The organism is Arthrobacter sp. Ms25 (assembly GCF_059090365.1).
Genome location: NZ_JBNHFP010000003.1, coordinates 53,317 through 164,937, shown reverse-complemented (window position 1 = coordinate 164,937; position 111,621 = coordinate 53,317). Strand labels below are relative to the sequence as shown.

The 111,621-nt window shown below is 66.9% G+C and carries 111 protein-coding genes, 1 tRNA gene and 1 riboswitch (2 of these 113 cut by a window edge); of the genes, 71 read left to right on the top strand and 41 right to left on the bottom strand.

What is annotated here, in order from left to right:
- The 4 genes from AC5RT8_RS08925 to AC5RT8_RS08910 all read right to left on the bottom strand — a co-directional run.
- Window positions 1–87: the 5' end (the start) of a hypothetical protein gene (locus tag AC5RT8_RS08925; RefSeq protein ID WP_494095356.1), read on the bottom strand. 201 nt of this gene lie to the left of the window's left edge; the window shows 87 of its 288 coding nt (coding positions 1–87); it begins with the start codon at window positions 85–87; its stop codon lies off the left edge, out of view.
- A gap of 5 nt (window positions 88–92) precedes the next feature.
- Window positions 93–1,007 (bottom strand): non-homologous end joining protein Ku, encoded by a 915-nt coding sequence (gene ku / locus AC5RT8_RS08920; protein ID WP_494095355.1) that lies wholly within the window; start codon window positions 1,005–1,007, stop codon window positions 93–95.
- Window positions 1,008–1,022: 15 nt separating this feature from the next.
- Window positions 1,023–1,952: a hypothetical protein gene (locus AC5RT8_RS08915; RefSeq protein ID WP_494095354.1), complete on the bottom strand. Its 930-nt coding sequence runs from the start codon at window positions 1,950–1,952 to the stop codon at window positions 1,023–1,025.
- 112 nt (window positions 1,953–2,064) lie between these two features.
- Window positions 2,065–2,703 (bottom strand): TIGR00266 family protein, encoded by a 639-nt coding sequence (locus AC5RT8_RS08910; protein ID WP_494095353.1) that lies wholly within the window; start codon window positions 2,701–2,703, stop codon window positions 2,065–2,067.
- A 248-nt stretch (window positions 2,704–2,951) separates the two neighbouring features.
- On the opposite strand from AC5RT8_RS08910, the gene soxR reads away from it, so the two are divergent.
- The 4 genes from soxR (at window position 2,952) to AC5RT8_RS08890 (ending at window position 4,987) form a co-directional block, all read left to right on the top strand.
- Window positions 2,952–3,407, top strand: a complete 456-nt coding sequence (gene soxR, locus AC5RT8_RS08905; RefSeq protein WP_494095352.1) for a redox-sensitive transcriptional activator SoxR — start codon at window positions 2,952–2,954, stop codon at window positions 3,405–3,407.
- Between the two features lie 77 nt (window positions 3,408–3,484).
- Window positions 3,485–4,036: a flavin reductase family protein gene (locus AC5RT8_RS08900; RefSeq protein ID WP_494095351.1), complete on the top strand. Its 552-nt coding sequence runs from the start codon at window positions 3,485–3,487 to the stop codon at window positions 4,034–4,036.
- 67 nt (window positions 4,037–4,103) lie between these two features.
- Complete coding sequence (locus AC5RT8_RS08895; RefSeq protein ID WP_494095350.1) at window positions 4,104–4,322, top strand: PLDc N-terminal domain-containing protein; 219 nt, start codon at window positions 4,104–4,106, stop codon at window positions 4,320–4,322.
- Window positions 4,323–4,360: 38 nt separating this feature from the next.
- On the top strand, window positions 4,361–4,987 hold the full coding sequence (locus AC5RT8_RS08890) for a pentapeptide repeat-containing protein (protein ID WP_494095349.1): 627 nt from the start codon (window positions 4,361–4,363) through the stop codon (window positions 4,985–4,987).
- On the opposite strand, the gene AC5RT8_RS08885 is transcribed toward AC5RT8_RS08890, so the two are convergent.
- Window positions 4,984–6,195, bottom strand: coding sequence for a L,D-transpeptidase (locus AC5RT8_RS08885; protein WP_494095348.1), 1,212 nt, complete (start codon window positions 6,193–6,195; stop codon window positions 4,984–4,986). The two genes, AC5RT8_RS08890 and AC5RT8_RS08885, sit on opposite strands and share 4 nt — an antisense overlap.
- 147 nt (window positions 6,196–6,342) lie before the next feature.
- Window positions 6,343–7,833, bottom strand: a complete 1,491-nt coding sequence (locus AC5RT8_RS08880; protein WP_494095347.1) for an SDR family oxidoreductase — start codon at window positions 7,831–7,833, stop codon at window positions 6,343–6,345.
- Between the two features lie 166 nt (window positions 7,834–7,999).
- On the opposite strand from AC5RT8_RS08880, the gene AC5RT8_RS08875 reads away from it, so the two are divergent.
- From AC5RT8_RS08875 to AC5RT8_RS08860, 4 genes are all read left to right on the top strand, one after another.
- The gene (locus AC5RT8_RS08875; protein ID WP_494095346.1) at window positions 8,000–10,645 is read left to right on the top strand and encodes an ATP-dependent DNA ligase; all 2,646 of its coding nucleotides are present in this window, start codon (window positions 8,000–8,002) and stop codon (window positions 10,643–10,645) included.
- A 39-nt stretch (window positions 10,646–10,684) separates the two neighbouring features.
- Window positions 10,685–13,165, top strand: a complete 2,481-nt coding sequence (locus AC5RT8_RS08870) for a phosphoketolase family protein (RefSeq protein WP_494095345.1) — start codon at window positions 10,685–10,687, stop codon at window positions 13,163–13,165.
- A gap of 88 nt (window positions 13,166–13,253) precedes the next feature.
- Window positions 13,254–13,721, top strand: coding sequence for an SRPBCC family protein (locus tag AC5RT8_RS08865; RefSeq protein WP_494095344.1), 468 nt, complete (start codon window positions 13,254–13,256; stop codon window positions 13,719–13,721).
- A gap of 77 nt (window positions 13,722–13,798) precedes the next feature.
- Window positions 13,799–14,239 (top strand): GNAT family N-acetyltransferase, encoded by a 441-nt coding sequence (locus AC5RT8_RS08860; RefSeq protein WP_494095343.1) that lies wholly within the window; start codon window positions 13,799–13,801, stop codon window positions 14,237–14,239.
- A gap of 77 nt (window positions 14,240–14,316) precedes the next feature.
- Here AC5RT8_RS08860 and AC5RT8_RS08855 read toward each other — a convergent pair whose 3' ends face one another.
- Entirely contained in the window at window positions 14,317–15,315 is a 999-nt protein-coding gene (locus AC5RT8_RS08855) for an SDR family NAD(P)-dependent oxidoreductase (protein WP_494095342.1), read from the bottom strand.
- Window positions 15,316–15,517: 202 nt separating this feature from the next.
- Here AC5RT8_RS08855 and AC5RT8_RS08850 point away from each other — a divergent pair, with 202 nt between their 5' ends.
- The gene (locus tag AC5RT8_RS08850) at window positions 15,518–16,516 is read left to right on the top strand and encodes a LacI family DNA-binding transcriptional regulator (protein WP_494095341.1); all 999 of its coding nucleotides are present in this window, start codon (window positions 15,518–15,520) and stop codon (window positions 16,514–16,516) included.
- Window positions 16,517–16,540: 24 nt separating this feature from the next.
- On the opposite strand, the gene AC5RT8_RS08845 is transcribed toward AC5RT8_RS08850, so the two are convergent.
- Complete coding sequence (locus AC5RT8_RS08845; RefSeq protein WP_494095340.1) at window positions 16,541–17,602, bottom strand: winged helix DNA-binding domain-containing protein; 1,062 nt, start codon at window positions 17,600–17,602, stop codon at window positions 16,541–16,543.
- A 63-nt stretch (window positions 17,603–17,665) separates the two neighbouring features.
- Entirely contained in the window at window positions 17,666–18,781 is a 1,116-nt protein-coding gene (locus AC5RT8_RS08840) for a GTP pyrophosphokinase (RefSeq protein ID WP_494095339.1), read from the bottom strand.
- A gap of 98 nt (window positions 18,782–18,879) precedes the next feature.
- Here AC5RT8_RS08840 and AC5RT8_RS08835 point away from each other — a divergent pair, with 98 nt between their 5' ends.
- The 4 genes from AC5RT8_RS08835 to AC5RT8_RS08820 are packed head-to-tail and all read left to right on the top strand — an operon-like array spanning window position 18,880 to window position 22,062.
- Window positions 18,880–19,632, top strand: coding sequence for an alpha/beta hydrolase family protein (locus AC5RT8_RS08835; RefSeq protein WP_494095338.1), 753 nt, complete (start codon window positions 18,880–18,882; stop codon window positions 19,630–19,632).
- A gap of 34 nt (window positions 19,633–19,666) precedes the next feature.
- Window positions 19,667–20,575, top strand: a complete 909-nt coding sequence (locus AC5RT8_RS08830; RefSeq protein ID WP_494095337.1) for a carbohydrate kinase family protein — start codon at window positions 19,667–19,669, stop codon at window positions 20,573–20,575.
- A 47-nt stretch (window positions 20,576–20,622) separates the two neighbouring features.
- A complete protein-coding gene (locus tag AC5RT8_RS08825; protein WP_494095336.1) occupies window positions 20,623–21,159 on the top strand; it encodes a YbhB/YbcL family Raf kinase inhibitor-like protein in 537 nt (178 codons plus the stop codon).
- A gap of 51 nt (window positions 21,160–21,210) precedes the next feature.
- On the top strand, window positions 21,211–22,062 hold the full coding sequence (locus tag AC5RT8_RS08820; protein WP_494095335.1) for an HAD family hydrolase: 852 nt from the start codon (window positions 21,211–21,213) through the stop codon (window positions 22,060–22,062).
- Here AC5RT8_RS08820 and AC5RT8_RS08815 read toward each other — a convergent pair.
- Genes AC5RT8_RS08815 through AC5RT8_RS08805 form a run of 3 tightly spaced genes read right to left on the bottom strand, consistent with a single transcriptional unit; the run spans window position 21,983 to window position 26,605 of the window.
- A complete protein-coding gene (locus AC5RT8_RS08815) occupies window positions 21,983–22,762 on the bottom strand; it encodes a phosphatase PAP2 family protein (protein WP_494095334.1) in 780 nt (259 codons plus the stop codon). The two genes, AC5RT8_RS08820 and AC5RT8_RS08815, sit on opposite strands and share 80 nt — an antisense overlap.
- Window positions 22,759–24,057: an alpha/beta hydrolase gene (locus AC5RT8_RS08810; RefSeq protein ID WP_494095333.1), complete on the bottom strand. Its 1,299-nt coding sequence runs from the start codon at window positions 24,055–24,057 to the stop codon at window positions 22,759–22,761. The genes AC5RT8_RS08815 and AC5RT8_RS08810 overlap by 4 nt, the downstream gene beginning before the upstream one ends.
- A 10-nt stretch (window positions 24,058–24,067) precedes the next feature.
- Window positions 24,068–26,605, bottom strand: a complete 2,538-nt coding sequence (locus AC5RT8_RS08805) for a bifunctional lysylphosphatidylglycerol flippase/synthetase MprF (RefSeq protein ID WP_494095332.1) — start codon at window positions 26,603–26,605, stop codon at window positions 24,068–24,070.
- A gap of 122 nt (window positions 26,606–26,727) precedes the next feature.
- Between AC5RT8_RS08805 and AC5RT8_RS08800 the strand changes: the two genes are divergently transcribed.
- Window positions 26,728–27,540, top strand: a complete 813-nt coding sequence (locus AC5RT8_RS08800) for a glycerophosphodiester phosphodiesterase family protein (protein ID WP_494095331.1) — start codon at window positions 26,728–26,730, stop codon at window positions 27,538–27,540.
- Window positions 27,541–27,587: 47 nt separating this feature from the next.
- The gene (locus AC5RT8_RS08795; protein ID WP_494095330.1) at window positions 27,588–28,697 is read left to right on the top strand and encodes a glycerate kinase; all 1,110 of its coding nucleotides are present in this window, start codon (window positions 27,588–27,590) and stop codon (window positions 28,695–28,697) included.
- Window positions 28,698–28,709: 12 nt separating this feature from the next.
- Here the strand turns inward: AC5RT8_RS08795 and AC5RT8_RS08790 are convergent, their stop codons facing one another.
- Entirely contained in the window at window positions 28,710–30,023 is a 1,314-nt protein-coding gene (locus AC5RT8_RS08790) for a uracil-xanthine permease family protein (RefSeq protein WP_494095329.1), read from the bottom strand.
- 135 nt (window positions 30,024–30,158) lie between these two features.
- On the opposite strand from AC5RT8_RS08790, the gene AC5RT8_RS08785 reads away from it, so the two are divergent.
- Window positions 30,159–31,034, top strand: coding sequence for an SDR family NAD(P)-dependent oxidoreductase (locus AC5RT8_RS08785; RefSeq protein WP_494095328.1), 876 nt, complete (start codon window positions 30,159–30,161; stop codon window positions 31,032–31,034).
- A complete protein-coding gene (locus AC5RT8_RS08780; RefSeq protein ID WP_494095327.1) occupies window positions 31,031–32,473 on the top strand; it encodes an aldehyde dehydrogenase family protein in 1,443 nt (480 codons plus the stop codon). The genes AC5RT8_RS08785 and AC5RT8_RS08780 overlap by 4 nt, the downstream gene beginning before the upstream one ends.
- Window positions 32,474–32,535: 62 nt before the next feature.
- On the opposite strand, the gene pgm is transcribed toward AC5RT8_RS08780, so the two are convergent.
- On the bottom strand, window positions 32,536–34,167 hold the full coding sequence (pgm, locus tag AC5RT8_RS08775) for a phosphoglucomutase (alpha-D-glucose-1,6-bisphosphate-dependent) (protein ID WP_494095326.1): 1,632 nt from the start codon (window positions 34,165–34,167) through the stop codon (window positions 32,536–32,538).
- Window positions 34,168–34,294: 127 nt separating this feature from the next.
- Between pgm and AC5RT8_RS08770 the strand changes: the two genes are divergently transcribed.
- On the top strand, window positions 34,295–34,660 hold the full coding sequence (locus tag AC5RT8_RS08770) for a hypothetical protein (protein ID WP_494095325.1): 366 nt from the start codon (window positions 34,295–34,297) through the stop codon (window positions 34,658–34,660).
- Window positions 34,661–34,722: 62 nt separating this feature from the next.
- Here the strand turns inward: AC5RT8_RS08770 and AC5RT8_RS08765 are convergent, their stop codons facing one another.
- From AC5RT8_RS08765 to AC5RT8_RS08755, 3 genes are all read right to left on the bottom strand, one after another.
- Entirely contained in the window at window positions 34,723–34,926 is a 204-nt protein-coding gene (locus AC5RT8_RS08765) for a hypothetical protein (RefSeq protein WP_494095324.1), read from the bottom strand.
- 81 nt (window positions 34,927–35,007) lie between these two features.
- Window positions 35,008–36,213, bottom strand: a complete 1,206-nt coding sequence (locus tag AC5RT8_RS08760) for a cobalamin-independent methionine synthase II family protein (protein ID WP_494095323.1) — start codon at window positions 36,211–36,213, stop codon at window positions 35,008–35,010.
- A gap of 18 nt (window positions 36,214–36,231) precedes the next feature.
- A riboswitch (SAM riboswitch) is annotated at window positions 36,232–36,355 on the bottom strand.
- 117 nt (window positions 36,356–36,472) lie between these two features.
- Window positions 36,473–37,942 carry a peptide MFS transporter gene (locus tag AC5RT8_RS08755; RefSeq protein ID WP_494095322.1) on the bottom strand — a complete coding sequence of 490 codons (1,470 nt, stop codon included), beginning with the start codon at window positions 37,940–37,942 and terminating at the stop codon, window positions 36,473–36,475.
- A 208-nt stretch (window positions 37,943–38,150) separates the two neighbouring features.
- On the opposite strand from AC5RT8_RS08755, the gene AC5RT8_RS08750 reads away from it, so the two are divergent.
- A complete protein-coding gene (locus AC5RT8_RS08750) occupies window positions 38,151–39,137 on the top strand; it encodes an MsnO8 family LLM class oxidoreductase (RefSeq protein WP_494095321.1) in 987 nt (328 codons plus the stop codon).
- Window positions 39,138–39,148: 11 nt separating this feature from the next.
- Here AC5RT8_RS08750 and AC5RT8_RS08745 read toward each other — a convergent pair whose 3' ends face one another.
- Entirely contained in the window at window positions 39,149–40,549 is a 1,401-nt protein-coding gene (locus AC5RT8_RS08745; RefSeq protein ID WP_494095320.1) for an amidase, read from the bottom strand.
- Between the two features lie 149 nt (window positions 40,550–40,698).
- Between AC5RT8_RS08745 and AC5RT8_RS08740 the strand changes: the two genes are divergently transcribed.
- Genes AC5RT8_RS08740 through AC5RT8_RS08725 form a run of 4 tightly spaced genes read left to right on the top strand, consistent with a single transcriptional unit; the run spans window position 40,699 to window position 43,383 of the window.
- Window positions 40,699–41,025, top strand: a complete 327-nt coding sequence (locus AC5RT8_RS08740) for a rhodanese-like domain-containing protein (protein ID WP_494095319.1) — start codon at window positions 40,699–40,701, stop codon at window positions 41,023–41,025.
- Window positions 41,022–42,002 (top strand): prephenate dehydratase, encoded by a 981-nt coding sequence (gene pheA / locus AC5RT8_RS08735; protein WP_494095318.1) that lies wholly within the window; start codon window positions 41,022–41,024, stop codon window positions 42,000–42,002. Before AC5RT8_RS08740 ends, pheA begins: the two co-directional genes overlap by 4 nt.
- Window positions 42,003–42,046: 44 nt before the next feature.
- Window positions 42,047–43,021, top strand: a complete 975-nt coding sequence (locus tag AC5RT8_RS08730) for a DNA topoisomerase IB (protein ID WP_494095317.1) — start codon at window positions 42,047–42,049, stop codon at window positions 43,019–43,021.
- A gap of 35 nt (window positions 43,022–43,056) precedes the next feature.
- A complete protein-coding gene (locus tag AC5RT8_RS08725) occupies window positions 43,057–43,383 on the top strand; it encodes a hypothetical protein (protein WP_494095316.1) in 327 nt (108 codons plus the stop codon).
- A 57-nt stretch (window positions 43,384–43,440) separates the two neighbouring features.
- Here the strand turns inward: AC5RT8_RS08725 and AC5RT8_RS08720 are convergent, their stop codons facing one another.
- Complete coding sequence (locus AC5RT8_RS08720; protein WP_494095315.1) at window positions 43,441–44,514, bottom strand: diacylglycerol/lipid kinase family protein; 1,074 nt, start codon at window positions 44,512–44,514, stop codon at window positions 43,441–43,443.
- A gap of 67 nt (window positions 44,515–44,581) precedes the next feature.
- Here AC5RT8_RS08720 and serS point away from each other — a divergent pair, with 67 nt between their 5' ends.
- Both serS and AC5RT8_RS08710 read left to right on the top strand, forming a co-directional pair.
- A complete protein-coding gene (gene serS / locus AC5RT8_RS08715; protein WP_494095314.1) occupies window positions 44,582–45,856 on the top strand; it encodes a serine--tRNA ligase in 1,275 nt (424 codons plus the stop codon).
- Between the two features lie 149 nt (window positions 45,857–46,005).
- Complete coding sequence (locus tag AC5RT8_RS08710; protein WP_494095313.1) at window positions 46,006–46,854, top strand: HAD family hydrolase; 849 nt, start codon at window positions 46,006–46,008, stop codon at window positions 46,852–46,854.
- A 23-nt stretch (window positions 46,855–46,877) separates the two neighbouring features.
- Here AC5RT8_RS08710 and AC5RT8_RS08705 read toward each other — a convergent pair whose 3' ends face one another.
- Complete coding sequence (locus AC5RT8_RS08705; RefSeq protein WP_494095312.1) at window positions 46,878–47,510, bottom strand: hypothetical protein; 633 nt, start codon at window positions 47,508–47,510, stop codon at window positions 46,878–46,880.
- 97 nt (window positions 47,511–47,607) lie between these two features.
- Here AC5RT8_RS08705 and AC5RT8_RS08700 point away from each other — a divergent pair, with 97 nt between their 5' ends.
- Window positions 47,608–47,823, top strand: a complete 216-nt coding sequence (locus AC5RT8_RS08700) for a hypothetical protein (protein ID WP_494095311.1) — start codon at window positions 47,608–47,610, stop codon at window positions 47,821–47,823.
- A gap of 79 nt (window positions 47,824–47,902) precedes the next feature.
- On the opposite strand, the gene AC5RT8_RS08695 is transcribed toward AC5RT8_RS08700, so the two are convergent.
- Window positions 47,903–48,448, bottom strand: a complete 546-nt coding sequence (locus AC5RT8_RS08695; protein ID WP_494095842.1) for an inorganic diphosphatase — start codon at window positions 48,446–48,448, stop codon at window positions 47,903–47,905.
- Between the two features lie 212 nt (window positions 48,449–48,660).
- Here AC5RT8_RS08695 and dacB point away from each other — a divergent pair, with 212 nt between their 5' ends.
- The 23 genes from dacB to dhaM all read left to right on the top strand — a co-directional run bounded on the left by dacB (window position 48,661) and on the right by dhaM (window position 70,598).
- Window positions 48,661–50,088, top strand: a complete 1,428-nt coding sequence (dacB, locus tag AC5RT8_RS08690) for a D-alanyl-D-alanine carboxypeptidase/D-alanyl-D-alanine endopeptidase (protein ID WP_494095310.1) — start codon at window positions 48,661–48,663, stop codon at window positions 50,086–50,088.
- 80 nt (window positions 50,089–50,168) lie between these two features.
- Window positions 50,169–51,320, top strand: coding sequence for a zinc-dependent metalloprotease (locus tag AC5RT8_RS08685; protein ID WP_494095309.1), 1,152 nt, complete (start codon window positions 50,169–50,171; stop codon window positions 51,318–51,320).
- Window positions 51,321–51,443: 123 nt separating this feature from the next.
- Window positions 51,444–52,466, top strand: coding sequence for a tRNA lysidine(34) synthetase TilS (tilS, locus tag AC5RT8_RS08680; RefSeq protein ID WP_494095841.1), 1,023 nt, complete (start codon window positions 51,444–51,446; stop codon window positions 52,464–52,466).
- A gap of 37 nt (window positions 52,467–52,503) precedes the next feature.
- Window positions 52,504–53,055 (top strand): hypoxanthine phosphoribosyltransferase, encoded by a 552-nt coding sequence (gene hpt / locus AC5RT8_RS08675; RefSeq protein WP_227912540.1) that lies wholly within the window; start codon window positions 52,504–52,506, stop codon window positions 53,053–53,055.
- Between the two features lie 181 nt (window positions 53,056–53,236).
- The gene (gene ftsH / locus AC5RT8_RS08670) at window positions 53,237–55,327 is read left to right on the top strand and encodes an ATP-dependent zinc metalloprotease FtsH (RefSeq protein ID WP_494095308.1); all 2,091 of its coding nucleotides are present in this window, start codon (window positions 53,237–53,239) and stop codon (window positions 55,325–55,327) included.
- Between the two features lie 68 nt (window positions 55,328–55,395).
- On the top strand, window positions 55,396–56,010 hold the full coding sequence (gene folE, locus AC5RT8_RS08665; RefSeq protein ID WP_494095307.1) for a GTP cyclohydrolase I FolE: 615 nt from the start codon (window positions 55,396–55,398) through the stop codon (window positions 56,008–56,010).
- Between the two features lie 7 nt (window positions 56,011–56,017).
- The gene (folP, locus tag AC5RT8_RS08660) at window positions 56,018–56,923 is read left to right on the top strand and encodes a dihydropteroate synthase (RefSeq protein WP_494095306.1); all 906 of its coding nucleotides are present in this window, start codon (window positions 56,018–56,020) and stop codon (window positions 56,921–56,923) included.
- A gap of 4 nt (window positions 56,924–56,927) precedes the next feature.
- Complete coding sequence (gene folB, locus AC5RT8_RS08655) at window positions 56,928–57,338, top strand: dihydroneopterin aldolase (RefSeq protein WP_494095305.1); 411 nt, start codon at window positions 56,928–56,930, stop codon at window positions 57,336–57,338.
- A complete protein-coding gene (folK, locus tag AC5RT8_RS08650) occupies window positions 57,335–57,826 on the top strand; it encodes a 2-amino-4-hydroxy-6-hydroxymethyldihydropteridine diphosphokinase (RefSeq protein WP_494095304.1) in 492 nt (163 codons plus the stop codon). The genes folB and folK overlap by 4 nt, the downstream gene beginning before the upstream one ends.
- A gap of 4 nt (window positions 57,827–57,830) precedes the next feature.
- Window positions 57,831–58,331 (top strand): DUF3180 domain-containing protein, encoded by a 501-nt coding sequence (locus AC5RT8_RS08645; protein ID WP_494095303.1) that lies wholly within the window; start codon window positions 57,831–57,833, stop codon window positions 58,329–58,331.
- Window positions 58,324–58,836, top strand: coding sequence for a PH domain-containing protein (locus tag AC5RT8_RS08640; RefSeq protein ID WP_494095302.1), 513 nt, complete (start codon window positions 58,324–58,326; stop codon window positions 58,834–58,836). The genes AC5RT8_RS08645 and AC5RT8_RS08640 overlap by 8 nt, the downstream gene beginning before the upstream one ends.
- Window positions 58,833–60,416, top strand: coding sequence for a PH domain-containing protein (locus tag AC5RT8_RS08635; protein ID WP_494095301.1), 1,584 nt, complete (start codon window positions 58,833–58,835; stop codon window positions 60,414–60,416). The genes AC5RT8_RS08640 and AC5RT8_RS08635 overlap by 4 nt, the downstream gene beginning before the upstream one ends.
- Window positions 60,403–61,326 carry a Rossmann-like and DUF2520 domain-containing protein gene (locus AC5RT8_RS08630; RefSeq protein ID WP_494095300.1) on the top strand — a complete coding sequence of 308 codons (924 nt, stop codon included), beginning with the start codon at window positions 60,403–60,405 and terminating at the stop codon, window positions 61,324–61,326. Before AC5RT8_RS08635 ends, AC5RT8_RS08630 begins: the two co-directional genes overlap by 14 nt.
- A gap of 41 nt (window positions 61,327–61,367) precedes the next feature.
- Window positions 61,368–62,267: a pantoate--beta-alanine ligase gene (panC, locus tag AC5RT8_RS08625; protein WP_494095299.1), complete on the top strand. Its 900-nt coding sequence runs from the start codon at window positions 61,368–61,370 to the stop codon at window positions 62,265–62,267.
- Between the two features lie 135 nt (window positions 62,268–62,402).
- Window positions 62,403–63,857, top strand: coding sequence for a lysine--tRNA ligase (gene lysS / locus AC5RT8_RS08620; RefSeq protein ID WP_494095840.1), 1,455 nt, complete (start codon window positions 62,403–62,405; stop codon window positions 63,855–63,857).
- A gap of 2 nt (window positions 63,858–63,859) precedes the next feature.
- Window positions 63,860–64,042, top strand: coding sequence for a hypothetical protein (locus tag AC5RT8_RS08615; RefSeq protein WP_494095298.1), 183 nt, complete (start codon window positions 63,860–63,862; stop codon window positions 64,040–64,042).
- A 91-nt stretch (window positions 64,043–64,133) separates the two neighbouring features.
- Window positions 64,134–64,460 (top strand): histone-like nucleoid-structuring protein Lsr2, encoded by a 327-nt coding sequence (locus AC5RT8_RS08610; protein ID WP_494095297.1) that lies wholly within the window; start codon window positions 64,134–64,136, stop codon window positions 64,458–64,460.
- 95 nt (window positions 64,461–64,555) lie between these two features.
- Complete coding sequence (locus AC5RT8_RS08605) at window positions 64,556–67,063, top strand: ATP-dependent Clp protease ATP-binding subunit (RefSeq protein ID WP_494095296.1); 2,508 nt, start codon at window positions 64,556–64,558, stop codon at window positions 67,061–67,063.
- A gap of 127 nt (window positions 67,064–67,190) precedes the next feature.
- On the top strand, window positions 67,191–67,706 hold the full coding sequence (locus AC5RT8_RS08600; RefSeq protein ID WP_494095295.1) for an amino-acid N-acetyltransferase: 516 nt from the start codon (window positions 67,191–67,193) through the stop codon (window positions 67,704–67,706).
- Between the two features lie 126 nt (window positions 67,707–67,832).
- The gene (locus AC5RT8_RS08595; RefSeq protein WP_230025589.1) at window positions 67,833–68,009 is read left to right on the top strand and encodes a CsbD family protein; all 177 of its coding nucleotides are present in this window, start codon (window positions 67,833–67,835) and stop codon (window positions 68,007–68,009) included.
- A gap of 200 nt (window positions 68,010–68,209) precedes the next feature.
- Entirely contained in the window at window positions 68,210–69,211 is a 1,002-nt protein-coding gene (gene dhaK, locus AC5RT8_RS08590) for a dihydroxyacetone kinase subunit DhaK (RefSeq protein WP_494095294.1), read from the top strand.
- Window positions 69,212–69,213: 2 nt separating this feature from the next.
- Window positions 69,214–69,855, top strand: coding sequence for a dihydroxyacetone kinase subunit DhaL (gene dhaL, locus AC5RT8_RS08585; protein WP_494095293.1), 642 nt, complete (start codon window positions 69,214–69,216; stop codon window positions 69,853–69,855).
- Entirely contained in the window at window positions 69,852–70,598 is a 747-nt protein-coding gene (gene dhaM, locus AC5RT8_RS08580; protein ID WP_494095292.1) for a dihydroxyacetone kinase phosphoryl donor subunit DhaM, read from the top strand. Before dhaL ends, dhaM begins: the two co-directional genes overlap by 4 nt.
- A 10-nt stretch (window positions 70,599–70,608) precedes the next feature.
- Here the strand turns inward: dhaM and AC5RT8_RS08575 are convergent, their stop codons facing one another.
- The gene (locus AC5RT8_RS08575) at window positions 70,609–71,550 is read right to left on the bottom strand and encodes an HhH-GPD family protein (RefSeq protein WP_494095291.1); all 942 of its coding nucleotides are present in this window, start codon (window positions 71,548–71,550) and stop codon (window positions 70,609–70,611) included.
- An 82-nt stretch (window positions 71,551–71,632) separates the two neighbouring features.
- Here AC5RT8_RS08575 and AC5RT8_RS08570 point away from each other — a divergent pair, with 82 nt between their 5' ends.
- Complete coding sequence (locus tag AC5RT8_RS08570; protein WP_494095290.1) at window positions 71,633–72,334, top strand: hypothetical protein; 702 nt, start codon at window positions 71,633–71,635, stop codon at window positions 72,332–72,334.
- Between the two features lie 2 nt (window positions 72,335–72,336).
- Here the strand turns inward: AC5RT8_RS08570 and disA are convergent, their stop codons facing one another.
- The 3 genes from disA to AC5RT8_RS08555 form a co-directional block, all read right to left on the bottom strand.
- A complete protein-coding gene (disA, locus tag AC5RT8_RS08565; RefSeq protein WP_494095289.1) occupies window positions 72,337–73,413 on the bottom strand; it encodes a DNA integrity scanning diadenylate cyclase DisA in 1,077 nt (358 codons plus the stop codon).
- A gap of 110 nt (window positions 73,414–73,523) precedes the next feature.
- Window positions 73,524–74,891 carry a DNA repair protein RadA gene (radA, locus tag AC5RT8_RS08560; RefSeq protein ID WP_494095288.1) on the bottom strand — a complete coding sequence of 456 codons (1,368 nt, stop codon included), beginning with the start codon at window positions 74,889–74,891 and terminating at the stop codon, window positions 73,524–73,526.
- Between the two features lie 44 nt (window positions 74,892–74,935).
- Entirely contained in the window at window positions 74,936–76,066 is a 1,131-nt protein-coding gene (locus AC5RT8_RS08555; RefSeq protein WP_494095287.1) for an FUSC family protein, read from the bottom strand.
- Between the two features lie 218 nt (window positions 76,067–76,284).
- Here AC5RT8_RS08555 and pstS point away from each other — a divergent pair, with 218 nt between their 5' ends.
- The 4 genes from pstS to pstB all read left to right on the top strand — a co-directional run bounded on the left by pstS (window position 76,285) and on the right by pstB (window position 80,366).
- The gene (pstS, locus tag AC5RT8_RS08550; protein WP_494095286.1) at window positions 76,285–77,400 is read left to right on the top strand and encodes a phosphate ABC transporter substrate-binding protein PstS; all 1,116 of its coding nucleotides are present in this window, start codon (window positions 76,285–76,287) and stop codon (window positions 77,398–77,400) included.
- 116 nt (window positions 77,401–77,516) lie between these two features.
- Window positions 77,517–78,446 carry a phosphate ABC transporter permease subunit PstC gene (gene pstC, locus AC5RT8_RS08545; protein WP_494095285.1) on the top strand — a complete coding sequence of 310 codons (930 nt, stop codon included), beginning with the start codon at window positions 77,517–77,519 and terminating at the stop codon, window positions 78,444–78,446.
- Window positions 78,446–79,555, top strand: a complete 1,110-nt coding sequence (pstA, locus tag AC5RT8_RS08540) for a phosphate ABC transporter permease PstA (protein WP_494095284.1) — start codon at window positions 78,446–78,448, stop codon at window positions 79,553–79,555. The genes pstC and pstA overlap by 1 nt, the downstream gene beginning before the upstream one ends.
- A 31-nt stretch (window positions 79,556–79,586) precedes the next feature.
- Entirely contained in the window at window positions 79,587–80,366 is a 780-nt protein-coding gene (gene pstB, locus AC5RT8_RS08535) for a phosphate ABC transporter ATP-binding protein PstB (protein ID WP_494095283.1), read from the top strand.
- Window positions 80,367–80,373: 7 nt separating this feature from the next.
- Here the strand turns inward: pstB and AC5RT8_RS08530 are convergent, their stop codons facing one another.
- The 3 genes from AC5RT8_RS08530 to AC5RT8_RS08520 form a co-directional block, all read right to left on the bottom strand.
- On the bottom strand, window positions 80,374–81,384 hold the full coding sequence (locus AC5RT8_RS08530) for an inorganic phosphate transporter (RefSeq protein WP_494095282.1): 1,011 nt from the start codon (window positions 81,382–81,384) through the stop codon (window positions 80,374–80,376).
- 1 nt (window position 81,385) lies between these two features.
- Window positions 81,386–82,003, bottom strand: coding sequence for a DUF47 domain-containing protein (locus AC5RT8_RS08525; RefSeq protein WP_494095281.1), 618 nt, complete (start codon window positions 82,001–82,003; stop codon window positions 81,386–81,388).
- 317 nt (window positions 82,004–82,320) lie between these two features.
- On the bottom strand, window positions 82,321–82,962 hold the full coding sequence (locus AC5RT8_RS08520) for a hypothetical protein (RefSeq protein WP_494095280.1): 642 nt from the start codon (window positions 82,960–82,962) through the stop codon (window positions 82,321–82,323).
- 149 nt (window positions 82,963–83,111) lie between these two features.
- Here AC5RT8_RS08520 and AC5RT8_RS08515 point away from each other — a divergent pair.
- Window positions 83,112–83,184 (top strand) — tRNA-Lys (locus AC5RT8_RS08515).
- Window positions 83,185–83,248: 64 nt separating this feature from the next.
- Here the strand turns inward: AC5RT8_RS08515 and AC5RT8_RS08510 are convergent.
- Together AC5RT8_RS08510 and AC5RT8_RS08505 are read right to left on the bottom strand one after the other, a co-directional pair.
- Complete coding sequence (locus AC5RT8_RS08510) at window positions 83,249–83,581, bottom strand: CDGSH iron-sulfur domain-containing protein (RefSeq protein ID WP_494095279.1); 333 nt, start codon at window positions 83,579–83,581, stop codon at window positions 83,249–83,251.
- Window positions 83,578–84,672 carry an iron-containing redox enzyme family protein gene (locus tag AC5RT8_RS08505; protein ID WP_494095278.1) on the bottom strand — a complete coding sequence of 365 codons (1,095 nt, stop codon included), beginning with the start codon at window positions 84,670–84,672 and terminating at the stop codon, window positions 83,578–83,580. Before AC5RT8_RS08505 ends, AC5RT8_RS08510 begins: the two co-directional genes overlap by 4 nt.
- A 173-nt stretch (window positions 84,673–84,845) precedes the next feature.
- On the opposite strand from AC5RT8_RS08505, the gene AC5RT8_RS08500 reads away from it, so the two are divergent.
- The 4 genes from AC5RT8_RS08500 (at window position 84,846) to AC5RT8_RS08485 (ending at window position 87,385) form a co-directional block, all read left to right on the top strand.
- Complete coding sequence (locus AC5RT8_RS08500) at window positions 84,846–85,421, top strand: hypothetical protein (RefSeq protein WP_494095277.1); 576 nt, start codon at window positions 84,846–84,848, stop codon at window positions 85,419–85,421.
- Window positions 85,422–85,476: 55 nt separating this feature from the next.
- Window positions 85,477–85,776, top strand: coding sequence for a GNAT family N-acetyltransferase (locus AC5RT8_RS08495; RefSeq protein WP_494095276.1), 300 nt, complete (start codon window positions 85,477–85,479; stop codon window positions 85,774–85,776).
- 197 nt (window positions 85,777–85,973) lie between these two features.
- On the top strand, window positions 85,974–86,654 hold the full coding sequence (locus tag AC5RT8_RS08490) for a hypothetical protein (protein ID WP_494095275.1): 681 nt from the start codon (window positions 85,974–85,976) through the stop codon (window positions 86,652–86,654).
- Complete coding sequence (locus AC5RT8_RS08485; protein WP_494095274.1) at window positions 86,651–87,385, top strand: hypothetical protein; 735 nt, start codon at window positions 86,651–86,653, stop codon at window positions 87,383–87,385. The genes AC5RT8_RS08490 and AC5RT8_RS08485 overlap by 4 nt, the downstream gene beginning before the upstream one ends.
- 198 nt (window positions 87,386–87,583) lie before the next feature.
- Here AC5RT8_RS08485 and AC5RT8_RS08480 read toward each other — a convergent pair whose 3' ends face one another.
- The 4 genes from AC5RT8_RS08480 to AC5RT8_RS08465 are packed head-to-tail and all read right to left on the bottom strand — an operon-like array spanning window position 87,584 to window position 92,884.
- Window positions 87,584–87,862, bottom strand: coding sequence for an HPr family phosphocarrier protein (locus AC5RT8_RS08480; protein ID WP_494095273.1), 279 nt, complete (start codon window positions 87,860–87,862; stop codon window positions 87,584–87,586).
- A gap of 48 nt (window positions 87,863–87,910) precedes the next feature.
- Window positions 87,911–89,611 carry a phosphoenolpyruvate--protein phosphotransferase gene (gene ptsP / locus AC5RT8_RS08475; protein WP_494095839.1) on the bottom strand — a complete coding sequence of 567 codons (1,701 nt, stop codon included), beginning with the start codon at window positions 89,609–89,611 and terminating at the stop codon, window positions 87,911–87,913.
- Window positions 89,612–89,642: 31 nt separating this feature from the next.
- On the bottom strand, window positions 89,643–91,835 hold the full coding sequence (locus AC5RT8_RS08470; protein WP_494095272.1) for a PTS fructose transporter subunit IIABC: 2,193 nt from the start codon (window positions 91,833–91,835) through the stop codon (window positions 89,643–89,645).
- Window positions 91,835–92,884: a 1-phosphofructokinase family hexose kinase gene (locus AC5RT8_RS08465; protein ID WP_494095271.1), complete on the bottom strand. Its 1,050-nt coding sequence runs from the start codon at window positions 92,882–92,884 to the stop codon at window positions 91,835–91,837. The genes AC5RT8_RS08470 and AC5RT8_RS08465 overlap by 1 nt, the downstream gene beginning before the upstream one ends.
- A 233-nt stretch (window positions 92,885–93,117) precedes the next feature.
- Here AC5RT8_RS08465 and AC5RT8_RS08460 point away from each other — a divergent pair, with 233 nt between their 5' ends.
- The 3 genes from AC5RT8_RS08460 to AC5RT8_RS08450 all read left to right on the top strand — a co-directional run bounded on the left by AC5RT8_RS08460 (window position 93,118) and on the right by AC5RT8_RS08450 (window position 95,097).
- Window positions 93,118–93,750 (top strand): alpha/beta hydrolase, encoded by a 633-nt coding sequence (locus AC5RT8_RS08460; protein WP_494095270.1) that lies wholly within the window; start codon window positions 93,118–93,120, stop codon window positions 93,748–93,750.
- A gap of 164 nt (window positions 93,751–93,914) precedes the next feature.
- Window positions 93,915–94,184: a GlsB/YeaQ/YmgE family stress response membrane protein gene (locus AC5RT8_RS08455; protein WP_494095269.1), complete on the top strand. Its 270-nt coding sequence runs from the start codon at window positions 93,915–93,917 to the stop codon at window positions 94,182–94,184.
- A gap of 160 nt (window positions 94,185–94,344) precedes the next feature.
- Window positions 94,345–95,097, top strand: coding sequence for a hypothetical protein (locus tag AC5RT8_RS08450; protein ID WP_494095268.1), 753 nt, complete (start codon window positions 94,345–94,347; stop codon window positions 95,095–95,097).
- A gap of 73 nt (window positions 95,098–95,170) precedes the next feature.
- Here the strand turns inward: AC5RT8_RS08450 and AC5RT8_RS08445 are convergent, their stop codons facing one another.
- Window positions 95,171–96,376, bottom strand: a complete 1,206-nt coding sequence (locus tag AC5RT8_RS08445) for a DUF445 domain-containing protein (RefSeq protein ID WP_494095838.1) — start codon at window positions 96,374–96,376, stop codon at window positions 95,171–95,173.
- Window positions 96,377–96,597: 221 nt separating this feature from the next.
- Between AC5RT8_RS08445 and AC5RT8_RS08440 the strand changes: the two genes are divergently transcribed.
- The 3 genes from AC5RT8_RS08440 to AC5RT8_RS08430 are packed head-to-tail and all read left to right on the top strand — an operon-like array spanning window position 96,598 to window position 99,380.
- A complete protein-coding gene (locus tag AC5RT8_RS08440; protein WP_494095267.1) occupies window positions 96,598–98,460 on the top strand; it encodes a glycoside hydrolase family 15 protein in 1,863 nt (620 codons plus the stop codon).
- A complete protein-coding gene (locus AC5RT8_RS08435; RefSeq protein WP_494095266.1) occupies window positions 98,457–98,852 on the top strand; it encodes a DoxX-related protein in 396 nt (131 codons plus the stop codon). Before AC5RT8_RS08440 ends, AC5RT8_RS08435 begins: the two co-directional genes overlap by 4 nt.
- A 3-nt stretch (window positions 98,853–98,855) precedes the next feature.
- A complete protein-coding gene (locus tag AC5RT8_RS08430; RefSeq protein WP_494095265.1) occupies window positions 98,856–99,380 on the top strand; it encodes a metallophosphoesterase family protein in 525 nt (174 codons plus the stop codon).
- Between the two features lie 74 nt (window positions 99,381–99,454).
- Here the strand turns inward: AC5RT8_RS08430 and AC5RT8_RS08425 are convergent, their stop codons facing one another.
- The 4 genes from AC5RT8_RS08425 to pta form a co-directional block, all read right to left on the bottom strand.
- Window positions 99,455–100,642 (bottom strand): zinc-dependent alcohol dehydrogenase, encoded by a 1,188-nt coding sequence (locus AC5RT8_RS08425; protein WP_494095264.1) that lies wholly within the window; start codon window positions 100,640–100,642, stop codon window positions 99,455–99,457.
- A 140-nt stretch (window positions 100,643–100,782) separates the two neighbouring features.
- Complete coding sequence (locus tag AC5RT8_RS08420; protein ID WP_494095263.1) at window positions 100,783–101,247, bottom strand: hypothetical protein; 465 nt, start codon at window positions 101,245–101,247, stop codon at window positions 100,783–100,785.
- Window positions 101,248–101,370: 123 nt separating this feature from the next.
- Window positions 101,371–102,516, bottom strand: coding sequence for an acetate/propionate family kinase (locus AC5RT8_RS08415; RefSeq protein WP_494095262.1), 1,146 nt, complete (start codon window positions 102,514–102,516; stop codon window positions 101,371–101,373).
- Window positions 102,517–104,589, bottom strand: coding sequence for a phosphate acetyltransferase (gene pta, locus AC5RT8_RS08410; RefSeq protein ID WP_494095261.1), 2,073 nt, complete (start codon window positions 104,587–104,589; stop codon window positions 102,517–102,519).
- A 244-nt stretch (window positions 104,590–104,833) separates the two neighbouring features.
- On the opposite strand from pta, the gene AC5RT8_RS08405 reads away from it, so the two are divergent.
- The 5 genes from AC5RT8_RS08405 to AC5RT8_RS08385 all read left to right on the top strand — a co-directional run bounded on the left by AC5RT8_RS08405 (window position 104,834) and on the right by AC5RT8_RS08385 (window position 108,881).
- Complete coding sequence (locus AC5RT8_RS08405; RefSeq protein WP_494095260.1) at window positions 104,834–106,348, top strand: amino acid permease; 1,515 nt, start codon at window positions 104,834–104,836, stop codon at window positions 106,346–106,348.
- Window positions 106,349–106,441: 93 nt separating this feature from the next.
- Window positions 106,442–106,783 (top strand): thiamine-binding protein, encoded by a 342-nt coding sequence (locus tag AC5RT8_RS08400; protein WP_494095259.1) that lies wholly within the window; start codon window positions 106,442–106,444, stop codon window positions 106,781–106,783.
- 41 nt (window positions 106,784–106,824) lie between these two features.
- Window positions 106,825–107,469, top strand: coding sequence for an O-methyltransferase (locus tag AC5RT8_RS08395; protein WP_494095258.1), 645 nt, complete (start codon window positions 106,825–106,827; stop codon window positions 107,467–107,469).
- A 39-nt stretch (window positions 107,470–107,508) separates the two neighbouring features.
- The gene (locus AC5RT8_RS08390; RefSeq protein WP_494095257.1) at window positions 107,509–108,021 is read left to right on the top strand and encodes a GNAT family N-acetyltransferase; all 513 of its coding nucleotides are present in this window, start codon (window positions 107,509–107,511) and stop codon (window positions 108,019–108,021) included.
- Window positions 108,021–108,881 (top strand): spermidine synthase, encoded by an 861-nt coding sequence (locus AC5RT8_RS08385; protein WP_494095256.1) that lies wholly within the window; start codon window positions 108,021–108,023, stop codon window positions 108,879–108,881. The genes AC5RT8_RS08390 and AC5RT8_RS08385 overlap by 1 nt, the downstream gene beginning before the upstream one ends.
- On the opposite strand, the gene AC5RT8_RS08380 is transcribed toward AC5RT8_RS08385, so the two are convergent.
- Window positions 108,878–110,308 (bottom strand): NCS2 family permease, encoded by a 1,431-nt coding sequence (locus AC5RT8_RS08380; protein WP_494095255.1) that lies wholly within the window; start codon window positions 110,306–110,308, stop codon window positions 108,878–108,880. The genes AC5RT8_RS08385 and AC5RT8_RS08380 overlap by 4 nt on opposite strands.
- A gap of 111 nt (window positions 110,309–110,419) precedes the next feature.
- Between AC5RT8_RS08380 and AC5RT8_RS08375 the strand changes: the two genes are divergently transcribed.
- Window positions 110,420–110,998: a copper resistance CopC family protein gene (locus AC5RT8_RS08375; protein WP_494095837.1), complete on the top strand. Its 579-nt coding sequence runs from the start codon at window positions 110,420–110,422 to the stop codon at window positions 110,996–110,998.
- 3 nt (window positions 110,999–111,001) lie between these two features.
- Here the strand turns inward: AC5RT8_RS08375 and AC5RT8_RS08370 are convergent, their stop codons facing one another.
- On the bottom strand, window positions 111,002–111,621 hold the 3' portion of the coding sequence (locus tag AC5RT8_RS08370) for an FAD-binding protein (protein WP_494095254.1). The gene runs 16 nt beyond the window's last position; the window shows 620 of its 636 coding nt (coding positions 17–636); the start codon falls outside the window, past its right edge; its stop codon occupies window positions 111,002–111,004.

The window sequence follows — 111,621 nt, the reverse complement described above, 5'->3', positions numbered from 1 at the left end:
CACCCCCCAGCCGATAAGGGGGCCGTTGGGCACCTTGAAGATGGTCTGCCGGCCGAACTGATCCGTGAAGAAATTGCGGGATGCCATGGTGTCTAGGCGCCTTTCCGGGTTTTAGCGGTGCTCTTTGAGTTCTTTGAGGTCGAGGTCCTGGACTTGGCGGGTGTCTTTTTGGCGCCTTCGTCGTCTTTGCCGGCCTTGTCGGTGCCGGAACCGCCCTTGGCGCCGCGGTTCTTCTCCACGCTCCGGCGCAGGGCCTCCATGAGATCCAGGACCTTGCCGCCTTCATCCTCCTCGGATTCTGAACCGAAGGTTTCCTCCGTGTCGAGTGAATCCCCCTGTTCGAGCTTCGCGTCGATGAGGGTTTTCAGCTGTTCCTGGTAATCGTCGGTGAACTCCGAAGGATCGAAGTCCCCGCTGAAAGAATCCACGAGGGCCGAGGACATTTCCAGTTCCTTGGCCGAAATGCGGACCTTTTCATCCAAGGAAGGGAAACTGGCGTCCCGGACCTCGTCCTCCCACAGCAGGGTCTGCAGGGTCAGGACGTCGCCGCGCACACGCAGGGCGCCCAGCCGGCTCTTTTGCCGGAGCGAGAACTGCACAATTGCCGTACGGTCAGTGTCCTCCAGGGTGCGGCGCAGCAGGACATAGGACTTTGTGGACTTGGAATCCGGCTCCAGGTAATACGTGCGGTCAAACAGGATGGGGTCCACCTGTTCACTGGGCACGAATTCCACGACGTCGATTTCCCGGCTTTTCTCCACGGGAAGGGAGGCCAGGTCCTCGTCGGTAAGGACCACGGTCTGCTCGCCGTCGTCGTATGCCTTGGCAATGTCCTTGTACTCCACCACCTCGCCGCAGATTTCGCAGCGGCGCTGGTAGCGGATCCGCCCGCCGTCCTTGCCGTGCACCTGGTGGAGGCTGACATCGTGGTCCTCGGTGGCGGCATAAACCTTGACCGGCACATTAACCAGGCCAAAGGCAATGGCACCTTTCCAGATCGCTCTCATGTAGTCCAGTGAACACTAACTTCCGGTTCCGTTGCCAGAGCCGGGTTTCCCTGCACGTGCCTCCAGGAGGCTCTTCCATAGCAGGCGGTACACGGTCGGATGGGAAAAATAGGCGGTGTGGGACTCCGGAAAGGGTTTGCCGGAGTGCACCTCGCTGTCCGATACGTTCATTTCCCGGCCGGCGAAAACCCGTTCAGCGCAGAAGGAAAGCAGGTCGCGTTCATCCCAGAAATTCACCCACGGAACGGCCGGGCCCGTGCCGCCACGCCCCGGCCCCAGATAGGCAAGGGCGTCGAGCAGGTAAAACCACGGAGCCGGGGAGCCCGCGGTGACCAGCAGGTCCGCCCGGATGCCCTCTGCCTGCGGGGAGCTGAGCAGGTCAACGGCCGCAACGGAACCGAGGCTGTGGCCGAACAGCACCACCGGCGCGTCCTGGTCCGTGCCGCGGAGGGCATCTGCAATGCTGGCGCGGGCTGCGGGACCGTGGCGCAGGTAGAAAGCGATTTTGCCGAAGAAGGTACCGGCGGCATCGGTCAGGCGGATCCGGTGCCTGATACCTGCGTCCGTGAGCACCCGCAGGACCAGATCCTGCAAGGTTTCCCCCAGGAAAGCAGCATCCGGGGCAGCGGGTGGAGCACCGGCTGAGGCTGCCTGCCTCAGCGGATCAGCGGCGCGAAGGTCCATGCCGAAGAGCGCCAGCGCCAGGGACGCGTCGGAGACGCCGGGTGGATCATCGGCCACATACCGCGGAGGAAGTGCCGGAGTGAAGCTGATGTCATCGGGTGTCCCTGCTGCCCAGTCAACCGCCAGCACGCGGTATTCGGACAACCCCGGCACCTCGGACGCCTGTTCCCGGATGCGGTCCGTCAGCTGCGGGTTGGGCCTGCCGGTCCCCGGCAGGAAGACCAGCGTGCCCGGCTTCTCTGAGGGGAACACAGGTTCCACGGCTGTCTCCTTCGCGACTGCGGCATCTCCGCCGGCTGCTGGAGCAGCGGTTTTCGCCGCGGTAGGGACACTTTTCCACGCCGCCGCTCCGGCCGCCAGTGCCGGGGCAGCGTCAGGCGACCGGACTAAAGACGCGGGTCTGCATGATGACATCACCCGGGCCCTGCAGATCCACGACGAGGCCTTCTCCGCTCTTGAGGGAGTTGAGGATGCCGGCCGACTTGCGGGTCCTCATCTGGACGCTCGATTCCCAGCCCACGAGGTGGCCGGTGTCGAGGGTGAACCCCTCACCTGCTTTCAGGGAGACAACATCCAGGGCGCCGTAGGAGGAAACCAGGAGGTTGCCCTGGCCGCTGACCCTCAGCACAATCAGGCCGGACCCGGAAAACATGCCGTTGAGGGAAGCATCCGGGCCTACGTCAAGGTTCCCGTCGTTGGCCAGCCAGGCGCCCTTCGTCAAACGGAACCCCGTCGCGTTGTCCACGGCCACGGAGACCACGTCTCCGACGGAGTTGGAAATGACATCCACCCAGCCGCCATGGGCGGGAGCAGTGAAAACCGTGGTGTGGAAGCTTTCTCCACCCATCATTTTCCCGAGGCCCTTCATGAACCCACCGTCGGCTTTGGCGGTAAGGGTGACTCCGTAGGAGTGGGCCATCATTGCCCCCGGCTGAACTTTTATGGATTCATTCGGAGCAAGAAAGCAGCGGGCGACGGCATAAGCCGGGCTATGGCGGATTTCTACTTGCACAATTACCTCTTAGCGGTCGAATTGAATGGCTTTCACCGGGAATGTTCCGAATCCTACGGGAAAGGTTTCCGGAAACCGGCGTTTGTGGGGAAAGTTTTGTGCCGGATTGTTCGCGGTTGAAACATTGCTCCGGCGGATTCCTTCCGATCCGTCCAGCCCCCGCCCCGGCACGTGGAGGCACCCCCGCCCCGGCGCGCGGAGACGCCCCTCGAAGGCGGATAATGGGTGCAGTCAAGGAAGGCGGTGCCATGGAAACGACACCCGGAACCGGCCCGGCCCGCGTTGAACTTTCCGTGGGGCAGGTGGCCGAACGCAGCGGGGTCAGCGTTTCCGCTCTGCACTTTTACGAGCGGCAGGGCTTGCTCTCCAGCCGCCGGACCCAGGGGAACCAGCGGCGCTATGACCGTTCGGTGCTGCGCCGGGTAGCCGTGATCCGCGCCGCACAGCAGGCCGGCATTCCTCTGGCCGTCATCAACCGGGCTTTTGCGGAGCTTCCCCCGGACGGCGTGCCGGACCAGGCCGACTGGCAGCGGCTTTCGGCAGCCTGGCAGCAGGAACTCAATACCCGCATCCGCCATCTGCAGGCACTGCGGGACCGGTTGGGCGGATGCATCGGCTGCGGCTGTCTCTCATTGGCGCAGTGCCGGTTCGTGAATCCCGACGATTCCGGCACCGGCACCGGCGCACGAGCGCTGGATCTCTAAACGATTTGACCTCAACTAAGGTTGAGGTTCTAGCGTTGTGGAATACCCCTGACGGGTTGATCTGCGGAAGGACACTAATGACGCGGGATACGGCTCTGTGCGAGCGGAATGTGACGGATGCATTCAAGGACGCCTTTCGGGCACATCCAGCGGGTGTAGCCATTATTACCGCCGGCGGCGGCAGCGGTCCGGTGGGCCTGACCGCCTCTTCGGTTTCCTCCGTGTCGGCAGAACCGCCGATCCTGTCCTTCTCCCTGGCCTCGACGCAAGGGACGGCCGGCGTAATTGCCGGATCCGAGACCGTCGTCGTCCATCTCCTTGGAGCCGCGAATGCGTCACTGGCGGCACTGTTTGCCCGCCAGGGCGCAGACCGGTTCGGCTCCACGCCAATCCGGATGCTTCCCGGCGGCGAACCTGTCCTGGAGGAAGCCCCCGTGGCGCTGCGGTGCCGGATCGAGGGCAGGATCCCCGTGGGGAGCTCCGTCCTGATTGCCGCCACCGTCCTGGAGATCCTGCCCGGCAATACGGACCAGGAGCCGCTCGTCTACCACAACCGGACGTATCACCGCCTTGGCGGGCACTCGGTGCTGGGCTCGGCAGGGCAGGTTGCTGCTCCAAGCGGCCAGTAGCGGATAATCGGGGTTAGGACCCGTCCGGCGACTGCCGGCGGGAAGCGACCCGCCGGGAGGCACGGCCATGGCCAAGAAAAAACTTCGGGATCTGAGCAGCGGACAGAAAAAGGGGCTCGGTGCCCTGACCGGGCTTCAGGTCCTACTCGCGGCGGCCGCACTGCGGGACCTGAAGCGACGCCCGAAGGACCTCATCCGGGGCCGGCGTGGATGGTGGATGGCTGCATGCGGCATCAACTTCGCCGGCCCCATCGCGTACTTCCTCTTCGGCCGGAAGTCCGCCTAGGCATGGTGCGTTCCCGAAAGGCCGGAACACAACCGCCGGTGCTTGAACCGGTCCGGCTGCAGGATCTCTCCGACGGCGCTGACGTCGCGGTAGGCAGCCATCAGGAAGCGGTCGCCTGGGACGGAACATCTTTCGCCGGAGCTGAGCTGCGCGGAGCGGTGTTCTCTGAATGCAGCCTCACCGGGGTCAGCATGGACAACGCCGACCTCACCGCCGCCCGGTTCCTGGAATCAACGTTGCAGGACCTGTACGCACCCGTTTTCAGGGCAGCGAAAAGCGCTTTCAAGGACGTGGAAATCTCCAATCCACGCCTGGGCTCCGCCGATCTTCACAGCGGAATCTGGAACTCCGTCCGGATTGAGGGCGGCAAGATCGACTTCCTTGACCTGCGGGACTGCAGCTTGACCAATGTGCTGGTCTCGGACTGCATTATCGGGGAATTGGACCTCGAAGGCGCCCGCCTGAAGCGGGTGGCGTTCCGGAACTGCCGGATCGATTCGCTGCTGCTGGGCGGCGGCACGGCGGAGGACGCGGACCTGCGCGGATCCGAATTCCGGAGCGTTGGGAAAATGGACGGACTGAGGGGCTTCACCGTGGACGAACAGCAGCTTTTGCAGTTGGTCCCGCTGCTCGCGGCCCAGCTGGGCCTGCGCGTGGAAGCCTAGGGCTGGCCCGCGTACTGGTCCCAGGGAATGTTCCAGTCGCCGTAGCCGTCATCAATGGAGACCGGCCCGGCTTCGGTGTTCAGCACCTGCACCACATCTCCGGCATCGAAGGTGTCGTAGAAGTACTTGGCGCCCTCGGCGGACATTCCTACGCAGCCGTGGGAAACGTTGATCCGCCCCAGGGCACCCACGGCACCGTCGAGCGCCTGGTGGACGAAGACGCCGCTGCTGGTCAGGCGGCTGGCCCAGGACGCGTCAAACGGTTCGTAGTAGTCGGGATCTCCGGGGGAGAGCCCGATGCTTTCGGCGCGGAAGGGCAGCTTCTCATGCTGGCTGACGACAACCTGGTAGCCGGACGGCGAGGGCCAGGTCGGCTCGCCGAGGGTGACCGGGAAGGTCCGGACCAGCTGCCCGTCGAGGAAGACCTGCATGGTCTTGGTGGCGTTATCCACCACGGCAAGGCGGGTGTTGTGCGTGTTGAACGTGCGGGTCTCGTTGAAGTTGCCGATCATGCCGTTGCCGAAGTCCACGCCGAACAGCTGCATGTCCACGGTAACGGCGCTGTTGGGCGCCCAGAAGGCTTCCGGCCGGTAGCGGACCCGGTTGTCCGTAATCCAGAAGAACGCTCCGGCCTGGCCGGAGGTGCTGGTCACCGTGATGGCCTGCTCCACCGCGTCCTTATTCGTAACGGGTTCGCTGAAGGTGATGTCGATGGGCTGGCCCACGCCCACACTCGCGGCGTCCTGCGGGTACATGAAGGCATTTGCCTCATTCGCCGGGAGCACGGTTTCAAAGCCGTGTCGACGCGTGGTTTCCTTGCCGGCGGAATCGGTGAGCACTACTTCCATGCCGTATTTGGTGTTGAACGCCAGTGGAGCATCGGCGGTCCAGGTGGCTCCGTCGGCGGACAGCACGCCGGAAACGGGTTCCCCGCCGGCCTCCGGCTTCAGCGTCACCTTCTCGATCTCCCCGTTGACGGCACTGACGGAGGGAGCATCTGCCGGGTTGACGCCCACGGCACCGTCAGCCGGCGTGGTGGTGATGGACACCGGGGCGGCCTGGACAGAGGGCGTCGCCGACGATGAAACGCCCGCCGAAGGGGCGGTGGAATCCGCTGGCCCGGCGGAGCAGGCAGTTCCTCCACCCACAACCAGAACGGCCGCTACGGCCACGGCCATCGGCCACTTGCGGCTCTTTTTGTCCTGCACAGCCAGGTCCCCTCAAAGTATCCACCGGGGCCGTCAGGCAGACGGAAACCGGCACTATGGCAGATGAGCCGGCTGGTCCGGCGCCTATTATCCTACCGATGATATTAGCTTCTGAGGATATCCGGGACACCGTTACTGAATTGCCGCTTATGCCGTCGGCGCAGGACCCTCCAGCCGCGCTGCCTGCCGGGTGATGTTTTTCGCCATGGAGGGAAAGATCAAACCGTGGAAGGGTGCAATAACCCACCAGTACAGTTTCCCGGCAAGCCCTTTCGGGAAATAAATGGCCCGCTGCCGGTACATGCTTCCACCTGCGCCGTCCGGGTCCACGCGCATTTCCAGCCAGGCCTTGCCCGGGACCCGCATCTCGGCGCGTAGCCGCAGCAGGGTCCCGCGCTCCAGCAGTTCCACCCGCCACCAGTCCACCACGTCACCGGTGAACAGGGTGGTGGGATTGCGCCGGCCGCGGCTCAGGCCGGCCCCGCCCACCGTCTTGTCCAGGATTCCGCGGATGGCCCACGCCATGGGCAGCGAATACCAGCCGTTACGGCCGCCCACCCCTTCGATGACCTGCCAGACCGCGGCCGGGTCCACCGAGGCGCGGCGCTGCCTCGAGTCCACGTACACGGTCTGGCCCGCCCAGTCCGGATCGCTCGGCAGGGGATCGGAGGCGAGATCGGACGACGCCGAGGCGTTGGCCCAGGTGGTCTCCACCTCGCCGCGTTTCTCCTTGCCCAGGGCCCGCCGCACGGCGTCGTGGTAGTCCGTCAGCCCGCCGTTGGGCAGCGGCACGAAGCGGTCAATGTCGTGTTCCTTGGCCACGGCGTCATGCTGCAGGGATTCAACCAGCGGCAGCGACATGGCCCGCGGAATGGGCGTCACCAGGGCCACCCACAGGCCCGCCAGCCGCGGGGCGGGCAGCGGCAGCGCGTAGATGCGCCGGCGGGGCAGCCCGGCCTCCTCCGCGTACCCGTTCATGATTTCCGCGTAGGTGAGGACTTCGCGTGAGCCGATGTCGAAGGTGCGGTTCACATCAGCGGGAATGTCCACCGCCCGCACCAGATAGTGCAGCACGTCCCGGACGGCAATGGGTTCGATCCGGCGCCGCACCCAGCTCGGTGCCGGCATGACGGGCAGCGTTTCCGTTAGGTGCCGGATCATCTCGAAGGACGCGGACCCTGACCCGATGACGACGCCGGCCTGGAACACCACCGCCGGCACCTCGCCTTCGAGGAGGATGCGCCCCACTTCGGTCCGGGATTTCATATGGGGCGACAGCTCGCCTTCGGGGTGCAGTCCGCCCAGATACACGATCCGCTGCACGCCGGCTTCCGCAGCGGCATCGGCCACCAGATGCGCAATGGCCGACTCCTGGTCGCTGAATCCCTTGCCGGAGGCCATGGAATGCACCAGGAAATACAGCGTGTCGATGCCGGTGAAGGCTTTTGCCGCGGATTCCCGGTCGGAAAGGTCACCCTGGACAATGTCGACGTCCGCTGCCCACGGCACATCGGAAAGCTTTTCGGGGGAGCGGGCCAGGACCCGGACGCTGTGACCGTCCTCGAGCAGCAGCGGAACCAGCCGCCCGCCGATGTAGCCGGTGGCACCGGTGACCAGGACCTGCTGGCGTTCTGTCATTTTTCCAACATACACACGCGTTGCCCCCGGTGGTCAGGTCCGTGCGATGCTCTGCGCGAAACGTAGTGAAGGTCGCCGGTGCCGACCACGGCACTTGCGCGGCAAATTGATAAGCCCCCTGATGAAATACTGGCATTTGTCCGGCATCCCGGTAAGACTAGGGGGCATGGCGACAGGTGGAGGAAAGAACTCGGAAACCGTCAGCGTGGAGGGGCACCGGCTCCGTCTCACCAACCTGGACAAGGTGCTGTATCCGGAAGCGGGCACCACCAAGGCGGACGTGATTGCCTACTATGCCGCCGTGGCCGAGTACATGCTGCCGCACTCGCGCAACCGTGCGGCGACCCGCAAGCGGTGGGTGCACGGCGTGGGGACGCCGGAGCATCCCGGACAGGTGTTCTTCCAGAAGAACATTGAGGACTCCGCGCCGTCCTGGGTGAAGCGGTTCCCGATCGAACACAAGAGCGGCACCAACATCTATCCGCTGGTCAACGACCTGGCCACGCTGACGTGGCTGGCCCAGTCCGCAGCACTGGAAATCCACGTGCCGCAGTGGCAGTTCGGTCCCCGCGGGAAACTCGGCAACGCCGACCGCATGGTGCTGGACCTCGACCCCGGCGAAGGCGTGGGGCTGGCCGAGTGCGCCGAGGTGGCCCGCCTGGCCCGGGCCATCCTCTCCGATATGGGTCTGGATGCCCGGCCCGTGACGAGCGGCTCCAAGGGTATCCACCTCTACGCCGCACTGGACGGCAGCCAGAGCTCCGACGACATCAATGCGGTGGCCCATGAACTGGCCCGCGCCCTGGAAGCCGACCATCCGGATTTGGTGGTCAGCGACATGAAGAAGACGCTTCGCAAGGGCAAGGTGCTGGTGGACTGGAGCCAGAACAACGGCAACAAGACCACCATCTGCCCTTATTCGCTGCGCGGCCGGTTCACTCCCACGGTGGCTGCACCGCGGACCTGGGAAGAACTCGAGAATCCGGATCTGGCGCAGCTGGACTACACCCAGGTCCTGGACCGTATCCGCGACGGGGCCGAGCCGCTCGCCGGCATGGAAAGCGGTGCCTTCGACGGGGAGGCGCTGGAGGAAGCCACGGAGGCATCCGACGAGGCATCCGGTGAGGCTCGGTCCGCCGGCGGCGGCGCGGACCGGCTGACCAAATACCGGAGCATGCGGGACGCTGCGAAGACACCGGAGCCGGTTCCGGAGGAACCGTCCACCCCGTCCGAAGGCAACAGCTTCGTGATCCAGGAACACCACGCCCGCCGGCTGCACTGGGACTTCCGGCTCGAACACGACGGCGTGCTGGTGTCCTGGGCGCTGCCCAAGGGCCCGCCGTCGACCTCCGGAAAGAACAACCTGGCCGTACAGACTGAGGATCATCCGCTGGATTACGGCACTTTTGAGGGACATATTCCCAAAGGGGAATATGGCGGCGGGGACGTCACCATCTGGGATCACGGCACCTATGAGCGGGAGAAATGGCGGGACGGCAAGGAAGTCATCGCCGTACTGCACGGCCAGCCCGACGGCGGCCTGGCCCGGGAAGGTGCCGCCGACCGCCGCTACGCGCTCATCCATACTGGTTCGGGCGGGGACAAGGCGAACAACAACTGGCTGATCCACCTCATGAAGGACCAGCCGAAGCCGGGGGAAATGGGAAAGCCCGAAGTTCCGGAGTCCACCGCTGCTCCCTCGGGCGGGCCCGCGGATGCGCCGGAATCGCCCACGGAGTCGGTGGCAGCCGCAGCCCGGACCCGGCCGGCCACGGCTGCCGCCCCGGCGAAAACCTCGTCCGTGGACACCGCGAAAGTGGCCCGCGACGCGAAAGAGGCATCGGTGCCCTCGCTCGAGCCGATGATGGCCACGCTCGGCAGCCGGGCCGAGATCAATGACGACGACGAGTGGGCCTTCGAGATGAAATGGGACGGTGTGCGTGCCGTTGTCACGGTGACGCCGGAAGGCACCCGGCTGATCTCCCGCAACGGCAACGACATGACGGCCGCTTATCCGGAGCTGCAGGACCTCAGTGCACACCTCAACGGCGAGCGTGCCGTGCTGGACGCCGAGATCGTCGCGCTTAACAAGGCGGGGCGCCCCGACTTCGGGCTGCTGCAGCCCCGCATGCACCTGACTCGGCCCCGGGACATCGCCGCCGCCGCGGGACGAACGCCCGTGCACCTGATGGTTTTTGACCTGCTCTGGCTGGACGGGAACTCGCTGGAGGACCTCACCTATGAGCAGCGCCGGGAGATCCTCGAGCAGGCGGTGGAACCCGTCCCCGACGGCCACCTCCAGGTTCCTCCCGCCCTGGACATGTCCCTGGACGAGGCGGTGGCAGCCAGCAGGGAACTGCAGCTGGAAGGCGTGATGGCCAAGCGCCGCAGCAGCACCTATGCCCCCGGCCGGCGCTCGAAGAACTGGCTGAAACTGAAGAACCAGCTCACCCAGGAAGTAGTGGTGGTCGGGTGGCGCCCCGGGCAGGGCAACCGGCAGAACAAGGTCGGCTCCCTCCTGGTAGCCGTACCGGACGGTGTCGACCTGAAGTACATCGGCCGGGTGGGCTCCGGCCTGAGTGAGAAGGACCTCGCCACCATCGGTCCTCGCCTGAAGAAAATGTCCCGCAAAACGGCCCCGCTGGACGATGTGCCGTCCGCCGATGCCTCCGACGCCCAGTGGGTGCGGCCGGCGCTGGTGGGAGAAGTGACCTTCTCCGAGCGCACCGGCACCGGAAAACTGCGCCATCCCGTCTGGCGCGGCCTGCGCCCGGATAAGAAACCGTCCGACGTCGTGGTGGAATCCGTCTAACCGCCCGCCACGGCGACACCGACTGGAAAGGATCCTCAGATGACCGAGACCAGTGCCGCCTCCGCGGAGCGCATCCCCGGTACCGAACCGCATTCCGACAGTGCCCTGGACGGCGTGGATGCCTGGTGGCGGGCAGCGAACTATCTTTCCGCCGGGCAGATCTACCTGCGCGATAATCCGCTGCTGCGCCGGCCGCTGGAAGCCTCCGACGTCAAGGCCCGGCTGCTGGGCCACTGGGGGACCACCCCCGGGCTGAACTTCATCTACGCGCACCTGAACCGGCTGATCCGCGAGCAAAAACGCAACGTCCTGCTCATTACCGGACCCGGACACGGCGGACCGGCGAATGTTGCCAATGCCTGGCTGGAAGGCACCTATTCGGAGATCTACAGCCACGTGGGCCGCGACGAAGAGGGCCTGCGCACCCTGTTCCGGCAATTCTCCTACCCCGGCGGAATCCCCAGCCATGCGGCGCCGGAGACTCCCGGTTCCATCCACGAAGGCGGGGAACTGGGCTATTCCCTGGCCCACGCCTACGGCGCGGTCTTCGACAACCCGGATCTGGTGGCCGCCACGGTGATTGGCGACGGCGAGGCCGAAACCGGCCCGCTGGCCGCCAGTTGGCATTCCAACAGCTTCCTCGACCCGGCCGTGGACGGAGCGGTGCTGCCCATCCTGCACCTGAACGGCTACAAGATCGCCAACCCCACCATCCTGTCCCGGATGCCGGAGGAGCAGCTGCTGAAACTGCTCGAAGGCTACGGCTACCGCCCCTACGTGGTGACGGTGGAGGATCCCGCTGCCGTCCGGCAGGCGCACGAGGACTTCGCAGCAGTGCTGGAGACCTGCCTGGCGGAAATCACCGCAATCCAGGCGCCGTACCGCACCGGACAAATGGCCGCCGTAACCCCGGACATCCCCGGCGCTGACGCGATGGAGCAGCACGCTCCGCGCTGGCCGATGATCGTGTTCCGCTCGCCCAAAGGCTGGACCGGACCCGGCGTGGTCGACGGGCTGCCGGTGGAAGGCACCTGGCGGGCCCACCAGGTGCCGCTGTCCGAAATACACGACAATCCCGAACATCTGGCCCAGCTGCAGGAATGGCTGCAGTCCTACCGGCCCGATGAACTGTTTGACGCAGACGGCCGGCTCGTCGACGAGATTGCCGCGCTGGCCCCGGAAGGGGACCTGCGGATGAGCGCGACGCCGTACGCCAACGGCGGGCGGCTGCTGCAGGACCTGCACCTGCCGGAGTATGCCGACCACGCCGTGAAGATCGACCATCCGGGCTCGGAACGCGTCAGCCCGATGTTTAACCTTGGTGGCTACCTGCGCGAAGTGATCCGGAAAAACCCATCCAATTTCCGAATTTTCGGCCCGGACGAAACCGCGTCCAACCGGCTCCAGGCCGTCTACGACGTCACGGACAAGGCCTGGCAGCAGCGGATTGACGAACTCGACGAGCATCTGGCCCGCAGCGGCCGCGTGGCGGAGGTGTTGAGCGAGCACCTGTGCGAGGGCTGGCTGGAGGGGTACCTGCTGACCGGCCGGCACGGTGTGTTCAACTGCTACGAGGCTTTTGTGCACATTGTCGATTCCATGTTCAACCAGCATGCCAAGTGGCTGAAGGTCAGCCGGTCCCTGAGCTGGCGCCAGCCCATTGCGTCGCTGAACTTCCTGCTCTCCAGCCACGTCTGGCAGCAGGACCACAACGGGTTCTCCCACCAGGACCCCGGCTTCATTGACCATGTAGTGAATAAGAAAGCCGAAGTGATCCGGGTCTACCTGCCGCCGGACGCCAACACCCTGCTGGCCGTGGCGGGGAACATCCTGGCCAGCCGGGACCGGGTCAACGTGGTGGTCTCCGGCAAGCAGCCGGCCCCGGTGTGGCTGGATCCGGAGCAGGCACTGCTGCATGTGGAACGCGGCATCGGCATCTGGGACTTCGCCGGCAGCGAAGGTTCCGGCACCGGCGTCCGGACCGAACCCGACGTCGTCATGGCCTGCGCCGGCGACGTGCCCACGCTGGAAACGGTGGCGGCTGCGGCGCTGCTGAAGGACCAGCTGCCGGAACTGAAAATCCGGGTGGTTAACGTGGTGGACCTGATGGTGCTGCAGGATCCGCGCGAGCATCCGAATGGACTGCCCGACCGTGACTTCGACACGCTGTTCACGCAGGATAAGCCCGTGATTTTCGCCTATCACGGCTATCCCTGGCTGATCCACCGGCTGACCTACCGGCGCACCAACCACGAGAACCTGCACGTGCGCGGCTACAAGGAGGAAGGCACCACCACCACGCCCTTCGACATGGCCATGCTGAACCAGATTGACAGGTTCCAATTGGCCATCGACGTGCTGGACCGGGTAGCGTCGCTGAGATCGACGCAGGCGTCCTTCCGGCAGCATTTGCAGGACGAACGGGCACGTGCCCGGCAGTACACCCGCGACGAAGGGCAGGATCCGCCGTACATCACCGGCTGGAACCTGCAGGAAGCAGAGCAGGACACGCCCGGCTAAGTTGGGCGCGGTACGCACAGGCTTCGGCGCCGGCCCACCGGCCGGCCGCCGTGGAAAAAGTACGATCCATCCATCGAAGGAGAGTTTCTTGACCACTGATCAGACGAGCGTTGTAGTTTCCCGGGTCATCGATGCCTCGGCAGCGGACATCTTCAACCTGCTGTCCAACCCCGAACGCCACCACGAGCTGGACGGTTCCGGCATGGTGGTTTCGGACGAGAAGACCGACCGCATCACCGCATCCGGCCAGGTCTTCACCATGAACATGCACAACGAGAAAATGGGCGACTACCAGACGGACAACCACGTCACCGGATACGACCACAACAAGATCCTCGCCTGGCAGACCGCTCCGGCCGGCACCGAGCCCAAGGGCTGGCAGTGGGTCTGGGAACTGCAGCCGGAGGGTGCTGACTCCACCGAGGTCACCCTGACCTATGACTGGTCCCACGTCACGGACAAGGACACCCTGAAGCAGGTCTCCTTCCCGATGGTGTCCAAGGACGACCTCGAGGAATCCCTGAACAAGCTCGCCGCGGCGGTTTCCGGAGCCTAGGGGCTTTTAGAACGTACGACGGCGGCCGGTGCCTTCCTTCGGGAGGGCACCGGCCGCCGTCGTTGTAGGGTGGCGCCATGATCCGGAAAGCCACACCGCGGGATGTCCCCGAGCTCGCACGGCTCCGGGCAGCTTGGACGGTTGAAGCCGGTGGGGATGAGCCGGCGGACACGGCCTTCGAGGGTGCCTTCCGCAGCTGGCTGGCGGCCAACCCGCGGACCTTTTTCGTAGCTGACGACCCGTCGGGGCACCTGATCGGCATGCTAAACCTGTCGGTCTTCGAACGCATGCCGAAACCCGGCAAACCGACGTCCGTCTGGGTCTATCTGGCCAACGCCTATGTGCTGCCCGCGAACCGCAATGCCGGAGTGGGCGGTGCGCTGGTGGAGACGGCCCTGGCCTTTGCCCGGAGCATCGGGGCGGCCCGGATGGTCACCGCACCCTCTGATGCGTCAAAGGACTTCTATGCCCGGCACGGCTTTGAAGCGGCGGAGGAACTGGCGGTGTACCGCTTCTGACCGGGCCGGAAACGACGACGGCGGCCGGCCCCCTCCGAGAGAAGGGAACCGGCCGCCGTCGTTGTAATTCAGCGGAATTAGACCGCGGACCAGCCGCCGTCCGAGGGCAGGATGGCGCCGTTAATGTTGACGCCGTCGTCGCTGAGCAGGAACGTGATGGACGCTGCCAGCTCCTCGGCGGAAGCCAGGCCCGGAATGTTGACGCGGGCGGGGGTCAGGCGGGCTTCGCCGTACTCGCTGGTCTTGCCGCCCATCGGAATGCCGGTGGCCACGCCGCCCGGAGCAACTGCGTTGACGCGGATGCCTTCCTTGGCGTACATGAACGCGGTGCTGCGGGTAATGCCCACCACCGCGTGCTTGGATGCCGTGTAGGCCACGCCGGATGCCGAGCCGCGCAGGCCGGCCTCCGAGGTGATGTTCACGATTGAACCCTTGTGCGCTTCGAGCATGGTCGGCAGCACGGCGCGGGTCAGGCGCATCAGGCCCTCCACGTTCACGGCAAAGATCTTCTGCCACATGGCATCGGAGACCTCGTGCAGCGGGCTGAAATCGTCATTGATGCCTGCCACGTTGGCCAGGCCGTCAATCTTGGCGCCGGAAGCTTCCATGATGCGGTCAATGGCGGCGGCGTCGGTCAGGTCTCCTGCAACCGGAACAATGGCCTCGCCCAGCTCTTCGGCGAGTTCCTTGATGCGGCCTTCGGCAATGTCGACGGCGATGACGCGGCCGCCTTCACGGGCAATGCGGCCGGCGGTGGCGCGGCCGATGCCGGAACCGGCACCGGTGACGATCACGGTGCGGCCTTCGAAGCGGCCCTCAACGGTCGGCAGGACGGTTTCGGCGATCTCGGGCATAACGCCGCCGTTGGCGGCCTTCACGAGTTCATCCACTGCAGCCTGCGGGAACTTGCCCTGGCTGAGGTCAACCAGCTGCTGCAGCTTCATGGTCAGGGCGGGGCCGAGGGTGTTCTCGTCACTTCCGGCCTGCGCAAGGAAACCGCGGATGGCGGGGCCGCCGGCGGGGTGGTCGAGCCACTGCTGGACGGTGTTCTGGGCGGTGATGGGCTGGTTTGCCACGAGCCGGTCCTTTCAATTCAAGGGGCGGCCGTAGTCTGCGGCCGCTGTGTCGCTGGCAGCTAGGCGTGTGGGTTACACGTGTAAGTTGCCTGTATCGTCAGAATACCGGAGAAAACCGGAAGAACTAAGCACGTAGGAGTCCGGAGTCCGGAGTCCGGAGTCGGAACGCTGCAGCGCGCAGAACGGGAAGGATACGGCCGGAATGAACCGCAGGGTCACGTCCAACGACGTCGCACAGGCTGCGGGCGTTTCCCGCGCCACCGTCAGTTACGTGCTCAACGGCCGTGCCGGGCAGAGTATTTCCTCCGCCACCCGGGAACGGGTGCTGGCCGCAGCCCGCGCACTGGGGTACACGCCGTCGACGGCTGCCCGCACCCTGCGCCGCGGCCGTAGCGACCTGGTCCTGATGCTGCTGCCGCCCGAGCCCCTGGGCCGGGCCCTGGCCATCATGATCGACGCCGCCTCCGAGGAAGTGGAACGGCAGGGGCTGCGTCTGGTGGCGCACCGGCTGCCGGCGCAGGGGGGAGCGCCGTCCCTGGTGCAGTCGCTGGCTCCGGCAGCGCTGATCCTCATCACCCCGCTCCCGGAGCCGGAACTGGCAGCCCTGGCGGGCAGCGGCATTAAGGTGGCGTCCCTACACCAGGCGCTGGAAGACCCGCTGGCGCCGGACCTCGGCATTGGGGCATGCCAGGTACAGCACCTGGCAGCGGCGGGACACCGGCGGATCGGCGTGGCGGTTCCACCGGAGTCCGGTTACGCCTGGCGGGCGGATGTCCGGCTGGCGGCCATTGCAGACGCCTGCAACCGGCTTGGCCTTCCGCAGCCCGACGTCGCCCGGCCGGGCCTGGACGCAGGGGAGGCGGCTGCCGTCGTCGACCGCTGGAGAGCAGGACCACAGCCGGTGACTGCAGCCTGCGCGTTCGACGACGAGCACGCCTTTGCCCTGCTGGCCGGGCTGGCCGCGCGCGGACTACGTGCACCGGAGGACCTGGCGGTGATCGGTGCCGAGGATATTCCGCTGGCGTCGCTGGCGGTTCCGCCGCTGACCACGGTACGGATGGACGCCCGGGAGCTGGGGGAGCGCTTCGCCCGGACGGCCGTGGCGCCACGGGACGGGCAGGTATCCGGGGCGGGCACCGAGGTGCAGCCGGACGAGCCGGCCCTGCCTTCGGTCCATCTGGTGCGGCGGGCTTCGGCGTAAGCCGGGTCCGCCGGCGGGCGGCATTCAGCCGTGCGGCCAGTCCGCGACGGCCCGCTCGATGTCCCGCCGCTTGGCTGCCGGGACCCGCTCCACCAGGTCGATGACCGGTCCCGGTGCCGCCCGGGAGGTGCGGGGCAGCCGCCAGGTACCCACTGCCACGCCGTCGTCGAGCACGACCGGCCGGAACACTCCGTTCCCGCCGGGAACAATGGCCGTCAGCATCCCAGGGCTGGCGACCAGGGACCGGTCCGCATAACCAAGGATCCACTCGTCGAAGGCCGGCAGCAGGCAAATCCCGGAAGGGCCCGGAATCTCCGGATCCCCGATAATCCAGGCCGGGCGTCCGTCCACGTCCACCTGCACCAGGTCCGGCACGGAGACCGCCGCCTTCCGAACCAGGGTCTTGGGCAGCTTTGTCCACCACGCCAGGTCGGCCTCGGTGACCGGACCGCGGGCCAGGACAAAGCCGCGGACCGCAGCGGTGAAGTCGTCTCCGGTGGCAGTCTCCGGGTCGGCAGCGGAGCCGGGCGGGGTGAACGTCAGGAGCTGCTCGGCGCCGGACCCGGCAAACCGCCCCCAGTGGGCCAGGCCTTCCACGCAGAGGTGCATCAGCAGGTGGTAGCCCCGGCCGTCGGCGGTATCGATCCCCGCGGCGTCCCAGAGTTCCAGTACTTCGGCGCGCCGCAGCGGCCGGTCAATCAGGGCTTCGCGCAGGATGGAACGGGCGCGGGCGAGCACCGTCTCGTCGAGGCCAAGATCCGACCGGCGCCGGGCGGCCATCCCTCGGGTCCGCTCACCCGTGACCGACAGCAGGGTTGCCAGATGCTTCGGCGTGGTGGCGAAGAGGGTGCCGCGCATCGGCCAGCTGCGCACCAGCTCGCCGCGGTCAAAGGCGTCCCGGACATCCTGCACGCTGGTTCCCGGGCGGGAGCGGACGGCAATGGCCCGCAGCACCCCGGGCAGGTCCTGGCCCTGCAGGGCCACCGCGCGGTCCACCACCTCGGTCGGGGAAAGGTGTGACCCGCCCACCAGCTGCGCGGCGTGCCGCATCCGGCGCGCGTCCTGTCCGGAAAGGGAAACTGCCACGAGGTAAAGCTATGCCGCCGCTGCAAAGCCGGCAAGGCCCCCGGTTACGCCTGCCTGCAGCTCCTACTGTCCCTGCTCCGCCTCGCGCGCCCGGAAGGTCTGCATCTGCCGGTAGCGCCTGCCCAGGGACTCGCGGCGCGGTTTGACCGGTGCGTCTTCGGGCTCGGCGGTGAGGTCAATGTGTTCCTTGCCGAACCGCCACAGCAGCAGGTCATCCAGCAGCCGGTCCGGACCCGGGGAGTAACGGTGGTCCAGGGCGGCCCGGACCTTGGTGATGGCATCAGCCTGCAGGAGCCCGGCCAGGTCCATGGTGGTCTTCATACCGTGTGCGGCCAGCAGTTCCGCCGCCCAGCCCCAGTCATCCCCGGACTTACGGTTCACGTGCGGCAGCAGGGTCATCCACACGTCCCGGATCCGGTTAGGGGTCAGCGGGGCGCTGCCCTCGCCCTCCTCGTCCCAGAAACCGGTGACGGTCTCGTAGCGCTCATGCAGTTCGGCGAAGGCCGTTTCCACCGTTTCCAGCATGGCTGCGGTAGCGGTGAACTGGCGGTCGAAATACGGGCTCCAGGCACGGGGGTCGCCGGCCTTGAACCGGATGTCATGCTCGATTTCGGACCAGGCGTGGGCCAGCACGGTACGGATCTGCACCTCGAACAGGTAGCTGCCGTTAGGGCGCTGGTCCGGTTCCAGTAGCTTGTGGAACTCCCGCACGGTTTCATTCTGGATGGTTCGCAGGATCAGGTGCCGGCTGGAGTAGCCGTAAGTGCCGGATTCAATGGAGCCGATGTCCTTCTCGCGGTCGCCGCGGCAGTCGAACTCCGCCCGCTGGCGCTTGATCAGGTTGGCCGCTTCATCCACTTCGTGGGGCAGTGTCATGATGATGCGCAGGCCCACGAGGTCCGTGAGGTTGCGCAGCGGATCCGGGAACAGCAGGGAGGGCAGTTCGCCGGGGTTTTCCGGGGGCAGCATCCGGGAGGCCTTGTCCCGGAAGGACTCCACTGACTTGGTCCGCGAGGCTATGAATAGCGGCTTAACCGGACTGTCGGCGAAGACAGTGCGAAGATTCGCTTCCATCTCCGCGGTCACCGCTTCCAGTCCCGGCCGGACCCGGGCGTACTCATCGGTACTGGCCTGGACTACGGGCCGCAGCCGCTCATCCAGTGTGTCCCACGCGCTCACGCTGTTTTCCCTCTCCCCTGCCGCCGCCAGGTACGGCGCTTGTCCACAGTACCGATAGGCTCCCTCCCAGATTAAGCCCCGCAAGCAGAAGGATCGTCATGCCAGCAGCCGCCCTGCGCATCCCCTACGGCCCGGACCCGGACCAGTACGCCGAACTGACCCTTCCGGAAAGGGATGTGCAGACAGCGGTGGTCATCATTCACGGCGGATACTGGCGTGCCGCCTATGACGCGGAACTGGGCCGGCCGCTGGCGGCAGACCTGGCCGCCCGCGGGTTCGCCGCCTGGAACCTGGAATACCGCCGGGCCGGCAACGGCGGCGGCTGGCCGGGAACGTTCGAGGACGTCTGCGCCGGGATCGATGCCCTGGCGCCGGCGGCACGGGAGCACGACGTCGATCTCTCCCGGGTGGTCCTTCTGGGCCACTCCGCCGGCGGCCACCTGGCTGCTCTCGCAGCAGCCCGGACGGGTGCACCGGAGCCCCTGGCCGGGGTGGTGCTCCAGTCCGGGGTCCTGAATCTGGCCCAGGCCCACGAACTGGGCCTGAGTGACGGAGCTGTGCGGAACTTCCTGGGCTGTCCGCCGGACCAGGATCCGCAGCGGTACCGGGACGCCGATCCCATCCATGCCCTGCCGTTGCCGGTTCCGGCCTGGGTGCTGCACGGCGAGGATGACACCACGGTGCCGCTGAGCTGCTCCAGCAGCTGGGTGGACGCGGCGCTGGCCAGCGGGGCCCGGGCGCAGCTGCGCACGATCCCCGGCGACCACTTCGCCATGATCACCCCCGGCACGCCTGCCTGGGCCGCCGTCGTCGGCGCAGTCCATGAAGCCGCCGGAATAGCTGTTTCTTAAGGAAACCGAATCATTGCTCTGTTAGGTTGGAAGTGTGCTTACTGTTATTGGCGAAGCCCTTGTGGATGAAGTAGTCAGCGACACGGCGCCCCGGCGTTCCCACCCCGGCGGCAGCCCGCTGAATGTCGCCGTGGGCGTGGCGCGGCTGGGGCGGCCCGTGCAGTTCGTGGGCCGCTTCGGTTCCGATACCTACGGAGCGATGATCGCCGAACATCTCCGGGCCAATTCCGTGCTGACGGCCTTCGAAGCCGATGACCTCCCTACGAGTGTGGCCACCGCCGTGCTGGATCCGGCCGGCGGCGCCAGGTACACCTTCGACCTCGAGTGGACGCTGCCCAACCTGGACGTACCGGCGCTGCTGGACGGAACCACCATGGTGCACACCGGGTCCATCGCCTCCATGCTCTCGCCGGGGGCGAACCACGTGCTCCACGCCGTGGAACAGGCGCGACCGGGCTGCACCGTCACCTATGATCCGAACTGCCGGCCGACCATCATCACCGATGTCTCCTACGCCCGGGAACAGGCCGAAAAATTCGTGGCCCTGGCCGACGTCGTCAAGGCCTCGGACGAGGACCTGCAGTGGCTCTACCCCGACGAGCCGGCGGAGGAGTCCGCCAGGCGCTGGCTCGCTGCGGGCCCGTCGCTGGTGGTAGTCACCCGGGGATCCAAGGGGCCGTGGGCCGTGGCCGCAGCCGGTGAATGCGAAGTGGGTGCACCCACCGTCAGCGTGGTGGACACCGTAGGTGCCGGGGATTCCTTTATGTCCGCACTGCTGGTGGGGCTGATGGATCTGGAGCTCGACGGCGGCGCCCGCCGCAGCGACTTGGCCCGGATCGGTGTCGGTGCCCTCCAGGAACTGCTCTCCTTCGCGGCACGCGCTGCAGCCGTCACCGTTTCCCGTGCCGGAGCCAACCCGCCCTACCGCCGCGAAGTTCCCTGATCCTGCCGCGCACCGCGGCCCCAAGCCAACTACCCGAAAGGAAATCAGTGGAAAGCCGAGACCCGTACGAGGCACTCCCGCAGGTGCCCGAGTTCACCGTTAACAGCGAAGAATTCGCGAACGGCGGCACCTTCGCGCCGGCGCAGTACAGCGCCAAGATGGGGGTAGCCGACGGCCGCGACGCCTCGCCGCAGCTGGCCTGGTCCGGCTTCCCGGAGGCCACCCGCAGCTTCGCCGTCACGATGTACGACCCCGACGCACCGACAGCCAGCGGCTACTGGCACTGGGCTGCGTTCAACATTCCGGCCTCGGTCACCAGCCTTCCCGCGGATGCCGCCAATACCGGCCAGCTGCCGGAAGGCACTGTACAGCTGTCCAATGACGCGGGATTCGCCGGATTCGTGGGTGCGGCCCCGCCCGCAGGGCACGGCCGGCACCGCTATTTCGTGGTGGTCCACGCGGTGGATACGGAGGAACTGGACGTTGCGCCGGACGCCACACCGGCTGACTTGGGGTTCGCGCTCTTCACCCACACCCTGGCTCGCGCCACGATGATCGGAACCGCTGAAATCCCCGAGGGCTAGGGTTCCCAAGGGGGACATTCCCGTACCCGCGGCCGGAAGTAAGCTGGAGGCATGCAGGGGCAGCGGGGGCCGGTACGGCTGATAGCAAGCGACATGGACGGCACCATTGTGGGTGCCGACAACAGCATCAGCGACCGGACCGTGGAGGCCTTCCGGGCCTGCATGGCTGCGGGAATCGAGGTTGTCTTCGTGACGGGGCGTCCGCCCCGCTGGCTGGACCCGCTGCGTGAGCGGATCGGACATGCAGGTACCGTGATCTGCTCCAACGGGGCCATCACCTACGACCTGGCCGCCGAGCGGGTGCTCTCCACCCGGCTGCTCCCGCTGGAACAGATGTTCGACGCCGCGGAGGTCATCAGGAGCCTCTTCCCGCGGGTACGTTTCGCGGCGGAGACGGTGGACGGCCTGCATCTGGAGGATGGCTTCGTGGACAGCGGTTCCGTGGAACTCCTGGGCGGCATAGTCCCAGGCCCGCTGCGGGAATCCCTGGCGGGCCAGCCCGGCGTGGCGAAATTCCTGGCCCGCGGTGCCGACATCTCCCCGGACGAGTTCCTGCGCCGGGTGGCACCGGCGGTGTCCGAACTGGTGGAAACCACGCACTCTGCGCCGCGGATGCCGCTGCTGGAAATGTCCCTGCCCGGCCTCAACAAGGCCGCCACGCTGGCCAACTACGCCGCGTCGAAGGGTATCGGCGCGGCGGAGACCATCGCCTTCGGTGACATGCCCAATGACATCTCAATGCTGGACTGGGCCGGCCGGGGCTACGCGATGGCCTCCGGCCACCCCGACGCCCGCGAGGCGGCCGACCATACCGCGCCCGGTTTTACGGACGACGGCGTGGCAGTGATCCTTGAGCAGCTGCTCGATGTTCGGGAAGCCTCCTCAGAAGCTGGTGCGCGGTAATCACCACCGCCAGCCAGGCCGCTCCCAGTGTCCAGGCCACCAGTACATCCGTCAGCCAGTGGTGCCCGAGATACACCCGGCTCAGGCCTACCGCGAATGTGAAGACCGCTGCCGCCAGGGCAGCGGAGACCTTCGCCCAGCGGCTGTGCACATGCAGGATCACCAGATAGGCCAGGATCCCCGCGATCACGATGGAGTTCAGCGTGTGCCCGCTCGGAAACGAGGCCGAAGACTCATACGGCGGCACGGCGTCGGCCAGATCGGGCCGGGTCCGGCCGATCAGTGCCTTTCCGGAAACCGTCATGAGCAGGGATCCCCCGGCAGCGGCGGCAGTCAGGATCAGCGGCGTCCAGGAACGCCAGCGCAGGCACATCACCACCAGCACGATCCCGGCAATAATCGGCATGCCGACAGTGCCTGCAAGGTTGGTGAAACCGGTGACGGCGGCATCCAGTGCCGGGGTGCGCAGTCCCAGCGCGGTTTCCAGTGCCGGCCGGTCCAGTCCGGCGATGCCGTCGGCATCGGTGACCGATTCATAGACCTCTGCGGAGACCAGGGTCAGGGCAAGGGCCGGAATCAGGCCGGCAGCGAGAATGACGAGCAGGGTCACATGCGGCGAGGTGGCGCGGCTGATCGCATGCAGGAAGCGTCTGAGCGGGTTTGCGGCGGGAGCGGGCTGCTGCCCGGGATCGATGCTCATGGGTCAAGTATGCCAAGACGGGCGGACAGCCAATCCAAGTTGTTCTCCAGCCCGGCCCGCCAGACCTGCCAGGAATGTCCACCGGGAAGCTCCTGGAACTGCACATCCGCGCCGGCGGCCCGGGCTGCCTCGTACACCTGCCTGCCTTCCGGGGCATATACCTTGTCCTCGCGGCCGACGACGACAATGCCGGCAAGGTCCGGAAATGACATCCGCCGGAACCGGTCCACCGCATTCTGGTCCGCGAAGGCGGCTTTGTCCCCGTTGAAGTAGGTGTCCAGCAGTGCCTGCTGCCCGTCGGCATCCGTGGGCTGGTTTTCGCCGGAAATGTCCAGGAATGTGGGATAAACGTCGGGGTGGTTGGCGGCCAATTGCACGGCGCAGGTGCCCCCGAAGGAATACCCGGCGATCGCCCACTGGTGCGCCCCGGCGGTTCCGGCCCCCAGCTGCTGCTGCACCCAGGCGGGCAGGTCCCGGGCCAGGTAGGTTGCCGAGTCACTGACCGTGGTGTCCAGGCACAGCGGCCAGTTCGGGTTGGAGTCGTTGCTGGCATCGGGCATCACGACAATCGGAGCCAGGCCGTCGTGATGCGCGGCGAAGCCGTCCATCATTTCGGCTATCCGGCCGCTGACCAGCCAGTCATTCGGGGAACCGGGCTGGCCGTGGATCAGCACCAGCACCGGGAAGCTGACCGCTCCCGGATCCGCCAGGTAGGCCGGCGGCAGATAGATCAACGCCGGGTGGGAAGCGTACCCGGAAGAGGCGGCCGGAATCTCCGCGCGGTAAACCCTGCCATCGCCGGGCATATCGGGCGGCGGGGACCAGGTGTTTTCTGCGGCTGCTGGCCGGTCCGCACCGGGGTCGGCCGGCCGGGGCAGGGGATCGTCCGTGGCCGACGGCGGATTCAGGAGCGAACGCACGGTGGGGTACTGGTGGTAGGCAAGGTTCACTGTGCAGGCCAACGCCAGCAGGAGGCCGAGCGCGGCTGCGATGCCCGCCAGGCGGCGGGACAACCGGGTACCTCGAACGGCCGGCAGCCCGACGGCCAGTTGGAGACCGAGTATGACCAGAGCGGCGTAGAGGTAGAGGATGCGCGGAAACGAAGCATTCCACCAATGGAATATAACTTCGGCCAGCAGGTAAAGCAGTGCCGTGCAGGCAACCGCCACGGCGGTATGAACCAGGATCCGGCGCAGCCCCAGCTGCCGGGCGGCTATCAGGAGCCACAGAAGAGCCGCCGCGCCCAGGGCCAGGGCAAGGGCGGGGAGGATCCCGTCCACCAGGGACAGCGTCATGACCGTGTCCTCACGGGGCCCGGTCCATGATCCGGCGGGCCAGGGCCAGGCCCTGCCCCAGGGAGAGGCCCGGAACATAGGCCCGTGCCAGGGCATTGGCTATGGCCGGCAGGGCCGCGGGGTCCGGATAGGCCATGAATAAGGGCACGTATTCCGGCGAGAACTTTGCCTTGAACGCCAGCAGGGACCGAAATCCGTACACCGGTTCCAAGGTCTGTCCCAGCCGGTCCAGCAGCCGGTCCATTATCGGCGGCACGTCCTCCGCTTCGCTGTTGTCCGGATCCCCTTTGGCGCGGGCCAGCGGCGCACCCGAAAGGCTGAGCACGGAAAAACCCTCGTCCTGCAGCGACAGCGCTGCGGACGCTATGAGGAAATCCATCCCCAGCCGGAAGCCGCTGCTCCGCCGGCGCATGAAATCCAAGGTCCAGCCCGCTACCGCTCCGTCCCGGTAGACCGGGAGCCATGACGTCACCGCATGCACGGTTCCCTCGTCATCTACGGCCAGCAGGCAACGGACCTCCGGGTCATCGACTTCCTCGAGCCCGCCAAGGGTGAAACCCATCTCCGGCATATCCTTATCTGCCACCCATTCCTCCGAAATGGCGTGCAGCTGGTCCTTCACCGCCAGCGGAGCCGCGGGGTAACGGATCCATCGGGCCCGGATGCCCAGTTTGCGGGCGGAGTTCATGGCCGTGCGGAGGTCCTGGAACTTTTTTCCCCTGAACGCGAGCGAACCCAGCGGAAGCAGGGTTTCCTCGGCTACCTGGAACGAATAAAAACCCAGCCCGGCACTGTAGTTTCGCACCTGGGAACCCACGGAGTAGAAGCAGGCCGTGGTGCCGTTGGCGGCGCAGAAGGCAGCGAAACCTTCCACTGCGGTGCGAAGCTCGTCCCGGGGTCCCACGGGCTCCCCGACGCTCAGCGCCACGCCCAGATCCATCCGGTACGCCACATACGAATTCCCGCTCGGGGAGAACCAGTAGTTGTTTCCCGCCCAGAGCGTCATCCAGGCCATGGTGCTGCCGCCGTGGGTCCGAAGCAGCGAGCGGGCCCGGTCCGCATCGGCAGTGGCCGGACTGTAGGGCGGCTCCAGGAAGGAGCGCAGGAGCAGTGCACAGACAAGGACCCAGAACACCACTCCCACGCCTTCATACAGGAGGACGGCCGGAAGAGTCTCCGGCACGAGGCCGGGGGCACTGCTGGACACTTCGAGGACCGGAAGGAAACGCCCGGGGAGATCCGCTGCAAGCTTCCCCGGCGTGGCGGTAGGTGAGAAACCGTTCCGGTTCACCAGGCCCGCACCCAGATAAAGCGCCGCAAGCAGCACCGCCGCCAGGGCTGCGGTACCCGCCAACCGCCGGTAGGTCCCGGCCGGCGCGGAAACTGAGAAGAGCCCGCGGGTCAGGGCAAGAAGGACCAGCACCGCAAACGGAACGGCCATGGGAAGCAGCAAGGCAATGTAGTGTCCGGTGCCGCGGCCCAAAGTGCCAGGGTTTTCCCCGGCCAGGAGACGGGTGATCCGCACGGTGGCCAGCAGGGTCATGGCTCCCTGCAGGAGCAGAGCGGCAAGCCAGGCGAAGCGCCGCCCCCGCCGCAGGCCGTCCGAAAAAACAGCCAGCAGCACCAGCGGCAGTGTGGCCAGGAAGAACGCAGCGGGGCCGGCGCGCAGCTGGATCCGCGCGGCGGCACATCGCGCCGAATCTGCAGCGCCACCGCAAACCTGTTCCAGGTCTGCCGGAGTCCGCACCTCAACGTCCGTGAACAGGTACCGCAAAATGGACAGCGGCCCCACGGCCTCACTGCTGAGGGCGCTGATGACCGGCCCCGCAGCGGAGGCCAGCACGGCCAGGGAGACCAGTACCCGCGCCTCGCGCCGGCTCGTGGCCAGCCTGCGTGGAATCACCGGGCGGCGGCCCGCCAGGAACGGTCCGGCCACTGCGCCGGTGCCGGCCGCTGCCAGGACCGCCAGGCTGGAGAAGCTTCCGCCGTAGAGCGCCAGCAATATCAGCAGCGTGAACAGGGTGAGCCGCAGGCGGCGGCGCCAGAGGGTTCCCAGCAGCGCGCTGGCCGCCGCCCCGGCCGCCGCCAGGAAGGCTATCGGGCCCACATAGGATTCGGAGACGAGCGCGCGGGACCAGTCGCCAATGGACGCGCTGGTCAGCCGGGCAAAGCCGGCGGTCAGCAGCAACCCCGTGACCTGGCCGCCGAAACCGGCCAGCAGGAACCGCCCGGTCCCTAATAGCCGTTCGCAGGGAGGGCCGGCCAGCAGCGCGAGAAGGGTGCCTCCGAGATAGCCGGCCGGGCCCTGCGCCCAGAAACAACACAGAACCAGAGCCAGTGGATTCGCGGACTCGCTGTCGACGGAAACGGTCGCCCAGGCCAGCAGCGGCCCCTCCGGTCCGCTGCCCAGCGAGGAGGTGAGCGCCCCCAGAATCCAGAACAGGCCAATGAACGTGAGGGTTGCGGGAGCTCTGCCGGCACTGCCGAGCAAGCGCCGGAGCGGCCGGCTTGCTCCGAAGCGGCGCCATACGGGAAATTTGTCGGGCACGGTACTGACCTCCACGGACCACGCCGGCGGCAGGGGCTGCCGGTTGAAGTGCTGTCAGTCTAGGCGCGTGCGCCTGCCACGGTCCGCACTGCGGGCATGCCGGCCGTTGGTAAGGTACGAATGTGTTGGCAACTTACCCATATTTCCGTGCGCCCCGGGACACCAGGGCGACCGCGGACCCTGAACCGTCGCCGGTTCCCCTCGCCCTGGCTCACCGGGGCTTTTCGCCCGACGGCTACGAAAACACCCTCGCAGCTTTCCGCGCCGCCGCGAAGCTGGGCATCGGCTATCTGGAAACGGATGTGCGCACCAGCCGTGACGGCATCCTGATGGCCTTCCACGATGCGACCGTTGACCGGTTGTCCGGCGGTGTGGCGGGTAAAATCAGCCAGCTGACCCGGAAGGAACTCAGCGATGTGATGGTGGGCGGATCGGAGCAGATCCCCACCTTCGAGGAACTCCTGAGCGAATGGCCGCAGATGCGGTTGAACGTGGACGTCAAGGACTCGGCCGGGGCGGCACTGCTGGCCGCCCTGGTGGAAAAGCATTCAGCCCATGACCGGGTCCTCGTCGCGTCCTTCTCGGACGTCCGCCGCCTGCGCACCCTGCGCCGCCTCAGCAGGCCGGCCGCGAGCTCGGCCGGCAGCGCCCTGACGGCGGCGCTGCGCCTGCTCGCTCCGCTGGGAGCGGCCGGGATCCTCGCCCGGCTGGGCCGTTTCCAGTGCGTCCAGGTTCCGTTGCGGTTCGGCCCCATACCCGTGGTGACACCGGGTTTTGTCCGTCGATGCCACCGCGCGGGAATCCAGGTGCACGTCTGGACCATCAACGACGAGCACACCATGAACCGGCTGCTCGACCTGGGCGTTGACGGAATCGTCACTGACCGTGCGGACCAACTTGTACGCGTACTCAAAGACCGCGGGCAGTGGAGGTAGCGCGTACGTAGTGCCCTTTTGTCCGTTCCGGCTGGCAGGATGAAGGCATGCGTGTAGTTATTGCCCCGGACAAATTCAAGGGATCGCTTAGCTCGGCCGAGGCCGCTGCGGCTATGGGTGAAGGGGTGCTCGCGGTTTACCCGGATGCCGAGGTCACCGCGGTTCCCGTGGCCGACGGCGGCGAGGGCACCCTAGAGTCCGCACTGACCGCAGGAGCGCAGCCCCGCACCGCCCGGGTCCGCGGGCCGCTGGGGCGCGACGTCACCGCCGTCTGGGCCCTCGCGGGCGATACGGCGATCATTGAAACGGCACGGGCCAGCGGTCTGGCCCTCGTGGATCCCTCCCCGGAGACAGCACTGGCCGCCACCAGTTACGGCAGCGGACAGCTGATCGCCGAGGCACTCGACGCCGGTGCCCGCACCATCATCCTGGGCATCGGCGGCTCGGCCATGACCGACGGCGGATCCGGGGCGTTGACTGCCCTGGGGCTGAAAATCCTTGATGGGGACGGTGCACCGGTTCCCCTCGGAGGAGCCGGTTTGCTGCACGCCGCTTCCCTGGAGGCCGCCGGGCTGGATCCGCGCCTGGCGGAGGTGGACCTGAAAATTGCAGCCGACGTGACTAATCCGTTGCTCGGCTATGAAGGTGCGGCATCGGTCTTCAGTGCCCAGAAAGGCGCTGGTGCCGCGGAAATGCAGGTGCTCGAAGACGGGTTGCGCAACTGGGCAGGGCTGCTGAAGTCCGCGACCGGCGCCGACGTTGATATCCCCGGCGCCGGTGCGGCCGGCGGTTTTCCCTCCGGGTTCCTGGCCTTCACCACGGCGTCGCTGAACCCGGGATTTGAACTGCTCAGTGCCTTTACCGGACTGGATGCCGCGCTGTCCGGCTGCGATCTGGTGCTCACGGGCGAAGGGTCCCTGGACGAGCAGTCGCGCTACGGCAAGGCGCCGTTGGAGGTGGCAGTCCGCGCCCGGAACGCCGGGATCCCCGTGGTCGCCGTGGCCGGCCGGATCACCCTGGTGCCGGACCAGCTGCAGGAGTACGGCATAGTCGCCGCGGTCAGCCTGCTCGACGTGGTGCAGCGGCCGCAGGATGCGATGGACCAGGCGGCAAAGTACGTCGCGGAGGCCACCCGGCAGGTCCTGGAAGGAGCCTAGCTTCCCGGATGCCTAGCCCAGGCGGCTGGGTGTGGCTCCGGCGTCCTCCTGCGGCTGGTCAGGGTCCGTGCCCCTCCAGCGGGCGATTGCCTGCATGCCGTGATAGGCGATCAGGGTGGCCCCGGTGCCCAGGGCAATGCCGCCGAATTCCAGTCCCGCCACTATCCACGTGAAGTTCGCGATGGCAATGATCAGGCCCAGCCCGGCGGTCGAAAGGTTGATCGGATTGGAGAAATTCACCCGGTTGTCCACCCAGATGCGTACCCCGAGGATGCCGATCATTCCGTAGAGGACGACGCCGGCGCCCCCCAGCACCCCGCCGGGCACCGTGGCGATCATCGCGCCGAACTTCGGGAACAGGCTGAGCAGGATGGCCACGATGCCGGCCACCCAGTATGCCGCCGTGGAGTACACCCGGGACGCGGCCATCACGCCGATGTTTTCCGCGTAGGTGGTGGTCGCGGACCCGCCGCCGGACCCGGCCAGCATGGTGGCCACGCCGTCGGCCATCAGCGCCCGCCCGGCGTACGGGTCCAGGTCCCGGCCCGTCATTGCGGCCACCGACTTCACATGGCCCACGTTTTCGGCCACCAGGACCAGGACCACCGGAACGAAAAGGCCGATCACCGAGAAATGGAAGGTGGGGGACTGGAACTCGGGCAGCCCGATCCAGGCGGCGTCGCCGATTGCCTGGAAATCGACCTCGCCCTGCAGCATTGCCGTGATGTAGCCGGCCACCACCCCGACCAGGATCGACAGCCGGCCCAGGAACCCCTTGAACAGGACGGTGGTCAGCAGGATCACCACCACGGTGACCGTGGCGGTCAGCGGGCCCTTCTCGAAATTGTCCCTTGCCGAACCCGCCAGGTTCAGGCCGATCAGGGCGACGATGGTGCCGGTAACAACCGGGGGCATCAGGACCTGGATCCAGCGGGTACCCGCCAGCTGGGCTGCGAGTCCGACCAGGAAAAGGGCAAATCCGGCCATGATGATGCCGCCCAGGGCCCCGCCGGGTCCGTGCTGGTTGGTGGCGGCGCCGATCGGTGCAATGAACGCGAAGCTCGAACCCAGGTAGCTGGGAACCCGGCCCGCGGTGATGATCAGAAACAGGAGGGTGCCGATGCCGGAGAACAGCAGGGTGGTGGCCGGCGGAAAACCGGTCAGGAGCGGCACCAGGAAGGTGGCGCCGAACATGGCCACTACGTGCTGGGAGCCGATGCCGATGGTCCGCGGCCAGCTGAGGCGCTCCTCCGGGGCGACATAAGTGCCCGGGCGGATGGTTTTGCCGTCTCCGTGGAGGGTCCAGTCCATACCGAATCTGCTCATGGTGGTGCCTTCCGGAGAAAGGGGTGTTTAGACAAAATTCTAGCCGTCCTTCAGAACCGGGGTGCTACGTTGCATAAGAAGCATGCAAGGTCAGGGCGTGGCCTTGATCGCAGACCGACCGGACGATGGAGCAGCATGAGTATTTCAGTTGCAGGACGCGTTGTCCTGATCACCGGCGCAGCCATGGGCATGGGGCGCCTGTATGCGGAGCGCGCCGTACGCGGGGGCGCTGCGGGCGTGGTGCTGTGGGACCTCAATGCCGAGGCCCTTGCCGACGCTGCCGCGGCGCTGCGGGAACTGGGCACATCAGTGATCCACCCCTACGCGGTGGACGTTGCCTCCCTGCCGGACATCACCGCCGCAGCCGAGCGGGTCATCCGGGACGCCGGGGTTCCGGACATCCTGGTCAACAACGCCGGAATCGTGCGCGGCAAGTACTTCTGGGAACACGCACCGGAGGCGGACATCGACGCCGTGATGCAGGTGAATACCCTCGCTCCCATGCAGGTGGCCCGGGCTTTCCTGCCCGGCATGATCGAGCGGCGCACCCCCGCCCGCATCCTCAATGTTGCCTCGGCTTCCGGCACGCTGTCCGTTCCGAAAATGAGCGTCTACACGGCTTCCAAGTGGGCGGTCATCGGCTGGAGCGATTCACTGCGCCTGGAACTGAACGAGTCGGGCAACGGGCACGTTGCCGTGACCACCCTGATCCCCAGCTACATTAAGACCGGGATGTTCGAAGGCGCGCGGGGACCGCTGCTGACGCCGCTGATGGAACCGGAGTACGTGGTGGACAGGGCCTGGGAAGCCATGCTTGCGGGGAAGGCGCGGCTCCAGCTGCCGTGGACCGTGGCACTGGGCAGTGCCCTGCGCAACGTCCTGCCGCAGCCGGCCTGGGACGTGGTGGCAGGACGCGTCTTCAAGGTCTACCAGTCCATGGACCACTTCACCGGCCGGCGGCCCGCCGCACCCCAAGTACAAACCGCACCAAAGGAAAGCACCCAGGCATGAGCAAAATGGTCCCGGCTTTTACCGGAACGTCCTCCAGCGATTCGGCCCCAGGTTTCCCGGATACTTCACCGGCAGCCGTTCCCGCCGTGCTGGCTCGGGTGCGGGAAACCTATGAATCCGGTCGCACCCGGCCGCTCGGGTGGCGGCGGCAGCAGCTCCAGGGACTGGTCCGGTTGTTCTCCGAGCGGGAACGGGAGTTGGCCGATGCGCTGGCCGCGGATCTGGGCAAGAATCCGCTTGAAAGCTACGTCACCGAGCTGTCGCTGGTGCGGGCGGAAGCCGAACACGCCCTGAAGAACCTGGAGAAGTGGACCCGGAGCCGCCGCGTTCCGGTTCCGGCGGGTCTTCAGCCGGCCTCGGCCCGGACCGAACCGCAGCCGATGGGCGTGGTGTTGATCATCGGTCCGTGGAACTATCCCGTGCAGCTGGTCCTGGCCCCGTTGGTGGGTGCCCTGGCCGCCGGGAACGCCGCGGTGCTCAAACCCAGCGAACTGGCCCCGGCCACGTCGGCCGTGCTGGCGGACCTGCTGCCGCGTTACGTTGATCCGGCCGCCGTAGCCGTGGTCGAGGGGGGCCAGGAGGCCAGCACCGCCCTGCTGAAGGAACGCTTCGACTCGATCTTCTTCACCGGCGGGGAGCGGGTGGGCAGGATTGTCCTGCAGGCCGCAGCCGAACACCTGACCCCGGTCACCCTGGAACTGGGCGGGAAATCCCCGGCGGTGGTACTGGACGGCAACTGGTCCGCGGTGGCACGTCGCCTGGTCTTCGGAAAACTGTTGAACGCCGGGCAGACCTGCGTGGCACCGGACTATGTGCTGGTGACGGAAAAGGCTGCACCGGCACTGAAGAAGCACCTGGTCCGGGCCGTTACGGAGCAGTTCGGCAAGGACCCGTCCCGCAGTGCGGACCTGGGGCGGATTGTCAATGAACAGCATTGGGAACGGCTGGTGGGGCTGCTGGACAGCGGCACCATCCTGGCCGGCGGGCGCAGCGACCGCGGCACGCTGTACCTGGAGCCGACCATCCTCACGGATGTGGCACCGGATTCGCCGGTGATGCAGGAGGAAATCTTCGGACCCATCCTGCCGATCATTCAGGTGAAGAACCTCGAGGAGGCAATGCGGTTCATCAATTCCCGGCCTGTTCCGCTGGCCGCCTATCTGTACAGCAACTCCGCGGCGGACCGGAAAACGTTCGAGGACGGGGTCCGGGCGGGCAGCATCAATCACAATGCCAGCACCGTGCAGCTGGCGGTGCCCGGCCTGCCGTTCGGCGGTGCCGGTGCCAGCGGGACCGGCGCGTACCACGGGAAGTACACCTTCGACACCTTCAGCCAGCTGCGGCCGGTTTTCACCAAAGGCACCCTGCTGGACACCCTCCGGTTCGCCTACCCGCCCTATACGGGGCTGAAAAAACGGCTCCTGCGCAGGCTGCTGTAACCCGCTGCCGATGCACGGAAGGGGCGCGCCGGCGGGTGCACCCCTTCCGTGGACCGGGCGGCCTAGGAGATCACACCGTCCACAATGGCCTTGGCTTCGGCCTGGACCTGGTGCAGGTGCTCCTCGCCCTTGAAGGACTCGGCATAAATCTTGTAGACGTCTTCCGTGCCCGACGGGCGTGCAGCGAACCAGGCGTTCTCCGTGGTCACCTTCAGTCCGCCGATGGGTGCGCCGTTGCCCGGCGCCTCGGTCAGGCGGGCGGTGATTTCCTCGCCGGCCAGGCTGGTGGCGGTGACGTCCGACGGCGAGAGCTTGGCCAGCGCTGCCTTCTGTTCCCGGGTGGCGGGGGCGTCCACGCGGGCGTACTCCGGGTCGCCGAACCGGGCGGTCAGCTCACGGTAGCGCTGGGACGGGGTCTTGCCGGTCACGGCCGTCATTTCCGAGGCCAGCAGTGCCAGCAGGAGCCCGTCCTTGTCGGTGCTCCACGGCTTCCCGTCGAGCCGGAGGAAGGACGCGCCGGCGGATTCCTCGCCGCCGAAGGCCGTCTCCCCGGACAGCAGGCCCGGAACGAACCACTTGAAGCCCACCGGAACCTCCATGAGTACCCGGCCCAGGTCGGCAGTAACCCTGTCGATCATGGAGGAGGAGACCAGGGTCTTGCCCACCATGGCGTCCGCGTTCCAGCCGGAACGGTTGCGGTACAGGTAATCGATGGCGGTGGCCAGGTAATGGTTCGGGTTCATCAGACCCGCATCGGGAGTGACAATGCCGTGGCGGTCCGCATCGGCGTCGTTGCCGGTGGCAATGTCGTAATCCCCGGCCCTGGAAATGAGGGAGGCCATGGCATACGGGGAGGAGCAGTCCATGCGGATCTTCTCGTCCCAGTCCAGGGTCATGAACGCCCACTGCGGGTCGACGTTGGGGTTGACCACGGTCAGGTTCAGCTGATGCCGTTCCGCGATGGCGCCCCAGTAATCCACCGAGGCCCCGCCCAGCGGATCTGCGCCGATGTGGAGTCCGGCGCTGCGGATGGCATCCAGGTTCAGCACCGCGGGCAGGTCTTCGACGTAGTGCGCCAGGAAGTCATAGGTGCCCACCGAGTCGGCCAGGCGTGCTTCGCCGAGGGGAATCCGCTTCACCCCTGACAGGCCGTTTTCGAGCAACTGATTGGCGCGGTCGGCAATCCAGTTGGTGATGTCCGACCCGGCGGGTCCGCCCGTGGGCGGGTTGTACTTGAACCCGCCGTCTGCGGGCGGGTTGTGCGACGGGGTGACCACAATGCCGTCGGCCTGGTCCGTGCGGGTGGCGTTGTGCACGAGGATCGCGTGGCTCACGGCCGGGGTGGGGGTGAACCCGTTGCGCGCATCGATCTGCACGTTGACGCCGTTGGCGGCCAGGACCTCCAGCGCCGTGTTCTGCGCCGGTTCGGACAGGGCATGGGTGTCTTTGCCCATGAACAGCGGTCCGGTGATACCGGCAGAGGTGCGGTATTCCACGATGGCCTGGGTGATGGCGGCAATGTGCTGCTCATTGAAGGCGCCGTTCAGCGAAGAGCCGCGGTGGCCGGAGGTGCCGAAGACAACGCGCTGGGCGACGTTGGAAGGATCCGGCACGACGTCGTAATAGGCGTCCAGGAGCGCGGTGAGGTCTACAAGGTCGGAAGGTTCGGCGCGTTGGCCGGCACGATTAGACATACCCCTAAGCATGCCAAAGAAACGCCGCAGGCGGCAGACGCAGGCCTGCAGGTGGAAATTCCGTGCGCGGCCGTATGCTCTATCCCAACGCCGCAGATCGGCGGCAAAGCGGGGGAAGGGCAGGTGGATGGCTTCTTCGGGGACTTCCGCCCGGGCCACGGGCGCCGGCACGCCTGCCGGAATACTCCGCGGCACCCGGATGATGATGGTGTTCTTCAACGCGGCCTACCTTTGCGCCGCACCGGTGTTCTGGTTTTTCTGGACGCAGCGGTCGGCATTCGCGCTGCCGAAGTGGGCGGAAGACACCGTGGGTTTCGCCAGCGGTCCGCTGCCCGCACTGGCCTTCGCCGGGGCCTGGATCGCGGCGTCGGTCCTCTTCGGGCGGGGCCGGCGGCAGGCCGGGGCCACGGCGTTCAACACCGTGTGCGCGCTGGGTGGCCTCGCGGCGGCCACCGCGATGCTGGTGCTGACCAGTGCCGGGCTGGACGGCTGACCGCGCGCCGAACGAGGTAAAGGTGCGGCGGTGGAATCCCTCCGCCGCACCCACCCGGCAGGTCAGCTGTGCTTGTCCTTGAAGTTCTCGTTGTCGGAATTCAAGCCCTGTGCGAGGTTCGAGTGCACTTCCGTCCGCGGGTCGGAATGGTCCTGGCTGCCGCTGCCGTCGGGGACTTCTTCCGAGGTCTGCACCAGGTTCTCCATGGCGTTCTCGATCGGGTTCGTGGATTCCGTCTTCGGATCGTGTGCATTCGTGTCAGCCATAATGGCCTCCTCTGCTGTGAACCATAAGTAACCTTACGGTTCCACTCTAGACCACTGAAGCCGGCCGGCGCCGCTGCCCGCTTACCAAAGCCGGCTGCTGGCGAGGCGGGCACCGGCCCCGAGCGCTTCCAGCTTGGCGGCTGCGATCTGCGGATGCACCCGGCCGCCCAGGCCGCAGTCCGTGGAGGCAATGACGTTTTCCCGCCCCACCAGCCGGGCAAAACGTTCAATGCGGTCCGCTATCAGTTCCGGGTGCTCCACCACGTTGGTGGCATGGGAGACGACGCCGGGAAGAATGATCTTCCCGTCCGGCAGCTTGGTGTCTTCCCAGACCCGCCATTCGTGCTCGTGCCGTACGTTCCCGGCCTCGAAGCTGTAGGCACCGGCATTGATCTGCAGCAGGGTGTCCGCCAGGTGGCGGAACTCAATGTCGGTGGTGTGCGGTCCGTGCCAGGAACCCCAGCACAGGTGGAAGCGGATCTGCTCTTCGGGCAGCCCCCGCAGGGCATAGTTGAGCGCCTCCACCCGGATCTGCGTGAAGCGCAGGTAGTCCTCAACCGAAGGTTCCGGATTGATCTGGTCCCAGTTCTCCGCAATGGACGGATCATCGATCTGGACGATCAGTCCGGCGTCGACAATTGCTTTGTACTCCTCGCGCATCGCATCCGCGCAGGCGTAGATGAACTCCTCCTGCGTGGCGTAGTACTCGTTGGCTATCCGGGAACAGGAGCCGGGGGACAGGGAGGCGAGGAAACCCTCCGTTGCACCCGTGCCGGCCAGGGCAGCCTTGAGGTTGGCAATGTCGCGGGCTACGGCGTCGTACCCCGTGTATTCCACCGGTCCCGTGACCTTAGGAAAAACCTTCTGCGGCCCTGTGGTGATGCCCGAGGACGGGTCGGTGTAGGCATCGGCGAAGCGCTGACGGTCGCGGCGGTCCCCGAAACTGGTCAGGACAATGGCGCCGGGTGCGGAGCGGTGCGGCTCCATGTCCCAAATTCCGGTCTCGGCAACACTGAGGCCGCTGAGCCGGGAGAAGGAATAGGACCACCACGCGCCGTAGTCGACGGCGGAGGACATCGCGTGCCCGTATTCGCCGTCGTTCGGGATGTCGATGCCCGCTGCCTGCTGGCGGCGCACCAGGTCGGCGACGGCGGACTGCAGCAGTTCGGCGTAGCCCTCCGCGGTCGCCGGGTCGGCGGCGCGGGCGGCGTTCGCGGCGATCAGTTCGGGTGTGCGCGGGAGGGAACCGGCGTGGGTGGTCAGAATGCGGTCGGTGCTTTTGCGCATGGCGGTGATCCTTAGGAATCCGTGCTCTTGCCTGCACCGGGCGCCCAGGGGGCGGTGCAGGCCGCTTCGTCATCCGAACCACCCGCGAAGCATGGGGTTGGTGCACGGCCAAGTCGGAGCTTGGCGGCCGTGTCTCCTGAAGCTGGACCCATCGTAGCCATGCTGCCGGGATGCGGCCAAGAAGATGACGGCACGCAAAAAAGGACGGCGGCCCCGGAGAATTCCGGTGCCGCCGTCCCAGGCGCGTGGTGCAGGTGCGCTAGCGCACGCCGCCCATGAGCTTCTTGATCGACGGCGTGGCCACAGCCAGGGCGATGCCGAGGATGATTGCGGTGACGCCGCTGAAGGTGAAGTAGCTGACTTCGGTTGCCGGGTCGTAGAACTGTGCCAGCCAGCCCGCCATAGTGGTGCCCAGGGAAACGGACAGGAAGAACAGCGCCACCATCTGGTTCCGGAAGACTTCCGGCGCCAGCTTGGTAGCCACGGACAGGCCAATCGGGGACAGGAACAGCTCAGCGAACGTGAACAGCAGCAGGATGCCGGCCAGGGCCAGCAGCGGGGTGCTGTTCGGTGCGCCGCCCGAGAACGGAATGAAGGCCAAGAAGGCGAGGCCCATCACGGACAGACCCATCGCGAACTTCAGCGGGGAAGACGGCTGACGGTCGCCCAACTTGGTCCACACACCGGCGAACACGGCAGCGAAGATGATGATGAAGACCGGGTTGATGGACTGCACCCAGCTCGGCGGCATTTCCCAGCCGAAGATCGTGCGGTTCAACGAGGAGTCCGCGTACAGCGCCACCACCGTGAACTGCTGCTGGAACAGGGCCCAGAACGCAGCGCTGGCAATGAAGAGGGGGATGAAGGAATACACCCGCCGGCGCTCCACCTGGTTCACCTTCTTGCTGCCGAGGATGACGACGAAGTAGGCGACGGCCGCCGTGATGGCCACGATCGCCATAACGACCGCGAGGTTCTTGGCAGTAAGGATGTTGAACACGACGGCCAGCACAATGACCACCAGGGCAGCCGCTGCGATGAGGCCGACCTTCATGTACTGCTGCTTCGGCAGCGGGTTGGCCACCTGGTGGGCGGATTCGGGCAGGTTCTTTCGGGTCATCCCGTACTGGATCAGGCCGATGGCCATGCCGAGGGCGGCCAGGCCGAAGCCGATGTGGAAGCCGTAGCGGCTCCAGGCCAGGCCGGTCAGGATCGGGCCGATCAGGGCGCCGATGTTGATGCCCATGTAGAAGATGGAGAAGCCGGCGTCGCGCCGCTGGTCTTTTTCGTCGTACAGGGTGCCCACGAGCGAGGTCGCGTTGGCCTTCACGCCGCCGGAACCCACGGCGATCAGGATCAGGCCGGTGGCCAGTCCGACGGCGCCGGGCAGCACGGCCAGGGAGATGTGGCCCAGCATGACCAGTGCGGCAGCGTAGAACAGCACCCGTTCGGCGCCGAAGACGCGGTCCGCCAGCCAGGCACCGAGGATGGTGGAGAGGTACACGCCACCGCCGTAGGCGCCGACCAAGGAGACGGCAATGGCTTCGTCAATGCCGAGGCCGCCGTCGGTAGTGCTGTAGTACATGTAGTACAGCAGGATGCCCTGCATGCCGTAGAAGGAGAATCGCTCCCACAGCTCAACACTGAAGAGGTTGGCCAACATCCGGGGATGGCCGAAGAAGTTTTTACGCGCTTCTTTTACGCCTGGGGTACTGGGGGTATGGCTCACGCGTTAATGTTCCCACTCCCCGGAGGGGCAAAAGCAGCCACATCCCAAAGATTCCGCCGAACACTAGGCAGCTTTTTGGCAGCTTATGTTGAAGGTCACAGGAAAATGGGATGATTTTGCCCGCGTTACATGCATAAGCCCCTGCATGACGCGCGGATTTGCGCGGCGGGTCCGGAATTCCCCCGCCGCCGTGCGGGTTGGAAGGGGTATGGCCAGCCTCAGCGTTCCCGTCTCCATCCTTGACCGCGCCAACTCCCGGGAAGGATTTTCGGAGGCCAACGCACTCGGTGCCGTCCTTAACCGCGCCGAATCGGCAGAACAGCTGGGCTACCGGCGCTTTTGGGTGGCGGAGCACCACGCCGTGGCCGGGATTGCAGGTTCGGCACCCGCCGTCCTGATAGCCGCCCTGGCCGCCCGCACCAGCAGTATCCGGATCGGCTCCGGCGGCATCATGCTGCCGAACCACGCACCGCTGGTCGTGGCAGAGCAGGCAGCTACTCTGCAGGCGCTGCATCCGGGCCGGATCGACCTCGGTCTCGGCCGCTCCATCGGTTTCACTCCGGCAGTGCGGACAGCGCTGCGGGCGGGACAGGCCGAAGCGGAACAGTTCGAGGAGCATGTGGGCGAGCTGCTGGCCTACCTGGACGGCACCGCGCCGATCACCGCCCGCCCGCAGGACGGCGGGCAGACGCCGGTGTTTATCCTCGCCACCGGAGCAGGAGTGGAAATAGCCGCCCGCGCGGGCCTCGGCGTCGTCCTGGGCGGCCCGGCACTTTTCCGGCGGAACAGCGCCGGGCAGGCAGGGGCCCTGGAGCGGTACCGTCGGGCCTTCCGCCCCTCCGGCCGGTTTCCCCGTCCCTACGTGCTCGCGGCAGCCAACGTTGCCGTGGCGGGCAGCGAAGGCGAGGCAAGGGACCTGCTGCTGCCCGAGGCGCATGCCCTCGCCGATTCCCGGACCAAGGGAGTGTTTCCCGCCCTGTCACCCGCGGATACTGCCGCCGAACTGTCCGGACGGCGGCAGGAGCTGGTCCTCAGCACTTTGGAAACCTCGGTCTACGGGACCGTCGGACAGGTATACCAACGGCTCGAGGACCTGGTGGCGTCCTCCGGCGCGGATGAACTGCTCGTTACCGGCGGCGCCTTCGACGTCGAGGGACAGCGGGAATCCGACCGGCTGCTGGCCGGCCTCTTCTAGGCCCGCCGGCGTCAAAACCCCAGCTGCGCCGCCGCGGCCAGCAAATCCGCTTCGGCGCCGGGGCGCCCGATCAGCTGGATGCCCATGGGCAGGCCGGCCGCGGTATCCACGACCGGAAGGGTGATCGCCGGCAGACCGCAGACGTTCACCATGGACGTGAACGGGGAGTACCGGCACTGCCGTGCGTAGTCCTCGTCCGCCCGCTCTTCAGCGCCGGCGTCGTCGCTGGTGTACCAGCCGACGGGCCGCGGTGTCATGGCCAGGGTGGGCGTCAGGATCATGTCATAGGCACTGTACTGGCGGATCGTTTCGGCTTCGAAGGAGCGCAGGACGTCGACGGCGGCCACCAGGTCCGCGGCGCTGCGGCCGAGGGCGCGCCGACGCATGACTGCCGCCAGGTCCGTCAGCCGTTCCTCGCCGCCCGGCGCCAGCGCGGCTGTCGCCAACCCGGCCGTCCACACGGTCCGGAACGCATCCGGATACTGCTCGTCATAGACCAGGTCCGTGTCCACCACGTCATGCCCGGCACCGGCCAGGGCCACGATACCGGCCTCGAGGGCAGAGACCGCTTCAGGCTCAAGCCGGATGTCCAGCCTGGATTCGAAGGGTGAGCGGGTGCTGACCCCGATCCGGAACCGGCCCTCGGCCCGCAGGGCGGCAGCGAGGAAGGTGCCCGTGACGGATGCGGCGCTGGTGGCCCGGTGGTTGGGCTCATTCACCATCGCATCCAGCAGCAACGCGGCATCGGCGGCACTGCGGGCCAGCGGACCGGCCACCACGAACTGGGCCAGGTCCTGCTGCGCGGAGCCCGCCGGAATTCTCCCGCGGTTGGGTTTCAGCCCCACCAGGCCGGTTGCGGCCGCCGGGATGCGCACCGAACCGCCGCCGTCGGTTCCCGGGGCGAAGGGAACCAGGCCGGCGGCGACGGCGGCTGCACTGCCGCCGGAGGATCCGCCGGGGCTGAGCCGGAGGTCGCGGGGGTTCCGCGCCGGCGGCCCCACCCGGTTTTCGCTGTAACTGCTGAGGCCGAATTCCGGCACCTGCGTCTTGCCCAGGCTGATGGCTCCGGCCCGGCGCAGGACTGCCGGCAGGGGGGCGTCCTTCTCAGCGATCCACGGGTCCAGGGCGGCGCTGCCCATGGTGGTGCGGACTCCGGCAACATCGGTCAGGTCCTTGTGCGCCAGCGGCATCCCGTGCAGCATCCCTAGGGATCCGCCGGCGGCCCGGTGCGCATCCGCAGCCCGCGCCTCCGCCACGGCGAGTTCCGGCGTCGGCGTGAGGAAGGCACCCAGTTCCGGGTTGAGTTCCTCCATCCGCCGCAGGTAATGGACGGTGACTTCCTCGGCGCCCAGCGTGCCGGCGGCCAGGGCATCCCGGAGCTCGACGGCGGTCATCTCGTGCGGAGCGGGCATTGCAGGCCTTTCGGTGCGGGCGGGGTCCGGACGTTAGTTCTCACGAACCGCGTCCCACTATAGGCTGGACAAAACGGCACCGTATCCGGGACCGGGTGTGCCCCGGAACCGGAGGACGGCCGAGAATCCGTACGACAGTGAGGCCAGCAATGAGCGACATGCAGAGCGTAACCGTAGACACCATTCCCGAGGGTGCCAGGATCCTGGACGTCCGGGAGGACTACGAGTGGGAAGCCGGCCACGTCGACGGCGCCCTCCACATCCCGCTGGACCGGCTGCCCGACGCGCTGGAGGACCTGGATCCGGACCAGGACCTGGCGGTCATCTGCCGCACCGGCGGCCGCAGCGCCCGGGCCACCCAGTGGCTGGAGGCCAACGGCTACTCCGCCGTCAACGTCAACGGCGGAATGGGGGCATGGCTCGAGGCGGGCAAGCCCATGGTTTCCGACAACGGGCAGGAACCGACCGTTAAATGACGCACGCCGCCGACGCCCGCCCCGCCCCGCACCACCCCGGCCCGCTGGGGGAAACCGTGGTTTACGCCTATCTCGGTCCGGAGGGGACCTTCACGGAGGCTGCCCTCCTGACGGTTCCGGGTGCGCAGGACTCCGTCCGCCTTCCGGCACCCAGTGTGAACTCCGCACTGGAAATGGTCCGCTCCGGGCAGGCCACTGCCGCAGTGGTGCCGATTGAAAACTCCGTCGAGGGCGGCGTCAGCGCCACCCTCGACGCACTTTCCGCCGGCACCTCGCTGCGGATCCTGCGGGAGATCCTGGTCCCCATCACCTTTGTGCTGGCGGTGCGCCCGGGCGTGGAACTGGCGGATATCCGCACGGTCTCCACCCATACACACGCCTGGGCGCAGTGCCGGGAATGGGCCGCGGCGAATATTCCCGAAGCGGAATATCTCCCGGCATCCTCCACTGCCGCTGCCGCGGTGGAACTCGGCGGCACTGACCCGTCCTTCGATGCCGCGATCTGCGCCCCGTTGGTGGCGCAGCGGCTCGGGCTGGACGTCCTGCGGGAGGATATCGGCGACGTGCGTGATGCCGTCACCAGGTTCGTGATGATCAGCCTGCCCGGCCTGCTTCCCGAACCTACCGGCTCCGACAAGACCACCCTGGTGGTTCCCCTGCCGGAGGACCACCCGGGAGCCCTGATGGAAATCCTGGACCAGTTCTCCACCCGCGGGGTGAACCTGAGCCGGATCGAGTCCCGTCCCACGGGTATGTTCCTCGGCGATTATTTCTTCAGCATCGACGCCGACGGGCACATTGCGGATGCCCGGATGGCGGATGCGTTGAAGGGCCTGCACCGGATCAGCCCGGAACTGCGTTTCCTCGGGTCCTATCCCCGGGCGGACCACCGGGAAACGGAAATTTCCCGGCATACCAGTGACGAAGCGTTCCGGGCCGCCGACGTTTGGCTCGACTCCCTGCTGAACGGATACTAGGGCTAGGGCCGCGGTGAAACCGGTCCGGTGAAAGGGTGCGCACCATGGCTCGACTGAGACGCAGCAACTGTGAACATCCCGGGTACACCCGGCGGCGGTGGGGCAAGGGTTTCAGCTACCGGGACATCCGCGGCCAGGTCATTACCGACCGGACGGTCCTGGCCCGGATCCGTTCCCTGGCGATCCCGCCGGCATGGACGGAGGTCTGGATCAGCCCCTATGCCAACGGGCACATCCAAGCCACGGGAACGGACGGCGCCGGCCGCAAGCAGTACATCTACCATCCGCACTGGCGCGAGATGAAGGACCGGGAGAAGTTCGACCGCGCCCTCGCATTCGCCCAGTCGCTTCCGGCGGCGCGCCGGCTGATCACCAAGCACCTGCGGGCCGAAGGCTGCGGTTCCGAACGTGCCCTGGCGGCTGCCCTGCGGATTGTCGACGCCGGAGCGCTGCGGGTGGGCGGGACCCGGTATGCGGAAGCCAACGGCTCCTACGGCACCACGACGCTGCGGATTGAGCACGTGAACCTGGACGGCAGTGAAGTACGCTTCGACTTTCCCGGCAAGAGCGGGCAGGAGTGGCACACCTCCATCAAGGATGCCGACCTTGCCGCGGCCATCGAACCCATGCTTGCCCGTCCGCAGGCGGACACCGCCCTGGCATACCTCGGGGCGGACGGCGCCTGGCACAGCGTGGATGCCGCCCAGTTGAACGCCTTCCTGAAGGAGGTAACGGGAGGAGACTTCAGCGCCAAGGACTTCCGCACCTGGCAGGCCACGGTAGTGGCTGCCATGTCCCTGGCCCGGCTGGCGCCCGAGGCCACCACCAACCGGACGAAACAGAAGGCCGTGGCGGCCACGGCCCGCGACGTTGCAGACCACCTGGGCAACACTCCGGCCATCGCCCGCAAGTCCTACATCGACCCCCGGGTTGTGGACCGCTTTTTCGACGGCCAGGTCATCCCCGTCACCGGATTTTCCGCTTCGGAGACCGCGGTGCGCCTGATGCTCGAGGATTAGCCGGGTTTCCGCAGGCAGCGGCAATAAGTATGCTGATGGAAGGCGCGCGCAGTATTGGCGCACTGGACAACCACCCCAAGAAGGAAGGTGCCGGCATGAGCGAGTACCCCAACGAAGAAGAACAGCTCAAGGACCCGAAGCCCAGCGGTGTTTCCACCAATGATGACAACTACCGCGGCGATGTCGGCGACCAGGGCAACGACATCCGCTTCGCCGAGGAAGAGGCCCTGATCCGCGAGCAGGCCTCCCCGTCCTCCCTGAACGAGGATGAAGGTAAGTACACCGCCGCGGACGGTGCCAAGACGGACCCGGACCGCGAAGGCGGCTACACCGACTCCGAGGGCACCCAGGACGGCAAGTAACGCTTTCCGCCCGACGGCGCCGCACCCCAGGGTGCGGCGCCGTTTCCATGCCCGGCTCTAGTCCGCCGGCGGCAGGACGGGCGAAGGCGGCACCCGGACCAGCAGGGCGCCGGTATCCACCTCCACGGTGATGGCGGTGGCGGGACCGGTCAGGTCGCCGTCGAGCTGGGTCTGCGTAGGTTCCGCGACGCTCACCGCGACTTTCCGAACCCGGTGGTGCCGGATGACCGGAAGGTCCTTGGGGTAGCGGGTCATCACCTTGCCGGCCACCCAGGCCCAGCCCAGGACGCTGCGCGGGCTCATGATGACCACGTCCAGCAGCCCGTCGTCCACCACTGCGTCGGGAATGAAGTCGATTCCAGCCGGCAGCCGTCCGGTGTTGGCCACCAGCACGCTGTGGACTTTCTGCGACTGCGCCGGCCCGTCATCGAGGCTGACAGTCATCCGGGTGCGGCGTCCCGGCAGCAGCCGGACGCCGGCTTCGCTGTAGGCCAGCCAGCCCACCCGCTTTTTCAACTCATCCCGGGTGGCAGCGATGACCTGGGCATCCAGGCCGATCCCGCCCATCACCAGGAACGCGTTGGAGGAGCTGCGTCCTGACGCTGAGTCCTCCAGCAGGATGGTTGCCATGTCGATCCGCCGCACATCCCCGTGCAGGGCATTGCGGATGTTTCCGGCCAGGTCCGCGACGGAGATGTCCAGGTTCCGGGCCAGCAGGTTGCCGGTGCCCAGCGGAATCAGTCCCAGTGCGGCACCGGAGTGCGCCACCGCGCGTGAGACTTCGCGGATGGTGCCGTCGCCGCCCGCCGCGAGGACGACGTCGGCCCCGGACTCCAGGGCCTGCAAAGCCTGCAGGTAGCCGGGGCTGTCGACGGTGGTTTCCAGGATCAGCGGCGGATCCCAGCCGGCGAGTTCGCAGGACGCCCGCAGCAGCGCTTCTGCGTCGGGTGCCAGCGCCTTGACCGGGTTAATGACCATGGCGACCCGCTGGTGCGCTGCTCCCCGCGGGGCGAAGACCGCCGCATCCGCGGCCGCCCGCCGCCGGCTTCGGGTGCCGGCAACGGCCCAGGTTGCGGCGGAGGCCAACAGCGCAGCCACGAGGACAAGGAGGAGCGTAATTTCGACGGGCATGATGCCTCCCAGAATAGCCGCCGCACGGCACGCCAAAGGCCGGGAAGGTTTTCGGTACTCTTGAAACGTGATCGATGTAAATGAGCTCCGCGAAAATCCTGAAAAATTCCGAGCCTCGCAGCGCGCCCGGCTGGCCGACGAGGGCGTTGTGGATGCGATCATTTCCGCCGACGCTGCCCGCCGTGACGCCCGGACCCGCTACGAGACCCTGCGCGCCGAACAGAACGCCTTCGGCAAGCGCGTCGCCGCTGCGAAGGGTGAAGAGAAGCAGGCGCTCCTGGCCGAGGTGAAGGAACTGGCCGCCGCGGTCAAGGCCGCCGGTGCCGAGGCAGACGCCATCCAGGCCGAATCCGATGCGCTGCTGCGCCGGATCCCGAACCTGGTGTCCGACGGCGTTCCCACCGGTGGGGAGGATGACTTCGAGGTCGTCAAGACCGTCGGCAAGCCCCGCGACTTCGAGGCTGAAGGCTTTACGCCCCGCGACCATCTGGAAATCGGTGAACTGCTGGGTGCCATCGACATGGAACGCGGCGCCAAGGTTTCCGGCTCCCGCTTCTACTTCCTGCGCGGCGTCGGTGCCCGGCTGGAACTGGCATTGCTGAACATGGCCATGGACCAGGCCGTGAAGGCCGGGTTCGTCCCCATGATCACTCCCACGCTGGTCCGTCCCGAAACCATGCAGGGCACCGGTTTTGACGTGGCCCACGACGCCGAGATCTACCGCCTGGCCGAAGACGACCTGTACCTGGTGGGCACCTCCGAGGTGCCGCTGGCCGGTTACCACGCCGACGAGATCATGGAGCTCGACGGCGGTCCGGTCCGCTACGCCGGCTGGTCCTCCTGCTACCGCCGCGAAGCCGGCTCGCACGGCAAGGACACCCGCGGCATCATCCGCGTCCACCAGTTCAACAAAGTGGAAATGTTCGTCTACACCCGCCCCGAGGACGCCGCGGAAGAACACCAGCGGCTGCTCGCCTGGGAAGAGGAAATGCTGGCAAAGGTCGAGCTGCCCTATCGGGTCATCGACACCGCCGCGGGCGACCTGGGCATGTCCGCCGCCCGGAAGTTCGACTGCGAAGCCTGGGTCCCCACCCAGAACGCCTACCGCGAGCTGACCTCCACCTCGAACTGCACCACCTTCCAGGCCCGGCGCCTGAACATCCGTGAACGCCAGGGCGAGGGCAAGGGCACCCGCGCCGTGGCCACCCTGAACGGCACGCTCGCCACCACCCGGTGGATCGTCGCCATCCTGGAGCACCACCAGAACCCGGACGGCTCGGTCAATGTCCCGGCCGCGCTGCAGCCCTACATGGGCGGCCTGGAAGTCCTCCCGGTCCTCTAGTACCACTCCACAACGGCGGGATCGAAGGGCAGTTGCCGTTCGGTCCCGCCGTCGTATGCCGGCCCGCACCGCCGCTGTCCTTCCCCTCCGGTCCGCTCCTGTGCCGGCTGTCCTAGCCGCTATCCTTGCCCATCTGCTTAGATAAAACGATGACAACTTTGAGCACCGCTGGCATCGAAGACCAGCGAACCCGAGACAAGCGACACCTGGTAGCCCTCGACGTAGACGGAACCCTCGTGGACCACGACGGCCACATGTCCCAGGGCGTGCGCGACGCCGCACGAAAGGCCCTGGAGGCCGGACACCACCTGGTGGTGGCCACCGGCAGGTCCTACGGCGCCGCGCTGCCCATCCTCGAACTGCTGGGCATGACCAAGGGATACTGCGTCTGCTCCAACGGCGCCGTGACCCTGCGGCTGGATCCCTCCCTGGAAGACGGCTACGAAGTGATGGACCGGGTGGTTTTTGACCCGAAACCGGCCCTGGCCGCGCTGCGGGAGAAGCTGCCGACGGCCAAGTTCGCCCTGGAAGATGCCGACGGGCGTTTCCTTTCCACCGAACGATTCCAGGACGCCAGCTTCGGCGTCGAAGCCCTCGCCGTGGACTTCGAAGCCATGCTGGAGGCACAGGCCGTACGCGTGGTGGTCTTCAGCACGGACAGCACCGCGGAGGAATTCGGTGACGCAGTGGAGGCGATCGGCCTGCATGGCGTGACGTATTCCGTGGGCTGGACTGCCTGGCTGGACATCGCCGCATCGGGTGTCACCAAGGCCAGTGCCTTGGAACAGGTACGGCGCCGGCTCGAGGTCGATCCCACGCTGACCGTTGCCCTGGGTGACGGCCGCAACGACATTGAGATGCTGGATTGGGCCGCCCGCGGAGTGGCTATGGGACAGGCGCCGGACGAGGTACTGGCAGTGGCTTCCGAGGTCACCGGCACGGTGTACGAGGACGGCGCGGCCAGCGTGCTGGCGAGCGTGCTGGAAGGCGCGTCTTGAGGTAGCAGTCCCTCGCCGGCGGGTTAGGCGTAGGGGAGCGAAGCCGGCGGAAGCGAGGCCGGGCCGTAAACCAGGCCCAGCAGCCGGGCAGCGGCCGGGCGGGTGGCCCATTCCTCGCTCCAGTGCGACCGGACCACTGCCTTGCTGACGGCCTGCGCGGTGATGCCCAGTTCCTGGGCGACGAACTTCTGCTGCCCGCGCGCTCCCGGGGTCATCAGGTCCAGGACCTTCCATTCCGCCTCGGTCCGGGCGGCGACAATGAGGCCCAGCAGCCGCAAAACGGCCTCGGCCTCGGCTGCCAGTTCCGCGTCCGGTCCTTCCACGGCCAGCGGGATCCGGTCCCCGGTGCGCTGGGCGCGTTCCACGGCCCGCCGCGAGTAGACCAGCCCGTAGCCGTGCGCCTCCTCGAGGTTCGCGGGCAACGGCACCTGCAGTTCACCCACCCCGATGCCTACGTGCCAGCGCCGCTGCCGGATGGCCGCCAGCGCGGCCTCGACGGCAGTGGCGGCATCACCCAGCACACCCTGGGCCTCGTCTCCGACGGTGCGCTGGAAGGGCACTTCGGCCGGCAGGTGCCGCAGGGAACGGATCAGGTCCGGAACCAGGTCCCCGACCTCCCGGGAGTCCCGCTGGTTGATGGTCAGCACAAAATGCATGGCATCAGCATGTCAGACCGACCCGGAAAACAACCGATTGCGGCCCGCGCCCTGCAGGAAAACCTGCCGGCTCGGCCATGCCGGTATAGTCGGCCGCATGACCAGCAGCCCACCCCGGCAACCCGGACCGGACCGACCCTCAGTGATGCCGTTGCTGTTCGGCGCGGGAGTTATCCTGCTGGGTCTCTGGGTGGCCTGGCTCACCTCCAGCTGGGTCGTCCTGGCGGTTGCCGTCCTGGTGGCGGTTTTCCCCGCCAGGACACACGCGGGAGACCTGCGCGCGTGGGCGCGGCGACGGGCCCGCGGCAACTGACGGTTCGGGATTAAACGCCGACGGCGGCCGCCCCCGCAGGGGACAGCCGCCGTCGTACCGGCCGAGCCGATAGGAAGAACTAGTTGTTGACGGGATTGGCGTCGACGTCGCGGCCCTGGGCCTCGTCCTCTTCATGCCCTTCGCCGTGTACCTTGAAGCGCTCCAGGGAGGCCTTGACCTCGGCTTCGGCGTCCTCGCGTCCGGCCCAATCAGCGGCTTCAACCCACTTGCCCGGCTCCAGGTCCTTGTACTTGGTGAAGAAGTGCTTGATTTCATCCAGCAGGTAGTCGGACACGTCCGAGATGTCCTGGATGTGGTCAAAGCGCGGGTCCACGGGAACGCACAGGACCTTGGCGTCTCCGCCGCCGTCATCCACCATGTTGAACACGCCGATGGGCCGGGATTCCACCAGGACGCCGGGCATCAGGTCGAAGTCCTGCAGCATGACCAGGGCGTCCAGCGGATCGCCGTCTTCACCCAGCGTGTTTTCGAAGTATCCGTAGTGGGTGGGGTAGGCCATGGACGTGAACAGGATGCGGTCCAGGCGCAGGCGGTGGGTCTCGTGGTCGATCTCGTACTTGACCCGGGATCCCTTGGGGATCTCGATGGTGACGTCGAGCTTCATGGGCGTTTCTGGCATTGCGACTCCTCACTGGCGTGGCCCGCGGAGGAACCACTGGAAAGACTGGCTGTCGATCATGCGCCGGCATGCCCCGCAATAGGTCGGGGCAGATGCCGGCGTCGGTCTAGTCTTAAAGATATATGTCCTGTGCACCGATCGTGCGCAGGCCGGAAACGGGCCGGACACCCCGGCGGAAATGAAAGAGTCGGTGGGACATGTCTCGGATGTTCTCCGGCGCGCTGCTGGCCCTGGCTTTCGCAGTGCTGCTGGTTCCGCTGGCCTGCTATGTCCTCCCGCCGATTGCGCAGTCCCTGGCCGAACCGCCGCTGCAGCGGGCCGAGGTGGTGCCCCGCCACCAGCAGGCACCGACGGCGCTGCCGGACGGCGGATACGTGTCCGCGCCGAAGGCATCCGATCCGATGCCGGACCCGGAGCAGCTGGGCCGCCTTCTCGACGCCGAGCTGGCCGTGGAGGGCAGCGGCACTTTCTCGGCAGTGGTGCAGGATGCGCTCACCGGCGCCGTGCTCTATGAGCGCGGAGGGGCTGCGGGGCTGGCCCCCGCTTCCAGCCTCAAGGTCCTGACGGCCGCCGCGGCACTGTCCGCCATGGACGGCGGCACCCGGTTTTCCACGACGGTGCTGCCCGGAAAGGAACCCGGAACAGTCGTCCTGCGCGGCGGCGGCGATGTGCTGCTGACCGCGGGAGCTTCGGACCCGGACTCGGTGGCAGGCCATGCCGGACTGGCCACCCTGGCGGAGCGGACCGCGGCGGCGCTTGCCGCGGAAGGGACTCCCGGCCCGGTGCAGGTCCTGGTGGATGACTCGCTGTTCACCGGCCCGGCGCTCTCCGCTGCCTGGGGGGAGGCCGACGTCGAGGCCGGTGAGATCGCGCCGATCCATTCCCTGGCCGTCAGTTCGGCCTGGGCGCAGGAGGGCAGCGGCCCGGGCCCCCGGGTCGACGACGCCGCGCTGTCCGCCGCCGAATCCTACCGTTCCGCGCTCGCTGCCGCACTCGCGTCCGAGGGCATCGACGTAGAGCCGCAGGTGAAACGCGGCACCGCTGCAGACGGGACCGATGCCCTCGCGGAAATCCGTTCGGCGACGCTGGCCGAGCAGGTGGAGCACATGCTGCTGACCTCCGACAACTACCTGGCCGAAGTGCTGGCCCGGCTCAGCGCATCAGCTACGGGCCGGGAGGCGTCCTTTGCGGGGGGAATTGAAACCGTCACGGCGGAGGTGTCCGCCCTTGGCGTGGACACCGGTTCGATGGCGCTCGCAGACACCAGCGGCCTGGCCGGCGAAACCTCGGTGTCCGCAGCCCAGCTGACCTCGCTGATGCGCATCCTGCTGACCACGACGGACTCCGATCTGCGGGCGGTGGCAGGCAGCCTGCCCGTTGCCGCACTCAGCGGAACACTGGCCGGACGCTATGACGGAAGCGCCGATGCCGGTGCTGCGGGAATCGTGCGGGCCAAGACGGGCACCCTGCTGGCCGTCACCTCGCTGAGCGGGTACGCCGCCGACGCCGACGGCCGGGTCCTTGCCTTCACCTTCATTGCCAGCGGACTGGAAGGAAATACCCGGCAGGCCCGGGACGCCGTGGACGCCGCCGCGGCGGTGCTGGCCGGGTGCGGGTGCCGGTAATACTGCCCGGACCCCGACCGCGGGGAGCCACTTCCCCCGGGATGGTGTGGAGCAAGAAGCCAATGTGGTCGAATGGAGCAATGCAGAGCAATAAGCGAAGCCGTCCCGCCCCTGTTCCCGCCGGGCCCGCCGCCGACGGCACGCCGCCGCTGGTGAACTGGGACCTGGCCGCCTCCACTGCCTCGGCCATGGTGGCTCCGGGACCGAAAATGTCCGCCCGCGAGATCCGCGAGGCCGTGGCGGACCTGCGTGCTGCCGCCGATGCCTCCGTGGCGCACGTCCACCGCATCACCGGGCTGGAAGCCGCCCGCGACCTGCGGGATTCGGACGTGCTGATCGTGGACCGCGCGTCCTGGGCCCGCGCGAACTCCCAGAGCTTCTCCGTACTGATGGGTCCGGCCCTGCAGCACCTGGCCGAAACCCGGCCGGAACAGCTGGCCGCAGCCAACACGGCGCTCGGCGGCACCATGACCGGAGCCCAGCTCGGCGCCATCCTTGCCTTCCTGTCCAGCAAGGTGCTGGGCCAGTACGATCCCTTTGCCGCCCTGGGCGGCGTCGGCAAACCCGGCGGGCGGCTCCTGCTGGTGGCGCCGAACATCGTCACGCTGGAACGCGAGCTGAACGTGGAGCCCGCAGACTTCCGCCTCTGGGTCTGCCTCCATGAACAGACACACCGGGTCCAGTTCGCCGCCGCTCCATGGCTGCGCGGGCACATGCTGGAGCAGATCAGCCAGCTCTCCAACGGCATGATGGACAAGGCCTCCACCATTTCGGAGCGGCTGGGCTCCGCGGTGAAGGCACTGACTGCCCCCAAGGGCGGACTGGACGCCGACGGGGTGCCCGCCAAGTCCGTGGACCTGCTTTCGCTGCTGCAGGATCCGGAGGACAAGGAACGCCTTTCCCACCTGACCGCCGTCATGTCACTCCTGGAGGGCCACGCCAACGTGGTCATGGACGCCGTTGACGCGAGCATCGTGCCCAGCGTCCGGACCATCCGGCAGCGGTTCAACAACCGGGGCGCCCGACGCGGCTGGCTTGACAGGTTCTTCCGCCAGATCATGGGGCTGGATGCGAAAATGCGCCAGTACAGCGACGGAGCGCGCTTTGTCCGGGCCGTCACCGACCAGGTGGGCATGGACGGATTCAACCGGGTGTGGGAGCGCCCCGAAAACCTCCCGACCGAAGCGGAGATCCACTCCGCGGACCTATGGATTACCCGGATGGGACTGTAACCGAACGTGCTCGACGAAGACCTCACCGCTTCCACCGGAGGCACTGCTGCCGGCGGCCCTTCCCGCCCCGCACCGCGGGTACGCAAACGGCTCCTTCCGACCCTGGGAGACGCCCGCAACAGCATCCGGGACAGCCTGCGCGACGCCGGGCTGAACCCGGGCGGGGAGCGTCCGCCGCTGGTTCTGGTCGCCTGCAGCGGAGGGCCCGATTCGCTGGCCCTGGCGCTGGCAGCCTCGTTCTTCTCCCGCCGCGGAGACTACCGGGTGGGCGCCGTCGTCGTAGACCACGACCTGCAGCCGGGCAGCGCCGACGTCGCCGCCCGGACCCGGGACACGCTGGAACGGATGGGACTGAATCCGGTCCTGGTGCGGAAGGTGGACGTTCCTGCCTCGGGCATGGGCCCCGAAGCGGCCGCCCGGAGCGTCCGCTACGCCGCGCTGGACGCCGCCGTGGATGAACTGGGGGCTGCCGCCGTACTGCTGGGCCATACCCTCGATGACCAGGCCGAGCAGGTGCTGCTGGGCCTGATGCGCGGTTCCGGCACGCGTTCACTGGCCGGCATGCCCGCCGTCCGCGGCAAATACCTGCGGCCGTTCCTGGGCCTGCGCCGGGAACAGACGCTGGAAATCTGCGCACATGCCGGGCTGGAGCCCTGGCATGACCCGAGCAACCAGGATCCCGCCTACGCCCGGTCCCGGGTCCGTACCGAGGTGCTGCCGTTCCTGGAGGAAAAGCTGGGCCCAGGGATCGCCGAAGCGCTGTTCCGTTCCTCACGCATCCTCGCTGCGGATGCCGACTATCTGGACGACGTGGCGGCGCGGACCTTCGAGTCCCTGCGGGCCGCCGCCCCGGCAGGCGGCGGGCAGGAATCCGACGAAATCCTGCTGCCGGAAGCGCAGCTGCGGGACCTTGCCCCCGCCGTCCGCCAGCGTGTCCTGGCCCTCGCCGCGCTCGCGCTGGGCGGGGCACAGCCCAGCTACGAGCGGCTCGCGGCCGTGCAGTCGCTGCTGCGCCGCACCGGGTCTGCCGGGCCGGTCCAGCTGGTGGGGAAAGTCAGCGTTTACCGCCAGCCGCGGGCCGCAGCCGTTCACCACGGTGCCTCAAGCTATGGCAATCTTGTTTTTAGGAAAAAGAGCAGCACCTAACATCCAAGCTGCAACACTTCGCACCCGGGAGTCATTCGTGGATTCACACGACGTCCAGTCAGATCTCAAGCACGTTCTCTACACCAAGGAACAGATCCAAACCCGGATCACGGAACTGGCGGCCGAAATTGACCGCGACTACGCAGGCCGCGACGTCCTCCTGGTCGGCGTGCTCAAGGGCGCCGTCATGGTCATGGCAGACCTTTCCCGCGCCCTCCACAGCCACGTCACCATGGACTGGATGGCAGTGTCCTCCTACGGCTCCGGCACACAGTCCTCCGGCGTCGTCCGCATCCTCAAGGACCTTGAAACGGACCTGCTCGGCAAGCACGTGCTGATTGTCGAGGACATCATCGATTCCGGCCTGACGCTTTCCTGGCTCCGCACCAACCTGGAATCCCGCGGCCCTGCCAGCGTGGAGATCTGCACCCTGCTGCGCAAGCCCGATGCAGCCAAGGTGGAAATCGACGTTAAGTATGTCGGTTATGAAATCCCCAACGAGTTCGTGGTCGGTTTCGGCCTGGACTTTGCCGAGCGCTACCGCAACCTGGACTTCATCGGCACCCTCGCGCCGCACGTTTACGAATAACGGCAACGCCCCGTTTCCTCCCTTCCCTTTGCGGGGACCGTCACGGAAGCTCTACGCCCTGAGGGAACTAATCCCCTCCCCGGACCGTGTTCTTCTGGGGGACCGTGTATAGCTAGTAGGTAAATTCCGCGCACACCAGCGTTGTTGACCAGGAGGGACGGGGCATAAGCCCTGACGACGAATGAAATCCAAGAACTTCTTCAAGGGCCCGCTCATTTGGATCGCGCTGGCAGTAGCCGCTCTTATGATCATCATTTCGAGCCTTTCCGGCAGCGGCGCCAAGCAGGTGGACACCAAGGAAGGCCTGGAGCTGCTTAAGGGCTCCGATGTCACGCAGGCCAAGATTTACGACGGCGAGCAGCGGGTCGACCTGACCCTGAAGGACGATGCTGCCAAGGATCAAGGCACCAGCGACGTGCAGTTCTACTTCGGTACTGCCCGCGGCGAGGAAATCGTCCAGGCGGTCAACGATTCCGGGGCAAACTTCACCGACCAGCCGGTGCAGACCAACTGGTTCACCAGCTTCCTGGGCCTGTTCCTGCCGTTCATCATCATCGGCCTGATTTTCTGGTTCCTGATGTCCCGCATGCAGGGCGGCGGATCCCAGGTCATGAAGTTCGGCAAGTCCAAGGCCAAGCTGACGAACAAAGACATGCCGCAGGTGACCTTCGCGGACGTCGCCGGCGCGGACGAAGCCGTGGAGGAACTCCACGAAATCAAGGAATTCCTCCAGGATCCGGGCAAGTTCCAGGCCGTGGGTGCCAAGATCCCCAAGGGCGTACTGCTGTACGGCCCTCCCGGCACCGGTAAGACGCTGCTGGCCCGCGCCGTCGCCGGCGAGGCCGGCGTGCCGTTCTACTCCATTTCAGGTTCGGACTTCGTCGAAATGTTCGTGGGTGTCGGTGCCTCCCGCGTCCGGGACCTCTTCGAACAGGCCAAGTCCAACGCCCCGGCCATCATTTTCGTGGACGAGATCGACGCCGTCGGCCGCCACCGCGGTGCCGGTGTAGGCGGCGGCAACGACGAGCGTGAGCAGACCCTGAACCAGCTGCTGGTGGAAATGGACGGCTTTGACGGCAACACCAACGTCATCCTGATCGCCGCCACCAACCGGCCCGACGTCCTGGACCCGGCACTGCTGCGCCCGGGCCGCTTCGACCGCCAGATCGGTGTGGAGGCCCCCGATATGCAGGGCCGCCTGCACATCCTCCAGGTCCACGCCAAGGGCAAGCCGATGGCACCCGGCGTCGACCTCGAGACCGTGGCCCGCAAGACGCCTGGCTTCACCGGTGCCGACCTGGCCAACGTACTGAACGAAGCGGCGCTGCTGACCGCCCGTTCCAATGCCGACCTGATCGATGACCGCGCCCTGGACGAGGCCATCGACCGCGTGGTCGCCGGTCCGCAGAAGCGCAGCCGCGTGATGAAGGAACTCGAACGCAAGATCACCGCCTACCACGAGGGCGGCCATGCCCTGGTGGCTGCGGCCCTGCGCAACACCGACCCCGTCACCAAGGTGACCATCCTGCCGCGCGGCCGGGCCCTGGGCTACACCATGGTCCTGCCGCAGGATGACAAGTACTCGGTCACCCGCAACGAGCTGCTGGACCAGCTGGCCTATGCCATGGGCGGCCGCGTCGCCGAGGAGATTGTCTTCCACGACCCGTCCACGGGTGCCTCGAATGACATTGAAAAGGCCACGTCCACGGCCCGCAAGATGGTCACCCAGTACGGCATGAGCGAACGGATCGGTTCGGTCAAGCTCGGCTCCGGCGGCGGCGAGCCGTTCCTGGGCCGGGACATGAGCCAGGAACGCAACTACTCCGACCAGGTTGCCTACGTGGTGGACGAGGAGGTCCGGCGCCTGCTGGACAACGCCCATGACGAGGCGTACCAGATCCTCACTGAGAACCGCGACGTCCTGGACCGGCTGGCCCTGGAACTGCTCGAACGCGAGACGCTGAACCAGGCCGAAATTGCCGAGGTCTTCTCCGACGTGCGCAAGCGCGATGTCCGGGAGGTCTGGCTGTCCAAGCCCACCCGCCCCGTGCACAGCATTCCGCCGGTCGTGTCCCCGAAGGAACGCCGCGAAGCAAAGGAAATCGGCGCACCGGATCCGGCCTCGGTTGCCCCGCAGGACCAGATTGCCGACGCCGACATCCCGCAGGACTTTGATGTGTCCAGCAACGGGCTGCCGCAGAGCAGCGGGAACGGCACCCACTCCGGCCGGAGCGGAGACTCCGGGAACGGGACCACGCCCCCGGAGGCCTAGGGGCCGGGCGGCCAGGCGGCCGCCCGGTACCGCCGGGGAACAAAGTCCGGGCGCGGTAGGATCGAGCAGTGACGGATTTCGATGACGACCTATTGACCCGCGGCGCAGCAGCGGATTCGCCGGTGGATCAGCCAAGGATTGAACGTGCGGTCCGGGAGATCCTCCTCGCTATCGGGGAGGACCCGGACCGCGACGGGTTAAGGGAAACGCCCAGCCGGGTGGCCAAGTCCTACACGGAGATCTTTGCCGGGCTGCACCAGAGCCCCTCGGATCTGCTGGCCACGACCTTTGACCTGGACCACGAGGAAATGGTCCTGGTCAAGGACATCCCCTTCTACTCCACCTGCGAACACCATCTGGTGCCCTTCCACGGCAGCGCGCACATTGGCTACATCCCTTCCCACGAGGGCAAGGTGACCGGCCTGTCCAAGCTCGCCCGCCTGGTGGACGTGTACGCCCGCAGGCCCCAGGTCCAGGAGCGGCTGACCACGCAGATCGTGGACGCACTGATGACCAATCTTTCCCCCCGCGGTGCCATAGTTGTTATTGAATGCGAGCACCTGTGCATGTCGATGCGCGGCGTGCGCAAGCCGGGCGCCAAGACCGTGACTTCGGCAGTCCGCGGCCAGCTGCGTGAAACCGCAACCCGCGCAGAAGCAATGAGCCTGATACTCGGACGATAGGACCACCATGGATTCACTCGCTGCCGCACCCGGCACCGGACCGGCAACCTCACCGCTTCCCGTGGTGCGCCCGGCCCGAAAGGCACGGACTCTCGCCGACCTGCCCGTTGACCGCACCCTGGTCATGGGCATCCTCAACGTCACCCCGGATTCCTTCAGCGACGGCGGACAGTTCGCCGATACCGACGCGGCAATCCGCGCGGGGCTGAAGATGCATTACGAAGGCGCGGACATTATCGACGTCGGCGGTGAGTCCACGCGGCCGGACTCCGTCCGGATTTCCCCGGAGGAAGAGCAGGAACGGGTCCTGCCGGTGATCGAGGCGCTGGTCCGCGCCGGTGCCCTCGTCAGCATCGACACCATGAACGCCGCCACGGCGGAAAAGGCCGTTGCCGCCGGTGCCGCAATCGTCAATGACGTGTCGGGTACGGAAACCGATCCGGACATGCCGGGCCTCGTTGCCCGCACCGGCGTCGCCTACATCCTGATGCACAGCCGCGGCAACGTCCGCAGCAACGACCCCAACGCCAGCTACGCCGACGTCGTCGACGAGGTGGCTGCCGAACTGCTGAAGGTCCGCGACCGGTTCTACGCCGCTGGCGTCGCGCCGGAACAGATCATCCTGGATCCGGGTCTGGGATTCTCCAAGAATGCCGAACAGAACTGGGAACTGCTGCGCGGCCTCGACCGCTTCGGCGCCCTGGGCCACCGCGTGCTGGTGGGGGCCTCCCGCAAGCGTTTCCTGGGCTCCCTGCTGACCAGCTACGGAAAGGCGGCCCAGCCGCTGGAACGCGACAACGCCACCGTAGCCGTCTCCGCACTGGCGGCATCGGCAGGTGTCTGGGCGGTGCGCGTGCACAACGTGCCGGCCAGCCTGGACGCGGTCAAAGTCACCTCAGCCTGGAAAGGATAGGCAGATGCCGACTACCTCCATGTCCGGCACAGCCGCCGGCGGAGCATTGCAGCGGGACCGGATTACCCTCAGCGGTATCACGGCCACCGGTTACCACGGTGTTTTCCCCGAGGAACGCCGGGACGGCCAGCCCTTCATTGTGGACCTGGTCCTCTTCACCGACCTGGGACCTGCGGCGGCCACCGACGACCTGACGCTGACCGCGCATTACGGGGAGGTGGCCGAGCGGGTGGTGGACGTCATCACCGGCGAGCCGCTGAACCTAATTGAAGCGCTGGCGGGCAGGATTGCCGACGCCGTGCTGGCCGGCTTCTCCGTCCTCACCGCCGTGGAGGTCACGGTGCATAAGCCGAAAGCGCCGATTGCGGTGGAATTCGGCGACGTTGCCGTGACCGTTTACCGGGAACGCCGATGAGCGCAGTGCATTCGATCCTCGCCCTCGGCAGCAACCTGGGCGAAAGCCGGGACACGCTCTCCACAGCGGTGGCCGACCTTGCCGACCACCCGCAGGTACGGCTGAGCGCGGTTTCCCCCGTGGTCCGCACCCGGCCTGTCGGCGGTCCCGAGCAGCCGGACTACCTCAACCTGGTGGTGGCGGTCGAAACCGACCTCGAACCGCACAGCCTGCTGGCACACTGCCAGGCGGTCGAGGCACGCCACCACCGCGAACGCATTGTCCGCTGGGGGCCGCGCACCCTCGACGTCGACATCATCACCTACGGTGACCTGCGCCTGGATGATGAGGATCTCACCATCCCGCATCCCCGCGCAGCATCCCGTGCCTTTGTCCTGCAGCCGTGGGCGTGGATGGAACCGGATGCACGGCTGGGCGCCGAGTCGGTGGCCGACCTGGCGGCCCGTGCCGAGGACCTTCCCGGACTCGAAATCTTCGAAGGAGAATGAGCCGGTGACCACCATCCGCTACCGGTGGCTGGCCGTCATCGGCCTCGCTACCGCCTTGGTGGGCTGGGCCGCAAACTCGTTCCTGACGCAAAACGGCTATCCCGCACCCGTGCTGAGCGCGGTGGCGCTGGTGGCCATCATCCTGGTGGCCTGTGCCACCCTCGTGCTCGGACTGCGGGTGCGCAGCTGGCGCAACGGCCGGCGGGACCGCGGGCTGGACCCCATTGCCGCCGCCAGGACGGTTGTCCTGGCGCAGGCCCTGGCATACGCCGGTGCCCTGCTGCTTGGCTGGCATGCCGCCGTCTTCCTCACCCAGCTGCCCCTGTGGTCGCTGCGCCCGGGACATGCGGCCACCTGGTCCTCCCTGGCAGTCAGCGCCGGCGGCATACTGATGATTGCCACGGGACTCACCGTGGAGCGGTTCTGTAAACTGCCGCCCGAGGACAAGGACGGCCCGGGCAGCGCGGCGGGGGAGGACACAGGCGATGGAGGAGAGTATGCCTAGCGAGGCAATCGACCCCGCGGCAGTGCAGTGGCAGCGCGTTTCGCCGAGATACCTGCGGCTGCGTCTGGTGAGCTGGGGCATTGAAACCGTCATCACGCTGCTGGTGACAGGCCTTCCCCTGGTGCTGCGCCTCACCGGGATCTGGCCCGGATACCCAGCGTGGCTGGCATGGGGGCTGCCCGTTTTCTTTACCGTGACGCTGCTGTGGCGCGGACTCCTGCTTCCCCGCCAAGTCCGGGCGATCGGTTACGCCGAACGCAACGAGGACCTGCTGCTTCGCCGGGGCATCTTCTTCCAGCGCACCCTCGTGGTTCCCTACGGCCGGATGCAGTACGTGGACGTGGCGGTCGGCCCCCTGGAGCGGGCCTTCGGGCTGTGCACGCTGAAACTCCATACCGCAGCCCCGGGAACCAACGCCGGCATTGCCGGACTGCCGGCTGACGAGGGTGCCCGCCTGCGGGAGCATTTGTCCGCGCGCGGCGAAGCGCAGCTGGCCGGGCTGTGACTGCCGGTGCCGCCCGGGGCCCGGGCGAGGACCGCGAAACCGCCGGCCTCACTCCGGCAAGCCTGCCGGAACCCGAATGGAAGCGGGTGCATCCGGTTTCCCCGCTGGTCCGCGGCTGGATCGCCCTGGCCGCCCTGGCTTATTTCGTCGGCAGGGACCAGGTGGAGTCCGGGTTTTCCGGCGGCGGCATGGAGCTGCCCGCGGGCAGGGCGCTGTTCTGGACGGTCCTGGCCTTGGGGATCTCCTTGGTGGTTATCGCCGGCGCCTTCTTCCTGTCCTGGTGGTTTACCCGCTACCAGCTCACCCCTGATCACATTCGGGTGCGTTCGGGCGTGGTGGTGCGCCGCCAACGCCAGGCCCGGCTGGACCGGGTGCAGGCCATCGACATTGTCCAGCCCTTGCTCGCACGGATTTTCGGGCTGGCCGAACTGCGCTTTGAGGTAGCCGACGCCGGTGAGTCGGCGGTGCGCCTGGCGTTCCTCCGCCTGGCGGACGCCCAACAGCTGCGGGCACGGATTCTCGAGGATGCCTCCGGTGCCGACGCAAAGCAGTCGGACGAGGGCAGCGGCGCCGCCGACGCAACGGTGCCGGGCGAACAGCAGGTCCTGGCGCTCTCGGCCGGACGCGTGATTGCCTCCGTCCTGCTGTCCGGAACCACCGTCTTCCTGCTGCTTGCCGTCGCAGGAGTGATTGTCCTGACGTCGCTCACGGGCGAGGCCGCGTCCATCGCAGCCATGGTGCCGGTCATTTTCGGTTTCGGAAGTGCGTACTGGGGCTTGTTCAGCTCTGGGTTCAACTTCCGTGCTTCCGTGTCCCGGGAGGGGATCCGGATCCGCTCGGGACTGCTGGACACCCGTGCACAGACCGTACCGCCGGGCCGGATCCAGGCCCTGGCGGTTCGGCAGCCGCCGCTGTGGCGGATCACCGGGTGGTATTCGATCTCCGTGAACGTTGCCGGGTACGGAGCGGGCGCCGACAGCGAATCCTCCGCCCGGACCCGGCTACTGCCCGCGGGCACCTCGGAGGAGGTGCTGCGGATGCTGGCCCTGGTGGTCCCCGATCCCGGAACCGATGATCCGGTGGGAGTATTCACCGCAGGTATGAACGGAACCGGCACGGCAGCGGGCTTCACCGTTTCACCGAGGCGCGCCCGCTGGCTGTCCCCGCTGTCCCGACGGCGGAACGGCTACCTGGTTACGGAAACCGCACTCCTGTCCCGGCACGGATTCCTGTGGCGCTCGCTTCAGGTGGTTCCGCACAGCAGGACCCAGTCGCTCGCCCTGGAACAGGGTCCCGTCGCCCGCCGTTTGCGCCTGGCGGACCTGGTCCTGCACTCCACACCCGGACCGGTGTCCCCGCGGGTGGTGGAAATCGACGCGGCCGCCGCCGGGCAACTGCTCCACGAACAGGCGCTGCGTGCCCGGACAGCCCGCCGCCGGGACCTGCCCGAACAATGGATGCGCGGGACCGGACCGTCCCTGGCGAAGTCCGCCCCGGACCCTGCCCCGGCCGCCCCGACGTCCACCCCTGTTTCTCCAGCACCCGTCTCCAAGGAGGAGCCTCCCCATGAACACCGCTGAGTCTGCCAGCGCCGAAGAACGCCGCCGCCGGGGCCGCCTGGGCATCGGCGTTATCGGTGCGGGCAAGGTCGGTGCCGTCCTGGGCGCTGCCCTGCGCGCAGCCGAGCACGCCGTGGTCGGAGTTTCCGCCGTGTCCGACGCCAGCCGTGAACGCGCCGAAAACCTCCTTCCCGGCGTACCGGTCCTTGAAATCCCCGACATTGTGGAACGCTCCGAACTGGTCCTGCTCGCCGTGCCGGACGATGCCTTGGAGCCACTGGTCTCCGGACTGGCCGCAACGGGGGCCTGGCAGGCGGGCCAGCTCGTTGCCCACACCTCCGGACGGTTCGGCACGGGAATCCTCGAACCAGCCCGGGCTGCGGGTGCCATCCCGCTGGCCCTGCATCCTGCGATGACGTTCACCGGGATGAGCCTGGACCTGACCCGGCTGGCGGACTGTTCCTTCGGCGTCAGCGCCCCTGCAGCCGTCCTGCCGATCGCCCAGGCGCTGGTGGTGGAAATGGGGGCGGAGCCGGTGGTCATCGACGAAGCGGACCGCGTGCTGTACCACGCAGCCCTCGCCCATGCCTCCAACCACCTGGTCACCCTCGCCTCCCAGTCCACGCAGGTGCTGGCCGGCATCGGCGTCGAACATCCGGACCGGCTGCTGGGCCCGCTGATGCGGGCCTCGCTGGAGAATGCCCTGGCTTCCGGCGAAGGTGCCCTCACCGGACCGGTGGCCCGGGGCGACGTCGGCACCGTATCCGCGCATGCGCGTGCCCTTGCCGACGCCGGTCCCGAAGACGTCCGCGACGCGTATGCCGCACTCTCCGCGGCCACCGCCTCCCGGGCCGTGGACCGCGGACTGCTTACCCCGCAGCAGGGCGAAGCCATCCTGGCCGCCCTGCGGCTGGACCCCGAAGAACCCTGACCCCCGGCAACCGTAGATAAACAGACAATAGAAGGACAGCGTTGAATACCCCCCGCCTCGTTACCACCGCCGCCGAACTGCGTTCCGCCACAACGGAACTGCTGGAAAAAGCAGCAGCCGCCCATCCCTCCCGCATCCCCACCCTCGCGCTGGTTCCCACCATGGGCGCCCTGCACGAAGGGCATGCCTCCCTGATGGGCGCCGCCCGGGCGGACAACGACGTCGTCACCGCCTCGGTGTTCGTCAACCCCCTGCAGTTCGACGACCCCGCCGACCTGGAGCGTTACCCCCGCACCCTCGACGCGGACATGGAGCTCCTGGGACGCTCCGGGGTGGACCTGGTTTTCGCCCCGTCGGAGGAGGAAATGTATCCCGGCGGTGCGCCGCTTGTGCGGATGAGCGCCGGCACCATGGGCACCCGCTGGGAGGGGGCCGTCCGGCCCGGGCACTTTGACGGCGTGCTGACCGTGGTCGCCAAGCTTTTCCACCTGGCAGCGCCGCCGGTGCCGGCACGCTTCCGCGCCTACTTCGGGCAGAAGGACGCCCAGCAGGTGGCCTTGATCCGGCGGATGGTCTCGGACCTCAACTTCGACGTCGAGGTCACCGCCGTGCCGATTGTCCGGGCGGAGGACGGGCTCGCCGAGTCAAGCCGGAACCGCTTCCTCGATGCAGGCCAGCGGCAGGCGGCGCTGGTCCTGTCCCGGGCGTTGAACCTGTTGAAGGAACGCGCCGCGGCGGGCAGCCCCCTGGACCTGGCCGACGCCGTCGAGCTCGTCTCGGCGCAGCCCGGAGTGGAACTGGACTACTTCGAGGTGGTGGACCCGCAGACCCTGGAACCCCTCGCGCAGGCCCCCGGCCGGCCGCTGGACGGGAATGCGCTGGCGCTGCTGGCTGCACGGGTCGGACCGGTGCGGCTGATCGACAACACGCTGCTTCCGTAGCAAAACCACCTGTACTCCGTGCGTACCCCTGCGGGCGCATGGAGTGCAGGACCGGAAGCGGTGCTTTGCTCTGTAAACTTAACAACCGTGACCACATCTAACCCCGTTCCCGAAGCCGCAGACACCTCCGAACAGATGCGCATCCGTGCCGAGAAGCGTGCGCGGCTGATTGACCGCGGGGACGAGGCCTACCCGGTAGGGGTGGAACGCACCTCCTCGCTGAAGGAAGTGCGCGAGAAATTCGGCCACCTGCAGGCTGATGAAGCCAGCGGCGAGACCGTGGGCGTGACCGGGCGCGTGGTGTTCATCCGCAACACCGGCAAGCTGTGCTTCGCCACCCTGCAGGAGGGCAACGGAACCCGGCTGCAGGCCATGCTCAGCCTCGCCGTCGTCGGCGAGGAATCCCTCGCGGACTGGAAGTCCCTGGTGGACCTGGGCGACATTGTCTACATCCGCGGCGAGGTCATTTCCTCCCGCCGCGGCGAGCTTTCCGTAATGGCCCAGTCCTGGTCGATGGCGTCCAAGGCCCTGCGGCCGCTACCGGTGCTGCACGCCGGACTGAGCGAGGAAACCCGGGTCCGCCAGCGCTATGTGGACCTGATGGTCCGCGACGAAGCCCGCGACATGGTCTACAAGCGTGCGGCCATCATCCGCGGCGTCCGGGACACCCTGCACGGCCACGGCTACGTGGAGGTGGAAACCCCCATGCTGCAGCTGGTGCACGGCGGTGCCGCCGCGCGGCCGTTCGAAACGCACCTGAACGCCTTCGACCAGAAGATGACCCTGCGCATTGCCACCGAGTTGTACCTGAAGCGCGCGGTGGTGGGCGGAATCGAGCGAGTCTTTGAAATCGGACGCATCTTCCGCAACGAGGGCGTGGACTCCACGCATTCGCCCGAGTTCACCACGCTGGAATGCTACGAGGCGTACGCGGACCAGTTCGTGATGGCCGAGCGGATGAAGGAGATCATCCTGCACTGCGCCGACCTGATGGGCAGCAGGAAGATTGAAACCGCCGCCGGCACCATCGACCTCGACGGCGAGTGGCGCTGGCTGGCTGTGTACCCGGGACTGTCCGAAGCGGTGGGTACGGAAATCACCCCGGATACCGATGCCGCAGTGCTCCGGGACATTGCGGAAAAGCACGGCGTGAAGGTGGATCCGAAGTGGGACGCGGAAAAGCTGGTCATTGAGCTCTTCGGCGAGATTGTGGAGCCGACGCTGCTGCAGCCGACCTTTGTCTACGACTACCCGCCCTCGGCCCAGCCGCTTGCCCGGCCGAACCGCAACGATCCGCGACTCATCGAAGCATGGGACCTCATCATCGGCGGCATGGAACGCGGCACGGCCTTCTCCGAGCTGATCGACCCGGTCATCCAGCGTGAGCGCCTGACCGAGCAGTCACTGCTCGCCGCCGGCGGCGATGACGAGGCCATGGCCCTGGATGAAGACTTCCTGAGGGCACTGGAATACGGCGCCCCGCCCATGGGCGGTATCGGCCTCGGAATTGACCGCCTTGTGATGCTTTTCACGAATACGGGAATCAGGGAAACAATTCTGTTCCCCCTCCTAAAGCCGGAAATGGGTTAGCCATGGAATATATAGAAGTACTTCTCCCCTCAATTTGTGTTGCAGCTCTCTTTTATTTCGTGATGCGGGCCCTGCTTAACTCGGACAGGTCGGAGCGGCAGGCCTTGGCCGAAGCGGAGCGGGAAGCTGACCAGAGTGTAGCCCATGAAGCTTTGAAGAATCCGGGCGAAGAAGACAATAAATAGCCAAGTACTTTGACGGGGCTTTGCTAATTGGGTCATACTCTAAGTGGTCTCATAATTAGTCTTCCCATTTTTAGCTGCTTAGGAGCCTGTCATGGCACAAAAGGTAAAAATCATTCTCGTCGATGATGTCGACGGCGGAAGTGCGGATGAGACCGTACGGTTTGCCCTGGACGGGTCACAGTACGAGATTGATCTGTCAAAAGACAATGCGAAAACTCTCCGCGATGCACTGAAGCCCTATGTTGATGCAGGCCGCAAGGTGGGCGGCCGCACCGGGCGTCCGCGCAGCTCGGGATCAGCCCGCAGCAATGAAGCAGCGCAGATCCGCGAATGGGCCCGCAAGAACGGCTACACCGTTTCCGAGCGCGGCCGGGTCAACAGCGAGATCATCGACGCCTACCGCGCAGCGCAGGGCTAGGCGTACCGCTTAGTCTCACGCCCACGGCGAACAAGCTCCTATTGCACCCCTGGGGCACGTAGCATCGAATTACGCGTTAGCTAGGAGTGTGCCTCATGTTTGAAAGATTTACCGACCGTGCCCGTCGCGTTGTCGTGCTTGCCCAAGAAGAGGCCCGCATGCTCAACCACAACTACATCGGCACCGAGCACATTTTGCTTGGGCTCATTCATGAGGGTGAAGGTGTCGCTGCTAAGGCCCTTGAATCCCTGGGCATCTCGCTTGGTGCTGTCCGCGAGCAGGTGCAGGAGATCATCGGTCAGGGCCAGCAGGCCCCGACCGGTCACATCCCCTTCACCCCGCGTGCCAAGAAGGTGCTGGAGCTCTCGCTCCGTGAAGCCCTGCAGCTCGGCCATAACTACATCGGCACCGAACACATCCTGCTCGGCCTGATCCGCGAAGGTGAAGGCGTTGCCGCGCAGGTACTGGTCAAGCTTGGTGCTGACCTGAACCGTGTCCGGCAGCAGGTCATCCAGCTGCTTTCCGGCTACCAGGGCAAGGAGCCCGTCTCCACCGGTGGCCAGCAGCAGGAAGGCCAGCCGGCCGGGTCCGTGGTGCTGGACCAGTTCGGACGCAACCTGACGCAGGCCGCACGTGATTCCAAGCTCGACCCGGTGATCGGGCGCGAGCATGAAATGGAACGCGTGATGCAGGTGCTTTCGCGCAGGACCAAGAACAATCCTGTCCTGATCGGCGAGCCCGGCGTCGGCAAGACCGCCGTCGTCGAGGGCCTGGCCCAGGCGATCGTGCGCGGCGACGTGCCCGAGACCCTCAAGGACAAGCAGCTCTACACCTTGGACCTGGGTTCGCTGGTTGCCGGTTCCCGCTACCGCGGCGACTTTGAGGAACGCCTGAAGAAGGTCCTCAAGGAAATCCGCACCCGCGGCGACATTATCCTGTTCATCGACGAAATCCACACCCTCGTGGGTGCGGGTGCCGCCGAAGGCGCCATCGACGCCGCCTCGATCCTGAAGCCGATGCTGGCCCGGGGCGAGCTGCAGACCATCGGTGCCACCACGCTGGATGAATACCGCAAGCACATCGAGAAGGATGCCGCGCTGGAGCGCCGCTTCCAGCCGATCCAGGTTGCCGAGCCCTCGGTGGCACACGCCATCGAGATCCTCAAGGGCCTGCGTGACCGCTACGAAGCGCACCACCGCGTCTCCATCACCGATGCGGCACTGGCTTCCGCGGCAACGCTGGCCGAGCGGTACATCAGTGACCGGTTCCTGCCGGACAAGGCGATCGACCTGATTGACGAGGCCGGCGCCCGCCTGCGCATCCGCCGGATGACTGCCCCGCCGGAGCTGAAGGAAATCGACGAGCGGATCTCGGCCCTGAAGATGGAGAAGGAGTCCGCAATCGACTCCCAGGACTTCGAAGGTGCCGCCTCCCTGCGCGACAAGGAGCAGAAGCTCCAGGACCAGCGCGCGGAGAAGGAACGCCAGTGGAAGTCCGGCGGCCTGGATGACATAGCCGAGGTGGATGAGGAACTCATCGCCGAGGTTCTGGCCAACTCCACCGGCATCCCGGTGGTCAAGCTGAACGAGGAAGAATCCACCCGCCTGCTGCGGATGGAGGACGAACTGCACAAGCGCGTCATCGGCCAGGACCAGGCCATCAAGTCCATCTCGCAGGCCATGCGCCGTACGCGGGCCGGACTGAAGGATCCCAAGCGTCCGGGCGGCTCGTTCATCTTCGCCGGTCCCACCGGCGTCGGTAAGACCGAGCTTGCCAAGGCACTTGCCGAGTTCCTGTTCGGTGACGAAGATGCCCTCATCACGCTGGACATGTCCGAATACGCCGAGAAGCACACCGTTTCTCGTCTGTTCGGTGCTCCTCCCGGATACGTGGGCTACGAAGAAGGCGGGCAGCTGACCGAGAAGGTCCGCCGCCGTCCGTTCTCCGTGGTGCTGTTCGACGAAGTGGAAAAGGCCCACTCGGACCTCTTCAACTCGCTGCTGCAGATCCTGGAAGACGGCCGCCTGACCGACGCCCAGGGCCGGATGGTGGACTTCAAGAACACCATCATCATCATGACGACCAACCTTGGTACCAAGGACATCTCCAAGGGCGTCATGACCGGCTTCCAGTCCGGCACGGACACGAAGACCGGCTACGACCGGATGCGGGCACGGGTCACGGAAGAGCTGCGCCAGCACTTCCGCCCCGAGTTCCTCAACCGTGTTGATGACACCGTGGTCTTCCCGCAGCTGACCCAGGAAGAGATCGTCCAGATCGTGGACCTGTTCCTGGACCGCCTGAGCCAGCGCCTGGCCGACAGGGGCATGACGATCGAGCTCACGCCGGCCGCCAAGGTGCTGCTCGCAACGCGCGGCTACGATCCCGCCATGGGTGCCCGGCCGCTGCGCCGGACCATCCAGCGCGAAATCGAGGACCAGCTCTCCGAGAAGATCCTCTTCGGCGAACTCAAGCCCGGCGAGGCCATCTCGGTGGACGTCGAGGGCGAAGGCGACGAAGCGAAGTTCACCTTCGTCGGCAGCGGCGTTCCGAAGGCGATCGAGGAAGCCACATCGGCCATCGAGGCCGGAGTCGGCGACTAGCATCACCTTGCAGGACCACGGAAGGACCCGGCGGGCGCACCGCCGGGTCCTTCCGTGTTAAGCGCGTCCGTCCGGCTGGGGCCGCGTAGTTTGGGCTCAGCCACCGCGGCCGTCCTAGACTGGGCCGGTGACTTCCGTACCCGCCATCACCATCCGCCGCGCACGTACTTCCGATGTTCCCGCCATCCGTGCACTCGTTGCTCCCCTGGCGGAGGAACGGATCCTGGTGGCCAAGGAGGCGGTGGCCTATTACGAAGCGCTGCAGGAATTCCGGGTTGCCGAGGACGCTGCAGGGCAGATTGTCGGCTGCGGCGCACTGCATGTGATGTGGGAAGACCTCGCCGAAGTCCGCACGCTGGCTGCGGATCCGGCCCTGCGCGGCAGCGGCATCGGCCACCGCCTATTGGAACAGCTGCTGGCCGATGCGGTGGAAATCGGCGTCACCCGGGTCTTCTGCCTGACCTTTGAAGTGGAGTTCTTCCAGCGGCACGGATTTGCCGTAATGGCCAACCAGTCGGCGGTGGATCCCGAGGTCTATTCCGAGCTGCTGCGCTCCTCGGATGAAGGTGTTGCCGAATTCCTGGACCTCGCCCGGGTCAAGCCGAATACCCTCGGAAACACGCGGATGATCCGCTCGTTCTAGTCTCTTGGCGGCCCCTTGGGCGTTCGCAGAGAGAGGAACGGAGGCTGCTGTGCTGGCGTTTTCCTTTCCTAACTGGATAAAGTCAGGGTACTTAGCATCATCAACGATCAGAAAGCGGGTTCAGCAATGGGCGCAGATGACAAGATGCAGAACAAGGCCGAAAACCTTGGCGGCAAGGTTAAGGAAGGCGTAGGCAAGGCCACCGGGAACGAAAGCATGGAAGCCGAAGGCCACGGCGACCAGGCCAAGTCGAGCCTGAAGGACGCCGGAGAAAACGTCAAGGACGCTTTCAAGGGCAAGTAGGGCTTAAGCGCCGAAGCGGGAGGGGTTCGCCCCTCCCGCTTTTTCGTGCCTTGAGCGGGTTTTTGTGTCCGGAGCGGGCCGGGGTCTTCAGGCGTGCGGACCCCTGTTGCACTCGTTCCGGCCCGGGTAGGGTCGGTGGGGAGAGGAGCCTTGGCACGCCCGCAGGGCCCTGGAGTCCGACCGCGAAGGAGCCCGGCGACATGAAGAAACTCATCAACAATCCCCGCTCGGTGGTGGCCGAATCGTTGGAAGGGTTCGGGCTGGCCCACCATGACCTCGTTGAGATCCATCTTGACCCGGACTACGTCCTCCGGCGCGACGTTCCGGTCCAGGGCAAGGTGGGGCTGGTCTCCGGCGGCGGCAGCGGCCACGAGCCCCTGCACAGCGGGTACGTCGGACGGGGCATGCTCACGGCGGCTGTCCCCGGAGCGGTCTTCACGTCCCCTACACCGGACCAGATCCTGCCGGCCATCGTGAAGAGTGACTCGGGTTCCGGTGTCCTGCTCATAGTGAAGAACTACACCGGCGACATCCTGAACTTCGAGACGGCTGCCGAACTGGCCGGCGTCGAAGGCATCGACATCCGCACGGTGGTGGTGAACGACGACGTCGCGGTGGAGGACTCGACCTACACCGCGGGAAGGCGCGGCGTGGCCGGGACCGTGCTGTTGGAGCGGATCGCGGGCGGAGCTGCGGACCGGGGTGACGATCTGGGCAAGGTGGCGGAGATCGCCGAGCGGGTGAACGCGAACGTGCGGTCCATGGGGGTCGCGCTGGCGCCGTGCACCGTGCCGCACGCCGGAGAGCCGAGCTTCACCCTGGCTGAAGACGAAATTGAAATGGGCGTAGGCATCCACGGCGAACCCGGCCGGCACCGGGTCCCCATGACCACCGCCGATTCCATTACGGACCAGTTGATGGAACCGGTGCTGAACGACCTTGGGGTCGCCTCCGGGGACCGGGTCCTGCTCTTCGTGAACGGGATGGGCGGTACTCCGCTGAGCGAGCTGTACATCGTGTACCGTCGGGCCGCCCAAATCCTGGCGGACAGAGGTGCCCGCGTGGAGCGTTCCCTGGTGGGCAACTACATCACCGCCCTGGAAATGGAGGGAGCGTCGGTGACTGTCCTGCGACTGGACGACGAGCTGACGGACCTGTGGGACTCGCCGGTGAACACCCCGGCACTGCGGTGGGGAGTATAGGAATGGCACTGGATGCAGCCTGGGCAGATAAATGGATGCGCCTCAGCGCCGCCGCCCTCAGCGAGAACCGGCAGCGGCTGACCACCCTGGACCGGGAGATCGGCGATGCCGACCACGGCGAGAACATGGAACGCGGATTCACCGCGGTAGTGGAGAAGCTGGACGCCGACGGGGCGCCGGAAACACCCGGAGCGGTGTTCAAGACGGCGGCCATGACCCTGATGTCCAAGGTGGGCGGCGCCGCAGGACCGCTGTACGGCACGGCGTTCCTGCGTGCCGCCACTGCGGCGGGCGGCGCATCCGCCCTCGGCCCGGATGAAACGGTGGCTGTCCTGACGGCGGCCCGGGATGGAATTGTTGCCCGCGGCAAGGCCGAACCCGGCGACAAGACCATGATCGACGCCTGGACGCCCGCCGTCGACGCCGCCGTTACGGCTCAGGGGGCTGGCTCCGGTCCGGTGGAGATCCTCACCGCCGCCGCGAACGCCGCCGAAGCCGGACTGGCCGGGACCGAGCCGCTCGTCGCCCGCAAGGGACGGGCCAGTTACCTGGGGGAACGCAGTGCCGGGCACCTGGACCCCGGAGCCGCCTCCACGGCGCTGATCCTGCACGCGGCGGTTTCGGCGGCGGAGGAGGCAGCGTGAGTGTGGGCCTGGTGGTTGTCTCGCACAGCCGGAAGCTGGCCGAGGGGGTCTGCGAACTTGCAGCCCAGATGGCCGCCGATGTTTCCATCGCAGCTGCAGGCGGCACCGACGACGACGGCATCGGCACCAGCCTGGAGAAAATCATGGCCGGCATTGCCGCGGCGGACTCCGGCGACGGTGCGGTCCTGCTGACCGACCTGGGTTCGGCCGTGATGACCGCCGAATCAGCCCTGGAATTCCTCGATCCCGAGCAGCAGCAGCGGGTCCGGATGGCGGATGCGCCCCTGGTGGAGGGCACAGTGGCCGCAGCCGTAGCGGCGCAGACCGGTAAACGCGTTGCCGACGTTGCCGCGGCTGCGGAGGCCGCCGGCGCCTCCTCCGCCCCCGACGGCCAAACCTCCGCCGCTGCAGGCGGTGCGGCGGCAGCAGACGGGGCGGCCGCGGACGGGAGCGGTGCTGCCGCAGCGCCGGAGCCCGCCGCCGAGGACACCGCCAGCGGCGCATGGACACTGGTTAACCCGATGGGCCTGCACGCCCGTCCGGCTGCGGCCGTCGCACAGCTGCTGGCGGACCTGGACGCCGAGATCACCATCAACGGCGTGGACGGCAAATCGGTGATGATGCTGATGACCCTGGGCCTGCGGCCGGGCGAAACCCTCAGCGCCACCGCAACCGGCCCTGACGCGGCCCGGGCAGTGGAGCTCCTGGCGGATCAGGTACGCAACGGATTCGGGGAAATCTGAGCCCCTCCGGTTACAGCGGCAGGGACACCCCGTTGGCATCTTCCGCTGCCAGACGGTCCGCGATCAGGCCGGCCAGAGCCCGCTCCATCTGCTCCTGCGGAGCCTGCAGCCGGTGCAGCGCTGCCAAGGGGCCCACTTCGGCTGCCAGCGGCGGGGTGCCCAGATCCACCGGAGCGTGCAGGAGAAGTTCCCTGCGGACCGGTCCCTCCGCCGAGCGCAGCACCGCCATCATGGCGCCGCGGACCTGACGGTCCGTCCCGGCCCAGGCCTGCCCCTTGGGCGTGTAGTGCGGCTCCGGCCTGCCCGCCGCCACCCAGGCGCAGCGGTCCAGTAGCGGACACTGCTCACACCGGGGGCTTCGCGCCGTGCACACCGTTGCGCCGAGTTCCATAACCGCAGCATTCCAGGCGACGGAGTCCTCAGCGTCGGCGGGCAGCAGGGACGCGGCGAGCCGCATTTCCGCTGCGGTGAGGGCGGGCGACGGCAGGGCATTGCCCGTGACCGCCCGGGCATGGACCCGACGGATGTTGACGTCCACCACCGTCTCCCGCCGGCCGAAGGCAAACGCCGCCACGGCGGCGGCGGTATAGTCGCCGACGCCGGGCAGTCCCAGCAGTTCCGGATAGGTAGAGGGAACCTCCCCGCCGAACTCCTCCACAATGGCTTTTGCAGCCGCGTGCAGCCGCAGAGCACGGCGGGGGTACCCGAGCCTGCCCCAGGCGCGGACGGCCTCGCCGCTCGGCTCCGAGGCCAGAGCCGCCGGCGTCGGCCACCGCTGCAGCCATGCAGTCCAGACGGGCAGGACCCGGGTCACGGGCGTCTGCTGGAGCATGATTTCGCTTACAAGGACACCCCAGGGTGTCCGGCCGGACTCCCGCCAGGGGAGGTCGCGGGCATTATCCGCAAACCACCCGGTGATACGACGGTGCAGTTCTTCCGTCCGTGAATCCATCCAACACTCCCTTGACCAGCATTACTGTACTAACCGGCGTGGTGCGCCCCGTAATCGAGGTGCCGGTCCCTAGCCTTGAACCATGAACGGGAAGGGAAGACCACAGCCGGCCGGAGACCGCTCCGGCCCGAGGCGCCCCAGCCCTGCCGTGTACCGTAGGCGGCGGCTGGTTGCAGGTCTCCTGGCCGTGCTGCTCCTGGCGGGGCTCGGCTTCGCCGTGGCCGCCGTGGTCCGTGCCCTGTCCCCGGAAGAACAGGCTGTGGCCACCGTCCCGGCTCCGACCCTTACGGCCCCGGCCACCGCGCCGGCGGCAGAAACCCCCGCAGCGCCTTCACCGAAGCCCGCTGGCAAATCTGCGGGCAAACCCGCGGAAAAGCCTGCGGATAAACCCACGGCCCAGGCCTGCCCCCCGGAGTCGGTTGCGGTGACGGCGGCCACCGACGCCGGAACCTACCCGGCCGGAGCCGCACCTGTGCTGACCCTGACCGTCACGAACACCGGGGACTCGGCCTGCGACATCAACGTGGGCACGTCCCAGATGGAATTCCTGGTGGCCAGTGGATCGGACCGGATCTTCTCCTCCGTTGACTGCCAGGAAGGCGCGCAGGACTACCTCAAAAAGGTTGAGCCCGGGGCATCGGAGACAGCCAACTTCACCTGGGACCGAAACCGCTCGGCTCCGGGCTGCGCTCCCGTGGCGTCCAACCCGAACCCCGGCTATTACGTCTTCACTGCCCGGCTCGGAGAAGCCAACAGTGAAGCCGCCGTTTTCGAACTGGAATAGTCCTACATAAACCGGTCGAGGAGGCTCGTTTCGGCAATCCGGGAGAGGCCCTCACGCACGGTGCGGGCACGCTGCTCTCCGATGCCGTCCACAGTCATTAAATCGTCGATGTTCGCCGCCATCAGGTTCTGCAGGCCGCCGAAGTGGTCCACCAGCCGGTTCGATACCGCCGGAGGAACGGATTTGATGTTGCTCAGGAGCCGGTAACCGCGCGGCTGGACCACGGCTTCGAGGGAGTCCTGGCCCGGCTGGAAGCCCACCACGGACGCAATTTTGCTCGGGTCGACCATTTCGGAGGAACTCATGCTCTGCAGCGTGGCGATCTGTTCCTCGATTTTGCGCTTGCCGTCATTGAGGTCGGCATAGTCGCGCAGGATCATTTCGCTGCCCGGTCCAAGGCCGGTGGTCAGTTCTTCCAGCTGGAGGGAAAGCAGGCGTCCGTCCACTCCGAGTTCGAGGACGTACTGGGAGATTTCCTCGGAAATCCGGCGGACCATTTCCTGGCGCTGGAGGGTGACCGCGACGTCGCGGACGGTCACCATCGCCTCGATTTCCAGCGCGGAGAGGGAATTGGTGACCTGGTCCAGCCGGGCACGGTAGCGTTCGAGGGTCGCCAGGGCCTGGTTGGCGCGCGCCATTACCGGCTCGGAACCCTCCAGGACGTGGCGCAGCCCGCCCACGTAGAGCTGGATGATCTGCATGGACTGGCTGACCGAGATGACGGGAAAGCCGGTCTGGATGGCGACCCGTTCCGCCGTGCGGTGCCGGGTGCCGGATTCGTGCGTTTCGATGGTGTGGTCGGGAACCAGCTGGACCGCCGCCCGCAGGATGTTCCGGGCGTCACGGTCGCAGACGATGGCGCCGTCCATTTTCGCGAGTTCACGCAGCCGGGTCGGAGAGAAGTCGATGCCGATGTCGAACCCGCCGGAACAGATGCCGTCCACTGTGCGGTCAAAGCCCAGGACGATCAGCGCACCGGTGCGGCCCCGCAGAATGCGCTCGAGTCCGTCGCGGAGCTCGGTCCCGGGTGCCACCCGCGCCAGGGTTGCCTTAAGCGCGTCTTCGGGACTGCGGGCCATGGTCACTTCCTTCCGGCCCGGGGGCCTGGACGATCTGGGCTAGGGCTTGCCCGTCCCTATACTAGTGGGATATTCGGGTACACTTTGCCACGCGTGAACCACGGCACGCGCTAGAAGAGCAGCTCCAGTGCCTCGGCCAGGGTGGAGACCTCGCGGACCTTGAAGCCGGCGGGGACATTTCCCGGTCCGTTGGGGGAAGCCGGAACCACTGCGTGGGTAAAGCCCAGGCGTTCGGCTTCGGTGATCCGCCGGCCGATGCCCGGGACCGGGCGGACCTCCCCGGCCAGCCCGACCTCACCGAAGGCAATGAGTTGGGCAGGCAGCGGCTTGTTCATTTTTGCCGACGCCACGGCCAGCGCCACCGCGAGGTCGGTGGCGGGTTCGCTCAGCTTCACGCCGCCCACGGTGGAGACATAGCTGTCATCCTTGGCCAGGCTCATGGAAGCACGCTGCTGCAGGACCGCCAGCAGCATGGCCACGCGGGAGGCATCCACACCGCTTGTAGCCCGGCGCGCCTGGGCGTTGCCGGTTTCGGCGACCAGGGACTGCACCTCCGCCACCAGCGGGCGCTTGCCCTCCAGGGTCACGGTGATGCAGGTACCCGACACCGGGTCCTTGGTGCGCGAGACAAAGAGGCCGCTGGGATCGGCGAGGCCTTCAATGCCGTCTTCGGTCAGGTCGAAGCAGCCCACCTCGTCCGTAGGCCCGTAACGGTTCTTGACCGCGCGCAGCAGGCGCAGCCTTGAATGCCTGTCACCGTCGAACTGGCACACCACATCCACGAGGTGCTCGAGCAGCCGGGGACCGGCAATGGAACCGTCCTTGGTGACGTGGCCGACCAGCAGGGTGGTCATATTGCGGGTCTTCGCGGCGTTGATCAGGGAGGCCGCGACCTCACGGACCTGGCTGACTCCGCCGGCGCTGCCGTCCACCGCCGTGCTGCTCAGGGTCTGCACCGAGTCGACAATCAGCAGTCCGGGGGAGACCTGTTCCACCTGGCCCAGGGCCTGGCCCAGGTCCGTTTCCGCACTGAGGTAAAGGTTTTCCGACACGGCGCCGATGCGCTCGGCACGCAGTTTCACCTGCGCCGTGGATTCCTCGCCCGTGACGTACAGGACGTCGCGGCCGAGGCCGGCGACGCGGGCGGCGACGTCGAGGAGCAGGGTGGACTTGCCCACGCCGGGTTCGCCGGCCAGCAGGATCACCGCACCCGGAACCAGGCCGCCGCCCAGGACCCGGTCCAGTTCGCCTACGCCGGTCGCCTGATAGGCGGCGGTGGTGGCGTCCACCTCGCCGATCCGCAGCGCCGGACGGGCCACTACGGTGGCGGCGGTGGTGCGGGCCAGGACTTCGCCGGATTCCTCCACCGTGCCCCAGGCCTGGCATTCACCGCAGCGTCCTACCCATTTGGCCGTAGTCCAGCCGCACTCCGAGCAGCGGAAGTTGGCGGTCTTGGGCCGTGCAGTCTTTGTTGCCATGAAATCAGGCTATCTGGCGGCACTGACACTTTTTTCCTGCAGGGTCAGACCTCCGAGAGGTAGGTAACCGCCTCTTCATGGGTGAGCCCGGTGGATTCGAGCAGGTCCACCACGAGGGGACGGAAGAGCATGATGAGCGCGTCGCCCTGCAGGTCCGTGATGCCCAGCGCCTTCGGATGCAGGCGGGTCCCCACCGCCGCCAGCTCGTTGCGGGCCTGGCGCAAGTGCCGGAGCCGGGCGTCCGCTCCTTCTCCGCCGCCGAGCGCGCGGGCAAGGACATCCACGGCATCGGCAGTCTCGTTCAGCACCTCCGACACGTTCTCGATCGCCTCGTCTTCGAGCGACGCATGGTTGATGACCGACGTCGTGCGGCGGGCGAACACCCGGCTGTTACGCACCGCCAGGTCCAGATAGCCGATGGAACCGCGCAGATCCCCCAGTTCCGCCAGATACCGGCGGTAGGCCGGGGAAATTCGGGCAACTTCCCGGGCATCCCGGACACTGCGCGCCAGGGTGTCGAGCTGGGGCTGGGTGTTGCGGGCCCGGACCAGGGCGTGCCAGGCAATGGTGGAGTCACTCTTCGCGATCGCTTCGGAACACTGGCGCAGCACCGTGGAGAGCTCATGCAGGAGCTCGCGGATATTGGACTTCGGCTCGCGGCGCGGATCCCGCGGCGCCAGCATGGTTACCACGAGGGCAAAGACGCCGCCGACGACGGCATCTACGCTGCGGGTAAAGACACCGCCGTCCGGGGCGGGAAGGAGCACCACCAGCAGGGACTGCAGCCCCAGCTGCGTCGTGAAAATGACGCCGCGGTCCAGGAAACGCGCCAGCATGACCGAGAAAAAGAGGACGACGGCGGCCTGGGCCAGTCCGTTGCCCAGCAGGGTGAGCAGGATTTCGCCGATGGTGATGCCCAGTGTGCAGCCGATTCCCACCTCCAGCACCCGGCGGGTGCGCGGTTCGCGTGAGAACCCCAGGGAGATCAGGGCGGCTGTCGCGGCGAACAGCGGGCCCTCATGCCCCAGCACGTACTCGGCAAAGGCGTACGCGCCTACGGCACAGATGGTCATCTGCAGGGCGGGGACCACGGAATTCCGGCTGCGCTGCAGTCCTACCCGTGCCCGGTTCAGCAGGAAGCTCCGGCTTTTGGCGAAGGAGCTGCGTTGGGGCATGACCCCAGTCTAGGGGGAGGCGGAGGCAACCTGTATCACGCGTTACATCCGGCGGCTGAGGATGTTCCCCGGGTGCCCGGCAGCCGTTAACTTTCCGTTCACCTTGCTTCGCCACGCTTGGACCGGAACGTGTTGGAGGTTCCACCCGCTCGACTGCTTTTCCGCACTCAGCTCCCGGCGCATCCGTGCCGCACAAACCCCTTGAAAGGGATCCGATGGTGAAGGTTTCGAATTTTGGCCGCACTGCATCCGCTCTGACCGTCGCAGTTGCCCTGGGCCTTACCGCCTGCGGCACCGACAGCGCCACACCGGCTCCGGCCGGTGCCGCTTCGGGAAGCTCCGTCACCGGCACGCTTTCCGGTGCCGGTGCGTCCTCACAGGACGCCGCCATGCAGGCCTGGATTGCCGGCTTCGGTGCCGCCCATCCGCAGGCATCGGTCCAGTACTCTCCGGACGGTTCGGGTGCCGGCCGGGAAGCGCTGCTGGCCGGCGGCGTCCAGTTCGCCGGATCCGACGCCTACCTTGATGACGAGGAAACCGCCGCGGCCGCGGAAGCCTGCGGTCCCGACGGCGCCATCCACATACCCGTCTACATCTCACCGATCGCCGTGGTCTTCAACCTTCCCGGAATCACGGAACTGAACCTCGACGCTGCCACCATCGCGGCAGTGTTCCGCGGCGACATCACTACATGGAACGACCCGGCCATTGCCGCGCAGAACGAGACGGCAGAGCTGCCGGAGACGGCCATCACGGCGGTACACCGCGGCGACGAATCCGGCACCACCAAGAACTTCACCGAATACCTGGCCGAAGCTGCACCCGAAAAGTGGACGGATGAGGCGGCAGGCGAATGGCCGGCCGGGCTGCCGAACGGGGAAAGCGCCTCCGGCACCGGCGGCGTCATTTCCACCGTGGCCTCCACTGAGGGCGGCATTACCTATGCCGATGCCTCGGCAGCCGGTTCCCTCGGCAAGGTCAGCGTAAAAGTAGGCGGGACCTATGTGCCGTTCAGCGCCGACGCCGCCGCGCTCGCCGTCGAATCCTCCACTGCGGTGGGCGGGGAAGGACGTCCGGAAGCGGACATGGCCATGGACCTGGACCGCGATACGGCGGAATCCGGCGCGTATCCCGTAGTCCTGGTGAGCTACCACGTGTTCTGCACCAGCTACGGGGACCAGCAGACCGTGGACCTGGTCCGCGCGTTCGGCAACTACGTGGTCAGCGAGGAAGGCCAGGCCGCAGCGTCCGACGCCGCGGGCAGCGCGGCGCTCTCCGGAGACCTGCGCAGCCGGGCCTCCGCGGCACTGGAAACCATCCGGGTGCGCTCCTAGCGCACCCATCCTGCCCCTCCCCGGTTCCGAAGCGGGGGAGGGCAGGGACCGCTGAACGGCGGAGTACCTACACTGATAAAAGAGTCTGCACACAACGCATTTCGAAGGGTTGAGCAGTGTCCAGCAAGTCCATAACGGGAGAAGGCGGCGCCGGCCGTGCCGGAGACAAGATCTTCTCCGGCATCACGGTGGCAGCCGGGTGCCTGATCCTCTTCGTCCTGTTCTGCGTGGCGGTTTTCCTGATGTGGCAGGCGCTGCCGACATTCCTGGCCGACCCGGAGGACATCTCCGGCGGCGGGTTCGGGCAGTACATCCTGCCGCTGGTTATTGGAACGGTCATTGCCGCCGTCATCGCACTGTTGATCGCCACACCGGTGGGAATCGGCGTCGCCCTGTTCATCTCGCACTATGCTCCGCGGCGGCTCGCGCAGGGACTGGGCTACCTGGTGGACCTGCTCGCGGCCATCCCCTCAGTGGTCTACGGCGCCTGGGGCATGACGGTGCTGGCACCGGCGCTGGTGGGCCCGTACAACTGGCTGGCCGAAAATGCCGGGTGGATTCCGATTTTTGCCGGTCCGGCCAGCCAGACCGGCAAGACCATGCTCACGGCCGGAATTGTGCTTTCCGTGATGGTGCTACCGATCATTACCTCCCTTACCCGGGAGATTTTCCTGCAGACGCCGAAGCTGCACGAGGAAGCCGCGCTGGCCATGGGTGCCACCCGCTGGGAAATGATCCGGATGGCTGTTTTCCCCTTCGCCCGCCCCGGGGTCATCAGTGCCGTCATGCTGGGACTGGGCCGTGCCCTGGGCGAAACCATGGCGGTGGCGCTGGTGCTTTCCTCCGGCGGGCTGATCGCCAGCCTGATCCGGCCGGGCAACCAGACCATTGCCGCCGAAATCGCCCTGAACTTCCCTGAAGCGTTCGGGCTCCGGCTCTCGGAGCTGATCGCTGCAGGGCTCGTGCTGTTCCTGATCACGCTGGCGGTCAACGTGGTTGCCCGCTGGATCATCAGCCGCCACAAAGAATTCTCGGGAGCCAACTGATGCTCGATACCACCTCCGCGCTTACCCGTCCGGGGTCCCTGCTGACCAAGAACCGGCTGCCCCGCTACACGCCGTGGATTGTCCTGGCCGCGGCGCTGGTCCTGGGTGCGGCCCTGTCCGCCCTGCTCGGTTTCTCCATTGCGTCCTTCGCGGTCTTCACCGCGGTGCTTTTCGTCATCGGCGGCACGGTCGCCACCTGGACGGTGGAGGGCCGGCGGCATGCGGTGGACCGGCTGGCGACGAACCTGGTCTGCGGCGCGTTCTTGCTGGCACTGCTGCCCCTGGTGTCGGTGATCATCACCGTCCTGGCCCGCGGCCTGCCCGGCCTCAGCCCGGACTTCCTATTGACCTCCATGGGCGGCATGACCGGCGCCGTGGACAATGCCACGATGGACAACGGGACCGCCGTACTCGGCGGTGCCTACCACGGCATTGTCGGCACCCTGCTGATCACCTTCTGGGCCACGGTCATCTCGGTGCCCGTGGGCCTGCTGGCCGCCGTCTACCTGGTGGAATACAGCCGGGGCGGAAAACTGTCGCGGGCCATCACGTTCTTCGTTGACGTGATGACCGGCATCCCCTCGATTGTGGCGGGCCTGTTTGCCGCCGCGTTCTTCGGGCTCGTTTTCGGTCCGGGCACCCGCACGGGCTTTGTTGCGGCCGTCGCGCTGTCCGTATTGATGATCCCGGTGGTGGTCCGCTCCACCGAGGAAATGCTCAAGATCGTGCCCAACGAACTCCGGGAGGCTTCCTATGCCCTGGGTGTCCGCAAGTGGCGGACCATCCTGAAGGTAGTGGTCCCCACCGCCATTTCCGGCATCGCCTCCGGCGTCACCCTGGCGATAGCCCGGGTGATCGGGGAAACGGCACCGCTGCTGGTCACTGCCGGCTTCGTCAACACCATCAACTTCAACGCGTTTGCGGGCTGGATGAGCACGCTGCCCACCTTCATCTACCGGCAGCTGATGAGCCCCACCTCCCCGACCAACACGGATCCGAGTACCCAGCGGGCCTGGGCGGCCGCCCTGATCCTGATCATCATGGTGATGCTGCTGAACCTCGGCGCCCGCCTGATTGCCCGGATCTTCGCCCCCCGGACCTCCCGCTAGCCTTGTAAAGCGATTCACCGAGAAGGAAACCATGTCCAAGCGCATCGACGTCAAAGACCTGAATGTCTATTACGGCAATTTCCTTGCCGTGCAGGACGTCAACATCACCATCGAACCCCGTTCCGTCACCGCTTTCATCGGCCCTTCTGGCTGCGGCAAATCCACCTTCCTGCGCACCCTGAACCGGATGCACGAGGTCCTTCCCGGTGCCCGCGTGGAAGGTGAAGTCCTGCTGGACGGAGAGAACCTCTACGGTCCGGGCGTCGATCCCGTGACCGTCCGCAGCCACGTCGGCATGGTGTTCCAACGGCCCAACCCGTTCCCCACGATGTCCATCCGGGACAACGTCCTGGCAGGCGTGAAACTGAACAACAAGCGGATCTCCAAGTCCGACGCCGATGCCCTGGTGGAGAAGTCCCTCACCGGAGCCAATCTCTGGAAGGAAGTCCGCGACCGCCTGGACAAGCCCGGCTCCGGGCTCTCCGGCGGCCAGCAGCAGCGGCTGTGCATTGCCCGCGCCATTGCCGTCTCCCCGGAAGTGATCCTGATGGACGAGCCCTGCTCGGCACTGGACCCTATCTCGACGCTGGCCATCGAAGACCTCATCGAGGAACTCAAGAGCGACTACACGGTGGTCATCGTCACGCACAACATGCAGCAGGCGGCACGGGTGTCGGACAAAACGGCGTTCTTCAACATTGCAGGCACGGGCAAGCCCGGACGCCTGATCGAATACGCGGATACCCCGGTCATCTTCAGCAACCCCGCCGAGCAGGCCACGGAAGACTACGTTTCCGGCCGTTTCGGATAGGCGCCGCCTACAGGAGCGGGCTGAGGGCCAGCAGCAGGATACCGCCGAGCACCGCGGTCACCGGTGCCGTGACCAGCCAGGTGACGAGGATTTCCCGCAGCGGAATCAAGCGGACGGTGGAAAAGCGTTGGTTGGTGCCGGCGCCGACGATGGCCGACGTCATGGTCTGGGTGCTCGAAAGCGGGATATGCAGCCACAGCGCGCCCAAAAAGAGCATGGTGGAGCTGACCGCCTGGGCACTCATGCCCCGCAGCGGATCCATCCGCACGAGGCGGTACCCCAGCGTATGGGTGATCCGCCAGCCGCCGAAGAGGGTGCCGCCTGCCAGCGCAAGCGCCGCGAACAGCTGCACCCACAGGGGGATGTCGGTTTCAAGGGTCTGGCCGGCTGCCAGCAGCGCGAGCACCACAACCGCCATGGTCCGCTGGCCGTCCTGGATGCCGTGTCCCAGGGAGAAGGCGGAGGTGAACACCGATTGCGCTATCCGGTTGCCGGCGTCGCCGCGGCGCGGAGAGCTGTACCGCATCAGCCAGGTCGCCGGGAAAACCAGCAGATACGCCAGGACAAAGGCGATCACGGGCGAGAGCAGCAGCGGCAGCGCTATCTGCTCCCAGATCAGCCGGTAGGACTCTGCGATGTTCTGCCCGCCCACTAGGGTCGAGGCAGCACCGGAACCCACGAGTCCGCCCACCAGCGCATGGGTGGAGGAGGACGGCATCCGCCGCCACCAGGTCCACACGCCCCATCCGCAGGCGGCCAGCAGTCCGGCAACCAGGATGCCCAGGCCCTCCGGACCGGCGGGCAGGTCCACAAACCGCACCGTCAGGGCAACGGCCAGGGCGGTGCTGACGAGGGCGCCGAGAAGGTTGAAGGACGCGGCCAGGATGATGGCAACCGTGGGCGTCAGGGCCCGTGTACGGACGGAGGTGGCCACGGAGTTCGAAGCATCGTGGAAGCCGTTGAGGAAGGCATACGCCCCGGCGAGCAGGACGACGCCGGCCAGGAGGACAGTGGCCACCCTAGGATTCCCGAACGAGGATGCCGCCTACAAACGTGGCGGCACGGCGGAGCTGGGCGGAGGTTCCGGATAGCTGGTCGGCCAGGTCGCGGTGCCTGGCGTAGGAAAGCGGCTTGTGCTCGCGCATCAGCTCCGCGGCCCAGATCCTGCGGGACCGCTCGGCCCGCCGGGCCAGCCGAAGCATCTCGATCCAGTACTCTTCCAGATCCTCCAGCGAGGCAAGCCGGCGCATGGCGGAAGCGGTAAGTTCAGCCTGCCGGCCAATGACTTCCAGCTGCTCGGACGCCCGGCGGGACACACCGGTGAGCTTGTAAAGGGCAATGGTGTCTGCGGAAGCATCCAGGCATTCCATCGCGTCCAGCAGGACCAGGGACAGCTCGTACAGGTCTTCACGGGGAAGGGGATTAATAAAGCTGGTCCGCATCTGCGTCATGAGGGCAAAGTGCAGATCGGTGGTTTCGGCATCGATCTGATGCAGCTGCTCGGTCAGCCGGTCGAAGTCCTCCGGTTCCGCTCCGAAAATCTCCGCCAGCACCCCGGTGCCGCGCAGCAGTTGCGACGCCATGCGCGAGAGCAGCTCCAGCCCGGCGTTCTCCTGGGGAAACAGTTGAAGTTTCACGCTGGATGCGGCTCGTCGGCTGGGGGAGCGGAAAAGGTTCTCACAGCGCCAAGAATATCCGATGCCTGCACCGGCGGGACGGAAAAGTCCGCGAAACGCCTCCACCGCACAGCAGGTGGGAAAGTAGCGGTGCCGGACCGGGAGCGCCTCTCGGCGGAAGGCCGCTCGAAGCGGCTCAGAGTTGAAGCCCGGGGGTTCCGCAGTCCGACACCGATTTCAGTTTTCTACGCTCGGACGGTGATGTCAACACGGCCCCGGGGGCAGCGGCGGCACTGTGGGGAGCGCCACTGCGGGGCACGCTGCCGGCCGGGCTGCGGCTAGTCGAGTTCTCCCCGCCGCCAGGCTGCAGCCGAGTGCTCCAGGTCCTCGGCAGTGCGCACCAGTTGGCGCGCATTGCGGGTCAGCAGGGTGGCGCGGTCGCCGTTGGAGGCTTCGGAGGAATCGGCGTGGTTGGCCTGGCCCAGGGCCACCACCCGGCAGAACGCGGCGAAACGCTCCAGGGCGACGTCGAAGTCGCCCTCGAAGGCGCCGGAAAGGATGGTGTCCGCCATGGCCTGCACTTCGTCGGCACCCAGCGGTTCGGCTACCCCGGCAACCACCTTGGATACCTGTGCAACGTCTTTGCCTGCGGCGTAGTAGGAAGCAATCCGTGCGGGGTTCCGCTGGATGGAGGCGCGAAGCGCGTATAGCCGCCAGAGTGCTCCGGGCAGGGACCGGGCGGGGCTTTCGGCCCACATTTCGGCCACCGCTTCGACTCCCTGCTGGTCGGTCAGTTCCACCAGGCGGCGGGTGACCTCCGGATCGGTACTCTTTCGGCCACGGTGGACGAGTGCCTGGGCGGCCAGATGGGCTGCCTCCGATATGCGTGCCGGATCGGCACCACCGGGGAAATTGGCGAAGTCCACTGGCGCAAGAGGCTTTGGCTTGTGATGGCGCGGTGCTGGATTGGACTCACTCATATTCGAAGAATACTCCGGGATTTATGCGGAATCGAGGCGCTCTGCCGGGCGACGCGAAGCGTTCGGAAGCTAGGTTTTCCACGATCTGAGTGGTGTGCGATAAAGTGGGACAGTCGGTCCGCATGCTGTTAAAGCCGCAGGCCGGTGGAGCGCCTATAGCTCAGTTGGTAGAGCAACGTCCTTTTAAGTCGTGGGTCGCAGGTTCGAGCCCTGCTGGGCGCACCGTACAAGAATGGCTTGTCTTCGATGAAGGCAAGCCATTCTTTTTTATCCCGCAGCGCGGTGGCTACCCGGCGGCTTCCTCCGAATCCCTGCGGGCCGGTTTCGGCACCGGACGACGGCGGGAGGTGTCGAACTTCATCAGCTTGTGGGTGCCGTCGCAGTAGGGCTTGATTGCCGACCCGCCGCAGCGGCACAGGGCCACGGTTTCCCGGTCCCGGGGCACGGGAACCCCGTCCGGCGTAACGATCTCAAAGTCGCCGCGGATCAGCAGGGGTCCGTTGGGGCAGGCCACGATGGACGCAGGCGCAGTGCCCTCCCGCTTGTAGCGGGCAGAGGCGGGGCCCGTCTCCGGAATGGCGTCCGTCCCTTCCGGGGACGCGTCCGGAAGACCCGTCACGGCGTCACCCCGGAAGCCGCTGCCGAAGCTGCGAGGGCCGCTTCGGCGGGTCCGGCGTCGTTCGCCAGGGGCACCAGCAGCGCGGACTCGCCCGCCTTCCAGGCGCGAAGCTGGTCTTCGCCGAGCAGCGCATCGATGGCCAGGACCGTAGCGGCACCGAAAACGATGTCCGCGAGCAGATGGGGTTCGGCCTCCGCCAGGCCGCCGGCCAGGTCCCTTGCGGCAATCTGTTCGTGCACGGCGTCGGCTTCCACGTGTTCGTCGAAGTAGTAGGTGACATCGTCGCTGAAGCCGTGCCGGCGGAACCCGCGGGCGTAGAACGAGTTGGGTATCGAGGACGTCATTTCAAAGGCCGCCAGGTGCCCGGCAATGGCACCGCGCAGGCGGCGGTTCAGCCCGAAGAGCGACATGGCGTTCGAGGATGCCAAAGTCAGTGCGGGAACCAGGTCGATGTAGTAGCCGTAACCGGAATCCAGGCCGAGGCCCTCCATGGTGATGCCGAACAGCTTCGAGTGCATCCGTTCGACCCGCCCTCCGCCGTACTCATCGGCCTGGATCTCCACCAGGGCAGCCTTGGCCCGGCCCACCGGCAAGCGCGGAATGGCCCAGCTGTGCGGATCCGCTTCCTTCAGCTGATAGACCGAGCGCAGGATCAGGAATTCGCGCAGCTGTTCCACGCTGGCCTTGCCGGCGATGAACCGGGACACGCTGGGGCCGTCGTCGTCCGCCGCCAGGCGAAAGAGAGTCTCCGCAACGGCTTCGCTTTCAGGTGCGGGCAGCTCGGGAACGGGCACGGTACGGCGCAGCACATCCTCGAAGGCGGTCTCCAGCCGTGCCCGGAGGCGGATGAGTTCAGGGTCCCACTCTGCCGCGTCCTCGACTGTGTCCAGTCCGCTGTAGTGCAGCTCGTACAGGCAGAACAAGGACAGCTGGAGGTCTTCGTCGCGGAGCAGGTCCGGGGTGGCAGCCAGCGCTTCGTCCACGAGCAGGTCCAAGGACTGCCGGGCGTCGGCGGAGCCTGGACCGCCGTGGTTCTGGAGCAGGTCAATCAAGGCGGCGCTGACGCGCCCCCTCGGGGCGGGAATCTTCATTGCTTTCCTTAAAGGGCGCGTTTTCCGGCGGGCAGGGAGGAACAACCCACAGGTCAGCATACTTGCTACGGCCCCCGCAGGCCGTTTGCCGGGCAGAAGCGGGCGGCATTGACCTTTCCCGCCGGGTTGGGTGCAATGGAGGCAAAGACGCGGTGCGTCGGGGAGGGGAGGTCATGGTCGAGACAGGTTTTTCACCGGTCCTTCCGCTGCTGCTGCTGGTCCTTCTGCTGGCCGCTGCCGCCGCCGGAATGGACCGGGCGTTCCGGACACGGGACGGGGAAAGCATCTTCTGGGCCGGATTGACCGCATTCTTGGCTGTCCTGCTCACCGCCGCGTGGGCGGTCGCCGCCACCCCTGCCGGATCCGCCGCAGTAGGCCTGGTTGTGGTGGCCGGGAGTATTGCCGCGGCGTTTTGGCTTGCCGGGCGGGACCGCCGTCGTCGCCGGCAGCGGAAAAGCCTGCAGCTCGAAGCAGCGCTGGCCGCGGTCGTAACGCGCCACCGGGACGTCCTCGCGCGGTGGAGCGCCTATGAACTGGACCCCTGGCTTGCAGCGGAGCATCCGCAGCTCCTCGATGTCCGTGCACCGGAAACCCGGAAGCTTATCCGGGCGATGAAAGCGGCTGAACAACTGCGGCCGGAAACAGCGTCCGCGCCGGAAGAAACGGCCGCCTATGCCGAGGCAGTCACGACGCTGGAAGACGCGCTGCGCCGGGCGGAAGAGGCCGCCCGCGGCAAACGCGCGGCATAGGTGGGCGTAGCCGGCGGGGCTGGACCGGGGTGGAATTGCGTGGCAGTCTCTGCCCATGACTACCAAAGACATCCGCATCTCGCGCAATGACGGACTCAGCCGCTACGAACTGCGGCTGGACGGCACGCTCGTCGGGATTGCCGATTACCGGATGGAATCGGATTCCGTAGCGCTGACCCACACGCAGATGGAACCGGACTACCAGCACCAGGGTTACTCTTCCCGGCTGGCGAAATATGCGGTGGATGACATTGTCGCCGGCGGGGACCGGGTCAAGCCGTACTGCAGCTACATGGCGGCCTACCTGCGCAAGCACCCGGAGTACAACCACCACGTTTCGTGGCCGCAGGACTGACCGCGCGGCAGTGACGGAACGGGGGGGCTCATCCGTGCTGCCCTTAAAGTGAAGCTGGCTTCCCGCTCTGCATATGGGGGGAACGCAGAAGGGGAAGCCAGTTCCAACAGTATAATTCCATTCGTCCGGGTAAATCCAATCGAGGGGGGCCAAAGATGGCGGTGTCTGCCAGGTCTTTCCAAAACTGGCGCACTGCAGTGGCTCCCGGCGAATCCAATGCGGACCTCTGCCGCAGGACCGGCATCAAGCGTTCCACCCTCGGCCAGCAGATTGTCCGCGGCAAGGTCGCGGAGATTACCGTTGTCCGGGTGGCCCGGGCCTACGGGAAAAACCCGATCGAAGCACTCTCGGATTTCGAGGAGTACTCCGACCTGCTCGGCGGACCCTGGCGGCCGGCTCCGGCGGAGCTGATCAGCCAGGTCTCCTATGTCTGCATCCTGCAGGTAGTCCTGGCCAGGGCCACTTCCGGACTCTCGAAGTGTCCGGACCCGGATAAGTATCCGCACAGGAACGCGATCCGCTCCTGGTTCGAGGCAGTGGACCCGGGAGATCTGCGCCAACGCCTAAGCGCCAATACCGGCGTCGCACCCCAGAATATTTCCGCGCAGCTTTCGGCCGGGCGCCTGGCGCCCGAATTGGCCGTGGAGGCTGCGCGGCTTGCCGGTGCCTCGCTCCCGGGCGGCCTGGTGGCCACCGGGCTGGTCACGCAGGATGAGGCGGGCTGGCCAAAGGAAGGCCGGCAGGAAGCGCTGGCCGCACTCAGCGATTCCGAACTCATCTTCCTTGCCCGGGACCGCCTCGAAGGGGTCGGAAAACAACTACGGAAGTATGAACACGATGTGGAGAATGATCTAACGCTCTTGGAGAATCTCGGATGAATATTGTTACCGCCATTCAGTACGGCGCACTGGCCGTTGCGGCGGTCTCCGCCCTGGTTCGTTTGCCGCTGGCAATCCGGGGCCGCAACCCAATGCTTTTCTGGGGCCTTGCCTTTACCACCGTGGGAGTGGCGCTCAGCATTCCGTCAATTTATCTTCCCGTGGACGCGATGCTTGGCGGAACAAACCTCGCCAACCTGATTCTCCGGTATGCGACCTACGGTGTCGTGGCATTGATTGGCGGCAGCGCAGCCGCCGCCTTCCGCGCTCCGAGGGTCCGCCGGATCATCCTGGGAGTACCCGGACTCGTAGTGCTGGCCGCGACAGTCGTCGCGACTACCGTGCTGTTCAGCATGGGCGACATGCCGAAATCCTCCCCGGGCCTCACCAGCTACATGACCCAGGACGCCGTCTGGAACTATTCGGTCATTGGACGGGTCTACCCCGCCTACATCGGCGCCTGCCTGATCATCCCGGCCTTCCGTATGGCCCTGACTGCACGCCGCATCCCGCTGCGGATCGGGGCGGCGCTGATAGGCATCGCCCTCACCGAACTGGTGGTCTGGTCGGCGCTGTGGGTCACCGGTCAGCAGACCGGCGTATGGGACTACATCCTGCCGCATTCCTCGGTGATTCTCCTGGCGGCGGGGCTTAGCCTGGTGGCGCTCTTCGGTATCGCGGCTAAAAGGCAGGAAAAGCAAAGTTTGCTTACTTCTAACTTGTCTTGGTGACAATTAGATAAAGTAGTTCACGTTTTCATGTTTGTGTGCCAGAATAATGAATATGTAACGTCCGCTGCCTGTGGGGGGTCAGCGTGAAGTTGCAACGAAGCCAACGGAACTGCCGTTGGCTTCGTCATTTCCGGCAATTGCCGGGCGTGCAAGGGCGGGACATTCATAGAACGGATGAGTGCCCCGCCTCTTGTCTGTCTACGTGGCGTCCAGGTCCGTTTCGAGGATCTTCGCAAGTTCCTCAAGGGCGGCTTCCGCCCCTTCCCCGTCCGACCGCAGCACTACAACATCTCCGTGTGATGCGCCCAGGCTCATCAGGGACAGCATGCTGGAGGCATCCATCGCCTCCTCCGCCGGATCGCCCTCCATGCCGATAGTCACTTCAACGGGCTGGGCCGCCGCAGCTTCCGCAAAGATCGATGCAGGGCGGGCGTGGAGTCCAACTCGACTGGCCACTGTGGCTTTGCGTTCTGCCATTTCGGTTCCTTCCGTGGTTTGCGCTGCTGGCTTCGTCCGGGCCTGCGGTCACAGTCCGAGCTGTTCGAGGACGGGCAGGCGGCTGCGCACAATCGTCCGTGCCTCAGCGGCGGAGTGTGCTGCCAACGCCCTGGCGGCCAGTTCCTTCGCCTCCTCCAGAGTCACGGATCCGAGGACGGTGCCGACGCCGGACAGCGCCCGGGGAGTCATGGACAGCGTATTCACGCCCATGCCGGCGAGAACGACGGCGAGTGCCGGGTCCGCCGCCGCCTCTCCGCAGACCCCGACTGTCCTCGCGCCGGCGGCCGGCTCCAGGGCCGTCGCGCGCGCTGCCCCGGCAACGGTGGCGGAAATCAGCTGCAGCACTGCCGGCTGCCAGGGGTCGTTCAGGGAAGCCAGCGAACCCAGCTGCCGGTCCGAAGCCATGGTGTACTGCGTGAGGTCATTGGTGCCCAGGCTGGCGAACCGCACCCGGGAGAGGATGGCTTCGGACATCAGTGCCGCTGCCGGTACCTCCACCATTACGCCGGGCATGCCAAGCCCGGCTCCGGCGCACATGACGGCGAAGTCGGCGGCTTCCTCGGCGGTGGATATCATCGGCGCCATGACCCAGACATCGGCAGTGTGCGCGCCGGCAGCAGCCGCGATGGCTTCGAGCTGGCGGGCGAGGACGCCGGGGGAGACGTAGTCGGTCCGGTAGCCGCGGACTCCCAGCGCCGGGTTGGGCTCCGTTGCGTCCGTCAGGAACGGCAACGGCTTGTCCGCACCGGCGTCGAGTGTCCGGATGACGACCTTGCGGCCGGGGAAGGCTTCGAAGACCGCCCCGTATGCGGCCACCTGTTCCTCGACGGTGGGTTCCGTATCGCGGCCGAGGAAGCAGAATTCCGTACGCAGCAGGCCGATTCCCTCGGCGCCGGCTTCCGCGGCGGCACGTGCGTCCTTTCCGGAACCGACATTGGCCAACAGGGGCACCGAAAAGCCGTCGGCGGTCGCTCCCGTGCCGTTGAATGCCGGAAGCGACGAGCGCGAGGCGTATTTCTGTGCCGAGGCGCGTTCCTCGTCGCCGGGTTCCACCACCACGGTTCCGGAACTGCCGTCGAGGTAGATTTCCGTCCCGTCGGCAACCCCGTCCGCTCCGGGCGCTCCCACCACGGCCGGCAGGCCCAGGGAACGGGCAAGGATGGCGGTATGGGACTGCGGCCCGCCCTCGCTGGTGACCAGCCCGATCACCATTGCCGGATCCAGTGTGGCGGTGTCGGCCGGGGCCAGTTCCACTGCCGTGAGGATGAAGGGGACATCGGAGGCGGGAATCCCGGGAGCCGGCAGCCCGTTCAGCTCGGCGACAATCCGGGAGCGGACATCGAGTACGTCCTGGGTCCGTTCCGCCATGTAGCCGCCCAGGCTTTGCAGCATTGCGGCCACCTCCATGCCTGCCTCCCAGATGGCCCGGTCCGTTGCCATGCCCGCGTTGATGTGTTTGCCGGCCGCTTTGAGCAGCATCGGGTCGGAGGCCATCATGGCCGTGGCGTCCAACACGGCCTTGGCGTCCCCCGAGGTCGTCTCCGCGCGGTGCAGCAGGTCACGCCGGACCGCTTCGGCGGCATCCTTGAGGCGGGCCTTCTCCCCGTCCACTGTGCTGCCCGGTGCGGGTTTCGCCTCGGCGTCGGGCTCGGGTACCGGAGGCGGCATCCGGCGCGACAGGCCGAGGACGCGTCCGGCGCTGACTCCGATTCCCTGGATGGTCCGCATCATCTAAGCCTTCCTTTTCGTCGGCAGTGCCTTACGCAATGGCAGGTTCCTCCGCCTTCTTCCGGGGCTTCACGTACCGCTTCAGGGCCACGTAGACGAAGCCGGTAACTGCCGCCCCCGCCAGGATGGCGACAATGAACATCAGGAGGTTTCCGATGGCGAAGAAGACGAAGATTCCTCCGTGGGGTGCCTGTGAGGTTACCCCGGTTCCCATGCAGATGGCACCGGCAACCGCCCCGCCCAGCATGGTGGAGGGAATAACCCGGAAGAAGTCGGAGGCGGCAAACGGAATGGCGCCCTCCGAGATGAAGGCGGCACCCAGCAGCCATGCAGCCTTGCCGTTTTCGCGCAGGGCCATGCTGAACTGGTTTTTCGCCAGCACTGTGGAGGCAAACGCCATTCCCAGCGGCGGGACCATACCGGCTGCCATGACGGCCGCCATGATTTCCCAGGGCACCTGGTTCTCGAAGCTGCCTTCCCCGAGGCCGGCCACCGCGAACGCATAAGCCACCTTGTTGATCGGGCCGCCCAGATCCGAGCCCATCATCAGGCCCAGGATGATGCCCAGCCCGATGGCTGCGACCCCCGTGAGGCCCGTCAGCCAGTTGTTCAGCCCCAGGGTCAAAGCGGCAATGGGCCCGCCCAGGACCAGCATCATCAGGCCGGAGGCGATGATGGATGCCAGGAGGGGAATGATGACCACCGGCATCAGCCCGCGCATCCACGACGGAACGTTCCAGCCGCCGATCCACCGGGCGGCGTAGCCGGCCAGCAGACCGCCGATGATGCCGCCGATGAAGCCGGCATCCATGAAGACCGCAACGGACCCGGCGGTGAAGCCCGGTGCTATGCCCGGCCGGTCCGCCAGGGCATAGGCAATGTAGCCGGCCAGCGCCGGCACCAGGAAAGCCAGGGAGAGGTTGCCGATTTTCCAGAACACGGCCCCGAGGTAGGGGATGACGCCTTCAGGGGGCGGGCTCAGGATCGAGGTGCCGTCGAGCATCCGGTCGCCGTTGGCGACGTCGTCCACCGAGAGGGAGAGCTCGTAGCCGCCCAGCAGGAAGCCCAGGGCAATCAGCAGGCCGCCGCCGGCGACGAACGGAATCATGTAGCTGACGCCGGTCAGCAGGGCCCGCTTGAGCTGTCCGCCGAACCCTTCCCCGCCGGACCCGGAGCCTTCCTCATTCTCGCCGCCGCCGCCTCCGCCCCCGGTCACCCGCCGGGCGTTGGGGTCGTTGACCGCGTTGAGGGCTTCGTCGATCATGACGCCCGGCTCGTCGATCCCGCGTTTCACCGGGCCGCTGATCACGGGCTTACCCGCGAAGCGGCCCTTGTCCCGGACATCGACGTCGACGGCGAAAATCACCGCTTCCGCGTTGCGGATGACATTGGGGTCCAGGGGAGTGGACTTGGCCGATCCCTGCGTTTCCACCTGCAGGTCGACCCCGCGTTCGGCTGCCGCGGCGGCCAGGGAATCCGCCGCCATGTAGGTATGCGCAATGCCGGTGGGGCAGGCCGTGACGGCAACAAGGTGGCGGGACCTGGAGGTATCCGTTTCGGTGGCCCCGGTGCCGCCCTCGGAGGCGGGGGCATTTGCCCCGTGGCCGCCGTCGTCCGTTCCACCCGGCTGCCCGCCGCTTCGGGAGCCGACATCGCTACCTGCGGCCGTGGCTCCGCCGGCACCTGCGGCTCCGGCACCTGCGGCCCCGGCAGCCGTGGCGCCGGTGGCCTGCCCCGCTGCCCCCGCTCGTCCGGCGCCTGCCGGCGACGGGCCGAGCCCGAGCGCCCCGTCCACGAGTTCCACAATCTGCGCCGGGGAAGAAGCGGAGCGCAGCGAGGCGGTGAAGTCTTTGCGGATGAGGGACCGCGCCAGCTTGGCGAGCAGCTGCAGGTGTTCCTGGTCTGCACCCTCCGGGGCGGCGATGAAGAAGACAATGTCCGCGGGACCGTCCTTGGCGCCCCAGTCCACGGCCGGGCGGATCCGGGCCATGGCAAGCGTCGGCTGAGTAACGGCAGCGGACCGGCAGTGCGGAATCGCAATGCCCCCCGGCACCCCGGTGGCGGTTTTCGACTCCCGGGCCATGGCATCGGCGTAAAGGTCCTCGTAGCTGGACGCCCGGCCGGCCGCCGCCACCCCCCGGGCCAGGTGGCCGATGACCGTTCCTTTGTCCGTGCCGAGGTTCTCGTCCAACGTAACCAGATCGGGTGTGATGAGGTCCGACATCAGCTTTCCTCCTTCGATGACGACGACGGCGGAGCCGCGGCGCGTTCGGCCGCTGCAGGACTGTGCGGGATTCCGCCGGTGCCGTTGAGGGTGGTGATCGTGACAGCTTCCGGATCGGTTGCCGCGAGGGTGGGAACGGTGGTTCCGGGCAGCGACGCCGCAGCAGCGCCGTGGGCTACGGCCTGGCGCAGGCAGTCCGGCGGCGCTCCGCCGGCAACCTCGGCCAGCAGGTATCCGGCCAGGGCCGAATCCCCGGCGCCGACGGTCGACCGGGCCCGCACCGGTGGACGGGTGGCCAGCCAGCTTCCGGCGGGGGTGACCAGGAGCGCGCCCTTGGCTCCGAGGGTGGCAAGCACGGCGCCGACGCCGCGTTCAATCAGCATTCCCGCGGCCCGCGCGGCCAGCAGGGGATCCGCTTCAAGGGCTGCTTCGGAGGAAAACCCCGTGGCCTCGCAGAGTTCCTCCGCATTGGGTTTGAGCAGGTCCGGGGCCGCCCCGTGGAGCAGTGCCCCCATCAGGGGCGGACCCGAGGAATCGATGGCTATGCGCGGCGCTGCAGAACCGAGCCGGTCCCTCACTGCATGCGCCACGGAAGCGTAGAAGTCCGGGGGCACTTCGGGAGGCAGTGAGCCTGCCAGCACCAGCCAGGACCCCGGTCCGGCGCCGCCGGCGGTGCAGGCTCCCACCAGCAGGGTAATGAGGGCTTCCTGCTCGGCCGGTTTCAGCGGCGGGCCGGGGGCGTTGACCTTGGTGGTGGTGCCGTCCGGCTCCGTGAGCGTGATGTTGCTCCGCAGCGGCGCCTCGATGGGCAGGTTCAGGTATTCAACCGAGGCCAGCCGCAGTCCGGCCATGACCGGATCGGCGTCGGCGCCGGGAAGCACGGCGATGGAGCGGACGCCGGAGACCGTGAGTGCCCGGGTCACGTTCACGCCCTTGCCCCCGGGTTCTTCTGCGGCTGACACGGCGCGCTGCACGGCGCCCCGCATCAGCTCGCCGGGGAGGGAAACGGTTCGGTCCAGGCTGGGGTTTGCGGTAAGGGTGAGGATCATGAAGGGGATCCGTCCAGGCCTGGCCTGCCGCGGCCGGCCGGTGTTTGGGGTTGGAACGGCGTGGCGGTGCGGTTCCCGGCTGTCGTGGTGGCTTCTCCCCGCATACGCTGCGGGCGGCAGCCACGCTTATTCGCTGATGCGACTTTACTTTTGGTGCCCTGCCCGTGGCAATGGGCTCCGGCCGGGGCTGCATCGGCAGCCTGCAAACGGCCGTGCACCGCTAGGCTGAACCGATGGAAAACGTGGCGTGGTCCGAGGCCCCCGGCCGACGGCGGGGACGTGAACTGGTGGTCCTGCTGCACGGGTATGGTTCCGGGGAACAGGCGATGGAACGGCTCTTCCCGGCGCTGCCGCCTACCGCGGTGGGGGCTGCGGTGCGGGGGCCGCTGGACGTGGGCGGAACCAGCGGGTGGTTCCTGCTGGACCCGCTGCTGAACTCCGACACCAGCGAGGTCCTGGAATCGGCCCTGATGCTGCTGGCCTGGCTGGACCGGATCCGGGCGGAGGAGGACTTCACCGGAATCTCACTCGTAGGGTTCTCGCAGGGGATGGCCATGGCGGGCACGCTCCTGCGGCTGCGGCCGCGGGATTTCCGGGCCGTTGTAGGGCTGTCCGGCTGGATTGCGCGCAATGAACTCCTGGCTGCCGCGGAACCGCTGCCGTCCCGGGTTCCGTTCTTTTGGGGACGGGACCGGCAGGACTGGGTCATCAGTACCGACGCGGTCGATTACACCCGGGAATGGCTGGAGGAAAACGCCGCCCTCACGGCACGGACGTATGCGCAAATGGGGCACGCCATCGGCGCCCGGGAGATCTCTGACGTGGCGGTTTTCCTTCGCCGATACCTTGCTTCCGACACGCCGTAGCGGTGGAATAGCCACGCGCGCCCGCATTAACTAACACAACCGCAGCCGGATGAAAACTCCCCGCAAACTACAGACTAAGCATGCTGATCAAGTAGGCTGGAATAAAGCGCGGCCCACAAGGCCACGCTGAAAATCACTGTCACTCACACAGCAAGGAGAATCAAATGGGTTTCATTGCGTTCCTTATTCTGGGTCTCATCGCAGGTGCAATTGCAAAGATGATCCTCCCGGGTCGCCAGGGCGGCGGCTGGATTGCCACCCTGATCCTGGGTGTTATCGGCGCTCTTCTGGGCGGCTGGCTCGGCGGGCTTCTGTTCAATGTTCCGCTCGAGAACTTCTGGTCCATCCAGACCTGGCTCGTTGCCATTGTCGGCGCCCTCATCGTTCTGGTGATCTACGGCTTCGTCACCCGCAAGAGCGGCAACCGCGCCTAAGTAGTGCTGACGCGCCGCTCACGCGGTGTGTTGATTTAGAGGGCGGGGTCCCGGCGGAATTTTCCGCCGGACCCCGCCCTTTGCTTTAGGCAAACCCCGATGGTGTTGACGTAATACCGTAGGTGCGAAGCCTGTACCGGATTTCCCCAAGGAGAGTTCTGTGAAGCGACGTAGTTTCAATCCCGCAGCCAAACTGGCTGGACGAGCCACCATCGGCCCGGACGGCAAGCCCAAGCCGCAGGTAGTGAAGGCCATCGAGCGCGCCGTGGAGGTCCAGCGGCCCCTGGTGCTGGCGAACATCCGCAGGATGCAGCGCAAGAATCCGTCCGCCAATGCGGCCGAACTGATCAGTATCCTGGACCGGCACTACCTCAACGCGGTTACGGGAGGCGGTGCAGCCATCGGTGCCACCGCCGTGGTTCCGGGCGTCGGCACGGCGGCTGCCCTTGGCCTGTCGGCTGCGGCAACGGTCGGTTTCCTCGAAGCCACTGCGCTCTACGCACAGTCGGTGGCTGAACTGCACGGAGTGCGGCTGGCCGATCCGGAGAAGTCCCGGACCATGGTCATGGCCATCATGCTGGGCGAAGAAGGAACGTCCATGATGCAGTCGCTGGCCGGACGCGGTACCGCGCAGACCTGGGGCAGCACCGTGGGCAGCATGCCGTCGGGCCTGATGGGCTCGGTGGGCAGCCGTATCCGCAAGCAGTTCCTCAAGCGCTTCATGGCCCGCCAGGGCACCGCCCTGCTGGGACGGGCCCTGCCGCTGGGTGTTGGCGCCGTCGTCGGCGGTGCCGGGAACCATGCCATGGGCAAGGGCGTCATCAAGGCGACGCGTGCAGCCTTCGGCGAGCCGCCGACGTCGATCCCCGGGCAGCTGGCCGGAGAACTGGACCAGATCGAGAAATCGGCCTAGGGCAGCTTCCCCTCAAGGAAAGAAAGGCCCGCCGGCATGATGCCGGCGGGCCTTTTGCGGATCTGGAACCTGCCTAGCCGAAAACCGCCGTGGCAACGGTGAAAATCGCCAGCCCGGCCAGCGATCCAACCACCGTGCCGTTGATCCGGATGAACTGGAGGTCCTTTCCCACCTGCAGCTCGATCTTCTCCGAAGTTTCCTGCGCGTCCCAGCGCTCCACCGTCTCCGTGATGACTCCGGCGATGTCCTTGCTGTACGTGCGGACCAGATAGCCCGCGGCGTCGGCCACATAGCCGTTCACCTTGGCCGCGAGTTCGGGCTCATTGATCAGCCGCGTCCCGAAGTCCTGCAGTGCGGACTTGAAGTTGCGGGTGAGCTCGCTCTCGGGGTCGTCCACCGCCGTCATGAGCGCGTTTTTGATGGTGGTCCAGGTGGAGGTCATCAGGTCCCGAACGCGCGGATCGTCCAGCACCTGTTCCTTGACCGCATCGGCCTTGGCCATGGTCTTGGGGTCTTCCTGCAGGTCCCGGGCCACTCCCGTGAGGTAGTTGTCCAGGGCTACGCGGAGCTGGTGGTTGGGATCCTCCTGCACGTCGATGAGGAACTTTTCGGCCTGGATCTGGACCCGCTCACCCACCAGGTCATCCACGAACGCAGGCACCCACGACGGCGACCGCTCGGCCACGAGCCGGCTGATCACCTGCGGATTGGCCAGCACCCAGTCCGCGAGGCTGTCCACGATCAGGTTCACCAGCTGGTGGTGGTGGCCCTCCTCGAAGATGGCCTGAGCCATCCTTCCGGCCGGAGGCCCCCACTGCGGATCCACCACGTGGCGGCGGAACATCGATTCCAGGACGTCGCGGACGGAATCGTCGTCGAGGACCCGGAGTGCTCCGCGGATCGCCGCGGCGCCCTCGGTAGCCACGCGTTCGGCCCCCTCGGGGCGGGCCAGCCAGGTCCCTGCCTTCGCAGCTACCTGCATGGAGTCGAGCTTGTTCCGGATGATGTCCTCGGCCAGGAAGTTTTCTTCCACGAACTGGCCAAGGGACGCCCCGATCTGGTCCTTCTTTTCCGGGATGATGGCCGTGTGCGGGATCTTCACCCCCATTGGATGCTTGAACAGGGCGGTCACCGCGAACCAGTCGGCAAGGGCGCCGACCATGCCGCCCTCCGCGGCGGCCCGCACGTATTCCAGCCAGGGGTATCTGTCCTGCAGGGCGAAGGAGAAGAGGAAGATGACGGCCAGGAGGATCAGCAGACCGGTAGCCAGCATCTTCATGCGCCGCAGGGCATAGGCACGCTGCTCGTCGGTAGGCGGGGCAACCACGCTCACGCGTGCACCTCCTTCGCGGATAGAGACATGTTCGAGGTTGACGCGTATTTCAATACCGCTCCCTAATCCAGTGCGGATCCCGCCGCCGGAAGTTCGGCGCGGGGCCACCCCAATCTAATCAGTGATTGCCGCGGCTGCGCTACGAGCCCGGCATCCGGTGCCCACCCGTGTGGTTGAGTAGTGCCATGGCATCCCCCATCGAGGATTATGCGCTGGTCTCCGATCTGCATACCGGAGCCCTGATTTCGCGGAACGGCAGCATGGACTGGCTGTGCCTTCCGCGTTTCGATTCACCGTCGGTGTTCGGCGCGCTGCTGGGGAGCAGCGACCACGGCAGGTGGCTGCTGGCTCCGGAAGATGCCGCTTCGCGCGTCACGCACCGCGGTTATGTCGAATCCACTTTCGTGCTCCGCACGCATTGGCACACGCCCACCGGAGCGGTCCGGGTCACGGATTTCATGCCGGTGAAGGACCGGCGGGCATCCCTGATCCGGCGGATCGAAGGCCTGGGCGGCAGCGTGGACATGCGGCAGGAACTGGAAATCCGCTTTGACTACGGCACGGTCATTCCCTGGGTTTTCCGGGGACGGAACGACGACGGCGAATACGTTTCAGCCATTGCGGGCCCCGGGGCGCTGGTCCTCCGCGGCCCCAGCCTGCCGGAAGCGGACAACCACCGCCACGTCGGCGTTTTCACGGTCCGGGCCGGGGAGTGCGTGGACCTGGACCTCACCTGGTACCCCTCGCACCGCCCGGTGCCGCCCCCGATGGATGTGGGCGCCGCCCTCGCCCGGACCACCGCCTACTGGCAGGACTGGGGCCGCCGCTGCCTGCGGGACGTCCCCTACGAACATGCGGTGCGCCGCTCCCTGCTGGTCCTGCGGGCCCTGACCCACGAGGACACCGGCGGGATTGTCGCGGCTCCCACCACTTCCCTGCCCGAGACCGCGGGAGGGGACCGGAACTGGGACTACCGGTACTGCTGGCTGCGGGATGCAGCCCTCACGCTCGAAGCCATGATGACCCACGGTTACGAGGACGAGGTCCTGCAGTGGCGCAGCTGGCTCCTGCGCGCAGTGGCCGGAGATCCGGAGGACCTGCAGATCCTGTACGCGGTGGACGGCGGGCGGGAACTTACCGAGCAGATCCTTCCGCAGTTTCCCGGTTATGGCTCGGCTGTGCCGGTGCGGATCGGCAACGGCGCGGTGCGCCAGTACCAGGCGGACGTTGTGGGCGAAGTGCTGGTGGCCCTGGACCGGCTGCGGGACCGGGGCGTGCCGGAGGACCACTTTTCCTGGCCCCTGCAGCGGGCATTGCTGACCTTCCTGGAAAAGCACCTGGAGGAACCGGACCACGGCATCTGGGAGATGCGGGGGACACCGCAGCATTTCACCCACTCGAGGGTCATGATGTGGGCGGCCTTCGACCGGGCCGCCAAGGCCGCCAGGACCTACGGACTGGACGGTCCCGTCGAAGTCTGGGAAGGCCTGCGGGACGGCCTGCGGGACGAGGTGATGGAACGCGGCTGGGACCCCGGAATGAACTCCTTCACCCAGTTCTACGGCAGCGGCACCGTTGACGCGTCGCTGCTCCAGCTGCCGCACGTGGGTTTCGTTGCCTACGACGATGCAAAGATGCTGGGCACGGTAAGCCGGCTGGAATCGGAGCTGCTCAACGGGTCCGGGCTGCTGCTGCGCTATGCCACCGGGACCGGGGTGGACGGACTGACAGCGGGGGAGAACCCTTTCCTGGCGTGCAGCTTCTGGCTGGTGGAACAGTACGCCCATACCGGCCGGCTGCCCGAGGCCCGGCGGCTGATGGACCAGCTGGTGGGGTACGCCAACGAGCTGGGCCTGCTGAGCGAGGAATATGATGCGGAAAACGCCACCATGGCGGGAAACTTCCCGCAGGCGTTTTCCCACCTGGCACTGGTCCGCGCAGCCGACGCGATTGCCGCGGCCGTCGCCGCAGAAGTGCCGCCCACGCCATCCCGGCAGGCGGCAGTCCCCACAACCGAAGGAACCCGATGAACCGACAGACGCTCTCAGCGGCGGCCATGGCGGCCCTGCTGGCCACCAGCGCCGTCAACCACTTCCGTAACCCGCGCTTCTACAACGCGGTGGTTCCGCGCAGCATCAGTACCGATGCGGAGGGGAAATATGGTGTGCTGACCCGGCGGCAGTGGACGCACATCAGCGGAGTCATTGAGTGTGCGGCCGCGGCTGGACTGCTGCTGCCGGCCACCCGGCGGGCGGCGGCAACGGCCACGGCGGCCATGTTCGTGGCTTTCATCTCGGGGCACATCACGGCGCTGCAGCGTGCCTTCAGCCCCCGCGGCGGCGGGAAGGAGAAGCTCATCCACAGCCTGCGGCTGCCGCTTCAGGTGCCGTTGATCCTCTGGGCCTGGAACCTGCGGAAGTAGCGCATGGCCACCACGCTCCTGCTGCTCTCGGACACGCATCTGCCCAAGCGCGCCAAAGTGCTGCCCGAGGTCCTGTGGGCGGACATTGACGCCGCTGACATTGTGGTCCATGCCGGCGACTGGGTGAACGAGGAACTGCTGGACCAGCTCTCGACCCGTGCCAGGCGGCTCATCGCCTGCTACGGCAACAACGACGGCGCCCAGCTGCGGGCCCGGCTGCCGCTGGTGGCCCGGGCGACGGTCGAGGAGGTGCGGCTCGCCGTCGTGCATGAGACGGGCCCGGCGCTGAAACGCGAAGAACGCATGGACACGGAATTCCCGGACACGGACCTGCTGGTCTTCGGGCACAGCCACATCCCGTGGGATTCCGTAACGCCGGGAGGGATGCGGCTGCTGAACCCCGGCTCCCCCACCGACCGTCGGCGGCAGCCGTTCTGCACCTATCTACGGCTGGTAATCGACGGGAGAACCATCACGCCGGATCTCCGGCGGCTTCCGCAGCGGGAGACCGGGCGTATCCGCAGTTAAAGCAGGCAGTTAAAGCAGGAAGCCAGGACCCGCACCTTGCGGCGGGGTCCTGGCTTGCTGCGGGCCGGTACCGGCTAGTTCTGGGTACCCGGCTGGAATACGACCTTGATGCAGCCGTCTTCCTTCTTCTGGAACTTCTCGTACAGCTCCGGTGCGTCCTCCAGGGAGGCCTGGTGGGTGACCAGGTTGGTCACGCCCAGCGGATCGGCGGGATCCTCGACCAGCGGCATGAGGTCATCCGTCCAGCGCTTGACGTTGCACTGGCCCATGCGCAGGTTCAGCTGCTTGTCGAACATGCTCATCAGGTTCATGGGGCTTGCCGTGCCGCCGTAGACGCCGCTCAGCGAGACGGTGCCGCCGCGGCGCACTGCATCGATGGCTCCGTGGAGGGCTGACAGGCGGTCCGTTCCGGCGGTTTCCATGGCCTTCTGGGCCAGCTTGTCCGGCAGCAGGCCCACTGCGGTCTGGGCGGCCTTGCCGGCAGGGGAGCCGTGGGCTTCCATGCCGACGGCATCCACTACGGAGTCCGGACCGCGGCCGTCGGTCATTTCGCGCAGCTCGTCGGCCACGTCCTTGTGCAGGTCCAGTGCCTCGACGCCGTACTGGGAGGCCAGCTTCCGGCGCTCCTCCACGGGGTCGACGCCAATGACGCGGTAGCCCAGGTGGGTGCCGATGCGGGCCGCGAACTGGCCGACCGGACCCAGGCCGTAGACGGCGAGGGTGCCGCCGTCGGGCACGTTGGCGTACTGCACGCCCTGCCAGGCGGTGGGCAGGATGTCGGAGAGGAACAGGTAGCGGTGGTCCGGGAGTTCGGAGCCGACCTTGATCGGGTTGTAGTCAGCAAGCGGCACCCGCAGGTATTCGGCCTGTCCGCCGGGAACGGAGCCGTACAGCTCGGAGAAGCCGAAGAGTGCGGCGCCGGAGCCCTTCTCGCGGACCTGGGTCACCTCGCACTGGGTCTGCAGGCCCTGGCGGCACATGAAGCACTCGCCGCAGGCGATCTGGAATGGAACCACCACACGGTCACCCTTTTTCAGGCTGGTGACGGCGGAGCCGACCTCTTCCACGATGCCCATGGCTTCGTGGCCGAGGATGTCGCCCGGCTTCATGTACGGCAGGAGCACGCCGTACAGGTGGAGGTCCGAACCGCACACAGCGGTGGAGGTTACCCGGATGATGGCGTCGGTGGGTTCCTGGATGGTGGGATCAGGAACCTGCTCCACGCTTACGGAGTTTTTTCCCTGCCAAGTTACTGCTTTCACGTGCGATCCTCCTGCTGGTTGCATTCTGAGTGCGTTGAAAGAACTAGTACCCATTGTGCCAATTCATAAGCGTACTGACAAAACCGGGCGGAAGTTCAACAGGATCGGGACCGGGCAAATAGGAAAGGCGGGAGGGTCCGTCAGGAGCGGCGGCCCGGGAGGACGCGCCACCGAGGAGCGTATTCCCGGGGGAGGGCGGTCTGCGGGGCGTCGGTGCTCTGCGGGCCGGCGAGGACGCGGGCATCCCGGTGCAGGATCATTTCCAGCGCGGCGTCATTGCCTAGGGCGGCGAGGGTTCCCGCACCGCCTGGATCGGGCTTCGTCCCGGCTTCGGGGGGAAGGTCGATCCGGACCCGCAGCGGCGGGCCGGCGGGCGCGGAACGCTCGACATCGCCCGCGGCGCCCCTGAGTACCTCCAGCGCTGCGGCCTCGATGCGTACTGCCCGTGTGAGGTTGACGCTGATGTTGGCCCCCAGGGTGGCCGTGTGCCGCAGGATGTTCAACAGGGTGCCGCAGCTGCGGCCCGTCAGTGCACCCCGGACCTCAATCGAGGCGGCGGAATTCCGTGTATCTACCTGGACCAGGACACGCAGCGGATTTTCCATGTCTTCTCCACGCCGACAGGTGTCCCCGGCCACTGCTTAACCGGGTATGCAACCGTACCAACGCGGGTGTCCTGCTGTCTCGGGGTTTCGTCTTTTTGCCGGTACCCGGGTAGGGAACCGGGGTTAGCGGGACGAGGCGGCCTCCTTGTTTCCCGCGACGACGGCGGCCGTCGCCTCCGCGATGGCCTCTTCCTCGTCGGTGGGCACCACCAGTACGGGAATGGCCGAATCCGCGGAACTGATCCGGCGGGCCTGCTTGCCGGGCGCCAGGTTGGCCTCGGGGTCGAGCCGGATTCCAAGCGGACCCAGTTGGTCCACCACCAACTGGCGGAACTTCCACCCGTTTTCGCCGATGCCAGCGGTGAAGACCACTGCCTGGGCACCGCCCACGGCCACATGGTAGGCGCCGATGTACTTGGCCAGCCGGTAGGCGGCCACGGTCAGGGCCAGCCGAGCCTGCTCATTGCCGTTGTCTGCCGCTTCCTCGATGCTGCGCATATCCGACTCGCCGGCCAGTGCCCGGAGCCCCGACTCCCGGTTCAGCAGGTCGTCGAGGGCATCGGCGTCGTAGCCCTGCCGGGCCAGGAAAATGAGGATCGAGGGATCAACGTCTCCGCTGCGGGTGCCCATCACCAGGCCCTCTAGGGGCGTGAACCCCATCGACGTGTCGATGCTCCGGCCCTCCCGGATGGCGGCCACGGAGGCGCCGTTGCCCAGGTGCGCGATAACGGCGTTGAACTCCCCGGGCTCGATGCCCAGGAAGCGCGCAGCCTCGGGGGCAACGTAGGCGTAGCTGGTGCCGTGGAAGCCGTAGCGGCGGATGCCGTGACGCCGGTACAGGCTGTCAGGCAGCGCATAGCGCCAGGCGTGTTCGGGCAGGGTGCGGTGGAAGGCAGTGTCGAACACGGCAACCTGCGGAATCTTCGGCCATTTGTCGTGCACCGCACGGATACCCATGGCGCTCGCCGGGTTGTGCAGCGGGGCCAGCGGACTGAGCCGTTCAATCGAACGGACAATCTCATTGTTGACCAGTACGGGCTCGCTGAAGCGCTCGCCGCCGTGCACCACCCGGTGCCCGACAGCGTCCACTGAACGTCCGTCCAGTTCATCCCGCAGGCGGCTGCTGAGTTCTTCCAGCGCCGCGGCATGGTCGGGGACCACATCGCCGATCCGGTCAATGATCCCCTTCGCCAGCAGCTCCTGGGTATCGGTCTCGCGGACCTGGTACTTCAGCGAAGAGGAACCCGAATTGATGACCAGAACAAGCATTTAATCCTCCTGTGCCTGCACCGCGGTGATGGCCACGGTGTTCACGATGTCTTCCACGGTGCAGCCGCGGCTGAGGTCGTTGACGGGTTTGCGCAGGCCCTGCAGGATCGGGCCCACGGCCACGGCGCCGGCGGACTGCTGCACGGCCTTGTAGGTGTTGTTGCCGGTGTTCAGGTCCGGGAAGATGAACACCGTGGCCTGGCCCGCCACGGAGGAGCCGGGAGCCTTGGACGCAGCCACGGAGGCATCCACCGCGGCGTCGTACTGGATGGGCCCTTCCACCGGGAGGTCCGGGCGGGCGAGGCGGACCAGCTCGGTGGCCTTCCGCACGCGTTCTACGGAGCCGCCGGTCCCGGAGGATCCGGTGGAGTAGGAAAGCATGGCCACCCGGGGCGTGACTCCGAACTGTTCGGCAGTAGCGGCGGACGCCAGCGCGATGTCCGCCAGCTGCTCGGAGTCCGGGTCCGGGTTCACTGCGCAGTCGCCGTAGACAAGCACGCGGTCCTCCAGCAGCATCAGGAAGACCGAGGAGACGATCTTGACGCCCTCCCGGGTCCGGATGAACTCCAATGCGGGCCGGATGGTGTTGGCGGTGGTGTGGGCTGCCCCGGAGACCATGCCGTCCACCCTGCCCAGCTGCACCATCATGGTGCCGAAATATGCCCCGTGGAGCATACGCTCGTGGGCGTCCTCCAGGGATACCCCCTTGTGCCTGCGGAGCGCGGCGTATTCCCGGGCGAACTCCTCGCGAAGGGCGCTGGTTGCCGGGTTGATGAGGTTGATATTGGAAAGGTCAATGCCCTCGCTTGCTGCCAGTTCCCGGATCTGGCTCTCCGGGCCCAGCACCGTCAGGGAACACACATCCCGCCGGCTGAGGATCTCCGCCGCCTGCAGTATCCGCAGGTCCAGTCCTTCCGGCAGCACGATCCGCTGCCGGCTGGCGCGGGCGCGCACGATCAGCTCGTTGAGGAACCGTAGGGGAGTGGTGGTGGCGGGGCGCGGAAGGGCAAGGCGCTCAAGCATCTCGGCCTCGTCCACATGCCGGGACCACGTGCCCAGGGCTGCGGCGACCTTCCGGCGGTTGCCGCTGGAAATCTCGCCGCGCACCCGGCTGACCCGGCGCGCTGCCGTATAGGTGTCCGTTTCGACGGCGAACACGGGAAAGGGTGCCGAGGCAAGCAGTTCCAGGATGGCGGGTTCCACCTCGATGCCGCCGGTGAGGATCATGCCGCTGGCCACGGGGAAGTCCGAGGAGAAGGAGGAGGCCAGGGTGGCGACCATCACGTCCGCGCGGTCCGCCGGGACGATCACCAGCGTTCCGTCCGAGAGCTGCGGGATGAAGTTCGCCACCGTCATAGCGGCAACCTTGACCGCCGAAACGTCGCGTTCAAGGGTGGAGCTGCCGGCCACCTGGCGGGCCTGCAGGGCGGTCTGCACTTCGGCAATCGAGGGCTGGGAGATTTCGCTCTGCTCGGGGAGGACGTACACCGGGCGTCCGCTGTGGCCGGGCCGAATGGCCGCGGTGACGGCCTCGACGTCGGACGGGGCGGCACGGTTGACCATCACGGCCAGCAGGTCGCACTTAGCGTCGGCCAGTTGGCGCCGGGCCACGTCCACCGCGTCGGCCGTCTCCGCCGCGGTGGCTTCCTGGGCGTTGACGACGGCGAGCACCACGGTGCCCAGGTCATTGGCCAGCCGGGCGTTGAGATCGAACTCCAGGGCGACGTCGTGCCCGGACAGATCGGTGCCCTCGACAATGACGACGTCGCAGTTCGCTGCGATCTCGCTGTAGACGGCCAGGCAGCGGGCATCCACCTCGCCCCGCTCTCCGGCCACCAGCAGCGCGCGCAGCTGCGCCCTGGTCAGGCCGCCGCGGCAGGTGGCGGGGCCAAGATCGAAGCGGCGCTGCATCAGCTCCACCATGGGATCCTGCGACGGATCGTCGCCCTCCACGATGGGCCGGAAGAAGCCGACCCGGTCTGCGTGCCTGCCCAGCATGTCCGCCAGTCCCAGACTGATCAGGGATTTGCCGGATCCGGGCGTCATGGCGCTTACATAGATTCCGCGGGCCATAGCTGCGATCCGTTCGTTGCCGGGATGAAACTCGGGTCCGCCGCCCGGGGAAGCCGAGTGGCGTACGTCATATCCATCCTCCCAAAAGGGTGCGGCACTTGCCAGCCAGCTCCCCTGTGCCGCTTCGCCGACCGGCGCTTCGTGGACTCCGTTGTCTCAGCATGTGAGACTAAAATAAAACCCGCATAACGCCGTGCCTACGATTAATCGGTTAGATTTTCCTTCAGACAAGGCGAGGAACCACGTGAGTCTCTTCCGTACCAAACCCATCGAGAGCTCCCTGGCAGATGCCGATGAGCCCGGCCGCCGGCTGAAGCGGTCGCTCACCACCTGGGACCTCATGATCATGGGCGTCGCGGTAGCCGTCGGCGCCGGTATCTTCTCGGTCGGCGCCCGGGCTGCGGGGCAGTTCTCCGGCCCGGCCGTCACCCTGTCGTTCGTGCTGGCAGCGATCACCTGCGCGCTGGCCATCATGTGTTACGCCGAGTTCGCCACCGCCATCCCCGTGGCAGGCTCGGCCTACGTCTTCACCTACGCCACGATGGGCGAGCTGGTGGCCTGGATCATCGGCTGGAACCTCATCCTGGAGCTGTTCACCGCAGCAGCGGTGATTGCCAAATACTGGGGCATCTACCTCAGCGAGGTCTTCGGGCTGATCGGCTGGGACATACCGGCAACGCTGGAACTGGGCGTGCTGTCGCTGACCTGGGGCCCGTTCCTGATCGTGGCCGTCTTTACCTTCCTGCTGGTCATGGGTACGAAGCTCTCGGCGCGGGTGGGCAACGTCTTCACCATCATCAAGGTGGGCGTGGTGCTCTTCGTGATCATTGCCGGCTTCTTCTACGTCAAGGCCGAGAACTACACGCCGTTTATTCCGGATCCGGTCTCCACCGCCACCGATGGAAGCTCCGGGGTACTCAAGCAGTCCCTGTTCTCCTTCCTGACCGGGGCCGCCCCCGCACAGTACGGACTGTTCGGTGTCTTTGCCGGCGCCGCCATCGTTTTCTTCGCGTTCATCGGCTTCGACGTGGTGGCCACCTCCGCCGAAGAGGTCAAGGACCCGGGCAAGACCCTTCCGCGGGGCATCTTCGCCGGACTGGCAGTAGTCACCCTGCTGTACATCGGCGTCTCCCTGGCCCTGACCGGCATGGTCCCCTACACCGCCCTGGCCGAGGCGGAAGACCCCAACCTCGCAACGGCCTTCGCTCTGGTGGGAAACACCGGCGCGGCCTCCGTCATTGCCGTCGGTTCCCTGATCGGCCTAACCACCGTGATCATGGTGCTGCTGATGGGCCTGGCCCGCGTGGTCCTGGCGATGTCCCGCGACGGCCTGCTGCCGCGCTCCCTCTCCCGGACCAGCGACAAGCACGCCACGCCGGCCCGTCTGCAGATTATCCTCGGCGTCCTGGTTGCCGTGGTGGCAGGGTTCACGCGGGTGGATGTCCTCGAGGAAATGATCAACATCGGTACGCTCTCCGCGTTCGTGGTGGTCAGCCTTGGCATCCTGGTGCTGCGGAAGAAGCGTCCGGACCTGCGCCCGGCCTTCCGGGTGCCCTTCGGCCCGGTGATCCCCGTCCTCTCGGCCGTACTGTGCCTGTACCTGATGACCAACCTGGCCGTGGAGACCTGGATCTACTTCGCGGGGTGGCTGCTCATCGGCTTCCTGCTGTACTTCGCCTACGGCCAGCGGCATTCCCGCCTGAACGAGAAGTTCTCCGACGTGGCCGCCGCGGGGGCCAGCCGGGACACGGCAGTCTAGGGGTTTCCTTCCCGCTGTCCACCGTCCGGGCCCGCGCACGTTGCCCTGCAATGTGCGCGGGCCTTTTCGTGCCCTCGGTGGCACACTGGGCAGATGCTTGTCGCCTTCTCAGTAGCCCCCTCCGGTACCGGCCCCGCCGGCGGACCCTCCGGTGATGCTTCGGTGCACGACGCCGTGGCCGCCGCGGTGCGGATCGTCCGGGAATCCGGCCTACCGAATTCCACCGACTCCATGTTCACCACCCTCGAGGGGGAGTGGGACGAAGTAATGGATGTCATCCGCCGGGCCACGGAAGCGGTCGGCCAGTACGGCAGCCGCGTGTCGCTGGTGCTCAAGGCGGACATCCGTCCCGGACACACCGGCGAACTGACCGGCAAGGTGGAACGGCTGGAACGGGCACTTGGCGGACCGGACGAGGACAGCGGGCACGCCTAGGCGGACGGTGGCCGGACGCACCGGCGGAACGGGAGCAGGAGATGTCGCAGTGGGAGCACGTAGAGGACTACCTCAGCAGCCGGCTGGTGCATCCGGATGACCAGCTGAAGGCCATAGTTGCCGCCACCGGAGCGGCTGGGCTGCCGCCCATCGAGGTGTCCGCCGCCCAGGGAAAGTTCCTGATGCTGCTGGCCCGCATCCTTGGGGCCCGGCGCATCCTGGAGATCGGCACGCTGGGCGGGTTCAGTACGGCATGGCTGGCCCGGGCACTGCCCGACGGCGGCGAGCTGGTTACCTGTGAATACGAGCCCCGCCATGCGGAGGTTGCCCAAGCCAATCTGGCCTCGGCCGGGGTGCTGGACCGCGTCAGCATCCGGGTAGGTGCGGCCCTGGACACACTGCCGACCCTGGCCGGCCCGTTTGACCTGTTCTTCATCGATGCGGACAAGGTCAACAATCCCGCCTACCTCGAGTGGGCGGTGAAACTGTCACGGCCGGGCAGCGTGGTTGTGGTGGACAACGTGGTCCGCGGAGGCAGCGTCCTGGACCCCGAGGGGGACGAGGCGGTGCAGGGCACACGTGCCGCCGTGGACCTGCTGGGCTCGCATCCGCGGCTGGACGCCACCGCGCTCCAGACAGTGGGGAGCAAAGGGTGGGACGGGTTTGCGCTTGCGCTGGTGCTGTGACGGTCGGGGGCGCAGCCGGCGCCGACTTAAGCTGGAGGCATGAGCTTTAACATCCGGCGCGCTTCCCCCGGCGACGCCGAGGACTTCGTGTCCGTCCACCTGCAGGCCTGGCGGGAAAGTTACGCCCATGTGCTGGGCGAGGACGTGTTCCGCCGCCGGGAAACGGACCGCCTCGCCGCCGTCGAACACCGGCGGGCTGCCCTGGCCGAACAGGCAGCCGATCCGGTCATCCGGAACTGGCTGGCCCACTCGGATGACGGACGGCTCCTGGGTTTTGCTTCCGCCGGTCCGGCAAGGGACAGGGACGTGGACGTGCCGTTGGAACTCTGGTCCATCTACATCCTGGCCGAAGCCTACGGAAAAGGAGTAGGCCAGGCACTGCTGGAGCACGCCGTGGACACGGAACCTGCGTACGTCTGGGTGCTGGAGGACAATGCCCGCGCCCAGGCGTTCTACCGCCGGAACGGATTCGTTGCCGACGGGACGTCCAAGGAGCTGCCGCAGGTCTGGGCCGGCACCGGCATGCTGGAAATCCGGATGGTGAGGCGCTGATGGGGCGCAAGCGTCCCGGCAAGGACCCGGTGGAAGCCGTTGCCGGCACCGGCCCGGTGGCCGGCACCTATTCCATTGATACGGGAACCTGCGAACTGGTTCCGGACTCGTTCAACCCCGACGGCTGGATCCTGATGATCAACGGGGTGCACAGCTCGCACATCGACCTCGCCGATCCGCGCCATCTGGACTTTGAATACATGCGCTGGATCGCCGCCCTGGTGGAATCTCGCTGGCGTCCGGACGCGTCACTGCGCGCCCTGCACCTGGGCGCCGCAGCGTGCTCGCTGGCCCGTTATCTCGCGGCCGTCTATCCCGGCGCCCGCCAGGTGGCCGTGGAACTGGACGGCCGGCTCGCCGAGCTTGTCCGCGGCTGGTTCGACCTGCCCCGGGCGCCCCTGCTGCGGCTGCGGGTGGGGGAGGCACGCGCCGTCACGGAAACCCTGCACGAGGACAGCCGCGACCTGGTCATCCGGGACGTCTTTTCCGGCGCGAAGACCCCCGTTCCGCTGACGACGGCGGAATTCACCGCGCAGGTGGCCCGGGTGCTGGCTCCGGGCGGCGTTTACGTGGTCAACTGCGGCGACACTCCGGACCTGCGGGGTGCCCGTGCCGAGGCGGCAACCATCTGCGCCGCTTTCGACTACACGGCGGCGATTGCGGATCCGGCCATGCTGAAGGGCCGCCGCTACGGCAACATCATCCTGGCCGGCAGTGACGCTCCCTTCGCCCAGGATCCGTCCCTGCCCCGCGCGCTGCTGGGAGGCGGGGTCCCGGCCCACCTGTGGAACGACGAGAAAGTACGCAGCTTCGCCGCGGGGGTCCGCCCGCTGCATGACCCGGCGGCCAATCCTGCCTAGATGCCGATGATCTCCCGAATGGGCCCGATGCCGAAGAACAGTGCGAAGGCTGCGGCCACTACGTACATCAGGGGGTGGACTTCACGGCCCCGTCCCTGGAACACGCGGATGACGGTGTAGGAGATGAACCCGGCGCCCAGCCCGTCGGCGATCGAGTAGGTGAACGGCATCAGCGTGAAGGTCAGGAAGGACGGCAGGGCCAGGCCGATGTCGGTCCAGTCGATCTTGCCCACCTGGGAGACCATCAGGTAGCCCACCACCACCAGGGCGGGAGCCACGGCCTCGAATGGCACGAGGTAGATCAGCGGCGTCAGGAACATGGCCACGATGAACAACAGTCCGGTCACCACCGAGGCCAGCCCGGTCCGCGCGCCCTCGCCGATGCCCGCGCCGGACTCCACGAAAATCTGGTTGGAGGAGACACCGGCGCCGCCGCCGGCCACCGCGCCCGCGGCGTCGACCAGGAGGACGCGCTCCACCCGCGGGATATTGCCGTCCTTGTCGATGCTCCCGGCCTCGGTGGCCAGGCCGACCATGGTGCCCATGGCATCGAAGAAGATGCTGAGCAGGATCACGAAGACCAGCAGCGACGCGGCCACTCCGCCCAGGGTCTGGAAGGCGCCCACAAGGCTGACGTCACCGATCAGGGAGAGGTCCGGGGCACCCCACTGCGGCATGCTCGGGGTTACCAGCGACCAGCCCGTCGCCACGCCGGCGCCCTGGCTGCCCGGCTCCGCCAGCCATTCGATAATGACGGCGAAGATGGTGGAGGCGACGATGCCGATGAGGATGGCGCCGCGGACCTTGCGGGACATCAGCACAATGGTCAGCAGCAGGCCGAAGACGAACACCAGCGTTGGCCAGCCCAGCAGTTGTCCGCCGTTGCCCAGGCTCAGCGGAACGGTGGTGCCCGCTGCATCCGGGTTGCGCCGGACAAAGCCCGCATTGACCAGGCCAACCAGGGCTACGAACAAACCAATGCCGACCACGATGGCGGTTTTCAAGCTGGGCGGTACCGCCCGGAACACTGCCGTCCGGAATCCGGTGAGGACCAGGATCACCATTGCCAGGCCGGCGATCACGACCAGGCCCATGACGTCCGGCCAGGTCAGGCCCTCGTTTGCGGCCACGGTGACGGCCACGAAGGCGTTGACACCCAGACCGGTGGCGATCGCAAACGGGTGCTTGGCCCAGATGCCCATGATGAGCGTCAGGATGCCCGCCACGAGGGCGGTGCCTGCGGCAATTGCCGGACCGGGCATGGTGTTGCCCATGGAGTCCTCGCCGCCGAGAATCAGCGGGTTAAGGACCACGATGTAGCTCATGGCGAAGAATGTGGCCAGGCCGCCGCGGACTTCGGTCGATATGGAGGAGCCACGCTTGGTGATCTCGAAGTAGCGGTCCAGCTTTGAACCCTGTTTGAGCATGACGCGTCCTCTGAAGTGACGTACGGGGATGGTGAGGGAAATCCTGCACTTAGATCTTATCGCGGCGGCGGGTCGGTGCCCCGGACCCGTGGCGGCTAGGCTGAAACAGTGATGAAATTCGTGCGCCATAACCTCGCCGCACCGGGCCTCGCCGCGGCGGCATTCCTGCTGGCGGTCTGTGCCGGGCTGCTGGTCTGGGCCCCGCCTGCCGCCGCCCATGACGAGCTGACCGGCAGCACCCCTGCCGACGGTGCGGTGCTGGATGCGGCTCCGGAGACCGTGGAGCTCACCTTCTCCAATGTGCCTGCGGCCATCGGCTCCCAGGTACGCATCCTGGATGAGGAAGGAATCGACTGGGCCGAGGGCCAGGTGCGGATCCTGGATAACACGGCCACCCAGCAGCTCCGGTCGGGAGCCCCGGCCGGCAGCTATACGGTCCAGTGGCGGGTGGTGTCCTCCGATGCCCATCCGATCGAAGGCGACTTTGCCTTTACCGTGTCCGGCAGTACGGCTGAACAGGCTGCCCCGTCCACTGCCGCACCCATGCCGGACACCACGCAAAGCCCGGTGCTGAACCGGTCCGACGACGGCGGTTCCCCGTGGCCGGTGATTGTTCCGGCAGCCGTTGTGTTGGTTGCAGTGGCAGTGCTGATTGCGCTGATCGTCCGCAGGCGGCTGCGCGAGGACTGACGCCTACGCCCGGAGAGGGCACTGCGGGGCAGGAACTCCGGCATCCGCAATGGCTTCTCCGGCTTCCTTGGCCTGCCGCACCAGCCCGTGGAGGGATGGCAGCAGGTTTCCGCCGACACCCACGAGATACACGCCGACGCTCCGCAGCGCGGCCGCAGCTTCGGGCCCCGTGCCCACACCCAGGGCGCGGGAGAGCCGGCGCAGGTCCGATCTGGAGCAACTGGTAAGCACCACGTAGTCGGCCAGCAGCAGTTCCCGGCCGGTACGGATTGCCCATTTGCCGGAACCGGCCGCGGGGGAAGGCAGCAGGCCGGCCGGAGCGGCCGGAGTCATCTCCTGGGCCGCGGAATCCTCCCGGACGTCCAGCCGGTGGCTGGCAACATAGGCGTGCAGTACGCGCAGCAGCTCCGCCCGTTCCGGGAGTACCTCCGGTTCGGCTGCTGCTTCCCTGATGGTGGCCGCGGCCGGCGCCGGTCCGTGGACCACTATGGAGTCCACGCCCTGCCGGCTCAGTTCGGCGGCCACGGCCAATCCGCTGAGCCCGCAGCCGATGACGACGGCGCCGGTCAGCTCCGTCGCTTTTTCCTCGTGTTGGCTCTCTCCATGCCCAAGGGAACCGATGT

Coding starts and splice junctions, on each gene's coding strand:
- AC5RT8_RS08520 (WP_494095280.1), bottom strand. CDS start 82,962: ATGAGTGAGTCCAATCCAGCACCGCGCCATCACAAGCCAAAGCCTCTT.
- AC5RT8_RS08765 (WP_494095324.1), bottom strand. CDS start 34,926: ATGGCTGACACGAATGCACACGATCCGAAGACGGAATCCACGAACCCG.
- lysS (WP_494095840.1), top strand. CDS start 62,403: ATGCGCATCCGTGCCGAGAAGCGTGCGCGGCTGATTGACCGCGGGGAC.
- soxR (WP_494095352.1), top strand. CDS start 2,952: ATGGAAACGACACCCGGAACCGGCCCGGCCCGCGTTGAACTTTCCGTG.
- folK (WP_494095304.1), top strand. CDS start 57,335: ATGAGCGCAGTGCATTCGATCCTCGCCCTCGGCAGCAACCTGGGCGAA.
- AC5RT8_RS08850 (WP_494095341.1), top strand. CDS start 15,518: ATGAACCGCAGGGTCACGTCCAACGACGTCGCACAGGCTGCGGGCGTT.
- dhaK (WP_494095294.1), top strand. CDS start 68,210: ATGAAGAAACTCATCAACAATCCCCGCTCGGTGGTGGCCGAATCGTTG.
- pstA (WP_494095284.1), top strand. CDS start 78,446: ATGCTCGATACCACCTCCGCGCTTACCCGTCCGGGGTCCCTGCTGACC.
- AC5RT8_RS08400 (WP_494095259.1), top strand. CDS start 106,442: ATGCTTGTCGCCTTCTCAGTAGCCCCCTCCGGTACCGGCCCCGCCGGC.
- AC5RT8_RS08615 (WP_494095298.1), top strand. CDS start 63,860: ATGGAATATATAGAAGTACTTCTCCCCTCAATTTGTGTTGCAGCTCTC.
- AC5RT8_RS08685 (WP_494095309.1), top strand. CDS start 50,169: ATGCAGAGCAATAAGCGAAGCCGTCCCGCCCCTGTTCCCGCCGGGCCC.
- AC5RT8_RS08745 (WP_494095320.1), bottom strand. CDS start 40,549: ATGCCCGCTCCGCACGAGATGACCGCCGTCGAGCTCCGGGATGCCCTG.
- AC5RT8_RS08435 (WP_494095266.1), top strand. CDS start 98,457: ATGAACCGACAGACGCTCTCAGCGGCGGCCATGGCGGCCCTGCTGGCC.
- AC5RT8_RS08390 (WP_494095257.1), top strand. CDS start 107,509: ATGAGCTTTAACATCCGGCGCGCTTCCCCCGGCGACGCCGAGGACTTC.
- AC5RT8_RS08430 (WP_494095265.1), top strand. CDS start 98,856: ATGGCCACCACGCTCCTGCTGCTCTCGGACACGCATCTGCCCAAGCGC.
- AC5RT8_RS08815 (WP_494095334.1), bottom strand. CDS start 22,762: ATGAGCATCGATCCCGGGCAGCAGCCCGCTCCCGCCGCAAACCCGCTC.
- AC5RT8_RS08870 (WP_494095345.1), top strand. CDS start 10,685: ATGACCGAGACCAGTGCCGCCTCCGCGGAGCGCATCCCCGGTACCGAA.
- pheA (WP_494095318.1), top strand. CDS start 41,022: ATGACGCACGCCGCCGACGCCCGCCCCGCCCCGCACCACCCCGGCCCG.
- ptsP (WP_494095839.1), bottom strand. CDS start 89,611: ATGCGGACCATCCAGGGAATCGGAGTCAGCGCCGGACGCGTCCTCGGC.
- AC5RT8_RS08895 (WP_494095350.1), top strand. CDS start 4,104: ATGGCCAAGAAAAAACTTCGGGATCTGAGCAGCGGACAGAAAAAGGGG.
- AC5RT8_RS08760 (WP_494095323.1), bottom strand. CDS start 36,213: ATGCGCAAAAGCACCGACCGCATTCTGACCACCCACGCCGGTTCCCTC.
- AC5RT8_RS08875 (WP_494095346.1), top strand. CDS start 8,000: ATGGCGACAGGTGGAGGAAAGAACTCGGAAACCGTCAGCGTGGAGGGG.
- AC5RT8_RS08610 (WP_494095297.1), top strand. CDS start 64,134: ATGGCACAAAAGGTAAAAATCATTCTCGTCGATGATGTCGACGGCGGA.
- AC5RT8_RS08395 (WP_494095258.1), top strand. CDS start 106,825: ATGTCGCAGTGGGAGCACGTAGAGGACTACCTCAGCAGCCGGCTGGTG.
- AC5RT8_RS08740 (WP_494095319.1), top strand. CDS start 40,699: ATGAGCGACATGCAGAGCGTAACCGTAGACACCATTCCCGAGGGTGCC.
- AC5RT8_RS08730 (WP_494095317.1), top strand. CDS start 42,047: ATGGCTCGACTGAGACGCAGCAACTGTGAACATCCCGGGTACACCCGG.
- AC5RT8_RS08480 (WP_494095273.1), bottom strand. CDS start 87,862: ATGGCAGAACGCAAAGCCACAGTGGCCAGTCGAGTTGGACTCCACGCC.
- dacB (WP_494095310.1), top strand. CDS start 48,661: ATGTCTCGGATGTTCTCCGGCGCGCTGCTGGCCCTGGCTTTCGCAGTG.
- AC5RT8_RS08380 (WP_494095255.1), bottom strand. CDS start 110,308: ATGCTCAAACAGGGTTCAAAGCTGGACCGCTACTTCGAGATCACCAAG.
- AC5RT8_RS08880 (WP_494095347.1), bottom strand. CDS start 7,833: ATGACAGAACGCCAGCAGGTCCTGGTCACCGGTGCCACCGGCTACATC.
- AC5RT8_RS08720 (WP_494095315.1), bottom strand. CDS start 44,514: ATGCCCGTCGAAATTACGCTCCTCCTTGTCCTCGTGGCTGCGCTGTTG.
- AC5RT8_RS08790 (WP_494095329.1), bottom strand. CDS start 30,023: ATGAGCAGATTCGGTATGGACTGGACCCTCCACGGAGACGGCAAAACC.
- AC5RT8_RS08820 (WP_494095335.1), top strand. CDS start 21,211: ATGCAGGGGCAGCGGGGGCCGGTACGGCTGATAGCAAGCGACATGGAC.
- AC5RT8_RS08795 (WP_494095330.1), top strand. CDS start 27,588: ATGCGTGTAGTTATTGCCCCGGACAAATTCAAGGGATCGCTTAGCTCG.
- AC5RT8_RS08420 (WP_494095263.1), bottom strand. CDS start 101,247: ATGGAAAATCCGCTGCGTGTCCTGGTCCAGGTAGATACACGGAATTCC.
- AC5RT8_RS08695 (WP_494095842.1), bottom strand. CDS start 48,448: ATGAAGCTCGACGTCACCATCGAGATCCCCAAGGGATCCCGGGTCAAG.
- AC5RT8_RS08505 (WP_494095278.1), bottom strand. CDS start 84,672: ATGAAGATTCCCGCCCCGAGGGGGCGCGTCAGCGCCGCCTTGATTGAC.
- AC5RT8_RS08460 (WP_494095270.1), top strand. CDS start 93,118: ATGGAAAACGTGGCGTGGTCCGAGGCCCCCGGCCGACGGCGGGGACGT.
- AC5RT8_RS08415 (WP_494095262.1), bottom strand. CDS start 102,516: ATGCTTGTTCTGGTCATCAATTCGGGTTCCTCTTCGCTGAAGTACCAG.
- AC5RT8_RS08835 (WP_494095338.1), top strand. CDS start 18,880: ATGCCAGCAGCCGCCCTGCGCATCCCCTACGGCCCGGACCCGGACCAG.
- AC5RT8_RS08725 (WP_494095316.1), top strand. CDS start 43,057: ATGGAAGGCGCGCGCAGTATTGGCGCACTGGACAACCACCCCAAGAAG.
- AC5RT8_RS08385 (WP_494095256.1), top strand. CDS start 108,021: ATGGGGCGCAAGCGTCCCGGCAAGGACCCGGTGGAAGCCGTTGCCGGC.
- pta (WP_494095261.1), bottom strand. CDS start 104,589: ATGGCCCGCGGAATCTATGTAAGCGCCATGACGCCCGGATCCGGCAAA.
- AC5RT8_RS08810 (WP_494095333.1), bottom strand. CDS start 24,057: ATGACGCTGTCCCTGGTGGACGGGATCCTCCCCGCCCTTGCCCTGGCC.
- pstB (WP_494095283.1), top strand. CDS start 79,587: ATGTCCAAGCGCATCGACGTCAAAGACCTGAATGTCTATTACGGCAAT.
- AC5RT8_RS08555 (WP_494095287.1), bottom strand. CDS start 76,066: ATGCCCCAACGCAGCTCCTTCGCCAAAAGCCGGAGCTTCCTGCTGAAC.
- AC5RT8_RS08705 (WP_494095312.1), bottom strand. CDS start 47,510: ATGCATTTTGTGCTGACCATCAACCAGCGGGACTCCCGGGAGGTCGGG.
- AC5RT8_RS08770 (WP_494095325.1), top strand. CDS start 34,295: ATGGCTTCTTCGGGGACTTCCGCCCGGGCCACGGGCGCCGGCACGCCT.
- AC5RT8_RS08500 (WP_494095277.1), top strand. CDS start 84,846: ATGGTCGAGACAGGTTTTTCACCGGTCCTTCCGCTGCTGCTGCTGGTC.
- ftsH (WP_494095308.1), top strand. CDS start 53,237: ATGAAATCCAAGAACTTCTTCAAGGGCCCGCTCATTTGGATCGCGCTG.
- AC5RT8_RS08630 (WP_494095300.1), top strand. CDS start 60,403: ATGAACACCGCTGAGTCTGCCAGCGCCGAAGAACGCCGCCGCCGGGGC.
- AC5RT8_RS08780 (WP_494095327.1), top strand. CDS start 31,031: ATGAGCAAAATGGTCCCGGCTTTTACCGGAACGTCCTCCAGCGATTCG.
- AC5RT8_RS08700 (WP_494095311.1), top strand. CDS start 47,608: ATGACCAGCAGCCCACCCCGGCAACCCGGACCGGACCGACCCTCAGTG.
- AC5RT8_RS08595 (WP_230025589.1), top strand. CDS start 67,833: ATGGGCGCAGATGACAAGATGCAGAACAAGGCCGAAAACCTTGGCGGC.
- folB (WP_494095305.1), top strand. CDS start 56,928: ATGCCGACTACCTCCATGTCCGGCACAGCCGCCGGCGGAGCATTGCAG.
- AC5RT8_RS08710 (WP_494095313.1), top strand. CDS start 46,006: ATGACAACTTTGAGCACCGCTGGCATCGAAGACCAGCGAACCCGAGAC.
- AC5RT8_RS08900 (WP_494095351.1), top strand. CDS start 3,485: ATGACGCGGGATACGGCTCTGTGCGAGCGGAATGTGACGGATGCATTC.
- AC5RT8_RS08570 (WP_494095290.1), top strand. CDS start 71,633: ATGAACGGGAAGGGAAGACCACAGCCGGCCGGAGACCGCTCCGGCCCG.
- radA (WP_494095288.1), bottom strand. CDS start 74,891: ATGGCAACAAAGACTGCACGGCCCAAGACCGCCAACTTCCGCTGCTCG.
- ku (WP_494095355.1), bottom strand. CDS start 1,007: ATGAGAGCGATCTGGAAAGGTGCCATTGCCTTTGGCCTGGTTAATGTG.
- disA (WP_494095289.1), bottom strand. CDS start 73,413: ATGGCCCGCAGTCCCGAAGACGCGCTTAAGGCAACCCTGGCGCGGGTG.
- AC5RT8_RS08485 (WP_494095274.1), top strand. CDS start 86,651: ATGAATATTGTTACCGCCATTCAGTACGGCGCACTGGCCGTTGCGGCG.
- AC5RT8_RS08465 (WP_494095271.1), bottom strand. CDS start 92,884: ATGATCCTCACCCTTACCGCAAACCCCAGCCTGGACCGAACCGTTTCC.
- AC5RT8_RS08860 (WP_494095343.1), top strand. CDS start 13,799: ATGATCCGGAAAGCCACACCGCGGGATGTCCCCGAGCTCGCACGGCTC.
- AC5RT8_RS08750 (WP_494095321.1), top strand. CDS start 38,151: ATGGCCAGCCTCAGCGTTCCCGTCTCCATCCTTGACCGCGCCAACTCC.
- folP (WP_494095306.1), top strand. CDS start 56,018: ATGGATTCACTCGCTGCCGCACCCGGCACCGGACCGGCAACCTCACCG.
- AC5RT8_RS08455 (WP_494095269.1), top strand. CDS start 93,915: ATGGGTTTCATTGCGTTCCTTATTCTGGGTCTCATCGCAGGTGCAATT.
- AC5RT8_RS08605 (WP_494095296.1), top strand. CDS start 64,556: ATGTTTGAAAGATTTACCGACCGTGCCCGTCGCGTTGTCGTGCTTGCC.
- AC5RT8_RS08495 (WP_494095276.1), top strand. CDS start 85,477: ATGACTACCAAAGACATCCGCATCTCGCGCAATGACGGACTCAGCCGC.
- pgm (WP_494095326.1), bottom strand. CDS start 34,167: ATGTCTAATCGTGCCGGCCAACGCGCCGAACCTTCCGACCTTGTAGAC.
- AC5RT8_RS08445 (WP_494095838.1), bottom strand. CDS start 96,376: ATGAAGATGCTGGCTACCGGTCTGCTGATCCTCCTGGCCGTCATCTTC.
- AC5RT8_RS08785 (WP_494095328.1), top strand. CDS start 30,159: ATGAGTATTTCAGTTGCAGGACGCGTTGTCCTGATCACCGGCGCAGCC.
- AC5RT8_RS08640 (WP_494095302.1), top strand. CDS start 58,324: ATGCCTAGCGAGGCAATCGACCCCGCGGCAGTGCAGTGGCAGCGCGTT.
- AC5RT8_RS08575 (WP_494095291.1), bottom strand. CDS start 71,550: ATGGATTCACGGACGGAAGAACTGCACCGTCGTATCACCGGGTGGTTT.
- AC5RT8_RS08375 (WP_494095837.1), top strand. CDS start 110,420: ATGAAATTCGTGCGCCATAACCTCGCCGCACCGGGCCTCGCCGCGGCG.
- AC5RT8_RS08470 (WP_494095272.1), bottom strand. CDS start 91,835: ATGTCGGACCTCATCACACCCGATCTGGTTACGTTGGACGAGAACCTC.
- dhaL (WP_494095293.1), top strand. CDS start 69,214: ATGGCACTGGATGCAGCCTGGGCAGATAAATGGATGCGCCTCAGCGCC.